Source organism: Cellvibrio sp. PSBB023 (assembly GCF_002007605.1).
Lineage (GTDB): Bacteria > Pseudomonadota > Gammaproteobacteria > Pseudomonadales > Cellvibrionaceae > Cellvibrio.
Genome location: NZ_CP019799.1, coordinates 1557130 through 1672472 on the forward strand (window position 1 = coordinate 1557130; position 115343 = coordinate 1672472).

Annotated in this window: 103 protein-coding genes, 1 tRNA gene and 1 riboswitch (2 of these 105 only partly in view); of the genes, 42 read left to right on the forward strand and 62 right to left on the reverse strand. The window is 50.2% G+C overall.

Annotation, left to right across the window (positions count from 1 at the left end):
• The 8 genes from B0D95_RS06960 to flgB all read right to left on the reverse strand — a co-directional run.
• Positions 1 to 250, reverse strand: the 5' portion of a protein-coding gene (locus tag B0D95_RS06960; RefSeq protein WP_078043220.1) for a flagellar basal body P-ring protein FlgI. 851 nt of this gene lie to the left of the window's left edge; only the first 250 of its 1101 coding nucleotides appear in the window; it begins with the start codon at positions 248 to 250; its stop codon lies beyond the left edge, outside the window.
• A gap of 15 nt (positions 251 to 265) precedes the next feature.
• On the reverse strand, positions 266 to 952 hold the full coding sequence (gene flgH / locus B0D95_RS06965; protein ID WP_078043221.1) for a flagellar basal body L-ring protein FlgH: 687 nt from the start codon (positions 950 to 952) through the stop codon (positions 266 to 268).
• An 8-nt stretch (positions 953 to 960) separates the two neighbouring features.
• Entirely contained in the window at positions 961 to 1746 is a 786-nt protein-coding gene (gene flgG, locus B0D95_RS06970; RefSeq protein WP_078043222.1) for a flagellar basal-body rod protein FlgG, read from the reverse strand.
• A gap of 124 nt (positions 1747 to 1870) precedes the next feature.
• Complete coding sequence (locus B0D95_RS06975; protein WP_078043223.1) at positions 1871 to 2599, reverse strand: flagellar basal body rod protein FlgF; 729 nt, start codon at positions 2597 to 2599, stop codon at positions 1871 to 1873.
• A 60-nt stretch (positions 2600 to 2659) separates the two neighbouring features.
• Positions 2660 to 3847 carry a flagellar hook protein FlgE gene (gene flgE / locus B0D95_RS06980; RefSeq protein WP_078043224.1) on the reverse strand — a complete coding sequence of 396 codons (1188 nt, stop codon included), beginning with the start codon at positions 3845 to 3847 and terminating at the stop codon, positions 2660 to 2662.
• 58 nt (positions 3848 to 3905) lie between these two features.
• Entirely contained in the window at positions 3906 to 4580 is a 675-nt protein-coding gene (gene flgD / locus B0D95_RS06985) for a flagellar hook assembly protein FlgD (RefSeq protein ID WP_078043225.1), read from the reverse strand.
• Entirely contained in the window at positions 4580 to 5008 is a 429-nt protein-coding gene (gene flgC, locus B0D95_RS06990) for a flagellar basal body rod protein FlgC (RefSeq protein WP_007640524.1), read from the reverse strand. Before flgC ends, flgD begins: the two co-directional genes overlap by 1 nt.
• A gap of 2 nt (positions 5009 to 5010) precedes the next feature.
• A complete protein-coding gene (gene flgB, locus B0D95_RS06995) occupies positions 5011 to 5388 on the reverse strand; it encodes a flagellar basal body rod protein FlgB (protein ID WP_078043226.1) in 378 nt (125 codons plus the stop codon).
• 49 nt (positions 5389 to 5437) lie between these two features.
• Between flgB and flgA the strand changes: the two genes are divergently transcribed.
• From flgA to B0D95_RS07020, 5 genes are all read left to right on the forward strand, one after another.
• Positions 5438 to 6274 carry a flagellar basal body P-ring formation chaperone FlgA gene (flgA, locus tag B0D95_RS07000; protein WP_078043227.1) on the forward strand — a complete coding sequence of 279 codons (837 nt, stop codon included), beginning with the start codon at positions 5438 to 5440 and terminating at the stop codon, positions 6272 to 6274.
• 452 nt (positions 6275 to 6726) lie between these two features.
• Positions 6727 to 7608: a lateral flagellin LafA gene (gene lafA, locus B0D95_RS07005; protein ID WP_078043228.1), complete on the forward strand. Its 882-nt coding sequence runs from the start codon at positions 6727 to 6729 to the stop codon at positions 7606 to 7608.
• Positions 7609 to 7776: 168 nt separating this feature from the next.
• Positions 7777 to 8613 (forward strand): lateral flagellin LafA, encoded by an 837-nt coding sequence (lafA, locus tag B0D95_RS07010; protein WP_078043229.1) that lies wholly within the window; start codon positions 7777 to 7779, stop codon positions 8611 to 8613.
• 45 nt (positions 8614 to 8658) lie between these two features.
• On the forward strand, positions 8659 to 9570 hold the full coding sequence (gene lafA / locus B0D95_RS07015) for a lateral flagellin LafA (RefSeq protein WP_078043233.1): 912 nt from the start codon (positions 8659 to 8661) through the stop codon (positions 9568 to 9570).
• Positions 9571 to 9846: 276 nt separating this feature from the next.
• Positions 9847 to 10746 carry a winged helix-turn-helix domain-containing protein gene (locus B0D95_RS07020; protein WP_210403691.1) on the forward strand — a complete coding sequence of 300 codons (900 nt, stop codon included), beginning with the start codon at positions 9847 to 9849 and terminating at the stop codon, positions 10744 to 10746.
• A gap of 47 nt (positions 10747 to 10793) precedes the next feature.
• On the opposite strand, the gene B0D95_RS07025 is transcribed toward B0D95_RS07020, so the two are convergent.
• The 19 genes from B0D95_RS07025 to B0D95_RS07120 form a co-directional block, all read right to left on the reverse strand.
• Positions 10794 to 11741: a flagellar motor protein MotB gene (locus B0D95_RS07025; protein WP_078043235.1), complete on the reverse strand. Its 948-nt coding sequence runs from the start codon at positions 11739 to 11741 to the stop codon at positions 10794 to 10796.
• Complete coding sequence (gene motA / locus B0D95_RS07030) at positions 11738 to 12610, reverse strand: flagellar motor stator protein MotA (RefSeq protein ID WP_078043236.1); 873 nt, start codon at positions 12608 to 12610, stop codon at positions 11738 to 11740. Before motA ends, B0D95_RS07025 begins: the two co-directional genes overlap by 4 nt.
• Positions 12611 to 12634: 24 nt before the next feature.
• The gene (locus B0D95_RS07035; RefSeq protein WP_078043237.1) at positions 12635 to 13369 is read right to left on the reverse strand and encodes a FliA/WhiG family RNA polymerase sigma factor; all 735 of its coding nucleotides are present in this window, start codon (positions 13367 to 13369) and stop codon (positions 12635 to 12637) included.
• A 9-nt stretch (positions 13370 to 13378) separates the two neighbouring features.
• Positions 13379 to 13864, reverse strand: coding sequence for a flagellar basal body-associated protein FliL (gene fliL, locus B0D95_RS07040; RefSeq protein ID WP_078043238.1), 486 nt, complete (start codon positions 13862 to 13864; stop codon positions 13379 to 13381).
• A 77-nt stretch (positions 13865 to 13941) separates the two neighbouring features.
• Positions 13942 to 15153, reverse strand: coding sequence for a flagellar hook-length control protein FliK (locus B0D95_RS07045; RefSeq protein ID WP_210403692.1), 1212 nt, complete (start codon positions 15151 to 15153; stop codon positions 13942 to 13944).
• Positions 15154 to 15480 (reverse strand): hypothetical protein, encoded by a 327-nt coding sequence (locus B0D95_RS07050; protein WP_078043239.1) that lies wholly within the window; start codon positions 15478 to 15480, stop codon positions 15154 to 15156.
• On the reverse strand, positions 15464 to 15865 hold the full coding sequence (gene fliS / locus B0D95_RS07055) for a flagellar export chaperone FliS (protein ID WP_078043240.1): 402 nt from the start codon (positions 15863 to 15865) through the stop codon (positions 15464 to 15466). Before fliS ends, B0D95_RS07050 begins: the two co-directional genes overlap by 17 nt.
• Positions 15865 to 17190 (reverse strand): flagellar filament capping protein FliD, encoded by a 1326-nt coding sequence (gene fliD, locus B0D95_RS07060; protein ID WP_078043241.1) that lies wholly within the window; start codon positions 17188 to 17190, stop codon positions 15865 to 15867. The genes fliS and fliD overlap by 1 nt, the downstream gene beginning before the upstream one ends.
• A gap of 543 nt (positions 17191 to 17733) precedes the next feature.
• Entirely contained in the window at positions 17734 to 18402 is a 669-nt protein-coding gene (locus tag B0D95_RS07065; RefSeq protein WP_078043242.1) for a hypothetical protein, read from the reverse strand.
• Positions 18393 to 22754, reverse strand: coding sequence for a T6SS effector amidase Tae4 family protein (locus B0D95_RS07070; protein ID WP_149867876.1), 4362 nt, complete (start codon positions 22752 to 22754; stop codon positions 18393 to 18395). The genes B0D95_RS07065 and B0D95_RS07070 overlap by 10 nt, the downstream gene beginning before the upstream one ends.
• A 484-nt stretch (positions 22755 to 23238) precedes the next feature.
• Positions 23239 to 23697, reverse strand: a complete 459-nt coding sequence (gene flgN, locus B0D95_RS07080; RefSeq protein ID WP_078043245.1) for a flagellar export chaperone FlgN — start codon at positions 23695 to 23697, stop codon at positions 23239 to 23241.
• Positions 23694 to 23978 (reverse strand): flagellar biosynthesis anti-sigma factor FlgM, encoded by a 285-nt coding sequence (gene flgM, locus B0D95_RS07085; protein WP_078043246.1) that lies wholly within the window; start codon positions 23976 to 23978, stop codon positions 23694 to 23696. The genes flgN and flgM overlap by 4 nt, the downstream gene beginning before the upstream one ends.
• Before the next feature lie 124 nt (positions 23979 to 24102).
• Positions 24103 to 24525, reverse strand: a complete 423-nt coding sequence (locus tag B0D95_RS07090; protein WP_078043247.1) for a flagellar FliJ family protein — start codon at positions 24523 to 24525, stop codon at positions 24103 to 24105.
• Between the two features lie 15 nt (positions 24526 to 24540).
• Complete coding sequence (gene fliI, locus B0D95_RS07095; RefSeq protein ID WP_078043248.1) at positions 24541 to 25860, reverse strand: flagellar protein export ATPase FliI; 1320 nt, start codon at positions 25858 to 25860, stop codon at positions 24541 to 24543.
• 3 nt (positions 25861 to 25863) lie between these two features.
• The gene (gene fliH, locus B0D95_RS07100) at positions 25864 to 26568 is read right to left on the reverse strand and encodes a flagellar assembly protein FliH (protein WP_078043249.1); all 705 of its coding nucleotides are present in this window, start codon (positions 26566 to 26568) and stop codon (positions 25864 to 25866) included.
• 9 nt (positions 26569 to 26577) lie between these two features.
• Positions 26578 to 27645, reverse strand: coding sequence for a FliG C-terminal domain-containing protein (locus B0D95_RS07105; protein ID WP_078043250.1), 1068 nt, complete (start codon positions 27643 to 27645; stop codon positions 26578 to 26580).
• Positions 27617 to 29311, reverse strand: a complete 1695-nt coding sequence (gene fliF / locus B0D95_RS07110) for a flagellar basal-body MS-ring/collar protein FliF (RefSeq protein ID WP_078043251.1) — start codon at positions 29309 to 29311, stop codon at positions 27617 to 27619. Before fliF ends, B0D95_RS07105 begins: the two co-directional genes overlap by 29 nt.
• A 35-nt stretch (positions 29312 to 29346) precedes the next feature.
• The gene (locus B0D95_RS07115; protein WP_078043252.1) at positions 29347 to 29700 is read right to left on the reverse strand and encodes a flagellar hook-basal body complex protein FliE; all 354 of its coding nucleotides are present in this window, start codon (positions 29698 to 29700) and stop codon (positions 29347 to 29349) included.
• Between the two features lie 38 nt (positions 29701 to 29738).
• Entirely contained in the window at positions 29739 to 31136 is a 1398-nt protein-coding gene (locus tag B0D95_RS07120; RefSeq protein ID WP_078043253.1) for a sigma-54-dependent Fis family transcriptional regulator, read from the reverse strand.
• 398 nt (positions 31137 to 31534) lie between these two features.
• Here B0D95_RS07120 and B0D95_RS07125 point away from each other — a divergent pair, with 398 nt between their 5' ends.
• Genes B0D95_RS07125 through B0D95_RS07155 form a run of 7 tightly spaced genes read left to right on the forward strand, consistent with a single transcriptional unit; the run spans position 31535 to position 37842 of the window.
• Positions 31535 to 32374, forward strand: coding sequence for a FliM/FliN family flagellar motor C-terminal domain-containing protein (locus B0D95_RS07125; RefSeq protein WP_078043254.1), 840 nt, complete (start codon positions 31535 to 31537; stop codon positions 32372 to 32374).
• Positions 32371 to 32739 carry a flagellar motor switch protein FliN gene (fliN, locus tag B0D95_RS07130; protein ID WP_078043255.1) on the forward strand — a complete coding sequence of 123 codons (369 nt, stop codon included), beginning with the start codon at positions 32371 to 32373 and terminating at the stop codon, positions 32737 to 32739. The genes B0D95_RS07125 and fliN overlap by 4 nt, the downstream gene beginning before the upstream one ends.
• Positions 32736 to 33500 (forward strand): flagellar type III secretion system pore protein FliP, encoded by a 765-nt coding sequence (gene fliP / locus B0D95_RS07135; protein ID WP_078043256.1) that lies wholly within the window; start codon positions 32736 to 32738, stop codon positions 33498 to 33500. The genes fliN and fliP overlap by 4 nt, the downstream gene beginning before the upstream one ends.
• Before the next feature lie 42 nt (positions 33501 to 33542).
• Positions 33543 to 33815, forward strand: coding sequence for a flagellar biosynthetic protein FliQ (locus tag B0D95_RS07140; RefSeq protein ID WP_078043257.1), 273 nt, complete (start codon positions 33543 to 33545; stop codon positions 33813 to 33815).
• 4 nt (positions 33816 to 33819) lie between these two features.
• Positions 33820 to 34620 (forward strand): flagellar biosynthetic protein FliR, encoded by an 801-nt coding sequence (gene fliR, locus B0D95_RS07145; protein ID WP_078043258.1) that lies wholly within the window; start codon positions 33820 to 33822, stop codon positions 34618 to 34620.
• Positions 34613 to 35746: a flagellar biosynthesis protein FlhB gene (gene flhB / locus B0D95_RS07150; RefSeq protein ID WP_078043259.1), complete on the forward strand. Its 1134-nt coding sequence runs from the start codon at positions 34613 to 34615 to the stop codon at positions 35744 to 35746. Before fliR ends, flhB begins: the two co-directional genes overlap by 8 nt.
• 2 nt (positions 35747 to 35748) lie before the next feature.
• Positions 35749 to 37842 (forward strand): flagellar biosynthesis protein FlhA, encoded by a 2094-nt coding sequence (locus B0D95_RS07155; protein ID WP_078043260.1) that lies wholly within the window; start codon positions 35749 to 35751, stop codon positions 37840 to 37842.
• Positions 37843 to 37912: 70 nt separating this feature from the next.
• On the opposite strand, the gene B0D95_RS07160 is transcribed toward B0D95_RS07155, so the two are convergent.
• The 3 genes from B0D95_RS07160 to B0D95_RS07170 form a co-directional block, all read right to left on the reverse strand.
• Positions 37913 to 38260 (reverse strand): PilZ domain-containing protein, encoded by a 348-nt coding sequence (locus B0D95_RS07160; RefSeq protein WP_078043261.1) that lies wholly within the window; start codon positions 38258 to 38260, stop codon positions 37913 to 37915.
• 86 nt (positions 38261 to 38346) lie between these two features.
• The gene (locus tag B0D95_RS07165) at positions 38347 to 39855 is read right to left on the reverse strand and encodes a hypothetical protein (protein WP_078043262.1); all 1509 of its coding nucleotides are present in this window, start codon (positions 39853 to 39855) and stop codon (positions 38347 to 38349) included.
• The gene (locus tag B0D95_RS07170; RefSeq protein ID WP_078043263.1) at positions 39842 to 41281 is read right to left on the reverse strand and encodes a rhomboid family intramembrane serine protease; all 1440 of its coding nucleotides are present in this window, start codon (positions 41279 to 41281) and stop codon (positions 39842 to 39844) included. Before B0D95_RS07170 ends, B0D95_RS07165 begins: the two co-directional genes overlap by 14 nt.
• A 185-nt stretch (positions 41282 to 41466) precedes the next feature.
• Between B0D95_RS07170 and B0D95_RS07175 the strand changes: the two genes are divergently transcribed.
• Together B0D95_RS07175 and B0D95_RS07180 are read left to right on the forward strand one after the other, a co-directional pair.
• A tRNA-Arg gene (locus B0D95_RS07175) sits at positions 41467 to 41542 on the forward strand.
• Positions 41543 to 41890: 348 nt separating this feature from the next.
• Entirely contained in the window at positions 41891 to 42181 is a 291-nt protein-coding gene (locus B0D95_RS07180; protein WP_078043264.1) for an addiction module antidote protein, read from the forward strand.
• A gap of 347 nt (positions 42182 to 42528) precedes the next feature.
• Here B0D95_RS07180 and B0D95_RS07185 read toward each other — a convergent pair whose 3' ends face one another.
• From B0D95_RS07185 to B0D95_RS07200, 4 genes are all read right to left on the reverse strand, one after another.
• The gene (locus B0D95_RS07185; protein ID WP_078043265.1) at positions 42529 to 43638 is read right to left on the reverse strand and encodes an HNH endonuclease signature motif containing protein; all 1110 of its coding nucleotides are present in this window, start codon (positions 43636 to 43638) and stop codon (positions 42529 to 42531) included.
• Positions 43635 to 44339 (reverse strand): OmpA family protein, encoded by a 705-nt coding sequence (locus tag B0D95_RS07190; protein WP_078043266.1) that lies wholly within the window; start codon positions 44337 to 44339, stop codon positions 43635 to 43637. The genes B0D95_RS07185 and B0D95_RS07190 overlap by 4 nt, the downstream gene beginning before the upstream one ends.
• An 8-nt stretch (positions 44340 to 44347) precedes the next feature.
• A complete protein-coding gene (locus tag B0D95_RS07195; protein WP_078043267.1) occupies positions 44348 to 46003 on the reverse strand; it encodes a hypothetical protein in 1656 nt (551 codons plus the stop codon).
• Positions 46004 to 46154: 151 nt separating this feature from the next.
• The gene (locus B0D95_RS07200; RefSeq protein WP_078043268.1) at positions 46155 to 46409 is read right to left on the reverse strand and encodes a hypothetical protein; all 255 of its coding nucleotides are present in this window, start codon (positions 46407 to 46409) and stop codon (positions 46155 to 46157) included.
• A gap of 542 nt (positions 46410 to 46951) precedes the next feature.
• Here B0D95_RS07200 and B0D95_RS07205 point away from each other — a divergent pair.
• From B0D95_RS07205 to B0D95_RS07215, 3 genes are all read left to right on the forward strand, one after another.
• Positions 46952 to 47362 carry a hypothetical protein gene (locus tag B0D95_RS07205; protein WP_149867877.1) on the forward strand — a complete coding sequence of 137 codons (411 nt, stop codon included), beginning with the start codon at positions 46952 to 46954 and terminating at the stop codon, positions 47360 to 47362.
• Between the two features lie 104 nt (positions 47363 to 47466).
• Positions 47467 to 48081 carry a DNA-3-methyladenine glycosylase I gene (locus B0D95_RS07210; RefSeq protein WP_078043270.1) on the forward strand — a complete coding sequence of 205 codons (615 nt, stop codon included), beginning with the start codon at positions 47467 to 47469 and terminating at the stop codon, positions 48079 to 48081.
• Between the two features lie 95 nt (positions 48082 to 48176).
• Positions 48177 to 48467 carry an addiction module antidote protein gene (locus B0D95_RS07215; protein ID WP_078043271.1) on the forward strand — a complete coding sequence of 97 codons (291 nt, stop codon included), beginning with the start codon at positions 48177 to 48179 and terminating at the stop codon, positions 48465 to 48467.
• An 89-nt stretch (positions 48468 to 48556) separates the two neighbouring features.
• Here the strand turns inward: B0D95_RS07215 and B0D95_RS07220 are convergent, their stop codons facing one another.
• Positions 48557 to 48973, reverse strand: a complete 417-nt coding sequence (locus B0D95_RS07220) for a hypothetical protein (protein WP_078043272.1) — start codon at positions 48971 to 48973, stop codon at positions 48557 to 48559.
• Positions 48974 to 49144: 171 nt separating this feature from the next.
• On the opposite strand from B0D95_RS07220, the gene B0D95_RS07225 reads away from it, so the two are divergent.
• The gene (locus B0D95_RS07225) at positions 49145 to 49855 is read left to right on the forward strand and encodes a 16S rRNA (uracil(1498)-N(3))-methyltransferase (protein WP_078045660.1); all 711 of its coding nucleotides are present in this window, start codon (positions 49145 to 49147) and stop codon (positions 49853 to 49855) included.
• On the opposite strand, the gene B0D95_RS07230 is transcribed toward B0D95_RS07225, so the two are convergent.
• The gene (locus B0D95_RS07230; protein ID WP_078043273.1) at positions 49838 to 52294 is read right to left on the reverse strand and encodes a bifunctional diguanylate cyclase/phosphodiesterase; all 2457 of its coding nucleotides are present in this window, start codon (positions 52292 to 52294) and stop codon (positions 49838 to 49840) included. The two genes, B0D95_RS07225 and B0D95_RS07230, sit on opposite strands and share 18 nt — an antisense overlap.
• A 197-nt stretch (positions 52295 to 52491) precedes the next feature.
• Positions 52492 to 53601, reverse strand: coding sequence for an alanine dehydrogenase (gene ald / locus B0D95_RS07235; protein WP_078043274.1), 1110 nt, complete (start codon positions 53599 to 53601; stop codon positions 52492 to 52494).
• A 112-nt stretch (positions 53602 to 53713) separates the two neighbouring features.
• Here ald and B0D95_RS07240 point away from each other — a divergent pair, with 112 nt between their 5' ends.
• Positions 53714 to 54262, forward strand: coding sequence for a hypothetical protein (locus B0D95_RS07240; RefSeq protein ID WP_141229368.1), 549 nt, complete (start codon positions 53714 to 53716; stop codon positions 54260 to 54262).
• Positions 54263 to 54285: 23 nt separating this feature from the next.
• Here B0D95_RS07240 and ttcA read toward each other — a convergent pair whose 3' ends face one another.
• Entirely contained in the window at positions 54286 to 55185 is a 900-nt protein-coding gene (ttcA, locus tag B0D95_RS07245; RefSeq protein ID WP_078045661.1) for a tRNA 2-thiocytidine(32) synthetase TtcA, read from the reverse strand.
• Positions 55186 to 55469: 284 nt separating this feature from the next.
• Here ttcA and B0D95_RS07250 point away from each other — a divergent pair, with 284 nt between their 5' ends.
• The 3 genes from B0D95_RS07250 (at position 55470) to bioA (ending at position 59456) form a co-directional block, all read left to right on the forward strand.
• A complete protein-coding gene (locus B0D95_RS07250; protein WP_078043276.1) occupies positions 55470 to 56306 on the forward strand; it encodes a flagellar brake protein in 837 nt (278 codons plus the stop codon).
• A 168-nt stretch (positions 56307 to 56474) separates the two neighbouring features.
• Complete coding sequence (locus B0D95_RS07255; RefSeq protein ID WP_078043277.1) at positions 56475 to 58046, forward strand: PAS domain-containing methyl-accepting chemotaxis protein; 1572 nt, start codon at positions 56475 to 56477, stop codon at positions 58044 to 58046.
• A gap of 105 nt (positions 58047 to 58151) precedes the next feature.
• Positions 58152 to 59456 (forward strand): adenosylmethionine--8-amino-7-oxononanoate transaminase, encoded by a 1305-nt coding sequence (gene bioA, locus B0D95_RS07260; RefSeq protein WP_078043278.1) that lies wholly within the window; start codon positions 58152 to 58154, stop codon positions 59454 to 59456.
• A gap of 86 nt (positions 59457 to 59542) precedes the next feature.
• On the opposite strand, the gene B0D95_RS07265 is transcribed toward bioA, so the two are convergent.
• The 5 genes from B0D95_RS07265 to adk all read right to left on the reverse strand — a co-directional run bounded on the left by B0D95_RS07265 (position 59543) and on the right by adk (position 64774).
• Positions 59543 to 60550, reverse strand: coding sequence for a tryptophan--tRNA ligase (locus B0D95_RS07265; protein ID WP_078043279.1), 1008 nt, complete (start codon positions 60548 to 60550; stop codon positions 59543 to 59545).
• A 144-nt stretch (positions 60551 to 60694) separates the two neighbouring features.
• Positions 60695 to 61723, reverse strand: a complete 1029-nt coding sequence (locus B0D95_RS07270; protein WP_078043280.1) for a cyclic nucleotide-binding domain-containing protein — start codon at positions 61721 to 61723, stop codon at positions 60695 to 60697.
• A gap of 163 nt (positions 61724 to 61886) precedes the next feature.
• Positions 61887 to 63227 carry a M18 family aminopeptidase gene (locus tag B0D95_RS07275; RefSeq protein ID WP_078043281.1) on the reverse strand — a complete coding sequence of 447 codons (1341 nt, stop codon included), beginning with the start codon at positions 63225 to 63227 and terminating at the stop codon, positions 61887 to 61889.
• A gap of 26 nt (positions 63228 to 63253) precedes the next feature.
• The gene (tsaB, locus tag B0D95_RS07280) at positions 63254 to 63982 is read right to left on the reverse strand and encodes a tRNA (adenosine(37)-N6)-threonylcarbamoyltransferase complex dimerization subunit type 1 TsaB (RefSeq protein ID WP_078043282.1); all 729 of its coding nucleotides are present in this window, start codon (positions 63980 to 63982) and stop codon (positions 63254 to 63256) included.
• A 138-nt stretch (positions 63983 to 64120) separates the two neighbouring features.
• On the reverse strand, positions 64121 to 64774 hold the full coding sequence (gene adk, locus B0D95_RS07285; protein WP_078043283.1) for an adenylate kinase: 654 nt from the start codon (positions 64772 to 64774) through the stop codon (positions 64121 to 64123).
• Positions 64775 to 65046: 272 nt separating this feature from the next.
• Between adk and B0D95_RS07290 the strand changes: the two genes are divergently transcribed.
• The gene (locus B0D95_RS07290) at positions 65047 to 65517 is read left to right on the forward strand and encodes an Lrp/AsnC family transcriptional regulator (RefSeq protein ID WP_078043284.1); all 471 of its coding nucleotides are present in this window, start codon (positions 65047 to 65049) and stop codon (positions 65515 to 65517) included.
• A 117-nt stretch (positions 65518 to 65634) separates the two neighbouring features.
• Here the strand turns inward: B0D95_RS07290 and B0D95_RS07295 are convergent, their stop codons facing one another.
• From B0D95_RS07295 to B0D95_RS07305, 3 genes are all read right to left on the reverse strand, one after another.
• The gene (locus B0D95_RS07295) at positions 65635 to 67269 is read right to left on the reverse strand and encodes a methyl-accepting chemotaxis protein (RefSeq protein ID WP_078043285.1); all 1635 of its coding nucleotides are present in this window, start codon (positions 67267 to 67269) and stop codon (positions 65635 to 65637) included.
• A 166-nt stretch (positions 67270 to 67435) separates the two neighbouring features.
• Positions 67436 to 68887 (reverse strand): NAD-dependent succinate-semialdehyde dehydrogenase, encoded by a 1452-nt coding sequence (locus tag B0D95_RS07300; protein ID WP_078043286.1) that lies wholly within the window; start codon positions 68885 to 68887, stop codon positions 67436 to 67438.
• The gene (locus B0D95_RS07305) at positions 68884 to 70593 is read right to left on the reverse strand and encodes a potassium/proton antiporter (protein ID WP_246841748.1); all 1710 of its coding nucleotides are present in this window, start codon (positions 70591 to 70593) and stop codon (positions 68884 to 68886) included. The genes B0D95_RS07300 and B0D95_RS07305 overlap by 4 nt, the downstream gene beginning before the upstream one ends.
• Positions 70594 to 70854: 261 nt before the next feature.
• Between B0D95_RS07305 and B0D95_RS07310 the strand changes: the two genes are divergently transcribed.
• On the forward strand, positions 70855 to 72849 hold the full coding sequence (locus B0D95_RS07310; RefSeq protein WP_078043288.1) for a VacB/RNase II family 3'-5' exoribonuclease: 1995 nt from the start codon (positions 70855 to 70857) through the stop codon (positions 72847 to 72849).
• A gap of 36 nt (positions 72850 to 72885) precedes the next feature.
• A complete protein-coding gene (locus B0D95_RS07315; protein WP_078043289.1) occupies positions 72886 to 73350 on the forward strand; it encodes an EVE domain-containing protein in 465 nt (154 codons plus the stop codon).
• Between the two features lie 40 nt (positions 73351 to 73390).
• Here B0D95_RS07315 and B0D95_RS07320 read toward each other — a convergent pair whose 3' ends face one another.
• The 3 genes from B0D95_RS07320 to guaB all read right to left on the reverse strand — a co-directional run bounded on the left by B0D95_RS07320 (position 73391) and on the right by guaB (position 78340).
• Complete coding sequence (locus B0D95_RS07320; protein ID WP_078043290.1) at positions 73391 to 75025, reverse strand: succinylglutamate desuccinylase/aspartoacylase family protein; 1635 nt, start codon at positions 75023 to 75025, stop codon at positions 73391 to 73393.
• Between the two features lie 155 nt (positions 75026 to 75180).
• Complete coding sequence (gene guaA, locus B0D95_RS07325; RefSeq protein WP_078043291.1) at positions 75181 to 76758, reverse strand: glutamine-hydrolyzing GMP synthase; 1578 nt, start codon at positions 76756 to 76758, stop codon at positions 75181 to 75183.
• A 106-nt stretch (positions 76759 to 76864) separates the two neighbouring features.
• Positions 76865 to 78340 (reverse strand): IMP dehydrogenase, encoded by a 1476-nt coding sequence (gene guaB / locus B0D95_RS07330; protein WP_078043292.1) that lies wholly within the window; start codon positions 78338 to 78340, stop codon positions 76865 to 76867.
• Between the two features lie 159 nt (positions 78341 to 78499).
• Between guaB and xseA the strand changes: the two genes are divergently transcribed.
• The 4 genes from xseA to B0D95_RS07350 all read left to right on the forward strand — a co-directional run bounded on the left by xseA (position 78500) and on the right by B0D95_RS07350 (position 82214).
• Positions 78500 to 79855: an exodeoxyribonuclease VII large subunit gene (gene xseA / locus B0D95_RS07335; protein WP_078043293.1), complete on the forward strand. Its 1356-nt coding sequence runs from the start codon at positions 78500 to 78502 to the stop codon at positions 79853 to 79855.
• A 45-nt stretch (positions 79856 to 79900) separates the two neighbouring features.
• Positions 79901 to 80027: riboswitch (TPP riboswitch) on the forward strand.
• A 38-nt stretch (positions 80028 to 80065) separates the two neighbouring features.
• Positions 80066 to 81190 carry an FAD-dependent oxidoreductase gene (locus tag B0D95_RS07340; RefSeq protein WP_078043294.1) on the forward strand — a complete coding sequence of 375 codons (1125 nt, stop codon included), beginning with the start codon at positions 80066 to 80068 and terminating at the stop codon, positions 81188 to 81190.
• A 12-nt stretch (positions 81191 to 81202) separates the two neighbouring features.
• A complete protein-coding gene (gene thiS / locus B0D95_RS07345; RefSeq protein WP_078043295.1) occupies positions 81203 to 81409 on the forward strand; it encodes a sulfur carrier protein ThiS in 207 nt (68 codons plus the stop codon).
• 1 nt (position 81410) lies between these two features.
• Positions 81411 to 82214: a thiazole synthase gene (locus B0D95_RS07350; protein WP_078043296.1), complete on the forward strand. Its 804-nt coding sequence runs from the start codon at positions 81411 to 81413 to the stop codon at positions 82212 to 82214.
• Positions 82215 to 82226: 12 nt separating this feature from the next.
• Here the strand turns inward: B0D95_RS07350 and B0D95_RS07355 are convergent, their stop codons facing one another.
• Both B0D95_RS07355 and B0D95_RS07360 read right to left on the reverse strand, forming a co-directional pair.
• On the reverse strand, positions 82227 to 83612 hold the full coding sequence (locus B0D95_RS07355; protein WP_168172416.1) for an HD-GYP domain-containing protein: 1386 nt from the start codon (positions 83610 to 83612) through the stop codon (positions 82227 to 82229).
• Between the two features lie 48 nt (positions 83613 to 83660).
• On the reverse strand, positions 83661 to 84557 hold the full coding sequence (locus tag B0D95_RS07360) for an AEC family transporter (RefSeq protein ID WP_078043298.1): 897 nt from the start codon (positions 84555 to 84557) through the stop codon (positions 83661 to 83663).
• A gap of 263 nt (positions 84558 to 84820) precedes the next feature.
• Here B0D95_RS07360 and B0D95_RS07365 point away from each other — a divergent pair, with 263 nt between their 5' ends.
• The 11 genes from B0D95_RS07365 (at position 84821) to B0D95_RS07415 (ending at position 101714) form a co-directional block, all read left to right on the forward strand.
• Positions 84821 to 87037 carry a TonB-dependent siderophore receptor gene (locus B0D95_RS07365; protein WP_078043299.1) on the forward strand — a complete coding sequence of 739 codons (2217 nt, stop codon included), beginning with the start codon at positions 84821 to 84823 and terminating at the stop codon, positions 87035 to 87037.
• A 199-nt stretch (positions 87038 to 87236) separates the two neighbouring features.
• The gene (locus B0D95_RS07370; protein ID WP_078043300.1) at positions 87237 to 88427 is read left to right on the forward strand and encodes an acyltransferase; all 1191 of its coding nucleotides are present in this window, start codon (positions 87237 to 87239) and stop codon (positions 88425 to 88427) included.
• Positions 88428 to 88501: 74 nt separating this feature from the next.
• A complete protein-coding gene (locus B0D95_RS07375) occupies positions 88502 to 89014 on the forward strand; it encodes a sigma-70 family RNA polymerase sigma factor (RefSeq protein WP_244904471.1) in 513 nt (170 codons plus the stop codon).
• Positions 89004 to 89981 (forward strand): FecR family protein, encoded by a 978-nt coding sequence (locus B0D95_RS07380; RefSeq protein WP_078043302.1) that lies wholly within the window; start codon positions 89004 to 89006, stop codon positions 89979 to 89981. The genes B0D95_RS07375 and B0D95_RS07380 overlap by 11 nt, the downstream gene beginning before the upstream one ends.
• A 112-nt stretch (positions 89982 to 90093) precedes the next feature.
• On the forward strand, positions 90094 to 92421 hold the full coding sequence (locus B0D95_RS07385; RefSeq protein WP_078043303.1) for a TonB-dependent receptor: 2328 nt from the start codon (positions 90094 to 90096) through the stop codon (positions 92419 to 92421).
• 178 nt (positions 92422 to 92599) lie between these two features.
• Complete coding sequence (locus B0D95_RS07390) at positions 92600 to 94720, forward strand: TonB-dependent siderophore receptor (RefSeq protein ID WP_078043304.1); 2121 nt, start codon at positions 92600 to 92602, stop codon at positions 94718 to 94720.
• Positions 94721 to 94816: 96 nt separating this feature from the next.
• The gene (locus B0D95_RS07395) at positions 94817 to 96952 is read left to right on the forward strand and encodes a TonB-dependent siderophore receptor (protein WP_078043305.1); all 2136 of its coding nucleotides are present in this window, start codon (positions 94817 to 94819) and stop codon (positions 96950 to 96952) included.
• Positions 96953 to 96999: 47 nt separating this feature from the next.
• Positions 97000 to 99258 (forward strand): TonB-dependent siderophore receptor, encoded by a 2259-nt coding sequence (locus B0D95_RS07400; protein WP_078043306.1) that lies wholly within the window; start codon positions 97000 to 97002, stop codon positions 99256 to 99258.
• A gap of 203 nt (positions 99259 to 99461) precedes the next feature.
• Positions 99462 to 99764, forward strand: a complete 303-nt coding sequence (locus B0D95_RS07405) for a DUF3649 domain-containing protein (RefSeq protein ID WP_078045662.1) — start codon at positions 99462 to 99464, stop codon at positions 99762 to 99764.
• Positions 99761 to 101392, forward strand: coding sequence for a PepSY domain-containing protein (locus B0D95_RS07410; RefSeq protein ID WP_078043307.1), 1632 nt, complete (start codon positions 99761 to 99763; stop codon positions 101390 to 101392). The genes B0D95_RS07405 and B0D95_RS07410 overlap by 4 nt, the downstream gene beginning before the upstream one ends.
• Before the next feature lies 1 nt (position 101393).
• Positions 101394 to 101714, forward strand: a complete 321-nt coding sequence (locus B0D95_RS07415; protein ID WP_078043308.1) for a DUF3325 domain-containing protein — start codon at positions 101394 to 101396, stop codon at positions 101712 to 101714.
• A gap of 47 nt (positions 101715 to 101761) precedes the next feature.
• Here the strand turns inward: B0D95_RS07415 and B0D95_RS07420 are convergent, their stop codons facing one another.
• Positions 101762 to 102910 carry an MBL fold metallo-hydrolase gene (locus B0D95_RS07420; protein WP_078043309.1) on the reverse strand — a complete coding sequence of 383 codons (1149 nt, stop codon included), beginning with the start codon at positions 102908 to 102910 and terminating at the stop codon, positions 101762 to 101764.
• A gap of 118 nt (positions 102911 to 103028) precedes the next feature.
• Between B0D95_RS07420 and B0D95_RS07425 the strand changes: the two genes are divergently transcribed.
• Positions 103029 to 103628: a TetR/AcrR family transcriptional regulator gene (locus B0D95_RS07425; RefSeq protein ID WP_078043310.1), complete on the forward strand. Its 600-nt coding sequence runs from the start codon at positions 103029 to 103031 to the stop codon at positions 103626 to 103628.
• On the opposite strand, the gene recJ is transcribed toward B0D95_RS07425, so the two are convergent.
• The 10 genes from recJ to B0D95_RS07475 form a co-directional block, all read right to left on the reverse strand.
• Positions 103621 to 105354 (reverse strand): single-stranded-DNA-specific exonuclease RecJ, encoded by a 1734-nt coding sequence (recJ, locus tag B0D95_RS07430; RefSeq protein WP_078045663.1) that lies wholly within the window; start codon positions 105352 to 105354, stop codon positions 103621 to 103623. The two genes, B0D95_RS07425 and recJ, sit on opposite strands and share 8 nt — an antisense overlap.
• Positions 105355 to 105454: 100 nt before the next feature.
• On the reverse strand, positions 105455 to 106852 hold the full coding sequence (gene thrC, locus B0D95_RS07435; RefSeq protein WP_078043311.1) for a threonine synthase: 1398 nt from the start codon (positions 106850 to 106852) through the stop codon (positions 105455 to 105457).
• Positions 106853 to 106868: 16 nt separating this feature from the next.
• On the reverse strand, positions 106869 to 108173 hold the full coding sequence (locus tag B0D95_RS07440; protein WP_078043312.1) for a homoserine dehydrogenase: 1305 nt from the start codon (positions 108171 to 108173) through the stop codon (positions 106869 to 106871).
• 145 nt (positions 108174 to 108318) lie between these two features.
• Entirely contained in the window at positions 108319 to 109116 is a 798-nt protein-coding gene (locus B0D95_RS07445) for a DsbC family protein (protein WP_078043313.1), read from the reverse strand.
• Positions 109117 to 109176: 60 nt separating this feature from the next.
• Positions 109177 to 110073 carry a site-specific tyrosine recombinase XerD gene (gene xerD / locus B0D95_RS07450; protein WP_078045664.1) on the reverse strand — a complete coding sequence of 299 codons (897 nt, stop codon included), beginning with the start codon at positions 110071 to 110073 and terminating at the stop codon, positions 109177 to 109179.
• Between the two features lie 186 nt (positions 110074 to 110259).
• A complete protein-coding gene (rplS, locus tag B0D95_RS07455; protein WP_078043314.1) occupies positions 110260 to 110610 on the reverse strand; it encodes a 50S ribosomal protein L19 in 351 nt (116 codons plus the stop codon).
• Positions 110611 to 110620: 10 nt separating this feature from the next.
• Positions 110621 to 111358: a tRNA (guanosine(37)-N1)-methyltransferase TrmD gene (gene trmD / locus B0D95_RS07460; RefSeq protein WP_078043315.1), complete on the reverse strand. Its 738-nt coding sequence runs from the start codon at positions 111356 to 111358 to the stop codon at positions 110621 to 110623.
• 116 nt (positions 111359 to 111474) lie between these two features.
• Positions 111475 to 112014, reverse strand: coding sequence for a ribosome maturation factor RimM (gene rimM / locus B0D95_RS07465; RefSeq protein ID WP_078043316.1), 540 nt, complete (start codon positions 112012 to 112014; stop codon positions 111475 to 111477).
• A gap of 48 nt (positions 112015 to 112062) precedes the next feature.
• A complete protein-coding gene (rpsP, locus tag B0D95_RS07470) occupies positions 112063 to 112311 on the reverse strand; it encodes a 30S ribosomal protein S16 (RefSeq protein WP_007642190.1) in 249 nt (82 codons plus the stop codon).
• Between the two features lie 192 nt (positions 112312 to 112503).
• The gene (locus B0D95_RS07475; RefSeq protein ID WP_078043317.1) at positions 112504 to 114411 is read right to left on the reverse strand and encodes a beta-ketoacyl synthase; all 1908 of its coding nucleotides are present in this window, start codon (positions 114409 to 114411) and stop codon (positions 112504 to 112506) included.
• A gap of 135 nt (positions 114412 to 114546) precedes the next feature.
• On the opposite strand from B0D95_RS07475, the gene B0D95_RS07480 reads away from it, so the two are divergent.
• Positions 114547 to 115343, forward strand: partial view of a GlxA family transcriptional regulator gene (locus tag B0D95_RS07480; protein WP_078043318.1) — the 5' portion only. The gene runs 208 nt beyond the window's last position; only the first 797 of its 1005 coding nucleotides appear in the window; the start codon lies at positions 114547 to 114549; its stop codon lies beyond the right edge, outside the window.

The following is a 115343-nucleotide window of genomic DNA, read 5'->3' on the forward strand; positions in this document are numbered from 1 at the left end:
TCTTGAGTTTTGGGTCGATATTTGGCGGCAGGTTGATGCCGAATTGCTTAACCATATTGACGACTGACTGGCTGGTGAACTTGACCTGGTTTTTATCGCCAGTGCCATCCAGCCCTACCACCAGGCCATAACCCACCAACTGGTTGGGACGGATGCCTTCAATATCGACCAGATCCATCAGCGGCACGGCCTTGACGGGCATGCACAGTAGCGCAGCAAGAATCAGGAACGACCAGGAAAAAAAACGCATGGGCAAGGTCTCCGCTTACAGGGGGAACAGGGGGTGAGTGAAAAAGCGCGTCAGCCAGCCCGCTGAATTGCTGTCGTTCAGTGCACCGCGACCGGCATAAGAAATGCGCGCGTTGGCCACGTTCTGCGATGAAATCTGATTGTTGCTGTTGATGTCCTCCAAGCGCACCAAGCCGCTCAGGCGAATATATTCATCGCCCTGATTTAACTTCAATGCTTTCTCGCCTTTGACCAATAAGGTGCCGTTGGGCAATACCTGATGCACCGTCACCGCAATGGCGCCGCGCAGGGTATTTTGCTGGGAGCTTTTGGCCGAGCCGCTGAAGTCCCGCGAGCTGGACAAGGAGGATTCCAGATCCGGCATTGTTGAGCCGAAGACCGTAGGCACACCTACGCTGACATCGGAGGATTTGCCATAACTGGTGCCCGCACTCTTGCTGGATTGGGTGGATTCATCGAGCACAATGGTGAGGATATCGCCCACCCGCAAAGCGCGTTTGTCCTGCAACAGGGAGCCGGTGTGACCGGTGCGAAACAGGCCGCCGCTGGTGGCCGCCGGTTGGCTGTAATCCAATGCGGGTGGTTGGTAATCCACCCCATCGTCATCACTCATCACCGCCTTGAAACGCTGGCAGCCAACCAATGAAAACAGCATAAAGGCCAGCACCAGCAGCCGTGTCACAGCGACAGAAAATCCACACATAGTCAGACTCACACTGTCTGGTTGAGGAACTGCTGCATGCTAGACGAGGCATCCAGCACCTTGGCGTTGGCTTCATAAGCGCGCTGGATGGCGATCATGGATACCATAGCTTCCACCACCTGCACATTGGAACCTTCCAAAACGCCCTGCTTGATCAAACCCAACCCCTCTTCACCCGGCACACCTTCCACCGGTTCACCGCTGGCGACGGTTTCTTTGTAGAGATTGCCACCCAGCGCCTCAAGACCCGCCGGGTTTACAAAATTGGCGAGAGTAATTTGCCCTAATTCGACCGGGTTGGTATCGCCCGGCAATACGGCGGTGACTATGCCGTCGCTACCCACGGTGAAACGGCTGGCGCCAGTAGGCACTTCAATAGCGGGAATCAACGGCAGGCCTTGGGCATTCACCACCACGCCTTCGGCATTCAATTGCAACTGGCCGCTCTCGGTGTAAAAGGTTTCACCCGAGGGCGACTCCACTTGAAAGAAGCCGCTGCCGATAATCGCCAAATCCATGGGCTGGCCCGTGGTTTGGATATTGCCTTCGGTAAAGACTTTTTGGGTGCCCGCCACACGCACACCGCTGCCTAACTGAATACCGGAGGGCACAGTATTGACCTGATCGGCCTGGGCGCCTGGCTGCAGCTCAATGGCGTAGAACAAATCCTCAAATACCACGCGGTCACTTTTAAAGCCCGTGGTATTCACGTTGGCCAGGTTGTTGGCTACGGTAGCCATGGCTTTGTCTTGCGCGGCCAGGCCGGTTTTACTTACCCACAATGCTGAACTCATAACTTTCTCCTCTTGGCCTTAGCGGATTAGCTGCCGTTAAGGTTTTTAATCTCCCCCAGCCCCTCTTTTTCAAAGAGGGGAGCCAATTCCTCCCTTTAACAAAGGGAGGTTAGGAGGGATTGAATTAGCTGCCGCGAATCATGCGGTTGCCTGCGTTGGAAAGGTCTTCTGCGGCTTTCATCATTTTTACCTGTGTTTCAAACAGGCGATTGAGGCTCATGGAGGCCACCAGTTGGTCGATAGCCGAGACGTTGCTCGACTCCAAATGACCAGATACCAGCACCACCGCCTCGCTGGCTTCTGCAGGCGCACCACTTTTGGTGACCAACATGCCGCTGGCGTCTTTCATCAAATCGGCGGCGGCGACGTCCACCCGTTTGATGCGATCCACTTCTGCCATCAGGGTTTCGCCCTTGGGCAGCACGGAAACCACACCGTCGGAGCCGATATGAACGCTGTCGTACTCCGGCAGCACAATAGGGCCGCCCTCGCCCATCACCGGGCGACCATTGATGGTCAGGCGCAGCTCGGCATCCACCTGCATATTGCCGTTGCGGGTGTAAACCTCATTGCCGCCGTTATCCAGGGCGATCAAACCCTGCCCTTTCACGGCGAAATCCAGATCGCGTCCAGTGGTGATGAGCGGGCCGGGGGTCAGATCCACACCGTTGTTTTGTGCCAGCGCCATATGGCGACTGTCGTAGCCATAGCCATCCACACTCACGGCCTTGGCCTGCTCCAAATCCGCACGAAAACCGGTGGTGCTGGCGTTGGCGAGGTTATTGGCGCGCACCTGCAGTGAAAGCTGGGTGCGGCTGGCGGCGGTCATTGCGGTGTATCCCAAACGATCCATAGTTCAACCCTTTTTAGCTCAACTCTTTTTTGGCTGTATTAGCCTTTTCTAACCGGTGGATTAAATAGAGCTGAACAGCACTTGCGTCAGTTCTTTATTGGTCGATAACACCTTGGTATTAGCCTGGTAATTGCGCTGGCTTTCCATCAATCCCACCAATTGCTGGGTCAGGTCCACGTTGGAGTTTTCCAGTGCACCCGTGCTCAGCTCACCAAACGCGCCCACACCGGGGATACCAATCAGCGGCGTACCTGACTCGGTAGTCTCACTCCAACGAGTTCCGCTTTCATTTTTCAGCCCACCTAGATTGGCGAAGGTTGCCAATGCCACTTGGCCTTGCAGCAAACGCTCACCATTGCTGTAGTTGGCGTAGATTTTTCCGTCTTTTTCCACGGCGATACCAATCTGCTCACCCGCGGTATAGCCCGACGGGCGATTGGTGGTAACCACGAAATTGGAGCCGGTTTGGCTGGAGCGGCTGTAGTCGATAGCGATATTCATCGGCTCAACACCGGCCGGGGTGAAGCTGGCCGTTACGGGTGCCGCCGGAGTGGTGAGCTGGCCGCTGGTATTGAACACCAGCGCTTGGGGAGCACCGAGTGAAACGCCATCCGCGTAGTAATGGGCCTGCCAGTTATTGGCACCGGTTTTCACAAAATACTGGGTCAGGGTGTGTTCTTTACCCTGGGAGTCAAACACCTTGGTGGTGTAAGTGGAGTTGAAAGTATCGGCATTGGCGGGATCAAAGGGGGCAATCGCGGGCACCGCTTCGTTGGAATCCAGGTTCATCACAAACGACAAGGTATCGGTGGCACGGGCGGGCAAGTTAGCGTTTTGCAATGCCAGGTCACTCACTGTTCCCACTTGCAAATTGCCATTGGCATCCACCGGGTAGCCCTGCAAGCGCTCGCCACGGGTATCTACAATCAGGTTGTTTTTGTCGGTGCCAAATACACCGGCGCGGGTATAGCCCAATTCACCGGTATTGCCTTTGGTCACAAAAAAACCGCCGCCGGCAATTGCCAAATCCAGCTCACGACCGGTAGATACCAGCGAACCGCCCTTGCTGATGCTTTGGGTCAGGCCCAGCACTTCCACACCCATCGCCTGACTGTCGGCGTAGATACTGCCAAATTCCGTGCGCGAGGATTTAAAACCGGTAGTGCCAACGTTGGCGATATTGTTGCTGATGGTATCCATTTGTTCGGTAACGGCGCTCAGGCCAGTCAGGGCGATATTAAAGCTCATAGCAGTAACCTTTTATCCAATAGGTGATTGGGAACGTGATGAGAAGCGTCAGAAATAACTACAGCAGCCCGGCAACAGGCGTCTGGCCAAATTCAGTGATCTTGTAAAACGGCACCGCACCGGCACCGGCCACATCCAGCACCGGGCCATCGGCACTGACGCGCACATGGGTCACCAAGCCCGACACCTCAACTCGCGGGTATTCGCCCGCATCGGTGGTGGCTTCTACCTTGTACTGGCCAGCGGCTAAGCCCAGCGCGGCAGGGTTGATCTCAAACGGCACTACACCGGCTGTGTGCGAACCCAGGCGGAGTTCTTTTTTCACGCCATTGGAATCGGTCAGGGTAATCAGGGTGTCGCCGGACGCATGTTCCAAATTGAGCTGGCCGCGAATAGATGACGACCCCAACTCCAGGCTATCCACCGATACCTTGACCTCCTGCCCCACCAAGCCGGACGCCGTCAGGGTTTGCAGGTTATCCAGCAGCACCAGATTGCTTTTGCTCAACTGGGTCATGTTTTCCATGCTCTTCACCTGACTCATGGCGGAGAACTGGTTGAGGAACTCGGTACTATCCACTGGTTTGGTCGGGTCCTGGTTCTGGATCTGCGCCACCATCAAACTGATGAAGTTGTTCTCCATCTGCGTGGCGTCGCTCACATTCACCGTATTCGCCGTGACCTGATCGATGCTGTAGGGGTTGGATACCGTGTTGTTATTCACCGTCGCCATTACGACTCTCCTAATTTGAGCAGGCCCTGTTGCATGCCTTTGATGCGATTGAGCACTTCCACGCTGGTCTCAAAACTGCGCGTGGCCGACATCATGTCGGTCATCTCTTCAATCTGGTTGATGTCGGCATAGAACACATAGCCATCGCGGTCGGCGAGCGGGTTGTCCGGCTCGTAACGGCGCTGGGGTTCGCGCCCAGCGCTGATCACATCCAGCACCTGCACATGGGCGCCGCCCAAGCCAACACCGCGAGTGAGCTGGTCGTTTTCATAAATCGCCGCAAATACCGGCTTGCGTGCCTGATACACATCCTCCGCGCGGGTAGCAGCGGAGTCGGCATTGGCCAGGTTACTGGCGATGGTATTCAAGCGAACGGTTTGGGCGCCCATGGCGGAACCGGCAATTTTGTAAATCGATTCAAATGCCATGATTAACGCCCCTCAATCGCTTGCTTAAGGCCACTGAATTTCATGGTCAGAAAAGTCAGGCTGGTTTGGAAATCCATGGAGTTTTTGGAGAAGGCCGTCTGCTCAAGACTCAGATCAACGGTGTTGCCATCCAACGACGCCTGCATGGGGATGCGGTATTGCAAGGCAGGGCTCGCCGGTTGGGACGCGCTGCTGTAAATATCGCCGATATCAAAAGGTGAATCGGCGCGCTGTAACTCGCGGGCAAAGTCTATATCCCGCGCCTGAAAACCGGGGGTATCCTCATTCGCCAAATTGGCGGCAAGAATTTCACTGCGCTGCACGCGTAAATCCAATGCGCGGGCATGTACGCCCAGCGCCTCATCAATCCGAATACTCATCGCCCAAAACCTCACAATAGGTGTAGATGGCACAGCTTTAGCAGGAACCATGCCCAGAGCGACAAATACCTATATCAGATTGATTTTATTGGACTTTATAAAAATGAATGGCGCAAAAACTACGCGATACCTTCCGCATTCCGACCCAAGGGGAAAAGCAGGCGGAAGCACCCTTTCCCCTCGTCACCCCAAACGCATCTCTGCTCACTGGTGTGCCGGTCTGTTACTGCTGCTATTGCCACTCACAAGCAGCGCCAACCAGCAGGTAGATCAGGCCATCCAACAACACCTGGAAGCCCTGATGCGCCCCATCGCCCAACGCGAGGCCTGGAACGGCCTGCGCATTACCCACAACACCGCATTGGGCAGCACTCCGCCCGCCAATTGCCAGCAACCACTCAGCGTGCGCGGCGGTGTTGCCAACAGCAGCCGCCAACGACTCACCCTCACCTGCCCCGACCAACCCGGCTGGCGCCTGCAAGTCGCTACCGACATGCAGCTCTGGCTACCGGTACTGGTAACAACACGGGTGATTGATCGCGGCGAAGCCATAACCGCCGCTGATGTAAAACGGCAAGAAATCGACATCAACAAAGCCCCACGCGGCTTCTATCACCACCTCACACAAATCACCGGCATGGGCGCCAAACGCCGCATCCGCGCCAACCAATTACTAAGCCCGACACTAATCGCCCAACCACTGGCAATAAAACGCGGTGACAAAATAAAAATTGTGGCAACCCAGGACGGCATCAGCGCCTCCATGAGTGGCGAGGCACTAGAGAATGGCAGCAAGGGGGAAGTGATCAGAGTGAAAAATATTTCCAGCAACAAAACCATCGAGGCCAAGGTGCTGGGTTCAGGGGAAGTGGCGAGTATTTTTTGAGGATTAGCTGGATAACTCAGATACTTGCTTCATAGGGAAGCCCTAATCTAATTAAGGCTTTTAAGATGATTGTTTTTCATATACCAGCGCTAAAAACTCTAATTCCGAATAAAATTCCTAAGCCAGATGATACTGACGAAAATAAAGCTGGGCACAATTCACTAGCATTTAAATAGAAAAAGAGTAAATCGCTTAGTCCGCCCGCTATTAAAACGAAGCCTGCGAGATGAAAAAAATTCTCTGGAGAATCAAAGCTTAGGGGATTTTTGAATTACAGGCTATTACGGCGCTGCAGGAACCTGTGATTCGGCCAGGCTGCTCCCTTCCTAAAAAATATCCCCTCAACTTAAGTCCCGCTCTGAGGTGGTCGCCCTAAGCTTTCAGCAGGCAAACATGGCCAGCTTTGAAACCCGTTTTTACATTCACGTTTTACTTAGCACAGGAATATTTCCATGGCTCTGTCTATTCATACTAACTACTCGTCATTGATCACTCAGACCAATCTGAGCAAGACCAATAACGCCCTCGGTACTAACCAGCAACGTCTGGGTACTGGTTTGCGCATTAACTCTGCGGCCGACGACGCTGCAGGCCTGCAAATTGCGACCCGCTTGAACGCGCAATCGCGCGGTATGGAAGTGGCCATGCGCAACACTGGCGATGCTATCTCCCTGTTGCAAACAGCGGAAGGCGCGTTTAACGAAATGACCGATATTGTTCAGCGCATGAAAGATCTTGCCACTCAGGCATCGAATGATACCAACAGTACAGACGACCGTACCGCCCTCTCAGCTGAATACAACGAATTGGGCAAAGAGTTGGCGAACATCATGACCAACACCAAATACGCTGGTGAAACTCTATTCGGCGTCACTGCCACTGCAGGCAAATTTGGTGCAGCTGGAGGCATGACATTTCAGATTGGCTCAAGCTCTACTGAAACCCTTACATTAAATGTCACCGCCAAAATGGGCACCCTGGTTGGTGCTCTTACTGCACTCAACACACAATTCGCAGCTGTACCAGCTGCAGATGCGAAACTGACCACACAAGCGGGCGCTAGCGGTGCAATTACTTTGGCCGAGACGGCACTGAATCAGATTGGTTCACTGCGTGCGGACTTTGGTGCAAACATCAACCGTTTAAACCACACTGCTAATAACCTGGCAAACATGAAAGACAATACCGATATGTCTAAAGGCCGTATTGTAGATGCTGACTTTGCTAAAGAAAGCGCCAACATGAGCAAAAACTCTATGTTGATGCAATCCGGTATTTCCATGCTGAAACAAGCTGGCCAAATGCCAGGTATGGTGATGTCGCTGTTGGGTTAATCCACACCAGAGACACTCAAAAGCGCCCCGTCTTTGTACGGGGCGTTTTTGTTTTAGCGACCTTAAGTTCGCAAGTAGTTTGGTCGCTTTACATCATTAGCAGGCAAACATGGCCAGCTTCGAAACCCGTTTTTACATTCACGTTTTACTTAGCACAGGAATATTCCCATGGCTCTGTCGATTCATACTAACTACTCGTCATTGATCACTCAGACCAATCTGAGCAAGACCAATAACGCCCTTGGTACTAACCAGCAACGTCTGGGTACTGGTTTGCGCATTAACTCTGCTGCCGATGACGCTGCAGGCCTGCAAATTGCGACCCGCTTGAACGCGCAATCGCGCGGTATGGAAGTGGCCATGCGCAACACTGGCGATGCTATTTCCCTGTTGCAAACAGCGGAAGGGGCATTTAATGAAACCACCGATATTCTGCAGCGCATGAAAGATTTGGCCACCCAGTCAGCGAACGATACCAACTCCGCTGATGACCGCACCGCACTGCAAGCCGAGTTTGATGAACTTGCTAAAGAAGTAACCAATATTTTCACCAATACCAAATACGCTGGCGAAGCATTGTTCACCACTAAATTTGCTGCAGCCGTTAGCTTTCAAATTGGTGCCAGTGCATCAGAAACCCTGTCTTTTGATATCAGCACTGAGATAGGCGACTTAGACACAACACTGAACACCGATGTTACAGCCTTGACACTCGACACTGCCGCCAACTCTCGTGCTGCAATCACTGCACTGGAAGACGCCCTGGGTGAGGTTGGTTCGGTGCGCGCCCAGTTCGGCGCAAACATCAATCGCCTCAACCACACCTCCAATAACCTGGCCAACATGAAAGACAACACCGACATGTCCAAGGGCCGCATTGTGGATGCCGACTTCGCTAAAGAAAGCGCCAACATGAGCAAAAACTCCATGCTGATGCAATCCGGTATTTCCATGTTGAAACAAGCGGGCCAAATGCCCGGCATGGTGATGTCACTGCTCGGTTAATTACAGATTTTTAACTTCACGCTTTCTTAGCACAGGAATATTTATATGGCTCTGTCAATTCATACTAACTACTCATCGTTGATCACCCAGACCAACCTGAGCAAAACCAACAATGCATTAGGCACCAACCAACAACGTTTGGGCACTGGCCTGCGCATTAACTCAGCGGCAGATGACGCTGCTGGTTTGCAAATCGCCACCCGTTTGAACGCGCAATCTCGTGGTATGGATGTAGCCATCCGCAACACCGGTGACTCCATTTCTTTGTTGCAAACCGCTGAAGGTGCATTCAACGAAATGACCGATATTTTGCAACGTATGAAAGACCTCAGCACTCAGGCATCGAACGCCACTAACAGCGGTGCGGACCTGATTGCATTGCAAGGCGAATACGATGAGTTGGGTAAGGAAATGGCTAACATCATCAAAAACACCAAGTTCGCTGGCGCCAACCTGTTCAGTGACGGCACTCTGGTAACGGGTGCGGGCGGTAAATTCTCGGCAGCGATGAACTTCCAGATCGGCGCCAGCGCCAGTGAGACGCTCAGCCTGAACGTCAGTGCCAAATTGACTGCACTGGGTACCGCGTTGGCTGCTGTATCTGACACCTACACCACACCGGGCACGCCAGGTGTTGAATTGGCGACCACCCAGGTAGCCACAACGGCTACTAACGCCAACGCCAACGCGAATATCACCCTGCTTGAAACTGCCCTGAACTCTGTGGGTTCACTGCGCGCAGACTTCGGTGCAAATATTAACCGCCTGAACCACACGGCTAACAACCTGGCCAACATGAAAGACAACACCGACATGTCCAAAGGCCGTATTGTGGATGCCGATTTCGCCAAAGAAAGCGCCAACATGAGCAAGAACTCCATGTTGATGCAATCCGGTATTTCCATGCTGAAACAAGCCGGTCAAATGCCAGGCATGGTGATGTCACTGCTGGGTTAAGACTTGAAACCCTCTTTACCCAAGAGGGAAATCTACACCCTTCTACGAAACGCCCCGCTACCCCGGGGCGTTTTTGTTTTTGTCGCCAAAATCATCCAAAGACTATTTCTTGTTCTATGAAAACTTCTTTTTATGCCTGGATTAGCAAAAATTAACGGCTTTTACTGAGTAGAAACTACTAATTTCAGAAATATGTGATAAAAACACAGCTATTATTGCGACATCAAATATTTGACGCCAAATTTCCGTCCCACTCGCCATTAAAAAAATTTTGATATGGAAATGACTCTTAGCGAAACCAGTATTAATGCTCAGACGGAAGAGCGAATTACCAAATCCCTGGAGAGCCAAACCTGCCTGATTATTAAAACGGGTAATGTTGATTGCGTTGTGTATTTTTATCCTTCGCTGTATCAACTCACCTTAGTGAAATCCGGTATTGAAGAAAAAATTGATTTAGGATTTTCCGGCAGCCGTTTGCTTGAGCGTTTATTGCAAACACCGGGCGATGTTGTCTCACGCGAGGATTTAATGCGTCACGCCTGGTCAGATCGCGTGGTGGGTCAAGGCAGCCTCAATCAACAAATTTATACCCTGCGCCAAATTTTAGGCGATGAAAAAGAGCGGGAAATTATTCAAACATTGCCGCGTCGCGGTTATATGTTGAACCCCAAATACATTGAAGTATCAACCAGTGCTGTACAAGAAAGCGACACAGACATCACTGCTGATAGTGACAACAATTCGCACAAAAACCATTCAGCCACACCTCACCTGCCCGCTATTGCGCAATCACCAACAACACCGGCGACGCCCAACTGGAATGCGCTGGCACAATTGCGTTTACCCCTGACAGCCGGGCTCTGTGCACTCACGGTGCTGGGGTTTCTGTGGACACAACATCACGATCACGGCACGATAAAAAACCATACAGGTGTAACACTCACCTATGCACCGGAGAACCCGGCACAATTAATTCAATTAGTGCCGCTGGGTGAAGCTATTAGTGAGCAACTGGAAAACCAGACCAGCGAACCTTTGCAATTGGTATTGGGATCGCACAACGAGATAGTCACTTTAGTATGCATGCGCACCGATGGCAGCGCGCGTAGTTTGCACATGCATAAAAATAAAGTGTCCAGTTTGAGCGGAGCCGATTTAGCGCCCTGTTTGTAAATGCCGTTCGCTAATCACGATGAAGCAAGGTCACAATGCCGTAAGCCCTAGTGAGTAGATGTGGTGTTATTGGTGGATGCATCACTATTCGCCGGTACAATCAGTTCCGCCTGTTGACTGGAATAATCGACACGGGTTTGTTGGTCACCAAATAATTCGCGATATAAGCCTTCGGCTTTTGCAGTCAGCAATAAAATTTCAATGCGCCGATTAACACCGTCCTCGGGCGTCTCCGGGCGCAGCGGCATCACATCTGCTTGCGCCGCCACTTGTAACACTGCGGCGGTCGCCAAACCGGATTCCACCATCACCTGACGCGCACTCAACGCGCGATCACCCGAGAGATTCCAATTATTGTATCCATTGGCCAACTTGTAGGGTGTGGAATCCGTGTGGCCGCTGATAATTAATTTATTTCCCACCTGCGCCAACACACCGGCCAAGCGTTGCAGCAATACCACAAAATGCGGATTTAATTTCACGCTGCCGCGATCAAACATAAATCGCTGTTGATCGTCTTTAATTAAAATGCGCAAACCCTGCGGCACCACTTGCACTTCAATATTGGCTTCTGCATCCAACTGTAAGGCTAAGACTTGCATCGCATTCGCCAACTCTTGCAACTCGGCAGGGCTGGTGTATTTAACAGTTTCGCGGGTGCTGGTTGCGCGCGCGGCTTCACCTACGGCGTCGGGCGTTTCAGGTTTATCTTTGTTGCGTTGCACCGGTACACCATCCAAATCCAGTGGTGTACGGCTTGTGCCATCAAACACACCGGCACCGCCATCCACCAGCGGATTAGTCATTGCCTCTGCCGCTGTTGTCTGTTTGATATTTTGCGGCGTGATCACCCAGAGCACCATAAACAAGGCCATCATCGCCATGGTGAAATCGGCAAAAGCTACTTTCCAGGCACCGCTGTGACCATCTTCGTGGCTGCTTTTTTTGCGGCGCTTGACGATTACTTCCGAGTCTTTGTCGCTGCGCTTTCTCATGCCGCGTCCCTTTCATCCTCATAGCGATTCACCCAGGTTTCCAGCAGGCGGAACGCTGGTTTTACATCCTGCTCGATCAACTTGCGGCCAGCATCCACCGCTAACAATGTTGGCTTACCAGCCAAATGGGCAACCAATGTAGTACGCACACATTCCAACGCAGAGAGTTCAGTTTTTACACGCTGGCTCATGGAATTACTCAGGGGCTCCATTACGCAGTAACACATGAAAATCCCCAAAAAGGTTCCTACCAATGCTGCAGCGACATGCGCACCAATTTCTGCAACTGAACCACCGATATTGCCCATGGTAATGATGATACCCATGATCGCCGCGAGAATACCGAAACCGGGCATAGCTTCACCGATTTTATGCAGTGAACGCGATGGCTGCAGCAGTGCATGTTCCATTGCATCCAATTCCTGCTCCAAAAATCCTTCCAATTCATGGGCGCTGATTTTACCCATAGCCATCAAGCGAAAATTGTCGGCGATAAATGCCATCAGGTTGCGCTCTTTTAAAATCAGCGGATACTTGCCAAATAATTCACTCGCTTCCGGCTCTTCAATATGGGCATCCAGTGCTTTAAGGCCACCCACATCAACCATTTCCAATAATTCATACAGGCACATTAATAACTGCCGTTGAAATTCTTCACCGCGACGTTCAAACACAAAAACGCCTTTGATTTGTGCACACATTTCCACCAGAACTTCTTTGGGGTTGCCCACCACCAGGCTGCCGATACCCGCACCTAAAATAATCACCACTTCCGCTGGTTGCCAGAGCATGGCCAATTCGCCGTGCGCCATGGAGTAGCCTCCCAACACACAGCCCACGATAATGAATGCACCAATAACTTTTTGCACAATAGACTCTCTCTGTTTCCCGGTTTAGCTGCGTTCCCGCAAAAAGCGGCTGGCTTTGGTGATAGCTTGTTTACTCAATTGGCAGACGCGCGCATCGGTTAAATCCAATACCAAGGCGATCTCTTTCAAACTCAATTCCTGTTGATAGTAAAGAATCAGAATCAGGCGCTCGCGCTCATTCAATTCATTCAGTGCTTGCGCCAATAAACGCTCGGTGATTTCACGCTCTTCCAATCCCGAACTATTGTCGGCAAATATTTCCGGGCCATTGAGCAATAGCTCATCCAAACTTTCGATGGCCTCACAGGCATCGGCCTGTAAAAACGCCTGGTATTCTTTTTCACTCAAGCCGGTAAATTGCATTACCTCGGCATCCTGCGGAGCACGGCCTAATTGCCGCGCCAGATGGCGAATGGCATCGCGAATTTTATGAGCCTGTTGACGCACTTGGCGTGGCCGCCAATCCTGCCTGCGCAATTCATCCAAAATGGCACCGCGAATGCGCAGCTTGGCAAAACTGCCAAAATTATCATCGGGCGTACCGTAGCGACGCAGGCTTTCCAGCAACCCCATCAAACCGATTTGCTCCATGTCATCGCGGTCGAGCACTTGACTTGCCTGTAGCGACAATTGCCGCACAATGCGCTTCACTAACGGCAAGTATTGGATCAACAACTGCTGTTCCAACTCAGGCGCAAATACTGCCGCCGGGCGTTGGCCAGCGGTGTAATCAAAATCAATGGCGCAGTTTGCATTCATGGCAGCGACCTATTGCGCAACCAATTTACTAACCAACACATGCGCAAAAGGTTGCACCACATGGCGACTGGAAAAATCCGCACTCACAGCCTCTTCCAATCGGGTTTGCAAATCGGTAATGGAGAGTGCGCGCAACTCGTTCACTGTCATGGAGGACAAATGTGCGACAACCGAGTTGCGCACCATTGGGTCAATTTGCTGGAGCTTTTTCTCATCGGTATCGGTATTGGCCTGCAACACCAAATCCAATACAAAATAATGTTCGCGACCTTCACCGGGCAAACTGATAATAATTTTTTCGATGGCAAAAAATTTATATTCTTCTGCTTTAACCGATTTTTTTGCAGGCGCCGGTGTTGATGTTGGATCCTCCGTTGTTGAGGGCGCCGCAAGAGTCTGTTGCTGATTGAGCAGAGAGAAATTGATATAGGCTGTCGCCGCTACCACCAGAGTATTTACTACCAGTACTGCCAAAATAATCCGCTGCATCAACATAACGGCGCTTGCCCCTTTCCATTAACTAAAAAGCATTTGCTAAAAAAATGTCGCACTGGCGATGCCAGCACAAATGGTTAAACCGTAATTAATACATCGCTGGCCTGACTGCCTTGCGCACGCGTGTCATCCACTCGCGGCTGGCCGTTAACCTGAATCATTTCCTCGGCCATCAAACCTTGGGCGCTATGACGGGAATGTTGTTGGCCGGACTGTCCTTCGCTGTTGGTTTGCACATTCACCTGGGTGAATTGCCCACCGGCCAATTCCTGACGCAAGCGATCACTGGTGTGTTGCAGCAGACGGGCGACATCTGCCTGACTGGCATTGATGTGCACTGTGAGACGGCCCGCTTCATGGCTGAGAAAAATTTCCAGACTGCCCAGTTCCGGCGGGTCCAAACGGATGGTGGCATTTTGGATACGCTGCTGGATTTGGACTTGTACCTGATCGCGCAGGGTGTGCAGCAATTGCTCGCCCCATTTCGCTTCAGGCGTAAGCCCTTTCGCCGCAGCTTGGAGACTGCTGTCTTGTAATGTTTTATCGCCCAGGTTGATGATGCTGTTACTCAAGGTGCTGGATGCACGATCAGCAACCGGGCTGAGGGAATCTGTTGTGCTACTGGCCAGCGCGGTGGAATCCACCAATGACGTGTCAGTGCCCTGTTGTAATGGCTGTTGTGTTGATTGCTGTATTGATTGCAGTGCAGCCTCACTCACGCCATGTGTCGCCGCAAAACCCTGGGGCTGATTCGCTGGCAGCGGCTCAGTCGCCGCGCGATTTGCCCACAAGGCCAGTGTCGGGTTGGCTGGCATGGATGGCTCACGGGATTTATCGCCGGTGATCGATGCCACCTGTGTATTCATCCCACGCGCGCCCTGTTGGGCAACGCCGGTAGCACTAAATGGCAGCGATGCCGCATTGCGAGAATTATTGGCGACAGCCGCTTGTGCATCACCCGACGGAGTTGGCGCGTCACGCACTTGCAATTGCACCTGCTGTTGGTCAAGCGCCTGTTGCAACCATTGCTCTGCATCGAGCTCCGGCGCGGCTTGTGTGTCGGTAGTGACGATATCAGGAGTAACATCCAGCAATAATTCCGCGCGCCCTTCTGTTCCATTACCGGCACTCTCCTCTACGCGCTCGCCAGCAAACAACTCGGCAAATACCGGGTTGTTATTTGTGCCTTGGCCAGTGTCAGCAGCGGCAATGGTATTTGTATCCAAGGCTGCGAGCGGTGCTTCGGTAGCGGGTGCGGCAGCGGAAGAAGAACCCAGTGATGACAGCATTTATCCCTCACCTTGCAACAAATCGGTACGCAGGTAAGCCGAGCGCCCTTCGGCATAATCCACATGGCTAACCAGTAACTGACGCAGCTTTTCACAAGCGTCGGAATACGCGGGCAACACCCGCTCATAGAGTTCACGCAACTGCTTTTTCACGCGCACTAATTCCGGGCTGGGCGATTCCAAAGTGGCCAGCTCCGCCAGACAGTTGCGGATATGCAGATCCACCTGCCCTACACGTTCCCAGTCTTTGGCACGCAGGGCTTCCGTGAGTTGTTCACCCAGGGTGATCAGTTTGAGCTGTTGGTAGCGATCAGCGGCGTTGGGCATTGACACCGTCCCACCCTTCACGAATCACCCCAAGCAGGTGCACTACTTCTTCCAAGCCTTCCAGCGACAGGCTCACACTCACGTCGGATAGGCGATAAATGCAGTAGTCGTACAAACGCGACAACCCCTGCACCACTTCGCCACCGTTGTCGTAATCCAGTGCGCTGTTCAGGCCATTGATGATGTTCATGCACTTCTCCAGCGAGCGCCCTTTTTCCTGGTAGCGCTTGGCTTCGATGTGACCGCGTGTGCGCGCCAGTTCATCCAGCAAGCCATCAAATAACACCAGCACCAATTCATAGGGCGATGCCGTGGCCGCTTTCGCTTCCAAATCCACGGAGCGATAGCTGTCGTAACTTTCATTGGCGAGATAAGGATTGTTCATCAAAACATACCGAAGGTTTGTTCCATGGCCGCCATGGTTTGCATCATGCTGGTGTACTGCTTCAGATAGCGGGCATAGTAGTTGTCGTATTGTTTTTGGATGTCGTCGAATTGGTCATCCACACGGCTGAGCATGGTGTTCAAACTCTCCTTGCGCGCCTTCATCAAGTTGTTGGTGCCACTGGTATAAACCGCCAGGTTTTTATCAATGCTGTCGAGCAAGGCATCCTTGGCGTTAAACAATTTGTCCAACCCTTCGGGATTGGCGGCAATGGCTTTTTCAAAACGCGCGCTGTCGATCGTCAAATTGCCGTTGCGATCCGCAGCGATACCAAAATCGATCAAGGTAACGCCGCCAAATTCGGTGCGTAACAGCTTGTTCAATGTAGATTCCACCGCGCGGATACTCGCATCACCCGCCAATACGCCACGAGACGCCGATTCACCGCCGCTCGCGGTTAGCGAGTCAAACGTGCCCAACAAGGTATTAATGGCATTAATAAAACTCTGCACTTTGTCCTTGGTGGCTTTTTCATCGCGCCCCACCGTCACCGACAGCGGCTGCTCGCCCGTGCTATGGGCTTTGGTAAACGTCAGGCTCACCCCATCGATAATGTTGTCGAAGTTATTGGTGGCATTCGTCAGCAACATGCCGCTCTCACCACCGAGTAATACCTCGGCATCTTTTGCGGCACTCAGCTCGCGTCGATTGGTCAACGCGGTATCAAATGCGCCACCACTAGTGCCGGATGTAGACACCCCAATCGCATTCTCCAAACCGGTTTTTTCACTGGCGAGTACCAAAGACACAGTGCCATTACTGCGCACCAGCGTCGCTTTCACACCGCTGTTATCACTCGCCGCATTAATCGCCGCTGCCACTTCTGCCAGTGAATTACTGCCATTGCCATCGCTATCAATAGCGCTCAAATCCACGGTAAAACTTTTGCTGCCCTGGGTGATGGTCAGGTTACCGCTGGTATCCACATCGGTATCGCTCAAGCCTTCAATCGACACCTGATGAGCGCTGGCAAGCTGCTTCACAAAAAATTGGTAATTACCGGCAATCGCCGTCGTTCCCACTTTTGCGGTGGCATAACCTTCGCTGTTAAATGTCGCTGTATTGGTCAGCACACTTTTATCCGTGCCCTTCAAACTTTTAATACTGGAACTGAACGTTTTCAGCGCGGTTTCCAGCGAGGTAATCGCCGTCAACTTCGCTTTGTAATTCGTTTCATTGCGATTCGCCTTAGTCAACGCCGACTGCACTTCATAATTCGCCAGCTGGGTTGCCATACTTTTAACGTACTCGGAATCTATCGCCATTGCAGTTCTCCTCGCGTGGGTTTCAGCAATATCAATGCCAACACATAACCTATTGTTTTATATAGGTTTAATGAAAAAACATGCAGAAAAATTACTTCCGCTTAGGCCACAGGGAAGCGCAGGAGGAAAACCCGTTTCCGCATTCACTCACACAGAGCCCAATGCTTTACACAGGCGACATAAAAGCCGTATGGCTTAAATAAACAGACAGCAATAAACAGGCAGGCAGAAACAGACAGGAAAAACCAAAACACAGATAAAAAAATGCCCGCTACACCAGTGCGTAGCGGGCAAACATGAGTGCAATAAAAAATGGGTGACTCAGTAAATCATCGGAGAAAAACACACGTTTTACATGGAGCTATTGCAAGAACACACATTACCTTAGTTAATTCGAAAAAATCGGCTTGTGTTTAAACTTAACCTACTGGCTGAGATTTTTACGCACCCCATGGGTAAGTGTCGAGCTTTGCTTGCAGGTAACCAAATAAGGCCAAGCAAGAATACCCAGCCTTATTTAGAAAAAGTTACTTCAAGTAAATTTTACTTTTCTTGATGAGAAAGATTGATGCTAAACCAACTTGCTGCAGAGTCAATGCCAGCACCATCCCGATTTACAATTTCACTCCATGGTTTTCCAATAAATTCAGGTAAAAATACAATTGGATTAAGGCTGATCACATTTTTTTCACAGTGATAGGCAATTTGATCTACAGCCTCACAAATTCTCTTAGTTAATATTGACTTCTTAAGTGCAAGCTGTACCAAATTATCTAAGCATAAATTTTTACTCTCAACATATTTAAGATCACATTTCGATTTTTTCAATACAGAAATTACCAATTCTTTAAAATGATCGACCAAATCTAACTGAACATGAAGTTTATTTAAATTCACATTGTTTTGTTTCATAACTTCAATTGCAGCAGTAATCAATTCTTCGAAAACTTCTGACGATATGACCACCTCATTTAAATGGTTTTGACCATTGTATATTTTCATATCATATCTAGATCCTAATTGAACAATCCACTGCCCATCAAGTGAACGCTTTTTGACTGGAATGTCATTGAATCTAAATCCAGAATCTAACGTCACGTCGAGCAAGAATGAATTATTTTTAATTCTCTCTAAATTGCTAACAGGAGCTGCTGCTGTTTGCAGTGCGAGAAACATCAGTACAAGAAGGATAGGTTTAAATATTAATTGCATGAACATGCTCCTATAGGAAGAACCCAAGCATCACCTAAAAATCCACTTACGTATGGATCAGTGTAGTTACTAGTAACAACTGCGGCATGACCGCCAGAGGATACAACTGCTACTTGTCCTGTAGCCAACGAACTTTGCAATACATTTAATTGGTTTGAGTTTGTTAATGTTTGAGATGGATCCCCCCAAGCCTGCCGTAGGTATGCATTCATTTGACGAGCGGAAATGATATATCTATTGGTTCCATCACCCCAATTTCGATTAGCACCAGGAGCACCAGATGGTATTTTAGCTCCACCCATATTAAGAGCATAACTGACACGTGCAGCGCAAGAATTTTGAAGACCACCAGGTGAGTTCTCACCATATAGCTCATTCATTTTAAAACCGATTAAATTCCAGACATCAGCCCCAGTGTACTCGTTGTAATTTGGATAATTATTCCAGAAGTTTGAGGATGTTGGCATTCCACACTCACACAACCCCGTGAGGTCAAATCTATTATTAGGATTGTTACCAACATACGTGTAAGTATTCAAACCAGCAGCCAAACCAATAGGATCGCTCTGTGTATACCGTCCCGTCGACGCATCATAATAGCGGTTCCAGTTGTACCAGAGGCCGCTCTCATTATCGTAATACTGGCCAGGGTAACCAATATTCAAATCGCCAATTTGATTTGTAGAAACCGTTCGATCATAGGGCTTATTGTATGCTCTCCAAACAATGGTATTACTAGTATTAGTAACAAGGTGTGGGCGACCAATATGATCGGTGTGGACATAATGTAATGCACCGTTGTGAATTAACCCGATCAATTGTCCATCCAGCCAAATATATTGTCGGCTTATCGTCAGTGAATTATTAGCGGTTTCTCCTAACAATAGACCGTTAGGTGCATAAACATAATTGATATTTACCGGGCCGGATTTTCTCACTCGCTGATTCAAGGCGTTGTACAAATACACTGTTGTAGATCCACCTACTGTGACCGTTTCTTTGCGATTGAAACGATCATATGTGTAAGAAGTTGTCACAGCAGAAGCCGATTTTGAAGTGATGTTGCCGATAGGATCATATTGGAAACTTCTAGCGTTAGATCCCGTAATTGTTATAAGGCGATCCGTTCCATATTGGTATCCATAATTCCTGGTTGATGACATAACCGTTTCCGTCAAACGATTACCATTCAAGTCATAGGTATAGCTGTCATTTACCATATATGTACTGACATTTTTCAAGCGGGAATCCGCATCGTATTGATACGTAAAAGACTCATAAGGGCCATTGTTAACGCTAGTAAGATTATTATTGCTGTCATAACCAAAACTAATTGATTGAACGCCACCGCTGGTGATGCTGGTCAAGCGATAATCCAAATCGCGTGGCATAGAGCGTGTGGTTCCATTCCCAAATGTCCAACCGGAAACTGGTCCATATGCATAATAATTAATATTACTTGCCAGGGTTTGCGTTGTAGTACCAATGGTGACTTTAACTGCATTGACTCGCCCCAAGTTATCGTACTCATAAATAACCTTATTGCCACCAGGGTATGTGATGCTTGAAACTCTGCCATTAGCATCATATGCCCAACTGGTTGAGTAGCTGACAAGATTATTAATCGTGGAGGATTGGCTGCTCAATGAGCCATCTTTGTTGTAACTAAAACCAACTCCAACACCCATGTTGCTCGCCGCACATAGTTTGCCTTTTCCATTGTTGCAATTGTCGTACGACCATGTTTGAACTCGTGTGCCGGTACCAGTACCAGAACTCGCTTGCGTCATTCTGTTAAGCGCATCGTAGCTATAGGCGATCGAAATACCATTAGCGCGTGTAATCTGCGTCATCCTGCCACGATTATCATAAACATAATTGCTTACACCTGTTTCCGGACTCGTAACTTTCACATTGTTACCCAAACCATCAAATACATAATTGGTTGATTTGGTCCGACCATCAATTAATTGCGTCAGATTGCCTGTTGAATCGTAGAAACTTTGGATATAAGCATTAATTGCAGTGGTTGTAGTAATGCGCTGATTGTGGATGTCGTAAGTATGATGGCTGTATTGATTGAGCGAGTCCCTTTCCGAAACCAAATTATTGTTATTGTCCCACTGGTAACCCTTACTCTGACCTGAGTTGCCATTTTCCGTGAGTACACGACCGAGTTCATCACGCACATAGCTCCGATAATGATGAAGGGTATTACCTGTGTATTTGCTAATAGAACTGATATCACCATCAGTGGTGCGAGTGTAAGACTCAGTTATTAAACGCGAACTAGATGTTCCTTTGGCAATTTCACTAACAGAACCATTACTTGAGTAATCTATGTATTCCGTTACGCCGTTTTTCGTACTTTTGGTCATTCCAAATGGGCCATACTCAAAAGAGTTTGTGCGAGGTGAATCGCTCCCCGTAATTACCTCCTGAGTAACGCGCCCCCTTGCATCATATGTCAACGTTTTCACCAAACCATTAGGGTCGGTGATTGTGCCTGGCAAACCAGATGATGCGTGGTTGCTATAAATAGTTGTATGTCCTGCTGCATTGGTAGCGCTGGTGAGATAACCTTGCGAATTCCATGAACGCGTACCACCAGCAGCTCCACTCACAACCATTTGAGACATTACTTTATTGCTGTGGAAGCTGTAACTAAAATTGGTTGTCTGGCATTGATTAAGAATACCGATTGAGCGGCGATTACAAGTGGTTGCACTTTGCAATAAGTCTTTTGAAGCGTGGCTAGCTGGGTAATAAACAAAGTTGGTTTCATCTATCGGATCAGAAAGACTTGCACCAAATCTTTTTTCATTAGTTAGCTTGCTACCATTTTGGTATATGTATGAGAATTGAGTAATACGCGTTAATGAAGAATCATTTGGATTGCTGACACGTTTCTCAGAGACAAGACCCGCCTGATTGTAAGTGTAGCTTGTGAGCCCACCGTTCCAGTCAGTTTGTGTAAGTATCGCACCATTGGAATTATAAGTTGTTAATGCAGCAGCATCAGGACAAGACTGCACACCACTTCGTTCAACACGCTTTAAGTTGCGCATTCCCGATTCAACTTCATAAATATATTTACTGCGCGCACCTTTAGAGTTTGTGACTATAGTGTAAGTAGGATCGTACTCGAATGTGGTGGAAAAAGAGCCATCTGCTCTGGCACTTTCGATTACTCGTCCACTATTGTAAAAATAATTGCTATAGCGGATACCATTGTAAGAGATGCCTGTTAATAAATTACCAATCGCACCATTTTCTCCGTAGTGATATGTACGCGATCCCGTACCTGAAGGATAAGTAACTGTATTGTTTCCGTAAGCATAATATTTACCACCGGAATCTGTCACACCCACAATGTTGTTCCCGCTCCAGGTAAATTGGATATAGCGGCCGGATGAGTGAGTTACTCTGTAAAGGCCAGAGTTATTGTAAGTAAATGTCCAGCCTACACCTGCAGCATTGTGTTTGGTTAATATGGTGCCACTGTGGTCATATACTTCAACACCACCATCATCCAGTATGAAAGTCCATTTTCTTGTGTGGAAATTATAAGTTTGCCACGGTGTAATCGACCCTATTGCTTTGCTCCCATCCGGTGCTCTACGTTCAATCTCCACGGGAAATATATCATCTGAGTCTTCACGCCAATCATAACATTCACCATAGGTAGGGCCGCACTGAGTAAGGTATTCCCCAACGATATTAGCGTGATCATATGTGATATTTAGATAGTAGCTATAGCTATGTCTCCAGCTTGGGCCAACGCTACCCATTCCAGGTGATCCATTTTGCCCTGCACGGTAATAGCGAATAAAGTCCAAAGGCATTTCTGCGTCGCTACCGTCAGTGAAATCAACCTCAGTCTGTATTTTTTGGCCTGAAGAAACAATTACAGGGTTTCCTGCCGTATTGCATGCGTCATCTGGATTCGGTTCTGGTTCTGGAGGAGGCGGTGGTTCTGCTGGCTGTGATCCGCTATTGCCATAACCAATTCCACCGCCAGGGTACCATCCAGAGTCACCTCCCAACCTATCTTTACAGCCAGGGAACCAATTATATCCCTCGCACTCACCGTCAGGCGTGGCCTCTACCACCACTGGTAGCCCTAGGCAATACTTTAAATCGTGCTCTAAACAAGCCGATTCACTCGTGTGAGATCCGAACTCAGAGTCACCCCAAGTAAACGCGCACGTGTATTGAACTGCTTGCTGGCATTCGTGAAGAGTATCGAACGCGAATGCACTTTTTGAAATAAATAAAGAAAAGATTACCGTTCTTACCAAGGGAATATAGAAAAAGTAAGGTTTTTTATTAAATCCAGAAAAAAATGACACATTAAACTCCTTATCTAGCTTAGATCAACAAACGCAATCAATATAAACTATCGAATGCAACAAAATCTCAACTAAGGAGATTAATGCAAATGTGATTGTTATCACCACCCAAAAGGAAATTTAAGCGCCATTTTTTAATTAAAATGAAAACTATGTGAGTCGGGAAGTTTTGAGCTCTAATTTTTTTGCAAAACTGGCTGGGTGTTAGCCCCGCTTGCTTTTTAAATGGCTCGTTAAAAGTGGATTGGAAATTGAATCTAACCGCAGAAGCTGCATCGAATATTGAAAGGATAATTAGATGCTTACAACACGCATAAAAAATACCCGCTACACCAATGCGTAGCGGGCAAACATGAGTGCAATAAAAAATGGGTGACTCAGTAAATCATCGGAGAAAAACACACGTTTTACATGGAGCTATTACAAGAACACACAGCAATCCTTTGCAAATACCTTTCCTTATAAAATCTGAACGCTACAGAATTTAATAATACTGCGGCGAATAAACCTGCTCTGCCTGTTGCCCGCCTAAAATGTGATTGATAATTTCGTTGTGCATGGCGAGTAATTTACCGTTGCGTTCGTTGAGGCGTTTGGTTTCGCTTACCAAGCTTTCCAGTTGCGACCAGCGTGCGAGTGGGCTCATGGATTCGGGGAGCATGCACAGTAATTTGACTATGCCTTGGTTGCTCGCGGCGGCGGGGATGCCGAAGGCGGCGAGTATTTTTCGGCGGCGTTCGGCGCGGGCGCGAATAAATTCGATCAGCACGAGTATCTGTTGATTGAGCTGTTCAATTTGTTCGCAATTACGCAGCAGCAGTTGCTCGTAAAGGCATTGCATGAGCCCCTGCAAACCCTGGTAGTCGGCGCAGTCCTGTTCTATGTCGCGCCCGGCCAATTGAACCAATTGCTGGGCGCGATTCAATTGTCCGGTGTCAGTCATAAATCGCTACTGCGGTGATAGGCGAGAATACTGTGGGCGAGCACTTTTACATCGCTGCTTAATTCGCCGCGCGCCAGCGCTTGTTTGATGGCGGTGACTTGGTCCATGTCGATTTCCGGCAGTGCGCGCATGGCTTCTTGCAATTCTTCCAGGCGCGGTTCTGCGTTGGCATTTTGTGTAGCTGCAGCGGTTTTGGAGGGCGCAGCAACGCCGGTTTTGCCTGCGGCCGGTGCCTCAGTGGCGGCACTGTAGCCAGATGTAATGTGCCTGCTGATTTCCATGATGAGATCCTGAAATAAGGGGGTTACTGTGTATGAACCCTGTTATCAACACTAAGCGACCCATTCTGGCGATTACTTAAATGGTTCTGCAAAAAATTTTAATCCGCCAGTTTACCGGCGCCTTTTAGCCTTGCGCGCGCCACCAGGATTGCGCTGCCAGCCCGTCCTGTATTTTTTGCTCTTGCTGGTTGAGCTGTTGTTGCCATTGGGCCATTTTGGCGTCTATCACATGGGCGACGATTTTTTCGCTGCGCATGGCCGCCATTAATTCCACTTGAATGCGCGCCAGGTTTTCCTCTGCCAACGCCAGCTCGCGCTGTTGCAGCTCCACCATTTTGTGCAGTGTCGCTTTGTATTGTTGCTGGTTGTTACGCTGCAAGGGCGTGGTCATGGGCACAGTAAAACTGCACAGCCGGTTGAGGCCAATAATGTTGTTGCGGTAGCGCTGGCAGAGATTCTGCTGATAGGTCACTCGCCCCAGCATTTGCTGCACCTTGGTGCTGCGCAAACTGGCCAAGCGGGATAAGGCGGCTAACTGTTCTTTCATGATTGGTCACTGCCCCTATCGAATAATGCTTCTGAGCCCGGCAAGGCTCTGTTCCAGATCGGCACCGGCGCCCACATCCTGCCGTAAAAACCGTTCAATGGCGGGTGCCAATTGCACCGACTGATCGGTTTTTACATCCATGCCCGGGGTGTAACCACCGAGCGGGATCAGTTCTTTGATTTTTTCGTAGGTGCTGTAAAACTCTTTTAATTGCCGCGCCGCACTTTGGTGTGCCGGTTCCGTAACCTGGGTCATGCAGCGACTGACCGAGGCGGCAATATCGATGGCCGGGTAATGGCCGACATCCGCCAGCCGCCGTGACAGCACTATGTGGCCGTCCAGAATGGCGCGCGCGCAATCCACAATCGGGTCTTGCTGGTCATCGCCCTCTGCCAATACGGTGTAGAGCGCGCTCAAGCTGCCGCGCTCGCTTTCGCCGTTACCGGCGCTTTCCACCAGTTCAGGCAGCATGCCAAATACCGAGGGCGGGTAACCTTTGGTCGCCGGCGGTTCGCCGAGTGCCAACGCAATTTCACGCTGGGCCATGGCATAGCGCGTGAGTGAATCCACTAACAGCAGTACGTCTTTGCCTTGATCGCGAAAATAGGCGGCGATGGTGTGGCACAGCTCGGTAGCTTTCATGCGCATCAGTGGCGATTCATTGGCTGGCGCGACCACAACGACGGCTTTGCGTAAGCCCTCTTCCCCCAGCGAATGGAGGATAAACTCCTGCACTTCGCGCCCGCGTTCGCCAATCAAGCCAACTACCACCACATCGGCGGCGGTTTGACGGGTGATCATGCCCAGCAGCACACTTTTACCCACACCACTGCCCGCAAACAGGCCGACACGCTGGCCTTTGCCGAGGGTGAGCAAGGCATTAATCGCCCGCACACCGACATCCAAGGGCGCCGATACCGGCCTGCGCTTGAGCGGATTTACCCGCGGTAATTCGGTGGGCAAGGTGTCGCGACCGCTGAGTTTGCCCAAGTCGTCCAGCGGTTCGCCCAAGCCATTGAGCACCCGTCCCAACCAGGATTCATCGATCTGCAACAGGGCTTCATCTTTGGCGGGAAATACGCGGGAACCAGCGGTGAGGCCGATGGGTTTTTTGAAAGGCATGAGGTAGCTGATGTCGCGGTTAAAACCCACGACTTGTGCGTCCAGCATGCTGCCATCGCCCTGCTCCACATAGCAGCGCTGGCCGGTCATGCGCTGGCAGCCATGGCTTTCCAGCAACATGCCGGATACCCGCACCAAACGGCCACTGACCTTGGCCAGTTGCACGCGCTCCAGTGAACGCAGTGCATCGTCAAGCTTGAAGCTTTCCAGCATGGCTTAGCCCTCAGTGAGTTGCATGTGCTCGGCCAGCGTATCGATGCAGGAATCCAGCCGCTGTTGGCAGCCAATATCCACCTCGGTTTGCGCAGTGACTATGCGGCATTCGCCCAGTGCCAACTTGTCGTCCGGCACCAAGCGCCAGGCGGCAGCACGACCGGGCGCCAAATCCTTGATGCGCGAATACTCTTCCGGGTTGAGCAGTATGTGTACTTCGTTCTGTTCTGTGGGCATGGAGGCCAAGGCTTCCTCCGCCAGATTCAGCAATTGGGTGGGGTGCAGGGTCAGCTCACAGCGAATCACTTGCTGGGCGACTTTTTTCACCAGCTCCAACAATTCCTGCCGACGCTTGCGCTCAAATTCCTGCAAGAACACGCGCAGTTGTTCGCTGATCTGTTCCAGCGGTTCACTCGCGGTTTCAAACAGTTGCTTGCCTTCCTGGCGCCCTTCCTCACGGCCGCGTTGCAAACCTTCGTTGCGCCCTTGTGCAAACCCGTCGCGTTCGCCCGCTTCCTGCCCCTGGATCAAGCCTTGTTGATAGCCCTTTTCCGAGCCCTCCTGAAAACCCTCGGCAATGGCGCGCTGGATGGCTTCCGGGTCGCTGCCCCACTGGCCCGCTTGCAGGTTGGAATTGACATTGGCGCGCGGCGGGAAACGATAAGGCCGCCACCCTTTACCTGCCCCTTTAAGCACTTTAACCGTCATATCGGCCCCTTATTCCACTGTCTGTTCGCGGAACAATTGCAACTGCACTTCACCGTTGGCGGCCATGTCGCGCACCACCGCCATAATGTCCTTGCGTACCTGCTCAATGCGGCTCAAGGGCACCGGCCCCTGACGGCGATTGATGGATTCCATTTGCTGCGCCTGCCGCTTGGGCATGGCTGCCATAATCGCTTTGACCAGCGCTGGTTCAGCGCCTTTGAGCGCCACTACCCACTCGTCCAGCGGGATTGCTTCCAACAAGGCTTGCAATACTTCCTGGCTTTGGCGCGAGAGGATAAAGAAGTCGTACATTTCGTCTTCAATCTTGTCCACCAAGTCCTTGTTGTGGGCACGCAGCAACTCAAACATCTGGTTACGGTCGCCTTTGAAGCGATTCATGATGTCCGCTGCCTGCTTCACACCGCGCACCCGCGAGCCTTGGGTTGATAACACCGACAAGCTGCGGTCGATCAATTCTTCCAGTTCGGCGATCACATCGCTGTTCACTTCGCTCAGGTTGGCGATGCGGTACAACAGCTCGTCCTGACTGGCGGCAGGCATGCATTCCAATACTTCACTGGCCATGGCGGGCGGCAGGAAAGCGAGGAAAACCGCCTGCATCTGCGCGTGCTCCTTGGCGATCAGGGCGGCAAACTGGCGCGGATCAATCCACTCCATTTTGGCCATCTTGGCGCGAATTTCTTCACCGTAGATGCTGTCGAGCAGGCCCCGGGTAATATCGCTGCCAAGCGCTTTGCCGAGCATGCCGGACAAATAGGAGCGCGATGCCCCCTTGATGCTGCTCTGCTCTTTGTAGTCCTCAAAAAAGCGGCTGATCACTTCCGATACCATCGGCTGCTTCACATTGCTCAAGCGCGCCATGGCTTGGCTGATACTGACAATTTCCTCCCGCGAGAAGTGGCGCAAGACACCCGCCGAGGTGGAATCGCCCATGCTCAAGAGCAGGATGGCAGCCTGCTCAACCGGGCTGAGCGAGCGCATAGGCACGCGCGCCGGAACGTCTTTGGTCGCTGAGGCACTGCGCTCATCAGCCTGCTGGATTGAGGGTTCTTTCATTTCGACCTATCCATTGTTTAATGACTTCGGACACACGTTCAGGATCATTTTTGGCCAGCATTTGCAAATGCTCGATTTGCATTTCCAACCCCGAGCCGGGCGCGGGCAGGCGAATTTCGGCCAGCGGGTTAAATTCACCCAAGATATTGGGCGCACCATCGCCACCAAAACCGCGCAGCGGGTGTTGCTCGGTGCGCAGCGCCAAGGGCGGCTCCACCATGGGCGGCATCAGTTGCTGGTTGGAGCGGATTAAATTGCGCACGGCCGGGCGCACCACCATGAATAACAGCAGCAGGCTGACCAAGCCAAACAGGCCCATTTTGGCCAGCTCATACACCCGGGTGCTTTCCCACCAGGGCGTGTTTTCTACAATCTCGACCGGCTTGGTAAAGGGGAAGACGCTCAGAGTCAGCAAATCGCCGCGCCGTTCATCAAAGCCCACCGCACTTTTCACCATGGATTCCAATTCCGCGCGGGCTTCCGCTGTCCAGCCACCTTCGGGGGCACTGCTGGCATTCAACACCACCGCCACTGTCTGGCGGCGCAGAGCAAAAGGAGCGTGTTTGATGTGGGTTACGGATTGGTCGTACTCCAACTGGCGGTTGGATTCTTTGCGCAAGGACGTGGCCGCTTTATTGTCCACACTGGATTCAGCCGTCGCTTCGCCTTCGGCAGGCTCAGCGGCGTCGGCATTGGCGGGGGGAATATCTTGCGGTGGCGGCACCGGGCGATTGCTCAGGGAACCGGGCACACCCAACGCGAGTTGGTCCAGCACGCTTTCGTCACGCAGGATTTCCGAGCGCAAGCGTGGGTTGTCGCCATAGGATTGCAGTGTCTCTTCGCGCTGGCTGAAATCGATATCCGCCGCCACGCTGATGCGGTAATTGCCTGCACCCAAAATCGGGGCCAGCACCTCCTCCACATTGCTCACAGCCTTGGCTTGATAGCCATCCACCAGCTCCCAGCTTTGCGAGGGGCCCGCGTTTTCATTCAGGCCGCGCGATAAAAGCACGCCCTGCTGATCGACCACACTCACATCGCCACTGGCTAACTGCGGCACACTGCTCGCCACCAGATTAACAATCGCACTCACCTGCTCCGGCTTGAGTTTGTAACCCGGCGCCAACTGCAACATCACCGAGGCTTTGGCCGGGTCGCGCTTGCTCACCACAAACGAAGTGCTCTCCTGCAAGGCCAGGTGTACCCGCGCCATATCCACGCCTTTCATGGTGATAATTGAGCGCGCCAGCTCACCTTCCAGACTGCGCTTCAGGCGTACATCCTGCACAAACTGACTGGAACCCAATGGCTCCTCTTTATCAAATAATTCATAGCCGGAGGGCATGGCTACCTGGATGCCCTTGGCCGTGAGCAGCATACGCGCGCGCGCCAACTGATCCTCGCGCACCAGGATTTGCCCGCTCTGCGGGTGCAGGTTGTAGCCTATGGCCTCTGCATCCAACACGCGCATCACTTCCGCTGCCGGATAGGCTTCACCCGCCCCGTAGAGCGGGCGAAAGGAGCCTTGGTCGCGCCACAAATACACCACCACACTCACCGCCACTATGGCGGCTACCGCGGCCATGAGCATCAGCCCCAGGCGCGGATCCAGTGTGAAACCACCACTGCCCCGGCTGGCTAACCTGTCTTTAATGAACTGCACCATGTGAACATCTCACTCGGGTTTGGGGAATGGGGGGATTAGAGCGGTGTACGCATAATCTCTTCAAAGGCGCTGGTCACCTTGTTGCGCACCTGCATCAGCGCCGAAAACGACACGCTGGCTTTCTGGCTTTCAATCATGGCACCTACCAGATCATCGCTGGCACCCGAATCGACTGCTGCTGTCAAGGCGCCCGCTTTGTGGTGCTGGTTGTCGATGGCGGTGAAAATCTCACCAAAGGCAGTGCGGAACCCGTCTTTTGGGGCTGAACCGCCCTCCAATCCGCTGGCGTCAAACAGCGTCGATGCCTCCAGTACCGGGCCTTCGGCGCCCTGTTTCATCTGCTCCATGCGCCCCAACAAATCCTGCTGTACTTGCGTTATTGAATTCATATCCACGGTCTCTGATACATTCAGGGTTAAAGAATGGGTTAAAAAGTAATTTGTACGCCCTGCTCACGCATGGCGGTCAAGCGATAGCGCAAGGCGCGGGGCGTCATGCCCAGGCTTTCTGCCGCCTTGGCTTTGTGGCCGCCAAAGCGGCGGATGGTATCTATTACATGCTGGTACTCCGCCCACTTACCGCTGGCGCGCAGGGCAGCTTTGCCGCACATCTCGCTGTTTAGATCCGCACCAGATTCAGTGACATAGGGTTTTCCGGGGATTGCGCCGCGCGTAGCGGGCAATGCCAGGCCCAAATCCTGGGGCTGGATAAACAGACCATTGCGCAACACCAAGGCGCGTTGCAGCATGTTTTCCAGCTCGCGCACATTGCCCGGCCAATCGTGGGCCAGCAGTGCATCGCAAGCTGCCGGCGTGAGCAGGTCATCGCGCTGTTCATGGGGAGCGTGTTTACGAATCAGGCGCCGCGCCAGAGGCAGGACATCCTCTTTGCGCTCGCGCAGTGGGCAGATGTGCAGGGGCAATACATCCAAACGGAACATCAAATCGGCGCGGAAACGGCCCTCGGCCACCTCCTGCTGCAAATCGCGGTTAGTGGCGGCGATAATGCGTACATTGAGCGGGATTTCCTTGTGACCGCCCAAACGCTCTACCCGCTGCTCTTGCAGTACACGCAGCAACTTGGCTTGCAATCCCAAGGGCAGCTCGCCGATTTCATCGAGCAATAAAGTGCCGCCATTGGCCAATTCAAACTTGCCCGGCTGGGCAGCGGTTGCACCGGTAAAGGCGCCGCGCTCATGGCCGAACAACAGGGATTCCAGCATCTGCTCAGGAATGGCCGCGCAGTTCACGGCAATAAAGGGAGCATCATCGGCAGCAGAAAAACGGTGGATATAACGCGCCATCATCTCCTTGCCGGTGCCAGTTTCGCCGGTGATGAGGATCGGTGCCCGCGCCAGCGCAACCCGCTGGGCCATGGCTAATAAGCGGCGACCCGCTTGCGAGCAGGAGACAAAACTCTCCTCCGCGGCCAAACCGGATTCCTGCCGTTGCAGGAGTGCATTTAATTGCGGGGCGCTAAACGGCGCTAATAAATAGTCAACACAACCCAACTCCAGCAGCGCAGCGGCTTTTTGCTGGTCGGCATACTCAACCACGGGAATCACGCTGATGTCGGGCGCATCGCCAATCATGGCGCCAATACGCGCAAACAGGCCGCTGCCGGGGAAGCTACTCACAAACACAAAGATCAGGTTGGCCTGGGCGATAAGGCTGGTGCTCAGTTCAGAAAACTGTGCGCAGTGAATCACCTGGCAGTCGCGCTGCATCAGTCCGCTGGTCAGCAGGCTGTAACCATCGTCGCGCGAGTGCCCCAGAATAATGACCTTGCTCGCAGCAGCAACATGTATTGATTGGCTTGTAGACATCACCGTCAATCACCTTCTATGGGTTGCATCCGGATTGTGGGTTAACCCGAAAGCCGGGTATCGCATTTAAGTGTTGTGCGCGCCGGGTCGCCCTTGAAGAGCATTAGCCACTGTGTGATACAGCGCCACCAGCGCCGTGAACCAGGTCACGCCACCAAACCATAACAAGCACCCCGCAAAGCACTAAATCATTTGGCATCAAATAAAATCAAAACGTCTAAAAACCCCTTAAAAACAGCTTTTGATATCTATTGATTTAATTTCACCGCCCGCCCACTCCTATACTCGCTCGCAATGAGGGCTGATGCTGTTATCGCCCTCCCACGGACATTGATCACTGCAATATCCATCACAGCCACATTTATCTCAGCGACACTTATCCAGTACAGGAAATGCGCATGACAGGTAATGCGAAAGTTCAGCACAAGGTAGCCAGCGACCAGCTGATACGGTTAAAACCCCAGAAGCTGGGGCGCCACTATCACAAGATTCCCCTGTACATCCGTGAACTTTCCAACAAGTACCCACGGGTGATCAGCGATTATTTTTTGCGCAACTACCGGATCAATCTGGAACTGATGAATGTGGTAGTGCACGAACAGCGCGCCACCGACCCGGAATGTATTTACCGCTCTGGTTTGGGCAAGGTGGGCTTTTCCATGGATCGCCCCCTGCTCACCGAAGTGCTGGAGTGCTATTACGGCGGTATTTGCCTGCCCAACCAGGATGCACCGCCGGTCAGTATTTCCGAACAGCGTATGCGCAGCCGCCTGGGTATTGATGTGGCGCAGATTTTTGCGCAAGCCCTGCTGGCGGGTGAAACCTTTGGCGATCTCAAGGCCTTTGATAATGCCTACGAGGAGATCCAATGGGAGTACATCGCCGAGTTCCAGTACCACAGCCACATCACCAACAAACAGGCATCCATCTTCATCTATCTGGATACCCAACTGGTCGATGAACTGACCAGCCGCATGACCAACCCGCTGCCTGCACCCACTGGCGTTAGCCCGATTCATCAAATCAAGAACCTGCCGGTCAGGCTCAACTGCGTTATCGCCTCGCTGCAAATGCCGCTCGCCCAAGTGCTCGCCCTCAAGACCGGCGACATAGTGATGATGCGCATGCGCGACCGCTGCGATGTGGAAATCAACCAGGAAAAACTCTTTCGCGGCGCCCTCTTTGAAGACGATGGCGCCCTCTTTTTAACCTCACTGGAGAGCGTGAAAACATCATGAACAATTCTTTTAGCGACAGTGACTTTGACAATTTGATGGGTTCCAACGACCTGGGCCTGCCGCCGCTCACCAGCGAAACCAGCGCGCCCGAAGCACCGGCCATGCCGCAACAGGATTTAAGTTTCTTCGGCAAGATCCCGGTCAATGTCACCCTGGAAGTGGCCTCTACGGAAATCCCGCTCAAGGATTTAATGGAAGTGGATATCAGCAGCGTGATCATGCTCGACAAACTCGCTGGCGAACCGCTGGACGTGAAGGTCAACGGCACCCTGTTCGCCAAGGCAGAAGTAGTGGTGATGAACGGCAACTACGGCTTGCGTATTGTGGAGCTGAGCGGCACCAAACTGGACGGCCTGACAGCATGAGTGCCGCGCGCCGACTGCTCACCGGCATAACGCTCCTATGCGGCTTGCTGCTCAGCCCCTTGAGTGCCTGGGCGGCAGGTGGCGATATTCCGCTGCTGCAATTCAACGACACCGCTGGCGGCGGCCAGGAGATGAGCGTCAAGCTACAGATTCTGGTGCTCATGACACTGCTCGGCTTTTTGCCCGCCATGCTCATGATGATGACCTGCTTTACCCGCTTTATTATTGTGCTGGCGATTTTGCGCCAGGCCATTGGTTTGCAACAAAGCCCACCCAACCCGGTCTTAATCGGCGTCGCCCTCTGCCTCACCCTGTTGGTGATGCGCCCAGTCGGGCAAGAAATTTACACCAAGGCTTACGTGCCCTTTGAGGCCGATCAAATCACCCTGCAACAGGGTTTAACCGAAGCCAAACACACATTGAGTCGCTTTATGCTGGCGCAAACCAGCAGCAGCTCGCTGGACACCATGCTCGCCCTTGCGGAAGAAGAGCGCCCCACCGATTTGGCCGAACTGGACTTTTTTGTACTGCTGCCCGCTTTTGTCTTGAGCGAATTAAAAACCGCCTTCCAAATCGGCTTTATGATTTTTGTGCCCTTCCTGGTGATCGACCTGATTGTGGCCAGCGTGCTCATGGCCATGGGCATGATGATGCTCTCGCCCATGATGATCTCCCTGCCGTTCAAGCTCATGGTGTTTGTACTGGTGGATGGCTGGACGCTCCTGGTCGGCACCCTCACCACCAGCATCCAACCCTTTTAGCGCCCGCCAGCCCAACGCCGCCTCTCAACGGAATCGCCTTTTATGATGACACCCGAAGCTGCCACTACACTGATCGCCAACGCGGTTTACATCACCGGCCTGGTAGTCTGCGTGCTGATTGTTCCCAGTTTGATTGGCGGTTTGCTGGTGAGTATTTTTCAGGCCGCGACGCAAATTAACGAGCAGATGCTGAGCTTTTTGCCGCGCCTGCTCATCACTCTCGCCATGTTGATATTTGCGGGCACCTGGATTCTGCAAACCCTGAGCGATTTGTTTGTGGAAATATTCCAGCTCGCAGGCAGTTTGGTCGGCTAGCGCCATGGTCACGGCCACGCCCCTGCTTGACGCCAGCCAGCTCATGCATGACATGCAGGCTTACTGGTGGCCGTTTTGCCGCCTGCTCGCCCTGTTCAGCATGGCGCCGCTGTTTAATCACAAAGCAGTATCCATTCGCATCCGCGTGTTGCTGGCGCTGGCCATTACCGCTGCCCTCACCCATGTACTGCCCGTACCACCCGACATCAACCCGCTCTCACTCAAGGGGATTTTCACCAGCATTGAGCAAATTTTATTTGGCGTATTACTCGGGCTAATGCTGCAACTGGTATTTATTATTTTCATGTTGGTGGGCGAAGTTATCTCTACCCAAATGGGCATGAGCATGGCGCGTTATAACGACCCAACCAACGGCGTTTCATCATCGTCTATTGTTTACCAGTTGTATTTTATTTTGCTGGTGTTTTTATTTTTTTCGATTGACGGCCACCTGCTTACCGTGAGTGTGATTTACCAAAGCTTTCTCTACTGGCCCGTCGGCGGTGGTTTGCATTATTTGGGAATTGAAGGATTTTTACGCGGTATCGCCTGGATGTTTGCAGCCTCGGTACTCATTAGCCTGCCTATAGTGTTTTGTATGGCACTGGTGCAATTTTGTTTTGGTTTGCTCAACCGAATCTCACCGGCCATGAACCTCTTCTCGCTTGGTTTTCCCATCACCATTCTGGTTGGCCTGTTGTGCATTTATTTAACCCTGCCCAACATGCCGCAAAGCTACCTGCATTTAACCCGCGAATTGCTCGACACCATTGGGCGCATCTTGCAGGAGGGCAATCGTGTCTGAACAACACAGCTCCCAGGAAAAAACCGAAGAGGCCAGCGCGCAGAAACTCAAAAAGAGCCGCGACGAAGGCCAGGTCGCCCGTTCCAAAGACTTAGCTACCACCATCTCGCTGTTGGTAACCCTGTTTGTACTCAAATACAGTTTTGGTTTTTATGCCGATACCCTGCATGAAAGTTTTCGTATGTCCTACATAAACTTTCATCAAGCAGAAATGGATTTAAACGATCTGCCACTGCTACTCACCCAGAATTTATTATTGTTCGGCATGCTGTTATTGCCACTGCTGATTACACCACTGCTGGTGATATGCCTCTCGCTAGTGCCCGGCGGCTGGGTATTTGCCAGCAAAAATTTTATGCCGCAATTTAGTCGGCTCAACCCACTCAAAGGTTTGGCAAAAATTGTCTCAGCACAGAATTGGAGCGAGCTGCTTAAATCCATCGTAAAAATTACCGTACTATTGCTCGCCGCCTGGTGGCTGGTATTGGATGCCAGCGCGCGTATGCTGGAATTCCAGCGCATGGATCTAACCAGCGCCATCACTCAGGCCTTTGGTTTATTGTTTAACACCACCTTGATTTTGCTCACGGTATTTGTGTTGTTTTCGTTTATCGACATTCCCTTGCAGCGCTTCTTTTTCCTCAAAAAAATGCGTATGACCAAACAGGAAGTCAAAGAGGAACACAAAAACCAGGAAGGCCGCCCTGAAGTGAAGGCGCGCATCAAACAACTGCAACGCCAAATGCTTCAGCGCCAAATTAATCGCGTGATAAAAAATGCCGATGTAGTGATTGTGAACCCGCAGCACTATGCCGTCGCACTCAAATACGACCTCAAAAAAGCCAAGGCACCCTATGTGCTCGCCAAAGGCGTGGATGAATTGGCACTCTACATCAAAAAGCTCGCTGCCAAACACCAATTGGAAGTGGTGGAAGTGCCACCGCTGGCGCGTGCCATTTATTTCACCACCCAAATTAACCAACAAATTCCGGCACCGCTCTACACCGCTGTGGCTCATGTGCTGAGTTACATTTTGCAACTGCGGGCTTACCGGCAGGGGCGCAGAAACAAACCGCAATTGGCGAATAACCTCAATATCCCGGCCAGCATGGCCAACAGGACTTAACCATGAATTTACTCCAGCAACTTATGCCGAACCTCCGCAGTGGCCGCATTGGTATTCCGCTGCTGATTTTATCGATACTGGCAATGATTATTTTGCCGCTGCCACCGCTGCTGCTGGATATTTTATTTACCTTCAATATCGCCGTATCCATTCTGGTATTGCTCACCAGCGTGTCCACCAAAAGCCCGCTGGATTTCTCGCTTTTTCCCACAGTGATATTAATCACTACCTTGATGCGCTTGTGTTTAAACGTAGCCTCTACCCGCGTGGTATTACTGGAAGGCCACACCGGCACCGAAGCCGCCGGTAAAGTGATTGAAGCCTTTGGCGAAGTAGTAATTGGCGGAAACTTTATTGTCGGTATGGTGGTGTTCCTGATTTTGATGATCGTGAACTTTATTGTGATCACCAAAGGCGGCGAAAGAATTTCAGAAGTCACCGCACGCTTTACGCTGGATGCCCTGCCCGGCAAACAAATGGCGATTGATGCCGACCTCAACGCCGGTTTAATCAGCCAGGAAGATGCCAAACAACGTCGTCAACAAGTCTCCAAAGAAGCCGATTTTTACGGCGCAATGGACGGTGCATCCAAATTTGTACGCGGCGATGCTATTGCCGGTATTTTAATTCTGCTCATCAATTTGTTCGGCGGTTTTGCCATAGGTGTGTTCATGCACAACCTGAGCGCAGGCGAAGCCTTCCAGCAATATGCACTGCTCGCCATTGGCGATGGTTTGGCCGCTCAAATTCCCGCCCTGCTGCTCTCTACCGCCGCCGCCATTATTGTTACGCGCATTAATGAATCCTCCGAGATCACCCAACAAGTCCAGCGCCAAATGCTGGCGACTCCCTCACTGCTCTACACAGTCGCCGGGATTTTATTGTTATTGGCACTGATTCCCGGCATGCCCAAACTGGCGTTTATGAGTTTTGCCGCACTGATTGCCTTTATCGGTTGGCGCGTGTCACTCAACCCCAATCCCGCTGATGCCAGCCTCGATGAAGCCGAAGCTATCACCGCCGCCATGGGTCAAGAGCAAGCGCAACAGTTAGCCTGGGACGATATTCCGGCGGTGGAATCTGTATCTATTTCCCTCGGTTACAAACTGGTGGGATTAGTAAACCAAGCAGCAGGCGCACCACTGGCACAACGTGTGCGCGGCGTGCGTCAAACCCTGTCAGAAAATTTGGGATTTTTATTGCCGGAAGTACAAATCCGCGACAGCCTGCGCCTTAAGGCGGCGCAATACAATATTTACATTAATGGTGAAAAAATTGACGGCGCCGAGCTGCATGCCGATCGCCTGATGGCCATTCCCTCCCCCGAACTTTATGGCGAAGCTGACGGTATTTTAGGTATCGACCCCGCCTACCGCATGCCAGTGGTGTGGATTTTACCGAGCGAAAAACCCCGCGCGCTAAATTTGGGTTATCAAGTCATTGATTGCGCCAGTGTCATCGCCACCCATTTAAATAAAGTGATTCGTGCGCACTTGCCGGATATTTTTAAACACGACGATGTAGAACATTTAATGCAGCGTTTGGCACAGCTCGCCCCTAAATTAGCGGAAGCGTTAAAAACCCAACTCAGCTTTACCCAACAGCACAAGGTGTATCGCCAATTGCTGCAAGAGGAAGTATCACTCAAAGATATTGTCAGCGTTGCTACCGCGTTGGTCGAAGGCAGCGAAAGCACCAAAGACCCGGTACTGCTCGCCTCCGATGTGCGGTTTGCATTGCGCCGCAATATTGTGTCCAGCATTGCGGGCGACCGCAGTGAATTATCGGTATTTGTCTTGGATAACACCTTGGAAAATACCCTGCTCAGCGCCTTAAGCATTGCCAAACAAGCAGGGCCAGTGAGTTTGGATAATATTCCTGTAGAACCCAACCTGCTCAACCAATTGCAAACCTCTATGCCGGTGGTTAAAGAGAAACTCCGCAGCGAAGGCCACCCGCCCATTCTGGCTGTCATGCCACAATTGCGCCCACTACTGGCACGTTATGCGCGGGTATTCAGTCCCGGCCTGCACGTGCTATCGCAAAATGAAATTCCCGAGAAAGTGGGCGTAACTATTTTGGGAAGCTTGGGGTAAGTTTGGAGAGCTTGGGGTAAATTTGGGATTTTTTGGGAAGGAGCGGGATAAGAAATTGAACGCTACCTTCCTATTCATCATCCAATTCACCGCGCATAATGCGTAGTTTTTCTACCATGCTGGTGAACTCAGCGGAGGGCTGTTCCAAAATAAAACCCGCTTCAAAATAGCCGGTTTTATCATTCACACCGGACCATTTGCAGCTGGCATCCACTTCAAGTTGCAGCAATTCATTTTCCGCCAAACGCATCCGCAGTCGTAAATTCATACGAGTACCAGGTTCTATGGCCGTATCGCTCAACAGCTTGAACCCGAATTCAGACACATCGCCCACATAACCAATCAGCGCCCCATTTTTGGGGTTACTCACCTTAACGCGAAAAATGGAGCGAAAAATAAGTCGACTTTGATTGCGCATAATAAATAACCACGAAACCGAAACAGAAGCGCACACCAACTGTGCTAAAGCGGTAAGGCGACAGGGTTGGTTAGTTTATTAAATCGCTATTCTGCTTTTTCATTCGTCGCCACCGGCTCCATAGGCACCAACTCCAACTGCAACCCGCTTTTGGTGACAGTGGGCGGTGGCCTGCGCCCCGGTGCTTTTACCGCCGCAGGTGCGGCGCGTTCGGCTTGTGCCATGGCCGCTTCCAGCTTTTTGCGCTCGGCGACTTTTTCCAACTGCTGCGCCATGTGCCGACATTTATCGGCTTGCGCCTGCATGGCGGGCATCTGCCCCAGAATATCGGACAGCAAGTAATACGCCTGGGGTAACTCAGCGTAATCCGGGTATTGCTTGTGCATAGCGTTCAGCAGTTTGACTGCCAGTGCGCTATCGCCCTGCTGCTTTAACAGGCTTGCCAATTGCAGGCGCAATACCGGTGAGTCAGGCAAAAAGTCCGGTGCAATCACCCGTATTTGTTTAAAGCCGGGCGTGAGTTTATCCAGGCGTTTTTTGCGATTAAGAAAATGCAAATAGATTGTGCCAAAATCAGCCATGAGCGCCGTTTTTTTACACACATAAAGCAACTCAAAGAATTGATCAAAAAAGCGCGCGTCGTTCGGGTATTGCTTAAAGGCTTGATAATAAAGCGTCACCACCCGCTCGTAATCGCCTTCTTTTAACAGCACTTGAATCTGCGCGGCCAAGCGATCCGCCGCTTCGCGTTTGGGCTGTTCTTCATCCTCATCAATACGGGCGCTGTAACCCAGCTGATCCTGATACTGGAATAGCATGTAGCCCATTAAATGAAATGCGACCAGGGTGTAATAACTGGACACCATGGATTGCAAAACATAAGACACCGCCGGAAATAATTGCCCAATCCATTCATGCAACAAACCCACAGAGGTCATCATGATCAGGATAAACGCCATCAATAAACCGTAAGGCAAACCAATTGCGCCAATTAATGACAGCGTCGCAAAGGGGTTCATGGCCTCCAACATATTTTCGGTTTGCGCAAAGCGAATCAAAATAGCCGGAAAGGAAATGACCGCAATAAATCCCAACAATCCACCTATGGCAGGCCCCAGGAAATGCGCGGCAACCCCCACAGCCAATCCCAGTATTATTGTGATGACCACCAACTGTAACAGCAGGCTAATACCGCCTTGATAAGCGTCCATTACGTCCGGCGCTTTCATCTCGCCCATGGCGGTGCGCTCAAGGCAAGTGAAGCTGTATTTGAGCAAAGCACCTGCGGCAAATAAATACAGCGCGAGCGCGAGAATCCATAAAAATGGCATGAGCATAGCCATCACTGAAGCGATGGAGGTGATCACAATTAAACTCATTGACGAGGCATTGAGCGGGTACTTAAACGCCTCCGGCAAGCGCCGCCAAAAAGGTTCAGCCTGATTGCCGGAACCCAGGCTAACCAGATGGTGCCCGCACACAAAACAGCGCGCCGGTAATTGCGCGTCGTCCACACAGTGATCGCATTGATGCACATTGCACTGCTCGCAGAAATAAGTCGCGCCATCCAAGGGGTGATATTTACAGTAATGCACGCTCTGCTCCCTGTGCGAATTGTGTAGCCAGTTGTTCGTAATGGGTACGCTTGCCAGTATCGCGCAGGCGTAAAAATGCTGTCGCCAATTTGGTCGCCAGCACACTCATAGCGGGGTTGGTACAGCCCTTTTGCGCAAGCCCGTTAAATAATTGCTCTGCCGCGCGCGGGTTTTCCAAGGCGGAAAATTGCATGGCCAATTTTAACGCGGCGCCTTCACTCAAGGATTCATGCACCTCAGGGTTATCCAGCCACACCCGTTCCAGTTTTTTGATCTGATCCGGCGTTAACAGCGGCAAAGTCAAGAGCGTTATCACCGCCGGTTGCAATGCCGCACCGCGCTGTATTTTCAGCAGGTTGTAGCGAATCATCACCCATTCAAATTGATTCCCTTTTTCAGCGATAAGCGCATCCACCAATTGCAGGGCACGCTCAAAACGGAATTTTTCAATCGCCTCATAAATCTCGGCCATAGGCTTTTGCGCGGGATCTACGCTCTGGTCGTTATTGATGTAGTCATCATTAAACAGCGAACGGTTCATCAACCAGGCGACACCAATCAGCAGCGCGCCCGTCACAAAGCCACCGGCGTGCGCCATAAAGGCGATATTGGAATGGGTATCGGTTTGGTATTGGTAAATTTCCTTGCCGATATAAAAGGGCAAAATCAACAGCGCGGGCGCACGGAAATAGCCCACCACAAAGAAAAACCAATAAAAGAATTCAATTTTCTTAAAGCGAAACACCGCAAGGTACATAGCCATCACCCCGGAGATAGCACCGGAAGCACCGATCAACGGCTGACTACTCGCCCAATCCGTCGCCACCTGCGCAAAGCCTGCGCCCACACCCGACAGCAAATAAAACAGCAAAAACCGCCAATGCCCAATCGCCGCCTCTACCGCAAAACCGCACACAATCAGGAAAAACATATTGCCCAGCAAATGCATAATGTCGCCGTGCAAAAACTGGTGGGTTAGAAAACTGGGAATGGATAATTTATTGGCCTGCAAACCATTGGCCACATAACTGAGCGACTGAATCAACCCATGCAACTGCGCCCGCTCCTCCACCCACTGATCAAAGCGATCCGGCGTGAGGTAACTGCGCACATGGGTTTGCAAATAGCGGTAAAAATCCTCGCGCATCAGCAGATCGGCAATGATGTAGTCATACTCCCCCTTGGCATATTCACGGCGATACTCCGTCAACTGTACATCGCCCTGCTCCTCCAGGTAAGCCTCAAATATCGGCCATTCATCCTGAATAAAGCCCTGCGCATGGTAGCGGCTAATGGCTTCAATAATTTTGGGGGTATCGCCGCTTTGGTAGAGGAAAAACACCATGACATTAATAAATACCAGGGTGCACAACACAAGGGGCGCATGGCGCCAATCCAGGGACTTTTCAGTAGGGACTATGATCATTTGTTATCGTACATTCCATTTGCTTTTGTGAGTCAGCGCAAATATTAACCCTGACCCAGCGCAAAGTCATGCAGATTCAGACGGCTACCCAGCACCCAACAACTGGGCAATTTTTGAACGAATGCAATCTAAATAATGATAACTATAGGTTTTTGCCAAGGTTGTTTATATAATCCCGCCCGCACGTCCCTGTAGTTTAATCGGATAGAACGTATGCCTCCTAAGCGTATGATGTGGGTTCGATTCCCGCCGGGGACGCCATTAACACCTCACTATTTTATGGCGAATTATTAAAAAATAATTTGTTCACATCTTCATGTTTTACAGCACGCTGTAAATACTCTCAAATACAAAATTGATCAGCACAAAATCAATTTTTTGTTAAAAAGCAATCCAACAAGCTGTATTTCAATTAACAGAACGCTCAGTCGTTTCAATGTCGTTTATTCAAAATGCGCAGCCTGCCTGTTAGATTTTTCCAGCGCGAAAAATAGGATGAATGGTATTGCTTACATCGGCAGGGCTTGAATAACTGTAATCGTTCGAATACATTTATAACTAACAGCCGACACCGCCATTGCACTGGCAAAAACGATTGAGGATTAAACAATGGTTAAAGTTGCTGATTTACCCACTTTTGACTTGGCGGAAATACTCGACAGCGAGGCTGCCATCGGTGAATACCTGAATCTGGTTCTTGAAGAGGACGACTCGGCAGAGCTGGCTCACGCACTGGGCGTAATTGCCCGCGCCCGTGGCATGACCCAGATTTCGCAAGAAGCAGGTATTAGCCGCGAAGCACTTTACAAAGCACTTCGCTCCAATGCCTCACCCCGCTTCGACACCATTAGTAAGGTGCTTCATGCGCTAGGGTTAAAACTGACCATCGTGCGCGCCTGATCAATACCATCACTCCACACTCTTTTCCTGCGTGCTTTTATTCAAACATAAAAGCACCTTCAGCTTTTTTATTAGCGCCTTCTCCCGCACACCAAACAAAACAGCTTAAAAATTAATTTCCTACCTGTAGCCTGTATGGCAGCCTAGCGGAATACAGGTTTTTTTGTTGAATAAAAAATACCCAGGGTTAATTGGATATTTGTGGGATGCACGTTGCGAAGTAAACAGCCTCAGAACTAATCAGCGCAAGAATGGGTATTAATTAACGCCACCCAATTTAATTCACTTTGGTTCCCGCTCCAAAATTAGCTGCACAATATTCCTATGCTCAAATCTTATAGTAAACACTACAGCTTACTGAAATGAGTTAGAGCTTCATCATGATTAAAAATCTTCCACTGCGGTATTTCAACCTTATCACCAAGATATATGCCCATCCTATAGTCAGGCCATGCAATATCTAACTCGATTAATTTTCCGTTGATTGGCTCTTTAACTGCGTGAGAAATTCGCGGTGCGGAGCTAAGTTTCTTCTGGGCTAAATGGATAAGTCCATGAAGTGCCGGATCTACATGTTGTTTTACGTTGGTCCAAGAGTTTTCCATCAGAATCCCTTGTTCCTTTCGCAGCCTATTAATAAGCTGCACATCGGTATGCTTTATATACATGTGCCCATGAAATGGCTCCTTCCTATGGCAATCGGCACATAAGCAAATTAAGTTGTTGGCAGAATTGTCGTGTTTGACTCCATTGATGTGGTGCGTGTGAAGCAATCGTTTGTTGCTTTCCAAATTTACCTGGCAGCCTTGGCAGGTAAATTTGGCATTCGCTTTTTCTCTTGCAGTAATAGCATCCCAATCTTCTGAATAGCCAAATTCTGTTGTTTGGGGCTTGGGTTTCGGATGGTGTTTAAATAGTGAGCTATAGTTAGAAAAAAATTCGCTGAAGTTAAAGTTATTTACGATGTTGTTCCGTTCATATGTCGAAGACTGACTCGCATTTTTGTAATTTAATTGATTTATACAGTTTTTACACACTTGCAATCTGGCTTCACCCTCTCGGTATTGTCCGAATTTAGTAGTTCCAAAAATAGGAAAGTCGCCACTAATGCTATTAGTGACATTGTAGCGCTCAAAGCGATTGCGAGCTTTCATGTCCTGAATGGTTTTGCAGTCGAATACATGAAATTTTCTACCACTAGAGGGGTTCACCAGTGCTTCTTCGACCAAATGCCCATGATCTGGAATAAACAAAATTACCTGGCGACCTTTAATACTCAGCAAGCCTTGTGCGGATTCAAGCTGATCGAGGCTGATCTCTAAGCTGCCAGTGCTTAACTGGGTATCAAACTCCAAATCTGAATCAGTCCAGTTAGTTTCCAATTGTGCATCAACTATTTTTGCGCCCATGCGGGAAACGTTACTCCATAGAGCGCTGAAATCGACGTTAATTTTCATTCCACCGTCTCTAAAATTCGTTTTATCTGAATATCAGCGTTGGTTATTACACGAAAGCTTACGCGGCGTGATTTGGTTGGGTCTTCTGTACCTGCTTCATCGCGTATTAACTTAGATGAGGAAAGCCCGACGGCGGCAAAATTAAGCTTAATCCAATCTCTGTAAGTGCTGCTGGTTTCTAAGTCAAAAATATAGCTGAGCACTGCTTGGGTTCTACCCTGTGACAGTTGCATATTATTAAAATAGGCGTCTCTTTCTGAGGTGTTGCTATTCCACTTGCTGCTAGTATGTCCTTCGATTCGAATTTCATTAATTGAATCGCGATAAGATTTTAGAACTTCCATATAGCGGGGGAAAAAGTCTTGCAGCAGAACCTTGTATTGTTCATTTAGGGTAGTCTCACCTTCTTTAAACAAGACGTCAGGTGATTTGAAGGTAAACGTTAGCGTGTCTTCGTCAATGTCGGCATTCCATTTGCTCAAGTCGGGTTCAAATTCGCGCTTAAGCTGCTCATAGATAGCAACCTGGTTTTCCTGATAGGCAACCGCAACTTGTTTGATTTTATCCCGTTCCACAAAAGCATGGCGCATCAGTGCAATTGCGATAAACAAAAATACAATCATCAAGCCTGACATAAGGTCACTGACGGAAAGCCAGTGAGATTCATCTTCTTCGTGGGTATCTCGCTTAAATAAGTCCATTTAATTACCTATTGAATCTGCTTTCTGACAACATCATTCATGCGGCTAACCAGCTGGGAGTAATCGCTGGTAAATTGCCCACTTATCGACGCAAGAGCAGAGCCCATGGACTGCATGACTTTGCTAATTTCTTCACCCAGTGCTTTATCAATCATATCCACTTGTTTAGTGACCGATTCCCCGGTGTTCGACAGGGTTTGTTCAATGGTCTTTTCCAAACTGGCAAATATTTTTTCAGCATTACGTGAGTGTTCTTGGGCAGCCGTCTCAATAGAGCGGCTGAGATTTTCCTTCATTGTGTTAATGTCTTTTGCAAAAGATTCTGTCACAGAGCTAGATTGAGTAATAAGCTCCGTGGATGCTTTTTTGAAACTTTCATTCAACTCTTTTCCGCCTTGTTGTAGCTCGCTCAAGAGGTTGCGCATATGGCTGTCAATATCACTAATGGCTGCATTCATATGCTCGCGAATTTCTTCGGTAGAATTGGCGGTTGCCTGTGCTGACTCTGTGAGTGCTGCGCGGGTTTGGTCTACTGTGTCACGATACTGTTCAGCGCTGTCGTTAATACCTTTAGCAAGCTGTTCGCTGGCCTGAGCAACTCCTGTAACGGCAAGTTGGATCTGAGCTTTAATTTCTGGAACTGCTTCAACAGCTCGGTCACGCACATCTGCAAACGCGACCAAATGGCGATCAAGCTCAGAAATCTGATGTTGATTGACCTCCATCACTTCGCGCAGGTTGCTCATGGATTGCGGAATTGATTTGGCATCCTCACTTATAGCCGCGACAGAAGCTTGGGTATGTGTAATAGCAGTCACACCTTCTTTATATTGAAGACTCATATCCGTTAACTGGTTTTTGTAGTTATCCTGCCAGGTAACAAGTTCGAGGCATGCCTGATTCAGTGCTTTGAAGTTTTCGCCAAATTGTTCTATTAAATTATTGTTGAAATCAACAATAACCTGTTTGAGCGCCTCAATTACTTGTTCGGTGGCCGACTTGGAAAGCATGTCGGCAAAGTCCTGAAATTTAATCCAAAGCTTGTTTTCGAAGGAGGCAAAACTTTCGGCGCTAGTTTTAGTGGTGGATGAAATCTCTGTTAGCACCTCGCTAACAAGTAGTAGATGTTTCTGATTTTGTTTATTGCTATCGCTTAAGTCAGATCGCAGTAACTTCAATTGTCCTATTAGACTTGAGTCATCATCACCGCCAATGGTTTTTCTAAGAGAGCTAATCGCATCTGCTTGTTGCTGCATTACGGAAAAAATATCCCTAGCGGATACATCCTCAGGCACATTATTTTCCAATGGTGACGGTTCGATAAAACCCGAGGAAACCAATGCCTTGAATACGATTGATAACGCCATACCCACTAAACTGGTAATAAAAGCGGTTTTTAAACCGTTGAGCAATAGCGCGATACTTCCATCAATGTTGTCGGGATCAAAACTCAATAGGCCAATAATAATTCCAGCGAAGGTGCCTAAAATACCTAGCGAGGTTAGCAAAGTCGGTGTGTATTGGACGAAAGTGCTGTGCTTTCCTTTTTTCTTCCAGATTAAAGTAACCACAAAAATGGCCAACATACACCATATAAAAATCTCAGTAATGGCATTGGCAGTGGCGCTATGCAGTCCTGATTCCAGCAAGGGGGAAAGAATCATAAGTTTCGTCCGTCGGGTAAATTAAAGTACTTTATCGTTTGCTATGCCAGCGCATAATCCGCGCGAGCTTGACATTCCTGGCTCTCTGAGCGAGGGATATAACTGGTTTATAAACGCAGAGACCATTTAAAGTGTTTACAAAAAACATCAGCTAGAGATTGGGCTTTCCATAGACATATACGTGATCTTGAATAAGATGTACGTCGGCATCAAAACCACCTTGGATCCGCTTGATACCTTCAACTCCAAAACCGAGTTCAGTCCCTTCGTAAAAAGCACGAATGTCAAAAAGGTAGGAAGTACCCTTCTCTTTCAGATTAATTATTTTAAATACGCAATCAATGAATCCCTCTTCACTGAACTGGTCGATGATAGGCAACCCACTTTCACTTAAAACTATTTCCATGCTTATTCCTTTGAAAGATTTCCGCCTATTCAGTTGATAGGCACCCAACGTAATAGGGAAGAAGAACGCGATCGCGCGCATGGGGAAATTAAAACAGCGGAGAGAGTAACTACATCATCCGATGAAATAGTTCCCGTGGGTGAGCTTGGCAGGCAAGTCGTCCCATTGGTTTTTTTGGAGCATAAGTGATGAAGTCAAAAATGTGAATAACGCCACATTACAAAAAAGATATAGATCTACTACTTTGATAGGCATTCAGACATAAGCGTTTAATAATTGTTTTTATAATCAATGAGTTAATGGTTTTAACCAATACCCAGCTAAATCAGCTTTTACTACAGCCAAACCACCCTCACTCCGTAACGCCGCCTTTATTGACAGCACCCGCCCCGTCCACTAACCTGCCCGCGCTGCGGTAAATCCCGCAGTCGGGATTACTACCCCCGCATCCAGACCGGCGCTAGAACGTAAGTTTTAGTGTCCTCGTACAGCTACGCCTGTTGTTATGGCGGCTGGACGGGGCCACCTTCGGGTGGGCCGGTGTGGTTTGGACCGGTGGTAGTAACCCCGTTCAGTTCGCCTCCATGACTTACTACCTCATGGTGGTGGAATTAAATCCAAACTATGAGACTTTTATTATGGATAATGTGACCTCTCTACCCCCTGCTACAAATCCCTGCGTTATCAAGCTTGATCAATTTCAGTACGCCTTTTACCAACAAAGCCAAGTAGAAATTCAATCCCCCGATGGTATGTGCCTGACTCGTATTGGCGAGGAAATAAACAACCGCCGCGACGAAGAGCAGCATTTTCAGTTGTGGGAGCAAGTAGTGTTGTTAGAGGTGCTGCTTGAGCAAATCGACAGTGACCTGAAACTCCCCGCCCGCGCAGTCACCTGCCTTGCCGATTTAATGACTCGTGTAAATGCGCATTTTTTGAAACACGCGGAGTAAACACACAAGGGCGGCAGGCATTGCCGCCCGGCTGCATTTTAAAATAAGCTAGGCAGCGCCTGTATCTGGCTTTATTTCCACTGCATAAACACAAGGAGAGCTTAATGAGTGAAGCCATATTATTTGATGATGGAAAATTGCGGTGCCGTTGGTGTAGCGCCGCCCCTGAGTTCCTCGCTTACCATGACACCGAATGGGGCTTTCCCGTTGCCGATGATTTCAGGCTGTTTGAGAAAATCAGCCTGGAAGGTTTTCAGTCCGGCTTGAGCTGGCGAACGATTCTTGCGAAGCGGGAGAATTTTCGTAAAGCGTTTGTGAATTTTGATTTCAATAAAATAGCCCGCTTCACCGATGCAGATGTAGAACGTCTGTTACAAGATGAAGGCATAGTGCGGCATCGGGGGAAGATTGAAGCGGTGATTAACAACGCCCGTTGCGCGCAGGAGTTAGTTGCTACAGAGGGATCGCTCGCGAATTTTGTATGGCGTTATGCCTTGCCAAAAAATCCAGCAAAACCACAGTCGCAATCTACATCTGTGGAATCAGTAGACTTATCCAAAACCTTAAAAAAACGTGGCTGGAAGTTCGTCGGCCCCACGACGGTTTACGCCTTTATGCAGGCCATGGGACTGATCAACGACCATGCCGATGGCTGTGTTATCCGCAAAAAAGTGGATAAAGAACGAAAGGCGTTTTTGGCGGAGAGGAAGAAGAAGTAAAGCCAAGAATAGACAACACGACAAATCATGACACTTGCGACACTGTAACTCATGAGATACAGTCTTGATGATCAACAGGATTGGAGTAATAAGCCATGAGTGAAAAATTTACCCGCTGGGATGCTGCCGATTATCTGGATACCGAAGAGGATATGCTTTCCTACTTTGAAGCATGCCTCACAGAAGATCCAGGTGATGGCAGTGTTATTCGTGCAGCATTAGGCGATATTGCTCGCGCTAAAGGCATGAGCCAACTGGCACGCGATACGGGTCTGGCAAGGGAAAGCCTCTACCGCGCACTATCACCCGAAGGCAATCCAGAGTTTTCTACAATTATGAAAGTAATGAAAGCCTTGGGCATCAAACTGCACGCTCAGCACGTGTGAATAAATGGCAACAGAAGAAATATCTGAATAAAAAACACATAAGGCGGCAATTGCCGCCTTATGTATATTTTACCAACGCATCCCGTGGTTTATTTAGTTCGACTAAATACAACCAATGATTTTTCTTTATCGCTGCGGTAGTAATAAAGACGATCTTGAGATACCGAAAAATAAGCGTTTTGATTGAGGTGACTGATAACAGCCTCGGCAGACTTGTATCCGCAGGATAATTTTGAATTGCTGTCAATCAGCTTTTCATCGATACGAATTTTATCCCCTACTTTTGTAAACTCTGCTTGCGAACTATATTCAAGCTCACCGGTTGTGCGGATAATTTTCTGATCGCGCGTAAACTCAATGGTCATGCTGCGACATTCCGGTGAAAACCGTTGCTGCCATTCCGGCGCAATAGTCCACTTCCCCACTGCTAATTCTTGCTGACTCATATCGGCATAAGCAAAGCTACTGCCGCCAAGTAACACCACTAGCGCAATTTTGTTTATCATTATTTTCTCCATCATCCATATTAACGAGCAGACGATTATGCAATCTAACATGGTACTGGGCAACCATTAGCCCAACCCATGGATGATTACTACAAAGCGTCACGTACATTTCACCTGCATCCAGCGCCCTGCTACAATCGCCACCTATTTCCAGCCCGATTGTTAAACACCATGAATTTGATTTTGCTTTCCCCCGACGATTTAACCTCCAGCCATAGCGCCATAATTAGGGATGCGCGGCGTGTGGCGCATATTAAAAATGTCCATGGGGCTGCACAGGGCGACTCGCTCAAGGTGGGGTTATTGGGGGGAAATATGGGTACAGGCAGGGTTACTACAATAGATGATAACGGTATTTCGCTCGCGCTGGATTTACAACAAGCCCCGCCTGCTGCGCTGGATTTAATATTGGTATTAGCGCTGCCGCGCCCAAAAATGTTGCGGCGCATTTTGCAAACCATTGCTACCCTGGGTGTAAAAAAATTACACCTGATTAATTCCTACCGCGTGGAAAAAAGCTATTGGCAAACACCGTTTTTGGAAGCGGCCAGCATTCATGAACAATTACTCTTGGGACTGGAACAGGGTTGCGATACGCGCTTGCCCGAGGTGCATTTGCACAAGCGGTTTAAACCTTTTGTGGAAGATGAGCTGCCCGCGTTGATTGCCAATAGCCGCGCACTGGTGGCGCACCCTTATACCACTACCGCCTGCCCGAGCCAGATTGATTATGCGCTGTCGCTGGCGGTTGGCCCGGAGGGTGGGTTTATTGAGTATGAAATTGCGCTATTGGAAAAGTGTGGTTTTGAAGTGGTGCATTTGGGCGAGCGCATTATGCGGGTAGAAACAGCCGTGCCTTATTTGTTAGGCCGACTGTTCTGATTGTTCACGCGCGAGGATTTCTTCAAATTCAGCGAAAGGCACTGCTTGGCTGGACAAATAACCCTGGTAGTAATCACAGCCGAAGGATTTAAGAATTTCCAACTGTTCCTGCTCCTCCACCCCTTCGGCAACCAATTCCATATCCAACAAACGCCCCATGGTAATAATGGTTTCTACCAATACGCGGTCATTGCGGTCGTCGATAATGTCGCGCACAAAACCCTGATCAATTTTTAAGGTGCTTACCGGCAAACGTTTGAGATAACTGATAGACGAGTAGCCAGTACCAAAATCATCCAGCGAGAAACTAATACCACGATCGCTCAGGGTGGTCATGGTGACAATCGCATCATCCACCCGCTGGATAACAATGCCTTCGGTAATTTCCATATCCAGTGATTTTTCGGGTATGGGGTATTTGTCGAGCGCGGCAATAACGTCGTCCACAAAGGCATCGCGGCGGAACTGACGCGGACTGATGTTAATACTGAGCTTCATTCCCGCTTGCCACAAACCGGATTCTTTCCAGGTGACCAGGGTTTTACAAGCTTCTTCCAGTACCCACTGACCAACATCGATAATCATGCCGGAAGTTTCCAGTACGGGAATAAAATCCACCGGCGAGACCATGCCTTTAACGGGGTGATTCCAGCGTAACAAGGCCTCTGCTCCCACGACACGGCCAGTTCTAATATCAATTTTAGGCTGGTAATACAGCTTGAATTGCGATTCATCCATTGCGCGATGCAGGTCGCCTTCCATGGTGAGCTGTCGGCTCACTTTATCGGCCATTTCTTCATTAAAGAATTCAATAGAATCGCGGCCTTTTTCTTTTACTTGATACATGGCGGTATCGGCATAACGCAGCAGTTCATGCACCGAATTATTTTTATCCGGATACACCACCACCCCCACGCTACAAGTCACGCGCAGTTCCATGTTGTCGTAGAGATAGGGCTGGGAAATGATAGAGCGAATTTTTTCACTGATTTCACCGGCGCGCAGCGCGGCCGTTTCTATGTTTTGATCCAGCACTGTGAGCACAACAACAAATTCATCGCCACTTAGCCGCGCTACCAGATCTTCCTCGCGCACCGATTCTTGTAGGCGCTCTGCCACTACTTCCAGTACACGATCTCCCACTGGGTGCCCCAAGGAATCGTTGATGGTTTTGAATTGGTCCAAGTCGATAAACAATACCGCACCAAAATATCCGTGGCGCTCGGCGCGGCGTAATTCGTGTTCCAATCGTTCAACCAATTGCAAACGATTAGGCAACCCGGTGAGCGCATCGTGGTGCGCCATAAATTCCATTTTGGCCTGTGCATTTTTGCGCTCGGTAATATCGACCGACACAATCAGCGCGACTTTTTCGTCATAAAACGCTAGCGGCATAATGTGGGTTTGCAAAAATAATTGTTTGCCGGTGGCGGTGACAAAACGCTCTTCAATGACATCCAGTTCTTCGTTGCCGCGAATAACGCGGTAATCGTTTTGCAGCATGGTGTCTATATCAAATACCGAATTTTTCAGCAGTTGGCGCACATGCAGGTTGCGCATTTGATCCGGCGTATAGCCTAGCTCGTTGGCGAGCGCTTTATTAGCAAATAAATAGTAACCGGCAATATTGCGCGCACCAATCATGACCGGGAGGTGATCGATAATCTGCCGCAAATGTTCTTCACTTTTGCGCAGTGCTAATTCCACAGCGCGGCGTTTGGCCAGGGAGAGTTCAACAACATCGAGCAATTGATTGGAACTGGCGATGAGTTGAGCCAGTTCATCTTTGCGATGGGGCGGTAATTGGGTGAGGCGATTCACACCGGGGTGATCAGGATTGATGTTGTTAATTTCGCGCGACAAGCGCACCAGCGGTTTGGTCAGTGTGAAGTAAAACACTACGAACAACAGCAATACCAAAAACATATTGCGCAGCAGGCCAGTCATGAGCGCTGTTTTGGAACGGTTGTAAAAACCCTCTAGTGCCAAGTCCATATCCACGGAGAAACGGATACTACCCGAGGTGCCATCGGTATAGCCCGGCAGTAACAGGTTGGCGGTGTATTCTCGGGTGTTGTCGGTAATTTTGCTGGTTAGCCAGCGGGTGGGCACTTCCGGGCGGGTACTGCTGCCCTGCGCGAGTACATTGCCGGTATCGTCATAGATCACGACTTCGTAAATAAACCCGTAGCGCAACAGGCCGTTCACTACTTCGTAGGAAAGTTCATCGTCAAGGGTGGATACAGAGCGTACGGCGGGCGGGGTGGCAACCTGGATAACGCGATCGATAAGGGATTTGAGTTCCTTTTCCTGGTTGAGGAAATCCAGATACAACTGCACGGAGCTCAATATAAAACTCAACACAAACGCCAAAATAATACCGATTTTGGCAAGCTGGAAAGAGATGCCGTTAAAAAATGAAGGCGCTTTGTCTCTCATTGACCTTGGGCTTCCGGGAACATAATAGTTTTATTGGTAGGGCGTTTGATTTACACCCGGGAGAGCACCACCGCCGACATCACCCCGGATGTATCCTTGTCTTCGCGAGAGTATAGAACAAACTCATCACTGGCGCCTGAATCAATAAGTTTATTTTTCATAAGCCAACAGGTCGCATTTATGGCAGAAAAGCAGGCTTACAGGATCGATTGTGGGTCGCGATAAGGCATGGAAAAACTCGCCGCTACAGCCGGTTGAGTCAGCTCACCCCCATGGCAATTCAGCGCCGCCGTAAACCCTGGATCGCCCTTCAGCGCAGCAATGCCACCATCTGCCAAACGCAGGATATAACTGAGCGTGGCATTGGTTAAGCCCAGGGTTGCGGTGCGCCCGACGGCGCTGGGAATATTGGCGACACAGTAGTGAATCACCCCCGCCTCAACATAGGTTGGCTGCTGATGTGTGGTGGGCCGCGATGTTTCAAAGCAGCCGCCCTGATCGATAGCGACATCCACCAACACACTGCCGGGCTCCATGCGGGCAATCTGCGCGCGAGTCAGCAAGCGCGGCGCACTGGCACCGGCATTCAATACGCTGCCAATCACCAGATCGGCAGACAGCGCACATTCATCGATTCGCGTTTGGGTGGCATATTCACAGACCACACGGCCACGCCATAGGTCATCCAACTGGCGCAGGCGGGCGATGGATTTATCCATAATACGTACTTCTGCCCCCAAGCCTACGGCCATAGCGGCGGCATTGGCACCCACTACCCCGCCCCCCAAAATCAATACCTTCGCAGGCGCCACACCGGGAATCCCACCCAGCAATAGCCCCTTGCCGCCCTGTGCCATTTCCAGGTGATGAGCGCCCGCTTGCACCGCCACTCGCCCGGCGATTTCGGACATAGGCGCCAGCAACGGCAAACGCCCTTGGGCGTCACTCAGGGTTTCATAGGCGAGGCAACTGGCACCCGAGGCGAGTAATGCGTCGGTCAGAGGACGGCTGGCGGCGAGGTGCAAGTAGGTAAACAGGATATGGGTAGACCGCAAGAGTGGGTATTCTTCCGGTTGCGGCTCTTTGACTTTGACGATAAGCGTAGCACCGGCATAGACCTCCTCCAGGGTGCCCACAATCTGTGCGCCTGCCGTTTGATACTGCGCATCGCTAAACCCGGCAGCGGCTCCCGCGCCGCTCATCACCCGCAGCTGATGCCCACGCGCCACCAGCTCAGATACCCCTGCTGGCGTGAGCGCAACACGATTTTCACCGGGTTTTATTTCTTTAGGGATACCAATTTGCATAACTGCCTCCATGTATAGATAGTAGGAGTATAGTCACCTGTCGCCTGAATTATTTTGTGTAATGTCGTGCAAAATGCAGGCAAATTGGCTCAAGTTGTGCTGCAATTGGGATATGGCAACTTTTGACGCCAGCAGTGAGGTAGTTATGGGTATTTGTGCCAGTGATTTACGCGAGTGGATAATCAAACCCTGTCTGAATGCACTGGGCGATTACTCCCCCCTCGCCGAGCAGCTACTGGTCGCCACCGCAGCGCAGGAATCCCTGTTGGGGCAGCAGTGTTATTGTGAAGAACACAGTGGTTTGGGGCTTTATCGCATAACCAGGGAAAAACATCGGGAGCTGTGGGATAGCTACTTACTCAACTTCCCCGACCTCGCCTCCCGCGTGCGCGGCCTTGCCAGTCAGCAGCAGTTCTTACTCGATCCCGAACGCGAACTGATCACCAACCTGAGTTACAGCACCGGCATTGCCTGGATGATTTACCGCCGCGCCGCGCCCCATGCCTTTACCGGCAATCACAATCCGCCTGATTTAAACACCCTCGCCCAACTCTGGACTGTGCATTTTGATAATGGCACCCATACCCAAAGACATACCGATGAGTTCATCCAGCGCTATCGCACGCTGGTGAAGCCCTATTTGCACAAAAAGGTAGCCTGATACAGGATTACTCGAACGCAGGCTTAGCGGATATCCAGCACATCCACATATTGCACCGCCTCTTCCATACGGCCCATAGGTGCTGTTATAGCGCAGCTGTCATCGTCTTCGTCAGCGCTTTCCTTGTTCGTTTCAAGCTTGATGAAATCAAACAATTTCAAGTCGGCAAGCTGTGACGGCTGCACATTGCGAATGGCCGAGAAGATGGTTTCCGTACGACCGGGGAACTGACGCTCCCACTGCACCAGCATGTCTTTAACCACCTGACGCTGCAGGTTTTCCTGCGAACCACAGAGGTTGCACGGAATAATCGGGAAGCCTTTGAGTTCAGCAAAATGGGCGATGTCCTCTTCTGAACAATAGGCAAGCGGGCGAATGACGATGTTGCGTTTATCGTCCGAGAGCAATTTGGGCGGCATGGCTTTTAATTTGCCACCGAAGAACATATTCAAAAATAAGGTTTCGATAATATCGTCGCGATGATGCCCCAAAGCAATCTTGGTCGCGCCGATTTCATCGGCAAAGCCGTAAAGCGTACCGCGACGCAAGCGCGAACAGAGACCGCAGGTTGTTTTCCCTTCTGGCACCACTTCTTTCACGATGCTGTAGGTATCGCGCTCAATGATATGGTAAGGCACCCCCAGGGCTGCCAAATACTGCGGCAGGATATGCTCGGGGAAACCGGGCTGTTTTTGATCCATATTCACCGCGACCACCTCAAAGGAGATAGGCGCTGTTTTTTGCAGGCTCAATAAAATATCGAGCATGGTGTAAGAGTCCTTACCGCCCGACAGGCACACCATCACCTTATCGCCATCCTCAATCATGTTGTAGTCAACAATTGCTGAACCCGTCAATCGGCGCAGGCGCTTTTGCAGCTTGTTAAATTCCAGACGGTCTTTGCGTTCGTGTAACTCTTTCATGGACTCGGCACTCATGGGGCACTTTAGGACAGGGGCGTAAAACAAGGGCAGCGGATAAGTCACCAGCATGCGGCGCGCATTGTACGGATTTTACCCGCAAGTTGAAATCAATGACCGCCAGGAGGCAAAGCCTTGCCGGTCAGGGCTGTACGGCTTATAACCAACAGCCGACACAGGCCACGTCATTGCTGATATCACCGCGAGTGGCACAGGGCTTGCTCTAGGGAGATAAACACCCCCGATTGTCGGACCCGGGGGCGACTTGTTGCCGCGAGGAGTATTGAATGTCGTTTCTCGATAAATTATTTAAAAAAGGCGTGCCCAAAATCGCTGAACCAGCGCCCGACAGCGCAAACGCTACTGCCCCACAAGCAGGCCAGCCACTCACCATACCTGATGAATATCAATCGCTGGTGGAGTTACAGCATCAACGCCAACTACTGGAAGTAAAAATCACCGGCAGCAGCCGCAGCTACCAAAGCATGATTATGGCGATAGACCTGGAGCGTGGCCTGTTGTGGCTGGATGATCTGTTCCCGCAGCAGCTGATTCTGGATGCCGGTGACGAGCTGTGTATTCGCCATCATCGCCATACTGAAGAACTGGTAATCCGTGCACCGGTTATTGCGCTGGGCTCCACCTATGGCACCTCGGGTATTGCCGTGGAGCTGCCAAATTTTGCCTATTACCAACCGCGCCGCCGCTTCCCCCGCTACACCATTGGCCACCAATCGCCGCTATCAGTAAAAATTCGCCCCATTGGCCAGGAGCCCAGCTTTGGCACCTTGCAGGATATTTCCGTTGGCGGCATGCGCCTGATGGTTGCAGGCAACCTTTTGCCTTACCTGCGTCACGGCGCGGTCATGCCGCTGTGCGAGGTCAACCTGAGCGATGATTTACAACTTCGCTGCAAGGCGCGCATTTGTGCATTCCGCATGGGTCGTAGCCCTTATCGCCACACCCAAATCAGTATTGAGTTTATTGACATGGAGGAAGATAAGCGCACAGCGCTGGGGCGATTTCTGCGCGCACAACAATTCAATACCAGCGTGGAGCTCAGCACGTTACAACAATATCACCCGAACCGTCATAAATCCGGCCGACGCGCTTACGCAGCCTGATGACTAACCGAACCGCTAACACCTGCTGATGCCTAACAATTAGGCTAAAACCGAATTACAGCGCAATTGGCACTAGAGATTCGTTATTTTTAGACTAGGCTTGGATGACCGAATCTATTCGTTGCATGATTATTCGGGACTTTCATATGCGTAACTCAGGATTTCCACATGCGTAACAACGGTCACATAACCGGCAGAGAAGTACACCTTTCCAATAAAGATGAAATTGTTTCTTCATCCAACCTGCGCGGCGATATTGAATTCTGCAATGATACTTTCTGCCGCATTTCCGGCTACAGCCACGACGAATTAATCAATCAACCTCACAATATTCTGCGTCACCCGCAAATGCCTCCCGCCGCCTTTGGCATGTTGTGGGAAACATTGAAAGCGGGAAAACCCTGGATGGGCATAGTGAAAAACCGCTGTAAAAATGGCGATCACTATTGGGTGGACGCCTACATTACACCGCTGCGCCAGAACGGACAGATTTATGGTTACGAATCCGTACGCGCAAAAGCCGAGCCACATTTAATTCAGCGGGCAGAAGCTGTTTACGAGCGCATCAACCAAGGCAAAGCGCCCTACTCAGCTGCGGAAAAATACTGGAGCCTTTATGGTAATAGTGTGGCCATCGCCGCCGTCAGTTGGGTTCTGTTATTAATCGCCAGCGGTTTGCTGGGCACCTTTTCTGTTACAGGTGCCATCATTAGCCTGGTGTTGGCTATTGTTATCGGTGGAACAGCGCAAGCTATGCAACAAGGGCGTATTGCCCAAGCATTGGAAGAAGCGCGCTCTACTATTAACGATCCTTTTGCCGCTTATATTTATACTGGCCGCTGCGATGCCATGGGTGAAATTGAATTGGCGCAACACGCCATTAAATCACGCCTGCGCACCGCCCTCGGGCGCTTTGGTGAATCCGCCAAAGAACTGCAACACAAAGCCGGTGCGGCGCACCATCACGCCAGCAAAACCTTTGAAGGCATGACCGCACAACAGCGCGAAACCGCTGGCGTTGCAACCGCCATGCAGCAAATGGCACAAGCCGTACAAGAAGTGGCCAGTGGCGCAAACCAAACTTCCATTGCTACCGGCACAGCGATTGGCGAAGTGGAAAAAGGCAATCAGGTGATTGAAGGCGCACGCCAGGCGATTGATGATTTGTCCAAAACGGTTGCCAACCTCGGCAATGTGCTCAATAAACTCAGTGAAGACAGCGGCAAAATCGCCAGCGTGGTGGATGTGATTCGCGGCATTGCCGAGCAAACCAACCTGCTCGCTCTGAACGCGGCGATTGAAGCGGCGCGCGCCGGAGAACAGGGTCGCGGCTTTGCCGTCGTGGCCGATGAAGTGCGCTCACTGGCGCAACGCACCCAGGAATCTACCGGTGATATCCAACAAATCATCGGTAATTTGGGTAAAGCTACCGACGACGCCAGTGCCAATATGAAAAATTGCCTGAGCCTTGCTGATCGCAGCGTGCATGAAATGAACAATGTGCGCGCCGCACTGGATTCCATTTCACAGTCCGTGAATACCATCGATCAAATGTCACACCAAATTGCGACAGCAGCAGAGGAGCAATCCTCTATGGCACTGGAGATAGAACGCAACACCCAAACCATCGCCCAGATCTCCGACCAGACCCAACAGGAAGTGAGCATCGCCGATGGATTGAACAGTGAAATGGATAAACTGTCGCACAAGCAACTGGATTTGATCATCCGATTTAATTAATGCCACACTCCACTTTGGCGAAATAGATTCAGATTTTTACCCGAATTTTCGTTAAAGTGGAGTGACATTTTTTAGCTCTATCGGCGCGACCGCTTTGGATTATTCATGATACCCAATCACGAACTCAGCCCCTCTGATTTACTGCAACTGGACCGCGACCACGTCTGGCACCCCTACACAGATTTCACCAACCCCGGCTTGATTACACCAGTTAGCCACGCCCAGGGCGTGGAGCTGCACCTTGCCGATGGCCGCGTCTTAATCGATGGCATGTCTTCCTGGTGGGCAGCGGTGCACGGTTACAATCACCCTGTACTCAATCAAGCGGTTATCGATCAGCTGGGAAAAATGGCGCATGTGATGTTTGCAGGCATCACCCATGAACCCGCCGTAAAACTGGCCGCAACCCTCGCGCAAATCAGCCCGCCCGGCTTAAACAAAGTATTCTTTTCCGATTCGGGTTCAGTCGCGGTTGAGATCGCCTTGAAAATGGCCATTCAATATTGGCACTCCCAAGGCCAGGCGCAGCGCACCATGTTTTTAACACTCAAGCGCGGTTATCACGGCGATACCTTTGGCGCCATGGCCGTGTGCGACCCACACTCGGGAATGCACCACCTGTTTCATCACGCCCTCTCCCACCATTTGTTTGCAGAGGCGCCCAGCTGTGGTTTTGATGAACCCTTTCAGGAAACCCATATCGCCAAATTTGCACAATTAATTCAGCAACATCGCCAAAAAATTGCCGCCGTGATTTTGGAGCCGATTGTGCAAGGTGCAGGCGGCATGCGTTTTTATTCGCCCGATTATTTGCGCCGTGTGCGCGAACTGTGTGACAAAAATGGCATTTTGCTGATTGTGGATGAGATTGCCACCGGCTTTGGTCGCACCGGTAAATTATTTGCCTGTGAACACGCCGGTATTAGCCCGGACATTATGTGTATGGGCAAAGCCCTCACGGCTGGTTACATTACACTCGCCGCCACACTCTGCAATGACAAGGTCAGCAACGGCATTGCCAGCGGCGACAATCCCGCCTTTATGCACGGCCCCACCTACATGGGTAATGCGCTCGCCTGTGCCGTAGCCAATGCCAGCATTGAGTTGCTACTCAACTCCGACTGGCAAACACGCGTTGCAACCATTGGCAAACAAATGCGCGATGAGCTGGCGCCCTGCAAAGAGTTTTCCTACGTGAAAGAAGTGCGCACTTTAGGCGCGATTGGCGTAGTGGAATTAAACAGGCCGATAGTGAGCAGCCAATTGGTGCCATTGTTTGTTGAGCTAGGCGTGTGGGTGCGACCATTTGGCAATATTATTTATTTGATGCCGCCTTTTATTATTACGCCGGATCAACTCAGCAAGCTGACCTCGGCTGTATTAAAAGTAGTCGCCACACTGGCGGAATAACAAGGCTGCAATAACCCAGATATCACAACAAATACGCCCGCATTCGCGGGCGTATTTGTATTCAGTAGAATCAGATTACCGAAATATTATTTTATTTTGCGAATACCCACCGCGTCGCGCACTTTTTCCAACAATGGCTTACTGTAAGCCCGCGCTTTTTCTGCGCCTTGCTGCAACACTTCTTCGACATGCGCTGGGTTTGCCAAAAGAGCTTCGTATTTATCGCGCGCCTCGGCCAATTGTCCATTAATCAATTCAAACAACTGACGCTTGGCTTCACCCCAGCCTATACCATCAGCAAATTGCTGGCGCATGTCCGCTGTTTGTTGGGGGGTTGCAAACGCCTGCCAAATTTGAAAAACCGGTGAGGTATCCGGGTCTTTTGCCTGACCGGGTTCCAGTAAGTTCGTCAGAATTTTATTGATGGATTTTTTCAATTGTTTTTCCGGCAAAAAGAGCGGGATGGTATTGCCATAGCTCTTGCTCATCTTGCGGCCATCCAACCCTTGCAGCACCGCTACATTGTCATCCACCTGCGCTTCTGGCAGCACAAAATGTTCGCCATAGTGGTGATTAAAACGCCCGGCGATATCGCGCGCCATTTCAATATGCTGAATCTGGTCGCGCCCTACCGGCACCTTGTTGGCATTGAACATTAATATGTCGGCAGCCATCAGGATCGGGTAGGAATACAGGCCCATGGTAATGGCAAAGTCAGGGTCGTCACCGTTAGCCACATTGGCATCCACCGACGCTTTGTAGGCGTGTGCGCGGTTCATTAATCCCTTCGCCGCCATACAAGTCAGGACCCAGCAGAGTTCCGGAATTTCAGGCACATCGGATTGGCGATAAAAAATCGCGTTGTTTGTATCCAGCCCTAGCGCCAGCCAGGTAGCGGCAATTTCACGTGTGGATTGATGAACCAGATCAGGCTCCTGGCATTTGATCAGCGCATGAAAATCGGCCAGGAAATAAAAGGACTGCACATCGGCACGTTGACTTGCCTGAATCGCCGGGCGAATCGCGCCAACGTAGTTGCCTAAGTGAGGAGTACCTGTGGTGGTAATGCCGGTTAAAACACGTTGCTTGCTCATGATGCCCTATCTGTCATTTATAAAAATAAGTGATTAGCGAGATAAATTCAGGGCGCCATCATACAGGCAAGCGAAACAGGCAGCCAGCGCGCCTGATCCTGCTGCGCCAATGCCGCCACTAACAACACTAGTGAATGGAAGCCGCTAAATACCGGCGTAGCAGGATTCTGCATCGCGCAGGATGTAACAATCAAAACCAGCCTGACTGAGCAGGTGGGTGGCAACATCGCAGCGGCGGCCCGAGTCATCGGTCACCACATACACCGTATTAAAATCGAGGTTTTTTACATTATTGCGCAATTGATTGAGCGGAATATTGCGGCTGCCCGGCACCGCTTGCAAGCGACGCTCCAGCGGCAAACGCACATCCACAATTTGATAAGGTGGCGCATCGGCGGGCCGGTTGCGCAGTTCCTCGGCCGTTAAATAACGCAGTACCGGTTCCTGCAATAACTCGCGAAAATCCTCTTTATTCAGGCGCATCACCTTGCCCGGTGTCAGCATTTTTACTGTCGCATTGCGCGTGGTTTCACCCACCAACGCCTCTTCACCAAAATAGTTACCGGGGCGTAAGGCGGCGAGGATTTTTCCCGCGGGATCAATCACCGTGGCACTACCGGATTCCAACACATAAAAATAATCCCCCCGCTCGCCCTGTTTGATTACCACTTCATCAGCCTGCACTTTTTGCCCACTGAAGCGGATAAACAGCTGGCGGATATTGGCGGGCGGCAAACGGCTGAACAGGGGCGATTGCAACAGCGACGACATCCAATCGTTGTCGTCATGCAGGCTAACGCCGGAGATATCGACCTCTTCGTCACTGGATTCACTCCAGGCGAGCACCAGGTCGAGGAAGTCGCTGTCCACCGCCAGCAGGGTAACATCTGACTTGGCAACGGCCGATACCTGGGTTGGCTGGGTGATATTAAGCGGAGAGCGGCGCGATTCGCTGGCGGGGTTGATGGTATTGACCTGAAAAGCCGAATCAATCAGATCCACTGTGCCGCTCACCAAATACACCTTCTCGGGGAACGGGCGACCGCGCTTGAAAATGATGGTGCCTTTGGGAACATCACGCAGCGCCGCTTTTTCTGCCACCTGAATCAAATACTCATGGTTGAGCGTATTAAACGGCGCAAAGGAGGCTAGTACATCAAGGCTGATCGCCATTGGGAAACTCCGCTAAACACTGGCAATGAATATGGAAAGCCCGATGTGGTTAGCAATATTCATCGGGACAAGCGGCGCGATTATAAGCATAGGCCTTTGGCTTGGCGCAGACTTGTCCCTAGTCTTTGTACTGGGTCACAGCAAAGGTGCGAGCAGTTGCGCGTTAAAGCGCGCTAATCAATGCCATAGGCGCTTTGGCATAGCGAAAAAAACCAACGCTGACGCGATATAAATTCCAGCCATCCTGTACACCGGCCAGTTCGCGAATAGAGTGCATGGCAAACGTGGGACAGCCGACATCAATGGTTTTAACCCCCACTTCCGAGGCCACCACCGGGCCAATGGTACTACCGCAGCCCATGTCTGTGCGCGCCACAAAGGTTTGCACTGGCACCTCCGCCGCGTCACACAACATACGGAAAAACGCACTTGTTTCACTGGTGGTCGCATAACGCTGGTTGGCGTTGACCTTGATCACCGGGCCGTGATTTAACAGCGGCCCGTGGTTCTCATCGTGCTTTTCCATAAAGTTGGGGTGAATGCCGTGGGCATTGTCTGCCGAGATCATCATGGAACGCTCAATAACGCGGATACGCGCTTCCGTCTCAGGCAGCAAGCGCATTAAAAACTGTTCAAGCATGGGCCCTTTGGCGCCGCAACAAGATGCACTACCGACCTCTTCATGATCGGTGCAAATCAGCAAGCTGGAGACTTGATCATCAGCTTCCAACAGCGCCTGCAAGCCAACATAACAACTGAGCAGATTATCCAGACGGGCACTGGCGATAAAGTCTTGCTCCAACCCCACTATTGCAGGAGGCTGGGTATCGTAAAGGCTGATCTCGTAATCCAGCACCTGGCTCACCGCCAACTGAGGCTGGCTGGCTTGCAATTCGGCGTGCAACAGGCTGCGAAAATCCGGCAAACTGCCCTCTTCCGCAGGCAACTGTAGCAATAGCGGCACTATGTCTTTCTGGGCATTGATTGAGCGATTACTGTTGGCCTCACGATCCAGGTGGATCGCCAAACTGGGTACTACCGCCACTGGACGCTTGAAATCCACCAAAGTGCTGGCGATTTGCTGTTGCTCATCGCGATAGGTCACGCGTCCGGCGAGGGACAAATCGCGGTCATACCACGGCGCCAACAAGGCACCGCCGTAAACCTCAACCCCCAACTGAAAATAACCGCGACGATTCAACTCAGCGCGCGGTTTCACCTTTAAACAAGGGCTGTCGGTGTGGGCGCCCAGCATACGAATTCCGGTATCCACCAAGCGGGAGCGACCATAGACAAAGGCAATCAGGGATGAGTCATTGCGAGTGACCAGATAGCTCTTACCCGGCTCTAGCAACCAGCTATCGCCTTCGTGTAGCAGCTCAAATCCCGCCGCCAGTAACCGCTCGGCAAGCGCGCGGGTAGCGTGAAACGGCGTTGGCGATGCGCGCAGGAAATCGAGCAGGCCAGCATTAAATTCAGATTGGGTATGGACAGCAGCACTCATAGGGTCACCAATAATCTTCCGTAGGGCTATTTCACTAGCAGCTCGTCAGCAGCGCGAATACGCTGACGCTTTTGCCAGGATACTGAATCGCGCAAATAAACCGGCTCCGCATCCAGCACATCAATTGCCTTGCCTTCCGCCCATAACCGGGCGGCGATCAAGGCCATCTCTTCGGCGCGTGGGTGCACATCCAACTCAACGGATTGCGGCGCCAGCGACTGCATGGCCGGATAATGCCAGCCGGGGCCAACACCAATAAATGCCTGGGGAGAAACGGGCAAATGGCTATCAGCCGCGAGCAACTCCGGTTTGATCACCACCTCGTCAGCCAAGGCCTGAACACCATCGCCAGCGTGCTTATAGGCGCAGCAGTAGACTTCATTCATTCGTGCATCCAAGGCCACCATGACTGGCTGGGCAGCGGGACTAGCAGAGTTGGTGCGATAAAAACCTAGCGCCATGGCCTCCAGGGTAGAGACGGGAATAACCGGCAGATCCGCACCGAATGCAAGCCCCTGCACTATGCCCATGCAAATACGCAGGCCAGTAAAGGAGCCAGGGCCACGACCAAAAGCGATGGCATCCAGGTCGCGCAAACTGATTCCCCTAGCGCTCAAGAGCTCATCCACCATCGGCAGCAGGCGCTGGGTGTGGCTTTTGGCTGCCAACTCAAACGTGGCGTGTAACTCGCCATGGGCATAGAGCGCCACGGAGCAGGCATCGGTAGAAGAATCCAGGGCAAGAATTAAAGCCATACAAGGTAACTCTGACAAAAAAACAAATCGAAAAAACAAATAGAGAGAAAACCATCAACGCAAAATAATCAGCAGGACATAAAAAGGCGGGACAAAAAAATAGGCTCCGCAGAGCCTATTATGATCGCTAAACGGCCATTAACCCAAGACGGTTAACAACTGCTGGCGAATGGAATCCACACTGCCAATACCGCTGATGCGTGTATATTTTGGCACTTTGGTATTACCTGAAGCAGCAAGCGCCTGATAAAAACCAACCAATGGTTCGGTTTGATCGTGGTAAACACCCAAGCGTTTGCGCACCGTTTCTTCGGTGTCGTCAGGGCGTTGGATCAATGGCTCGCCAGTCAAGTCATCGTGACCTTCCACTTTGGGCGCATTGTGAATAATGTGGTAAACACGACCCGATGCTTCGTGTACACGGCGGCCGCTTAAACGGGCCACAATCTCTTCATCCGGCACATGAATTTCAATCACGTGATCAATATCTACACCGGCATCCAGCATCGCTTCTGCCTGGGGAATGGTGCGCGGGAAACCGTCAAACAAGAAACCATTGGCACAATCGCTGGAGGTAATTCTCTCTTTCACCAGAGCAATGATCAGGTCGTCCGGCACCAAACCGCCAGATGCCATAATGTCTTTCGCTTGCAAGCCAAGAGGCGTGCCCGCTTTTACTGCAGCGCGCAGCATATCGCCTGTGGAGATCTGGGGAATACCAAACTTCTCCATAATCAGTTGCGCTTGAGTACCTTTACCCGCACCAGGCGCGCCCAACAATATCACTCTCATCTTGGATTGCTCCTCAGCATTATTTTTATCGGGACACATCAACAGCTGTCCACGAATGGCGGCACAAAGTGCCCAACAAAAGAGGCGTTACGATACACGCCCATGACGCCAATCACAATATGCGCTCCCGATACGTCATGCCGATGCCAAAAAGCGCAGGACTAATGGCGATAGGATACGCCGAGACAATTAAACACATCCTCATTTTGTTGTCATTTATGAATTTTCATCCTAGAATGCTGGCTTATTACTGCCGCCTTCAGGATAGCCATATGCCGCCATTAGTAGACCTTGATGAATACGATCGCAAAATTTTGCGTGCACTTCAGGAAAATGCCGATTACTCCATGGCTGATCTGGGGGCAATGATTGGACTCTCCCACACGCCTTGCTGGCGCCGCCTGAAACGGCTTGAAACCGAGGGAGTCATTCGCGGCAAAGTCACCCTGCTCGACCCCAAGCTCCTGAATTTAGGGGTGACAGTTCATGCCTATATCACCATCAAAAATCACGATGGCAATTCACTCGAAGCATTTGAACAAGCGGTGCAGGTGATTCCGGAAGTTGTTGAGTGTTACTCAACCAGTGGCGATAAAGATTATGTGTTGCGCGTAGTGGTAGAAAGTGTTGAACACTATGAGCGCTTGATGAAGGAAACCCTGATCCACCTCCCCAACATCGGCTCTATTAATTCTGCTTTTGCACTCAAACAAGTAAAATTCACAACACAGTTGCCTATTTAAATTCCACCCCCTATTCATAACGGCTGGAAAAAACAAACAAAGCTGCATTGCGCAGCTTTGTTTGTGCCTGTTTTGTGCCTGTATCACACTGAAACAAGCACTCCACTTTGGGCAAGGTTACACCTTGAATTGCGCCAAAAGTTGTCGCAATTGAATAGACAACTCGTTCAAACGCTGACTTTCCGTTGCCGTTTTGGAGGCACCGTCAGCATTGTTCATCGCCAGCGAATTAATTTGCACCAGGTTTTTATCTATTTCCGACGTGACCGAACTTTGCTCTTCGGCAGCGGTAGCGATTTGAATGGTCATGTCGGCAATTTCTTTGACCGCCGTGCTGATTCCCATTAATGATTGTCCTGCCTCATTGGCTGAACTTGCCGCCTCCGATGTCATTGCAGAACTGCTGCCCATGGCCTCCACTGCGCGCTGAACACCCTGTTGCAGTTGGCTCAGCATGCCTTGAATATCAGCTGTCGATTGCTGTGTGCGACTCGCCAAGGTACGCACTTCATCGGCAACAACCGCAAACCCACGCCCTTGCTCACCGGCACGCGCCGCTTCAATGGCTGCGTTTAATGCCAGCAGATTGGTCTGCTCTGCAACACCACGAATCACATCAATCACAGATGTCACATTTTTCGCTTCGCTCTCCAACTGCAACATAAAGTCTGCAGTTTCTTTAATACGAACAGCCAACTGCTGTACACGATCCACAGCAAGGCGAATACGCTCTTGACCGTTATCGGTAATCGCTGTTGCCTCGCGTGTATTTTGTGCAGTATTGCCGGTGTTGCGCGCTACTTCCTGAATCGCCATGGTCAATTCATTGACCGCCGTAACCACCATGGTAATGGCATGGCATTGATCGTCTGCGGCACGCTGGCTATTGCTGGATACCTCCAGCAAGGATTCCGCTGTTTTAGACACCTCGCTCGCATTCGTTAAAACGCTGGCAATAATGCGCTGCAATTTCTCCATAAAACGATTCACATGAGAGGCCAACTGCCCCAGCTCATCCTGGGTATCGACAGGAATGCGAATGGTTAAATCGCCATCGCCTTCGGCGATATTCTGGATACGATCACTAATTTGACTGATTTGATTGGCCACAATGACTGGTAGGAAAAACGCAGCCCCCAAGCTGACCAAAGAGCCAATCACCGCTGATATCAATAAATAGCGGGTTGCACTGTCCTGGCTTTCATCGATTTGCGTAGTAAATTGATCAACATGGGCCAAACGCTTTTCTTGCAGTTCATCAATATAGGTGCGCACATGTTCAAAAGCGTCTGCGGCAGCACCATAGGATTTCTCTTGCGCTGCTTCACGGCGCTCAGGGTTTACCGCATCGCGCATGACTTCATCGGCAAGCTGTCGCCACTGTTTATAACGACGCGTAAATTCGTCGCGCTCAACACTGGTGGCGGTATTGGAAAGTTCGAGGGATTTGTAAATGCGATCATAAGCCTGCTGCGCATTGTCGCTTTGCTCTGTCACCAACTTACTCGTTGATGCATTATCGAGCTGCAAAAGTGCTCGCTCTGCAACCAATGCCTGATAAAGATCGCGATCCGCCTGAATCAGCAATTCAATTTCAGGCAAATTAACTTTGGCGATAGTAATGGCATTTGCCCCCAGCATTTGACTGGTGGCCATGGAGTAATACCCCATGTAAACAACCACAATCACCAGCAGCAATAGGGGAAGTCTGATTTTCCAACGTAAATTGAGTTTTTGATACCAACCGAACATGACAAAACCTCTTGTTATTTCATTTTTATAGGTTGCGCTCTTACACGAACCTATTTCCTTACTGTGCGCACGAATTTATTTCCATACTGTGTAAGCTTAGTAACACTTATGAGGTTTGTCGTTTGTCGCTACAGGCTTTCCGCTTTTTATTGACGAATAATTTATGTTAAAAAAATTCGTTGATATATTTAATGTTCACATAGTCATCAATACCGTAACTGGATCCCTCCCTTCCCCAACCCGATTGTTTAATCCCACCAAAGGGCGCCATTTCATTGGAAATTAAACCGGTATTCATTCCCAACATTCCCACTTGCAATTCATCGCCCACACGTTTGATGCGCTGGCGGTCGCGGGTGTAGCAATAGGCGGCCAAGCCGTATACAGAATTATTTGCCAACGCAATTGCGTCTCTTTCGTCAGCAAAGGGAATTAACGCAGCAACTGGCCCAAAAATTTCCTGTTCAGCCAAGGCCGCATCTGTAGGAACATGGGTTAATAAGGTGGGAGGATAAAAATGCCCAGCAGTAACAGTCAGTGGCGATTGATAAGCTCGCTGCGCTCCTTTGGCTATCGCATCATCAACCAAGCTTTGCGCTTTTTGTATCGCCTTGTGAGAAATTAATGGTCCTACAGAGACACCTGAATCCATCCCATTACCGACACGAAGTTCGCGCATAGCAGCGATTAACTTGGTCGTGAAAGCCTGGTAGATATCGCGCTGGATATAAAACCGATTGGCGCACACACAGGTCTGACCCGCATTGCGGAATTTGGATGCCATTGCACCGGCAACGGCCGCATCAAGATCTGCATCCTCAAACACAATAAAAGGCGCATTGCCACCCAGCTCAAGGGTGATGCGTTTAACATCGGCAGCACACTGCTGGATCAATAATTTCCCAACGGCTGTTGAGCCGGTAAAGGAAATTTTGCGCACCGTCGGATTCGACGTAAATTCAGCGCCAATCGCTGGGGCATCGCTGCTGGTGACTATATTAATGACACCTGCGGGAATTCCCGCCTCTTGCGCCAGATACGCAAGTGCCAGCGCGGACAAGGGTGTCTCTGCTGCTGGCTTTGCCACAACACTGCAACCGGCAGCGAGCGCCGGTGCCAGTTTGCGTGCCAGCATCGCATTGGGAAAATTCCAGGGTGTAATTGCTGCCACAACCCCGACAGGTTGTTTGAACACTGTGATACGCTGATTACTACTGGAGGGAGGAATGATGTCGCCATTAATGCGCTTGGCTTCTTCAGCAAACCACTCGATATAACTCGCGCCATAGGCAACTTCTGCCTTGGCTTCTGCTAAGGGTTTACCCTGCTCGGCGGTGAGAATATGTGCCAGATCAGTCTGATGTTTCATCACCAGATCAAACCATCGGCGCAACAGGTAGCTGCGCTCTTTGGCCGTTATTTGTGCCCAAGGTCCTTGGGCTGCTGCCCCGGCCTGAATGGCGCGGCGAGCATCACTTGCCTCAAGACAGGCAACCTGAGCGATGTGTTCGCCGGTTGCCGGATTTTCTACCGCGAAGGTGCGGTGTGATGCCGCTGAGCACCAATCACCATTAATAAACGCCTGAGTACGCAGCAGTGATTGGTTTACAAGTTTCATGACAGACCGTCGGTCGCCTCCTGGGATTTTGTGCGCTTTTTGGCAGATGGTTTTACCCCGATCTTACGCACTTGATTGCCTTCTACTTCGGCAATCGTCCAGAGCATGCCATTCCAATCGGTGTTGTCACCCACAACTGGCTTACCGCCAACCATATCGGTAATTAGATCGCCCAGGGTTTTGTATTGCTCATAGCCTTTGATATCCAGCGCGTAAAACATTGCCAAATCGCGCAGTTCTGCATCCCCCTGGATAATAAAGTCACCAAAGAAACTTAAATCCAGATTGCGCTTGGGCGCTTCGCTAAACAATTTACCGAGTGCGGGTAAATCGTGGTCATGCCCGATAACACAGAGCACGTCGCCGGCCATCAAGCGAGTACTGCCCGAGGGGTGAAGCAATTCGTGATCGCGGAACAGTGCGGCAATACGGGTATTTTCCGGCATATGCAATTCGCGCAAGGCCGCGCCGATACACCATTTCTCCGCACCCAGCTTGTAGACAAACAGCTCCCACTGGCTGGTGACATGAATTTCCAAACCAGCGCGCGACATAGGTGATGGTACCGATGGCACAACCACTTTCGCTTTGCGTGCCGCCAACCCCAGAGTGGTCCCTTGTACCAAGAGGGAGACAAGTACAATAAAGAAGGCGACATTGAAGAAAAGTTGGGCATTAGGCAAACCCGCCATCAGCGGGAATACCGCCAGAATCACCGGTACCGCACCACGCAGCCCCACCCAGGAGATAAAGGTTCGCTCGCGCAGACTGAAACCACGGAACGGCAACAACCCGATAAACACTGACAATGGACGCGCAAAAACAATCATCCACAAGGAAAGTAGCAAGGCAGGTATCGCAATCGGCAATAGCTGACTTGGAGTGAGTAACAAGCCCAATACCAGGAACATACCAATCTGGCTGAGCCAGGCCAAGCCATCAAACATATGCAAAATGCCATGGCGATTACGGATGGGACGATTCCCCAACAGCAAGCCACATACATATACTGTGAGGATGCCGCTGCCACCGATGGCGCTGGATACAGCATAGAGAATAATACCGCCACTGACGGCCAGCAGCGGGTAAAGGCCATCAGCAATATCCAAGCGATTAATCATTTGCAGCAATAACCAACCACCCAAACCACCGAGCGCGATCCCCAAACCAAATTGCTGAATCAAACTGGTTACCACACCAAAGCTAAAACTGGTTTCACCGGCCGCTAGCATGGCAATCAGGGTAACTGTCAGGAACATGGCCATAGGGTCGTTACTGCCTGACTCTATCTCCAACGTCGGCCCTACCCGCTCATTCAAGCCTTTGCCATTCAACAGGTTAAACACCACAGCAGCATCTGTAGACCCCACAATGGCGCCAATCAACAGACCTTCCAATAATTCAAGGTTAAAGAGCCATGCGGCCGCCATGCCTGTCAACCCGGAGGTAATCATTACCCCCACTGTTGCCAGCGAAACAGCAGGCCACAATGCCACCCGGAAAGTAGCTGCACGGGTACGCATTCCCCCATCGAGTAAAATAATGGCAAGTGCCAGGTTACTGACAAGATAGGCCGTGGAATAATCATTGAAAACAATACCGCCAATGCCATCAACACCGGCCAGCATTCCCACTACCAAAAAAATCACCAGGATGGGAACACCAACACGGGTTGATATGGAACTCAGTAGAATGCTTGCAGCCACTAAAATGGCTCCAACAAGAAGTAGGTTATTGACGGTTACTGCGTCCAAATGAGTAGCCCTTTTGAAGATTTTCAATAAAAATGAATGTCAGATCGCGTCGATTGTAACCCGATGGATCGGGATACTGTCAAAGAAAAGCGTGTTTTTTCAGTATTTTAGGATGTTTTCTTACACATCCACAGCACCACATATTTGCGCAACCCCGACAGAAAAATCGGGCTATAATTCGCGCCATTACTTTCACTGATTAAGTTGTCCTTCATGCTCAATAAAGATGCTCTACAACAACTCTCACAATTAAAGTCCAGCATTGTCGCCGCTAAAGATATTGCCCAGGGAACGGTGCGCACCACCACCAAGCGTTTTGGCTTTTTGATTCTGGACGATGGGCGCGAGGCATTTATTGACCCCGAGCAGATGATGCGCGTCCTGCCCGATGACCGGGTCGAAGCAGAGATCAATACCAACAGCAAAGGGCAATTTGAGGCCAAACTCACCCAACTCATCAAACCGGGCCTGAGTGAATTTGTCGGTAAATACGTCAATAAAGGCTCTACCGATTTTGTCGAGCCCGACGTGCCCAACTTCAATCGCTGGTTGTTTATCCCGCCGCAGGAACGTAAAGGTTATAAAGTTGGCGATTTAATTCACTGCAGTATTGCGCGCCATCCATTTAATAGTGAGGGGAAAACCCAGGTTCATATTTTGAATCGCATTGGTACCCCGGACGAACCTGGCGTAGAAAGCCGCTACACCATCGCCAAATTCCAAATGCCCTTTGAGTGGCAGTCGCAAGCACAAAGCCAGGCTGGCGGCATTAATTGGTCGCCCCTGACGTTTGATAATGGCGAACTGGATTTAACCCACCTGCCTTTCGTGACTATCGATTCGGAAAACACCCGCGATATGGACGATGCGATTTATATCGCTACCACGGAAGCCGGCTGGGAGCTGATTACGGCAATTGCCGATCCAAGCAAACATATCGAGTTTGGCAGCCCACTCGAACTGGCGGCACGCGCACGCGCCAGCACGCATTACCTGCTAGGCCAAACCGTGACTATGCTACCGGTGGACCTATCGCACGACACTTACTCACTGGTACCGGAACAAAAGCGCCCGGCATTAATCTGTCGCATGCACATTGGCCGCGATGGCACCATCAATCAGTTTGAGTTTGCCGAAGCGCTAATCCGCTCGCAATCCAAACTGAGTTACCAGGGTGTATACGATGCGCTCACAGCAGAAGTCTCCAGTTTGGGAGCGCCTGCCCATATCCACGATATGCTGGTAGAACTCAAAGCCTTTGCACAGGCACGCGCGCAGTATCGCCAACAGCATGCCCTGGTAATGGAAGATCGTCCTGACTATGCCTTTGTGTTAAACGATGTGAAAAAAATTGATCACATTGAAAAACGCGAGCGCAACATTGCGCACCGCATGATTGAAGAGGCCATGCTGGTTACCAATATCTGCGCGGGGGAATTATTTCTGCAACATCCGGGCTGCGGCATTTTTTCCAGCCATGTTGGCTTTCGCCCCGAGCGCCTGAACGATGCATTGTCATTAATTCAGGAAGATCGCCCCGATCTGACACCCGGCGACCTGACCAAACTGGAACACTTCACCACCCTGTTTCGCGAACTGCGTTTGAATGCAGACAACAACCCGGTGAATAGCCGATTGCATTCTCTTTTACAGCGTATGCTGCAAGCAGGTTCACTAACCTTTGACCCAGTTGCACACTTTGGCTTGGGTTTTAACGCCTATGCGATGGTTACCTCACCCATTCGTCGCTATAACGACTTGTTTAATCACCTGGCGATTAAACGTATTTTACGCGGACAACCGCCACTGGAATTAAACGACAAAAAACAATTTGCCGAGCAATTACAGCAACAGTTAAACAATGGCCGCCAAGCTTGTCGCTATGTTGAAAGTTGGCTCGGTTGCCAATATGCCAACCAACATGTGGGCAGTGTACACAGTGGCAGTATTGCGCTGGTGAACTCCTTCGGCATAGGCATCAAACTGGATGACTGGGGATTGGACGGCTACGCCCTGCTAGCCCCCAAAGATGGCGAGGTAAAAGCCCAGTTCGATTCGCGCCGCTTAAGCTTGACGATTGAGGGCAATACCTATCGCCTGGATGATAAAGTCCATGTGTTGGTGAATAATGTGGATATCGAAAAACGCAAAATCAATCTGGAATTGATTAGCGAAGAAACCGCCTCGCGCTTAAGTGTCTGGCTGTAACAATCGCTGGGAAAACCGGACAAGGGTGGTCTGCTCATGGCAAAACACTATTGGTTATTTAAAGCGGAGCCGCACATTTACGGCATTGAACATCTCGCGGCTGCGCCCGATAAAATCGGCCGCTGGGATGGCATTCGCAACTACCAGGCGCGCAACTTTTTGCGCGACCAAGTCGCACTGAATGATGAAGTCTTTATTTATCACAGTAGCTGTAAGCATGTAGGCATTGTTGGCACTGCCAAAGTTGTTAACACCGCCTACCCTGACCCCACACAATTTAATCCGGAAAGCGATTATTACGACCCTAAATCCACAGTGGAAAATCCGCGTTGGGTCTCGGTGGATATTCAACTCACCAAGGTATTTCCACGCATCATTTCACTGGCAGAAATCAAAGCACAACCGCTATTGGAAAATATGGTGCTGGTAAAACAGAGCCGCTTATCAACACAACCCGTTACCGCCGATGAGTGGAAATTTATTCACTCATTGTTGAAATGACCGGACTAAAAAAACACAGCGTTTTTCAGCCCGGTTTATTTTATTCGTCAGCCATCCTGTCCTGAGCTTTGCTCATGCCGGTTTCCGGTTCATCTTTTTCATCAACCGGATCCAAACCGGCGTCATCGCCATCCTCTTCGTCTTCCTCAACCATACCGTCGGTCATTTGGCTTTCTTCTATCAAAATCGCTTCTGGCGTTTGAATGCCAATGTGGTAAGCAGCAAATCCGGGCAACACAACCTGATCCAGCGCCATACCGATAATGCGGCCGTTATAAGGCGATTTGATTGTAGTGCGCGCGTTGGTGATAGGATCGGTCACTGTGCCCAGCACATCGTCTTCACGCACGCGCTGCCCCAGCGTTGCCTTACTGAACAAAATACCGCTTTGATTAGCGCGCACCCAAGCCGAACGATAATAAACCGGTGCAATGCGCGTCCAACGTTTTTGTTTGCCATACATACCCATTTTGGCAAGCAAGGTATTAATGGCGGCAACGCCTTCATCTACCACCTTACTTTGGATGGCCATAGGCTCACCCGCTTCCAGAGTCACAGCGGGGATACCGGCACGCACCGCAGCGGCACGTAGGGAATTGGGATTACCGCGACCATTCAACACCGCGATGGCACCAAAACTTTGCGCCAGCTTTGCCACATTTTCATCACTTAAATCAGCACGCAATTGCGCCAGATTGGTACGGTGAAATGAACCGGTATGGATATCAACCAAAGCATCACAATGGAGGATGATGTTGCTAAAAAATGAATGCGCGAGCCGCGAGGCGGAGCTGCCATGGGTATTGCCGGGGAAATAACGATTCCAATCGCGGCGATCGGGCAAATAGCGTGAATTACGGCGGAAGCCCATGATATTCGCCACCGGCACACCAATAATAGTGCCCGTTAAATTCGCGGGCTCTATGCCGTAAACGACACGGCGCACCATTTCAATGCCATTCAACTCATCGCCATGTACCGCGCCAGTTAAACAGAGTGTTTTACCGGGCATTGCACCATTCACCACCAGAATCGGCGTCTCCTCACTGAAACCACCCACTGCCGTTTCTGAACTCCAGGTGAGGCGCACAGAACTATTGGGTTTTACTTCTCGCCCCAAAATAAATTTGGACAAAGAGATAGGTTCTGCCGGTGCCTCACTGATAACCGTGCCGGGCTCACTTCCTTCGGATTCAGTATTAACAGCAAGGGGTAAAGATGCACTGCTAGATAGGGTCACGGATGATGTAGTTGATGCGGCAGCCAATGCGGCGCTGCTTGTTGCAGATGAAGATTGAGCCGAAGCAGATGCAGATGTCGATACGCTTGAGTACGAGGCAGAGTTATTGGATAGAGTATCGCTATCATCGCCAGCAACAACCGGGGATACCGGTTGTTTTTTTACATTGGCCTGAGCAACCTGGGTTATTGCATCGGCAGCGGCGACAGGCTGATCTGCTGAAGGGGCGACAGAGGGTTCAACTGCTGCCAATTGGGCGGCCGGCTCAGCAACCTGAAGCGGCGTTTGCACATCAATTGGTGTTTCGACAGGTGCAGTATTCGCTTCAGCCGTTTGCGTTTGCGCGTAAAGACTCAAAGACGCCGCTGAAAGCAGCAGTATTGCAAGGTGCATTAATGAAAAACGTCGGGGCTTTACTGTCAGAGTCTGTGGCATAACCTGGCGTCTCATCGCTTTTGCATCACTGTATCGATATTTACAGAAAAACAATAGTTGCATAGAAGCAACAGCTACATAAAACAATTTTTTACACACGAATTATTGGCAACAAAACGGACACATCCCTGTGTGATCCACTACCAGCTAATCCATTATTCCCATTCGATAGTCGCAGGTGGTTTGCTTGACACGTCATAGCAAACACGCGATACGCCGGAGATTTCATTAATAATGCGGCCCGACACTTTTTCCAGAAGCTCGTACGGCAGGTGCGCCCAACGTGCGGTCATAAAATCCACTGTCTCTACTGCACGCAATGAAATAACCCACTCGTAGCGACGGCCATCACCCACAACCCCAACGGATTTCACCGGCAGGAAGACAGCAAAGGCTTGCGAGGTTTTGTGATACCAACCCGACGCGTGCAACTCTTCCAAAAAGATGGCATCTGCTTCGCGCAGAATATCGGCATATTCTTTTTTCACTTCACCGAGAATACGCACACCCAAGCCTGGGCCGGGGAATGGATGACGGTAAACCATGTCATAGGGCAAGCCCAGCTCCAAACCAATTGCTCGCACTTCGTCTTTAAATAATTCACGCAGTGGCTCAACCAATTTAAAAGCCATATCCTCGGGTAAACCGCCCACGTTGTGGTGGGATTTAATCACATGCGCCTTACCGGTTTTTGCAGCAGCAGACTCAATCACATCCGGGTAAATAGTGCCTTGTGCCAGCCATTTAACCTCTTTCAGTTTTGTCGCTTCCGCATCAAACACATCAATGAAAGTGCCGCCGATAATTTTGCGTTTTTTCTCAGGATCGTTTTCGCCTTTCAGATTACTCAAGAACTGATCCTGCGCATCAGCGCGAATCACATGCACACCCATGTTTTTGGCGAACATGTCCATCACTTGGTCGCCTTCGTTTTTGCGCAACAACCCATTGTCAACAAACACACAAGTCAACTGCGAACCTATGGCTTTGTGCAACAGCGCCGCCACCACGGAGGAATCCACACCGCCAGACAGGCCGAGCAGTACTTTGTCGGTTCCCACTTGTTCACGCACTTTTTTAATCGCATCTTCAACGATATTGGCGGGAGTCCATAGCGGCTCACAACCGCAGGTTTGCAACACAAAGTGTTCAAATATGCGCTTACCTTGCAGCGTGTGCGTCACTTCCGGATGGAACTGCACACCGTAGAATTTTTTCGCTTCGTTATACATACCCGCAATCGGGCAGGATGGCGTGGATGCCATCAAACTGAAGCCTTCCGGCATTTTGGTCACTTTATCGCCATGACTCATCCATACATCGAGCAGCGCGCTGCCATCGGTATCGACATGGTCTTTAATGCCATTTAACAGTGATGATTCACCATTCACGGTAATTTGGGCATAGCCAAATTCACGGATATTGGAACCTTCTACCAAGCCACCCATTTGCATGGCCATGGTTTGCATGCCGTAGCAAATACCAAATACCGGCACCCCTAAATTGAATACAACTTCCGGGGCGCGCGGTGAACCTGCTTCCGTGGTGGATTCAGGACTACCGGCGAGAATAATGCCCTTGGGGTTGTAAGCGCGAATTTCTTCGTCGGTCATATCCCAGGCGCGAATTTCCGAGAAAACACCAATTTCACGCACACGACGGGCGATCAACTGGGTGTACTGCGAACCAAAATCGAGGATAAGAATTCGCTGTGCGTGGATATCGTGAGACATATTGATTCCTGCTCAATAAGTAAAAAGAAAAACAAAAAAGAATTCGGCTTAAATGAAAAACTCGGGCAGAACCCGAGTTTTTGCGACAACAATCATTGCGTTCGAATCAACGGCCACTGATCGGATAGTTGGGCGCTTCTTTGGTGATTTGAACATCGTGCACATGGCTCTCGCCCATACCGGCAGCAGTCACACGGACAAACTCAGGCTTAGTGCGCATTGCACTCAAATCAGCACAACCGGTGTAGCCCATCGCAGAGCGCAAACCACCCATTAATTGATGAACGATGGCAGCCAAAGGTCCCTTGTAGGCAACACGACCCTCAATACCTTCGGGAACCAACTTCTCAGCACCGGCACTGGCATCCTGAAAGTAGCGATCACTGGAACCCTGCGTTTGCGCCATAGCGCCCAAGGAACCCATGCCACGATAAGCTTTGTAAGTACGCCCTTGGAACAGCTCAACTTCACCCGGTGCCTCTTCAGTACCGGCGAACATAGAGCCCATCATGACCGCATGAGCACCAGCGACCACGGCTTTGGCGATATCACCTGAATAGCGAATACCGCCATCAGCAATGGCAGGTACGCCAGTCCCTTCAAGGGCGGCAACGACATTAGCGATAGCCGAAATTTGCGGTACACCAACGCCACTGACGATGCGGGTAGTACAAATAGAACCTGGGCCGATCCCGACTTTTACCGCATCTGCACCGGCTTCAACCAAGGCCAAGGCAGCAGCGCCAGTGGCGATATTACCGCCAATCACTTGCACTTCCGGGTACTTGGTTTTGATCGCGCGCACGCGATCCAATACGTTTTTGGAGTGACCGTGGGCAGTATCAACCACCAATACATCCACGCCCGCCTCTACCAGCGCCGCGACACGCTCGTCGGTATCGCGGCTGGTACCAATACTGGCGCCAACACGTAAGCGCCCTTCGGGGTCTTTACAGGCAGTGGGGTATTTTTCGGCTTTGTTCATATCCTTAACGGTAATCAAGCCGGTCAGCTCGAAGTTGTCGTTAACGACCAATACTTTCTCGATACGGTGTTTGTGCAGCAAATTGCGCACTTCTTCCGCAGTGAAGCCTTCTTTGACGGTGACCAACTGTTCTTTGGGAGTCATGATGCTGGACACGCTGGCATCCAGATTGGTTTCAAAGCGCACATCGCGACCGGTCACTATGCCAACCAGATCGCCGTTATGCAGCACGGGAACACCGGAAATATTGTTCTTGCGGGTCAGGGCAATCAGGTCGCGAATGGTAGCGGCGGAGTCGATGGTGATGGGATCTTTCACCACACCGGCTTCGAACTTCTTCACCGCGCGCACTTCCGCCGCCTGAGCCTCGATAGACATATTCTTGTGAATGATGCCGATACCGCCTTCCTGCGCCATGGCAATCGCCAAGCGGGATTCGGTTACGGTATCCATGGCCGCCGAGATGAGGGGAATGTTTAATTGAATCTTGCGAGTCAACTGAGTCTTCAGGGAGACATCTTTCGGGGTGACATCCGAATAACCTGGCACCAATAATACGTCATCAAAGGTGAGGGCTTCTTCAGCAATTCGCAACATAGCATCCAACCTCAAAGCAGATAAAAAAATAAGCGCGGAAGTATATCGACTTGAGCGACGCCGGTAAACCAGAAACCACAATATCTAGTGTTGGCTACAGGCGCCAATACGCCGATCAAGGCTACCCTCAATCACAGGCATCACCTAGAATGGCGCCCTATGACAACTACCTTACCCCCAAAAACAACTGACCGCGAGATATTCAGCGTCAGCCAGCTCAATCGTCAGGCGCGCCAGCTGCTCGAAACCCACCTGCCGCTGCTGTGGGTGGAAGGCGAACTTTCTAACGTTTCCACCCCCTCCTCCGGTCACTGGTATTTCACCCTGAAGGACGATCAGGCACAGGTGCGCTGTTGCATGTTCCGCAATCGCAACATGTTGGTACGCTTTAAGCCGCAGCAGGGGCAGCATGTGCTGTTGCGCGCACGCGTCAGCCTTTATGAAGGCCGCGGCGACTACCAAATTATCGCCGAACACATGGAAGAAGCTGGTAGCGGCGCCTTGCAGCGCGCCTTTGATGAGCTCAAACACAAGCTGGCACAAGAAGGACTGTTCAATGAAGCCCATAAAAAAGCCCTGCCACCGCTCCCCAAACACATAGGTGTTATCACCTCCCCCACCGGCGCGGCCATTCGCGATGTACTGAGCGTACTGGAGCGCCGCTTCCCCAGCATTCCAGTGACCGTGATCCCGGTGGCAGTTCAGGGCAAAGAGTCAGCACCGCAAATTGTGAAGGCAATTGAACTGGCCAACCGCTGCGGTTTATTTGATGTGTTGCTGCTGACCCGTGGTGGTGGCTCCATGGAAGACTTGTGGTCGTTTAACGAGGAAATCGTCGCACGCGCCATATTTAACAGTGCCTTGCCCATTGTGAGCGGCGTTGGCCATGAGGTGGATTTCACCATCGCCGACTTTGTTGCCGACCTGCGCGCACCCACACCATCGGCTGCCGCTGAACTGCTCGTACCCGATGGCGATGACTGGCTGGATAAATTTATCGGTTTTGAGGTGCTGCTTGAAGAAGCCATGTTGCGCCGTTTGCAGCAGTGGCAAAAGCATTTGCATAACCTGCGCCAGCGTTTGCGCCACCCGCGTGAACGATTGGAACAGCAGGCGCAGCGTCTGGATAATCTCGAACTGCGCCTGAAAAATCATCTCAAGCACTTACTGGTGGATTACAAAAACCGCCTTCAACAGTTGCAGATCCGCCAACAGGCGCATCACCCACAAGTGCGCTTGCAACAACTGAATGAACGGATTTCCGCCTACGCCCAGCGCCTGCAAAAGGCGCAATACCGGATTATCGAGCGCAAGAAACAAGCCCATGGTGAGGCGGTGCGCTTGTTAAACACATTGAATCCGTTGAGCACACTGGAGCGCGGCTACGCATTGGTAACCGACCCCCAGACGCAAAAGGTGATCACCCACAGCAATCAGGTTATGCCTGGCACTACCCTCAATGCACGGGTAGCGCAGGGAGAATTTGTTTGCAGGGTGGAATCCATCAGTAAATAAACCGCGTATAGATTGCCAAGTAAAAGGGTGGCCAGTATATTGGCCACCTTCTTGTCGGAGCGCCTTGGTGCCTCACTGAACAGTGAGTCATACGGAGGCTGAGATGGGTTCGGCCCAATCCGTAGAACCTGAACAGGCTAATACCTGCGGAGGGAACAAGGTGCATCAGCCATGGCTATTGCCCACTCTCCGCCTCGACTCAGAGGCACTATGAAAGACTCAACACATAACACATCCCTTCCCCACAAGATTGCTATCGCCGGTGCCGGTTTGCTTGGCCGATTGCTCGCATGGCAATTAAATAAAGCCGGGCTTGAGGTCAGTTTGTTTGAAGCGGGCAGTTTTACCCCCACCGAACCCCAAAGCAAACGCGCGGCGGCATTTACCGCAGCGGGCATGGTCGCTCCCCTGAGCGAAGCGGTGGTGTCCGATGAAGGGGTTTACCGCATGGGGCAATTTGCACTCGCACATTGGCCACACTGGGCGGCGCAACTCAATGCCGACAGTAATACCAGTGACCCACTGTTTTTTAGCAACGGCAGTTTGGTAGTGGCGCACCCGCAAGATGCGAGCGAACTGGAACAATTTGTACGCGAATTACATTTTGTGATTCCCGAATGCCGTCGTTATGAAGCAGTAAACCAATTGCAGATTCAAACCCTGGAGCCGGATTTAAGCCCGAACTTTCAGCAAGGTTTATTTTTGGAAGAAGAAGGCCATCTGCACAACCGCGAATTTTTACGCTTGCTTGGCGATGAGATTATCCAGAGCACCATTCACCTACGCGAACATACCGCCGTCGACGTAGCGGCGGGAAAAATTATCGCCAATGGCACCGCCGAAACGTTTGATTTGGTCATCGATTGCCGTGGGCTGGGCGCTAAAACCCCAGCGCGACAATTGCGCGGCGTGCGCGGTGAAACACTGCATGTAGAAACCAGTGAAATCCGTTTGCAGCGCCCGGTGCGGTTAATGCACCCGCGCTATCAACTTTATGTGGTGCCGAAACCGGGCAATCGTTTTATTATCGGCGCCACGCAGATCGAGAGCGAGGATCGCTCGCCGGTTACACTGCAATCCAGCCTTGAATTAAGCAGCGCGCTTTACACCTTGTCGCCCGCCTTTGCCGAAGCGCGCATTATCGAAATGGATACCAATTTGCGTCCGGCATTTATGGATAACTTACCCAGGGTAGATGTTGAGGTCGGCCTGATTAGCGCTAACGGATTATTTCGCCACGGTTATTTGCTTGCACCAGCCGTGGTTGAAAATGTGCTTGCCCATGTATTTAACAAGCCAGAACCGATTTTTTCCGCACTGTTAAATCGCCACTAGAAAACACAGCTTATGACAATTGAACTGAGTGTAAACAACGAAACGCAAACGCTTGCGGCAAAGACGCTGCTCGGCGATGCCTTACAACAATGGGGCTATGGCGACAGTAAAATCGCCGTGGCCATAAACGGCGAATTTGTGCCTCGCTCGACCTATTCCGAGCGCGAATTATTGGATGGCGATCAAGTCGATATCGTCAAACCGGTTGGTGGAGGTTGATATGAGTTACAACAAACCTGAAAAAGATTTCACCCTCTACGGCGAAACATTTTCCAGCCGCTTTTTATTGGGCACAGCACTTTACGCATCGCCGCAGTTAATGCGCGATTCTATCATTCAATCGCGCAGTGACATTGTTACCCTCGGTTTGCGCCGCCAAAATCCAGCCAATCGCGATGGCGATGCTATTTGGCAATATATTCAGGAGAGCGGCTGTCGCCTGCTGCCCAATACGGCGGGTTGCAAATCGGTTAAGGAAGCAGTGACGCTCGCGGAAATGTCGCGCGAAATTTTTAATACCGACTGGATCAAACTGGAAGTGGTGGGCGACGATTACAATCTGCAACCCGACCCTTTTGGCCTGCTGGAAGCAGCAGACATTCTGATTAAAAAAGGTTTTAAAGTGCTGCCCTACTGCACCGATGATTTGATTTTGTGCAAACGCTTATTGGATGTGGGCTGCGAAGTATTAATGCCTTGGGGTTCGCCCATCGGTACCGGCCAGGGCTTATTGAACCGCTACAATTTGCGCACCCTGCGCGAGCGCATTAAAGATGTACCCATGATTATCGATGCAGGCCTGGGTGCACCCTCGCAAGCAGCGGAAGCGATGGAAATGGGCTTTGATGGCATCTTGCTGAATACTGCCGTCGCCAAAGCGCACAACCCGCCGCTCATGGCTGAAGCATTTGCCGATGCGATTGATGCAGGCCGCAAAGCCTATAAGGCGGGTCTGATGCAAAAACGCCAAACGGCCAGTCCAAGCACCCCCACCATTGGCCAACCCTTTTGGCACCAGCAGTAAAACCCACTGCACTCAAGAGTCAGGCGGCGTATTGCGCTGTGCAATATAGCCGCCGATAGCAGTAAAACCTTCTTGCAGCCGCGCGAGAATTTTAGGATCTTTTGCGTCATTACTTGAAATATACATTTGCAACATGCGACTCAAACGCTGCAAATGAAATGTCATTTCCTGCTGTGCCAATGAGGCATCGGCAACCACTTTGCTGATGCTATTTCCCTCTTGCCCCGCCATGGACTCCAGCGATTCACGCAAATCTTCTTTAAAAAGCATGCTGCCTTTAAAAGTAGTCGCAACATGGAAAATAACGTTTTGCAGCGCATGTAATTTACGGTCGCCATGGGTATAACCCACAGCCGTTAAGCAATCGCGCAGCTGCGTAAACCAGCGTTGCAATTGCAAATTTTGTTGCAGCATGCGCTCGGCGAATTCAGGCACACCACTGCCACTGACTACATCCGGCAGCGGCAACTCACTGCGCAAAATCATGGTAGTGACAATGTCGCAACTGCGATACAAATAAGCCGCGCGGTTCATCTCCAATACCGGAATAACCTCTCGCCACCGGCGCCCTTGCGCTTTAAAGCGATTAAAGTAAATACCAACAATTGAATCTGCCACCGCGAGAATTTGCCCAAAAAGCGACAACTCGCTCTCCACCTTCGCCTGTGGATACCCTGTACCATCACAGCGCTCGTGGTGCTCACTGACAGCCGTCACAAGGGGTTCGGATATGCCCGGTATATCCATCAAAATACGGCGCGATATTTCCACATGGCGCTGCACCTGCCGCCAATCCGCCGCCGTTAATCCCTCGGTTTTGTTAAGCACCTGCGGATCGATGAACAACATGCCAATATCGTGGGTGATTGCTGCCCAGAAAACCTCACCCGAATCCTGCGCAGGCAAACGCATTTCCTGCGCGATGTACAACGCCCAGAGACTGACGCACAGCGTGCGCTCGTATAAATCACTCATCTGCGCCGCCATAACCGTTAAAAATTGCTGCACTAACGGCAGGCTGGACAACTTGGCACAAGCTGGCTCCAGAGAGCTGATTGGATGTTTACGCTCAGCCAATGACTGGAAATATTCTGTGGAGCGAATGGTATCGAGCAGATGCTGCAACAAATCATCGGTGGAGATGGATTTGCTTAGCTGAATGGAATTGGCGAGAGGACGAGCAAGCGTTTTGTGTTTCCAGCGAGCGATAGCGGCCTGGTCAAGCACTGTGGCGCGCGGCAGCAATAGCTGTCCATCAGCCGCCATAATATCGTCAGTAACAATCACCGGGTTTGTTGCGGACAAGCGCGCAAGGTAATCCGCATAAACGCCGAGCTGTAAAGGTTCCCATAACGTCGAACCGTCATCCGTCACGAATGACTGTTGATCATGCGACATACATAAAACCATCCGTGCAAAAATTTACCGAAGAATTTTTATCCGTTATTAGATTAACAAGCGCCACACCCACACACTGAATAAGCCCAACAACAAGCTATAGCCCACCATGGAGGCCGCCAAACGCGGCGCCAGGTTATGTGTAGTCGCCAGTACACCGGCAGAAATCATGGCAGGCATTGCCGCTTCCAATAAAATAACCCGCGCCGCCAAGCCATCGATATCGAACAGCCACAGCCCAAACCAGGCAAACGCCGGGGTGACCACCAGCATATAAAACAGCCCCAGCAAGAGCGGCGAAAAATACTCACGCTTCAATGACAAGCGCCACTGCAAGCCAACAGCAACCATGACCACTGGAACCAGTGTAGATGAGATTCGCCCGAGTGCGGCGGCTAACCACTCCGGATACACCCACAATGCCCCCACTGCAAACGCCAGCATCAAGGCGATAAATGGCGGAAAAACCAGAATATTGCGCGCAATGCCTGCGACCGAACTCTGGCTGGACGAGTAGTAACACGCCAACCCGATACCCAGGGTATTCAGCCCGATAAAGGTGCCCAACTGGTCATACAGAATGGCATAGGGCAAGGCCTCCCTCCCCAAATGCGCCTCAATCAAGGGAATACCCACAAAACCGGTATTGCCCAGTGTAACCAATAACAATATCGCCCCCGTCACCTCGCGCGACCAGGACAAGGCCCGCGCCGTTACCCAAGTAATCACCGCCGCAAAAAGCATAATCACCCAGGCAGCGATAACCGTAATTACCGCCTCATGGTTAAAGGTGAGCTTGGGAATCTCAACCAGAACCAGTGCCGGTAAGGCGACGTAAATGACATACAAATTAAGGGATGTCGCACAATTTTCCGGAATACGTTTAACGCGCTGCAATGACAGACCAATCAGCAACGCAATCACCACAACTACAATATTTTCCATGAAACATTTACCGCAAAACGCTGCCCATTGCGCAGCAATCAAAAATAACCCCAAAAACCATGGCGGTATTTTGGCAGTTTAGGCGACTTACGGGGAATATCTATGTCGCCAGATTCAAATTCCCTACCCCCCTCATCCGCACGAGGATCGACGCGCCAAACCAAGGACAAAAAATTATATCAAACGCCAATAATTATCATTTACGCGCCATAATTTTGTGGATATAGTGCGCCGCCTTACCAAAACCACTACTTGGGGAACCTATGACCACTACCATCTCGCAGGCAGTTACAACTGTATCCGCTACGTCTCGCACCGCACATCGCCCCGGACTTAAGCCATTGGTATTGGCGTTGCTGGCGATTTCTGCCAGCCAATCAAGCCTTGCCCAGCAAACCGAACAAACCAAAAAAGCGGTTATGCCAACCGTCGTTATTGAGGCGATGAGCGAGCAGGACCCCAGTAAAAGCTACACCAATTACAAGCAGGCCAAGGTCAACCGCAATGGGCAGGATGTCAAAGACACGCCGCAAACCATCGACACCATTGATGTGCAGAAATACAAACTCTATGGCGTGAACGATTTGAGTGTGATGCTCGCCGGTACACCGGGCGTAAATACCCAGTACGACATGCGTGGCGATGGCATCATGATTCGCGGCTTCAGCGCCGACAGCAATGACATCTACCGCGATGGCGTGCGTGAAAGCGGTCAGGTAAGACGCAGCACTGCCAATGTCGAGCGCATTGAAATCCTCAAAGGCCCGGCCTCCCTGCTTTATGGCCGCAGCGCAGGCGGTGGTGTTATCAACATGGTGAGCAAGTACGCCAACTTTGAATCACCCAGCAGTGTCGGTGTGTATGCAGGTAGTTGGGATTCAAGAGGCTTGACCTTGGATGTCAATCAGGTAACCAGCGAAAACCTTGCCGTGCGCGTGACTGGTGAAGTGGGCGATAGCGACAGCTTCCGCAAAGGCATTGAAAACGACATCCGCATGATCTCCCCCAGCTTTACCTACAATAATCGCGAGGGTTTGGAGTGGACGGTGCAATACACCTATGACGAACTTACCCGCACACCGGATCGCGGCCCAACCTACGAAAGCTTGCCCGCAGGTACTCCCATACGTACCAGTTTTGCCCAAGAAGGTGACTATGTGGAGGACATACTGAACGTGTTGCGCTCGGATGTGCGCTACCAGTTAACGGAAAACTGGAAGCTGCACTGGAGCCTTAGCCAGCGTGAAGCCGAGCAGAATTTTGACCACTTCTTTGGCGGCACCTGGTGCGGTCAAAACGGGCTGACACCCACAGGCACCAACTGTGATTGGCAGGGACTTGTCCGTCAAAACAGCTATGCATGGCAAGAGACCATGAACAAAACAACGGCCAATTCCGTTGAACTACAAGGCGAGTTCAACACCGGTAGCCTGCAACACAACATCATGGTCGGCATCGACTCAGCATGGGAGGATCGCGAGCCGCAGCTTTACGTCAACCGTGCGCCACTTCTCTACGGTTACGTCAACCCCTTTACTGGAGAGAAGCGCAGTGACCGCGGCACCATAGCTCGCCCCGCAGCCAGCACCGACAACAAACACACCGCTGAATCCCAAGCGATGTTCGTACAGGATGTCATCACTCTGGTACCCAGCGTCAAGCTGGTAGTAGGCGCACGCTACGACTGGTATGAATTTGAATCCACAAATCAATTGCTGGCACCTGGAGCAGCCAACCGCAGCCGCAATTACAGCGACAACAATATCAGCCCCAGCGTGGGTGTCGTGTGGCAACCGGTGGAAGCACACAGCATTTATGCCTCCTACAACAAAAGTTTTGCCCCTTACGGCGGGCGCAGCATGCTAAGCGTAGATACCAGCAGCAGCGCCGTGTATGACGCAGAGCCGCAGTTTCAGGAGCAGTATGAAGTGGGCATTAAAAGCGATTGGCTTGAGCACCGCCTAAACACCCAGTTCTCGGTGTTCAATATCGAGAAGAACAATATTCGCTACCGTCCCGATCCCGACAATGACCCCTACACCTGGGCGGTACAAGGCAAGCAGCGTTCACGCGGTGCCGAATTCAGTTGGATCGGTCGCGTTATTGATAGCGTCTATGTTCGCGGTGGATACGGTTGGCAAGAGGCCACAGTGATTGAGGATGTAGTAACGCCAGCGCTGGTGGATAACTACCTCGCCAATACCGGCAAAGAAAGCGGTAATGTGTTTGTGCGCTATGTACCTTCCGATAACTGGTACATGGAAGCCGGCGTTACTCACATGGGCAGCCAGTGGACAAACCTTGCCAACACTGCGCGCCTTGAGGGTTATCAACGCTTTGATGCAGCCATAGGCTACAGCCTGCGCAACATCAATATCACCCTGGCGGTATCCAATCTCAATGACGAGGAATACTGGCGCTCATCGTCCATGCCCGGTTCACCACGCAATGTTTTACTGCGCGCGAACTACCAGTTCTAAGGAAAATTTACACAGCAATCGTCATCTAGCGCAGAGGGAACTGCGCAGCTCTCCCTATCCAGCTCCGCACATATCCCCATCACACAACAATCAAAACTTCTTTTGCAAACGCTTTGGCGCCACAGTATATTCGCGTGCCTTTTGATACACATAAAACCCGCCCAACCCATACACTTCCCTGCAAGGAATCAGCAACGACATGGATCTCTCCACGAACGATAAAAACCGCCTCTATGGTCTGGATACACTGCGCGCTATCGCCATTATTATTGTGTTGATCTACCACTACAAAGTGGTGGTCAGCCGGGAAAATATCTTCGGGTTTATGAGCCAACTGGGTTGGACAGGCGTGGATTTATTTTTTGTCCTGAGCGGTTATTTGATTGGCAACCAGATTCTTTCAGCCATTGCCAAAGGCCAAGAGTTTTCGCTCAAGCTGTTTTACATTCGACGCTTACTGCGCACCCTGCCCAATTATTATTTTGTACTTGCACTGTATTTCCTGTTTCCCCTGGCGCTAAGCGGCACAGCAACCGCCCCGCTCTGGTCTTTTTTAACCTTCACCCAAAATCTGGATATGCGCGCCGGCGAAACCTTTACCCATTCCTGGTCGCTGTGTATTGAAGAGCAGTTTTATATTTTCTTTCCCATTATTGCCCTGCTATTTGCCTTCATCAAACAATCTGTTACCTGGGCCTGGATAGCACTGGTGGGCGCTATATTACTTGCTATGTCGCTGCGCGGATTCAATTGGTATACCCATGGCGAAACTGCCATCTCCAGTCAGGCATTTATGGAGCACATCTATTACTCCAGCTTTACCCGCTTTGACGAACTCTTACCCGGCGTGGCAATTGCAATGCTGAAAAACTTTCACCCCACAACCTATGCAGCAATATTACGCAGAGGCAATCTTCTGTTGGCGATGGGTGTTATTTGCGTGGGAGTCATGTTCTATCTGTTCCATAACTACGCCTATATCAAGGATTACGGAACCAGCTTTTCAGTGACCACATTTGGCTATTCATTCCTGGCAATCAGTTTTGCCATTCTGGTACTCGCCGCCCTCAGCCCAACTTCGGTATTACACCGCATACCTATTCCCGGCGCCGCTAGCATCGCACTCTGGTCCTATGCCATTTACCTCATCCATAAACCCTTGTTTCAGGTAATGAAAGCACCACTCACAGACTATGGCATTGATATCAATGGCGGAATGGGCGTGGCAATTATTATGGGAGTCAGTGTCTTTTGTGGCTGGGCACTCTACTTCTGTGTTGAATCGCCTTTTATGGCACTACGTGCGCGGTACTTCCCCTCTAACGTCCAAGCGCCTTTCACTCACCAGCCAGCAGCAATGGCGAGCGACACAAAACACGCAGCACGTTAATTTGGCATTGAAACCCGCCTTTCATTCAAAGATAATGATAACAAATATCATTTGCATCCTTGATGGGGCGATTTGTGAGTGGAGTTGGTTCAAACGAGACGCAAGACCTTGGCACCCTGTTTCGGGAGCATCAACCCTGGCTGCGCGGTTGGTTGAGCAAAAAGACTGGCTGCCCGCAAAGTGCGGCCGATCTTGCGCAGGATACTTACCTCAGACTGCTGGTATCCGGTCATTTGCCCTCACCAGCTCAGTCACGCTGTCATCTCACCCAAATTGCCAAAGGCTTGATGATTGACCTCTTTCGCCGTAAGCGACTGGAACAGGCTTATCTGAACAGCCTCAGTGATCTGCCGGAGCCAGAGGTGCCTTCGGCAGAAATGCAGGTGCTGCTGATCGAACGATTGATTGAAATCGACGCACTGCTACACAAGCTCCCCCATAAGGCACGTACCGCCTTTTTGCTGAATAGGCTTGAAGGCCTGAGTTACCCTGAGATCGCTAAGCGGTTGAGTGTTAGCGTGTCATCTATCGAAAAGTACATTGCCCTGGCGCTGATTAGTTGTTACCGGGCAACCTATGAAAACTGAGCCAACAACAGCATCGCAGATAGACCCTGGAATAGTGGAGGAAGCCAGCCACTTACTTGCCAGGTATTGGGCAGCACCTGAAGATCCGGAACTCCTTGCCAAGTGCAACGTCTGGCGCGCGGCACACCCACAGCACGAGTTGGTCTGGCAACGCTTACAAACCTTTGGGCAAAAGCTGGATGATATTCCCACCACTATTGCGCGCCATGCCTTGCTGGAATCTCCCAGCACCTCGCGCCGTGCCACCTTGAAACTATTCACTACGGCGGCGGTTATAACAGGCGCAGGCTACGTCCTTCACCGCCCCCATTTCTGGCAACAACAGTTTGCAACATATCGCACGGCGCTTGGTGAAACACGCCAGATACGCCTGGAGGATGGCACCCGAGTGTGGATGAATACCGCCACCAGCCTGGACGTTGAATTCACCAACCTCCGCAGAGTGATTCTGTACAGCGGTGAAATATTTGTCGAAACCGGTAAAGATCCTCAAGCACGCCCATTCATTCTGGTTACAGCTCAGGGGGATGTTCGCCCCATAGGGACACAATTTAACTTGCGCGCCCTGCCCGACAAGATCGCCGTCGGTGTTTATGACGGCAGCGTTGAATTGCTGACCGCCACAACCAAACAACGCTTGCGACTTGATGCTGGCCAACAAGCCCAGTTTTCCAGCAGCCATATCTCAACCCCGGATAACGCCGGGGCAACGCCCGCCTGGACCACAGGATTTCTTGCCGCCGAGCGCATGACACTCAGCGAGTTTGCCCAAGAATTGTCGCGCTACAGACGCGGAAAAATACAATGCACCAGCGAGGTGGCGGCTATGCAATTAACCGGCGTCTTTAGCATCAAGGACACCGACCGCGCCCTGATGAACCTCACTAAAGCGCTACCGATTGAACTGGAGTATAGAACGCGCTACTGGGTTCTTATCAAGGCGCGCCAAGGGAAGCGAGAGAAATGATGAAAAGGTAAGCAAGAGTAATGGTAAAAAATATTTATTTTTTATTGAGGGTTTTTGCTTCTGATACGGAAAGGAGTTAACACACAACATCCTATCGAGATCAGGAAACACTATGCGCAAACCCCATCGCCCACTACCAACCTTATTATCCGCTGTTATTGCAGCCTCCCTCTTGGGAACAACAACATTGTTTACTCAAGCGCTGGCGCAAACACCACCCACAGCAAGCAACAGCTTGATTGCGTTTGATATTCCCGCTGGCAACCTTGATCAAGCACTCAACCAGATCGCACTCATCGCCAAGGTGGAAATTATTGCCGATGCAAGCCTCACCCAAGGGAAGCGCACCAATGGATTCAAAGGCGCTTACACACTCGACGCCGCACTCAACTTACTGCTACAAGAAAATGGCTTGGCGCATAGCCACAACAATTCGGTCATCACCCTGGAGCGCGCCAAACCGCTGGGTAAGCTGGCTACTGTCAAAGTCATTGCCAGCGGTGAAAAACTGAATCGCAGCGAAAATGAAACGCTCTCCAGCGTGGACATTACCACCGCGGAAGAAATCGTCGCCCACGGCGATACCAACCTGCAAAATATCATGGAGCGCACTCCCGGCGTTTATTCGCAATCCGCCAATGAAAACTGGGGAATTCGCGGCGTCCCGGCTTCCGGGTTTGATGACCAAGGCCCTGCCGCCATGAATGGTGCGGTATCGGTTTATGTGGATGATGCCGTGCAAGCGCATCGCATGATTACCTTTAACCCGCTGCACCTGTGGGATATGGAACAAGTTGAAATTTACAGCGGCGCACAATCCACCACCCAAGGGCGTAACACCCTGGCAGGCGCGGTGGTATTGCGAACCAAAAACCCCACCTTTACCCCTGAATTTGCCCTGCGCACTAATGCCGGCACTTACGGTGAGCGAGGCGTATCCGCCATGGCAAGCGGCGCACTCATTGATGGAGTCCTCGCGGCGCGTATTGCCATTGACTCACAACATTACGATGGCTACATCACCAATAAAACGCTCAATATCGATGCCAATCCCTTGGAAGCGCAGAATATTCGCGGAAAATTATTATTTACTCCCACAGAAAAAATAAATGTTTTGTTTACCGCTGCGCGCACCAAACACAGTACCGGCACCAATGCCGTTGCGGCAACCGCCGGTAAGCCGGATTATTTTCACCTTTATGAAAATACCGAAAGCGACACCAACATTACCCAGGATGCCCTAACCCTGAAAGTGGATTACACACTGGACGACCACTGGACCTTCACCAGTATCACCTCCAGCACCCAGGTAGCTTTCACCTCGCTACTGGATTTTGACCAACTGCCCAGCGCCACCCAAACCATTGTACGTAACCACGAACAGGAACTTGCCAATCAGGAATTTCGTTTGGGTTACAACACAGAAAAAATTACCGGTTTTATCGGTGCCTATTACGGCAGAGTGGATGGAAAAGTGGATGACCAATTAATGGCAGGTTCAGTGGTTGCACTGGATTTAAAAGCCGACACTACGATTAATAATGCAGCGCTGTTTGGCGAAATAAATTGGGAGTTTATTGACAACTGGCAGTTGATCGGCGGGCTGCGCTATGACCGCGAAAAAAATGAAACCGACATTCGCTACCCCTTAAATCCGGCGCGTTCAGCACAAAGCGAAAAAGATACCGATGTATTCCTGCCCAAGATCGGCATTAGCCACAATCTGTCAGAAAACCAATTGATTGGCCTGACTTGGCGACGCGGCTATCGCAGCGGTGGTGTTAACCTGCGCACCAATACTAGCCATGTTCCCTATGATCCTGAATTCACCAAAACAACAGAGCTGTCCTGGCGCGGCAACTGGTTTAATGAGCAACTGCAAGCTCGCGCCAATCTCTATCACACTGACTGGATCGACCAACAAATTACCTTCCTCGATGACAATAATAACCGTCAGGTAGCCAATGCAGCCGAAAGCAAAATGCAGGGCATTGAATTTTCGGCCAGCTATGCCCTAAGTCCCAATCTCAGCTTGAGCGCTGGCGGTGCCTATAACCATACCGAGTATCTGGAGTTTATTACCAACGGCGCAAACTATAGTGGTCAGGCGTTTTTATTCGCCCCGAAAACCATGGCCACCCTTGGCGCGAATTATCGCTTTGATAATAGCTGGATGATAGGTGTGGATCTGGTTCATCAGGGTGACCGCACTTCAGCCTATTTAACCGACTCCAGTGGCGAAGTCATAGGCGAACGCCGTAGCGACAACACCACCTTGGTCAATCTCAATGCTGAAATCACCTTGTTCGATTCACTCATCGTTAATGGGTATGTTCGCAACCTGTTCGATACCCGTTATATCACCAACAACCAAGGCGATACCCTGCTGGATGTGGGCGCACCACTGACCCTTGGCGTTGCACTGAGCTACTACTTCTAACACACCCGACAGGCAAGCCATGGACGGCACCGCAATCCCCCGTGACATATCCCCCACTAAAAAGAATCCACTCACAGATAACAATAATTCTCAATAGAGCTTTTTCGTGCCATCGATTACTGGTAAAGTGCGCACAAATATCATTTAGCAATAATTATCATTTACTTGGGATTTACCTATGGGTGTATATAAAACACTTCCGTTCGCCATCGCCTTGGTGATGGGCAGCATACCGCTGGCATTGGCTGACACAGAAAAGGCCAACAGGCTTAAAACCGTGAAAGTCACCGCGACTGCTGAAACAACCGCCTATACACCTGAATCAGTCACCCTCGGGAAAACCGGCCAATCGCTAAAGGAGATTCCGCAATCGGTCAGCGTTGTAACCCGTCAAAAGCTGGACGATCAAAACATCAGTAACCTTGCCGACGCCATGAAATTTGCCACCGGTGTCAGCGTACAAAAATTTGATGGGGCCGGATTTTTTAATAGCTTCAATGCACGCGGTTATGCACCGGATACTTTTCAACTGGACGGGATTAACCTGCAATACAACGCCAATATGGCCGATACGGATCTGGTGGTATTTGAGCGAGTAGAAATCCAGCGCGGTGCAGCGGGTTTATTCCAAGGCTCGGGTGAACCGGGCGTGACAGTGAATATGGTGCGCAAACGTGCACTGGCAACGACCAAAATACAAGGCATGGCCAGTGCAGGCTCATGGGATAGTTATCGATTGGAAGCTGATGCAACCGGCGCACTATCGGAATCCAGCAATCTACGCGGGCGCCTGGTCGCGGCAGTGGATGACCGCGATTCTTATCTGAACGGCATAAATGGCAACAAACAAGTGGTGTATGGAACACTGGAGTACGACTTTGATAAAGCAACTACTCTGTCCATCGGCGGCACTTATCAAAAAATAGATTCGGTCATCGATCAAGGCTTACCCGCCTATGCTGACGGCAGCCTGATCAATGTACCCCGCTCCACCACCATCATTGCGGACTGGAATAGTCTGGATATGGAAACCGCCGATGTGTTTGGCGAAGTCGAGCATTTTTTTACCAACGGCGGTCAATTTAAATTCACCGTTCGGCATTCAGCGCGCGAGCGCATTTATGACGGCGCACGTGCAAATAGCGCTGTCGCTACCGATGGGAAAATTAACATCGCCAATGTGTATTTTCCCACTGATTTGGAAGACACCAGCGCCGATGTATTTGTAAATTTACCCATTGAGTTCGGCGGCCACACACACGAACTGACGTTTGGAGCAGATTATCGCACCAGCGATAATGAAACGCCTTACAGCCGTTACACCTACAGCCCTGCCAGTGGCACCTCCAATGTATTTGATCACAACAATGACACACCAAAACCTACTCTGGTAACCATTCCCAATAGCTACGGCAACAATACGGAAACCAATCAGGAAGGCGTTTATGCACGCGGTAAATTCCAGGTGGCAGAGCGTTGGCATGTCTTACTTGGTGGTCGCCTAAGCTGGTGGGATTCAGAGCAAACCCGCACCGATACCGGCGCCGTTATCTCACCGAAATACAAAGAGGATGAACAGTTCACGCCTTACGCCGCACTGATGTTTGATGTAACAGACGCAATCGCCCTGTACGCCAGTTACAGCGATATTTTCAAACCGCAAAGCAACCTCACCAAAGACCAGCAACAACTTGATCCACGCACCGGCGCGCAATACGAGCTGGGAGTAAAAGGTGAATTCCTGAATGGCCGCATCAACACCCATGCTGCTATTTATCGTCTGCAAGATGAAAACCGTGCACTTCCCGATCCGGAAGACAATCAATTTTCTATCGCCGCGGGCAAAGTCCGTAGTGAAGGTTTTGAAACAGAAATCAGCGGTGAATTAACGGCTAACTGGCAGATCACTGCGGGCTATGCCTATACCACCACGGAATATCTACGCGCAATCGCTACGCAAACAGGACAAAGCTATGCGCCTTTCACCCCAAAACACAATGCCAACCTCTGGAGCAAATACAGCTTTCATGATGGATTGCTACGCGGCTTTTATATTGGCGGCGGCTTACGCGCCGTAAGCGATTTTTACAATGGCAGCAACACGCTGAAATTCTCAGCGCCGGGCTATACCACGGTATCGCTCCTGACTGGCTATGCGTTTGATGACCACTGGAAGCTGGCCCTCAATATCGAAAACGCCCTGGATAAAAAATACTACGAAAAAGTCAGCGGGGCGTCACGCCAGAATTTTTATGGTGCGCCACTGAATGCAAGCCTGAGCTTACGCGGCAGCTTCTAAGCCCGGAGTCCAGAACCAAGCGCTCATTGTCCGAATAGCAATCAGGTTCGCTTTTTATTGTTTACGTGGTACAACACATTTCAAAAGAGAAAATTGATGAAGCAACATTTATTTACCCTGAGTGTATTAGCAATTGCCGTATCCATGGCCGCACCAACATTTGCACAAGGTGATCAAAAAAGCAGTAAAAAATCAAAACGAAAGGCAAAGGAATATGCGGTAGAAAATGTATTAGTGGAAGGCAAGCGCATCGGCAACCATGAAAATGGTGCACTGGGCAACAAAGCGATTATTGATACCCCCTTTTCCATCACTCTGGTAGATGCTGAAGACATGGCAAAACGTGGAGCAAAATCCGTTCGCCAGATTTTCATCAACGACCCGTCTTTTTATACACCGGCATCCTCGAACACGACAGATTGGTGGGGTATGTCCATTCGCGGTTTACCCGTCAGAAACACATTTGCCGATGACCTTCCCATCCTCCTCTATTGGGGTGGCGACTTCCCAACGGAAGTTGTTGACAGTGTCAGCGCACTGAAAGGTGCAACCGGCTTTATGTATGGTTTTGGTTCGCCGGGCGGCGCCGTCAGCTATCAATTAAAAAAACCACAGGACACCGCCAAAACCAATCTGGATCTCGGCGTGAGAAGAAACAGTATCGTTTCAGTGCAACTGGATACCAATCAGGTAATGGGCGACGATTTCAGTTACCGACTGAATCTCGCGCAGGAAACGGGAACCGCTTATAACGCAGCTGAGGTTAACAGGAGTGTTGCCAGTTTCGCCGCTGAAAAAGCAATCGGCGAAAAGTTCGAATGGTTTGGCAATGTGATTTATGAAGACAGCAACCTCAAACACGAACCTTTTCAATTTTATCTTGATGGTTATGATTTTGTTGGCAGCGGTGGAAAATTACCACGAGTCAGTTACGACTACGATGACTTTAATGTCGACAATTCGTTTTATGCAACGGAGACATTAATTAGCACAACCGGCTTCAAGTACCACATCAATGAGAACTGGCAAGCTAAATACCAATACGGCTATATTCGCAAAGAGCACGACTCCAATAAATCCTTTGCCGATCTTCATAACCAGCAAGGCGACTACAGTGGCAACATTTATAATTTTGCCGGAATACTGGCCAACTATTTTAACCAGCTCATGCTCACCGGCGAACTCAGTACTGGCGCAATTAGCCATGAAATAGTCGCGGGCATTGGCTATCAAAAAGCAACAAGCCAATACGGCCCTTTTTACTATGCCTCCACAGCTGACTTTGCTGGCAACCTGTATCAGGAACAAACATTTTTGATGGGAGATCGCCCTGACCTCACCTTAAACCCCGTGGGTAACGAAGTCAGGCAAACTTACGGCTTCTTAAGCGATACCATAAAGCTCAATACACAGTGGCAATTAATTCTTGGGGCAAGACACACTTACTACGACAAAGAAGATGTTGACCGCAACCCTGCCGTTAATTCCGGCTACAACACCAAAGCTATAACACCCACCGTTGCTTTGCTCTACAAACCAGTTGCCGATGCAACACTTTATGCGAGCTATGTAGAAGGGCTTGAGCCCGGCTCCACCGTAGGCACACGCTATGCTAATGCGGGCGAAAATCTCGACGCACAAGTGTCCACACAATATGAATTGGGTGGCAAATACCAGACAGGCAAACTGCATCTTGAAATTTCAGTATTTGATATTCAACGAACAGAAACCATGGACCTGTTACAAAACGGTTTGCTCTATTTAACACAAGATGGATTAACTACGTTCAAGGGAATTGAGTTAAGCAGTGCCTATCAATTTACCGAAAGCCTCAGACTCGGCATGGGCTTCGTCAACCTGGATGCAAGCATTGACGATGTTTCCGAAGCCAATAAAACACTAAAAGGCAACATGCCAGCCAACGCCGCCAAATGGCAAGGATTGGTCAATGCGGAATACACAGTAGCAGCGATTGACGGCCTGAGCCTTCACGGCGTTATCCGATACTACGGTGACACCTATGTCACCAACGCCAACCAATTAAAAGTTCCCGATTACACCATTGCCAATGCTGGTTTCAGCTACGATTTTCCCTTGTGGAATCGCAATGTCACGCTCAATGGCAACATCAACAATATCTTTAATAAAAAGTACTGGGCCGGTGGTGGCTATGGCGCAGGCAATATTGGAGAAGCCATCAATGCCTCGTTAGGGTTACAAGCCAGTTGGTAATCCTACGCTTCATTACATACAGCTATTTATTAGATTAAGGGCTACACATGCATAACAGAGAAACAGTTTTTCGTAAAAATTCACTCTCCATCGCGCTGCACACTGCAGCTTTACTCGCAGTTGTTGGCGCAAGCACAACCCAAGCTGCCAATGAAGTAACAGAAAAAGCGGTGCTGCCTACCGTGAAAGTAGAGGCCTCAGGGGAAGAAGTAATCACTGAAGGTTCCGGCTCTTATGCGGCCAAAAAATCGCGCAGTGCGGCTAAATTAAATTTAGATCTGAAAGAAACCCCACAATCCATCAGTGTGATTACTCGCGAACAAATGGATCAACGCGGCCTGACAACCATCGATGAGATTCTGACGGCAACCCCCGGTGTTTATGTAACCAAATCAGACAGCGAGCGCTCCAGTTATTACGCGCGCGGTTTTTCGATTACCAATCGCCAAATTGATGGCTTGCCGGTAGGCGATAACAGCCCGCGTTTTGACAATTTCTTTTTTGATCGCGTTGAGACCATTAAAGGTGCAACGGGTTTGATGGGCGCAACGGGCAATCCATCGGCCACTATTAATATGGTGCGCAAGCGCCCGACTGCTGAGCTTAAAGGCAATATTGCTCTGTCTGCAGGCCGCTGGGATCACCAACGTGTTGAGGCCGATGTATCAACCAAGCTGAATGAGAGTGGCAGCATTCGCGGCCGCGCCATGGCCGCACAAACCGATGAAGATTCCTACATGGATTTTTATCATTTGGATTCAACCCTCGCCATGGCGATAGTGGAAGCAGATATCACACCAAATACCTTGGCCACGCTTGGCTACCAATATCAAAAAAATAGCCCTACCGGCTCCACCTGGGGCACAGTGCCCTATTGGAATAAAGATGGCAGCCTCGCCAATTTGCCACGCAACTTTAGTTTAACGACAGACTGGAGCAGCATTAAAAATAGTGATGAAACTGTTTTTGCAGAAGTGCAGCATAGTTTTGCGAATGACTGGTTAGTGAAAGCCGTTGCCACTTACACCACGTCTGAATCTGATTGGATGGTTGCTTACGGCGGCAGCGGTTTTCCCGACCCCGCAACGGGCACCGGCCTGTCGATTTGGACAAGTGTTTCACCTTACAGCGAAAATAAAAAATTCAACCTCGATTTATATGCATCCGGCCCATTTGAATGGTTCGGTCGTAAACATGATTTTATTCTTGGCTATAGCGGTTTTACCTCAGAAAACACCAACAATAATGTCACAGCGAATATTCAGTATTCCGCACAAATTGCTGATTATCGCACCTGGAAAGGCGACATTCCCAAACCAACCTTTGTCGACAATGGTAGCGGCAGTGAAAACACCACAGATATCTACGGTGTTTACTCCACCCTTCGCTTCAATATTGCTGAGCCATTAAATGTTATTGTCGGTGCACGCTTAAGCGCCTATGACTACGAAAGCAAAAGTTGGACAGCAACCACACCCAAAACGGATTCCGCGGCACCACGCAGTTTGGATGAAGTCACGCCATACATTGGTGTGCTGTATGACATCAATCAACGCTTTACTGTTTATGCCAGTTACACGGATATGTTCCAACCCTCAGCGCGTAAGGATCGCAATGATAATTATCTGGACCCCGAAACCGGTATTAATTACGAGCTGGGTATTAAAGCCGATTGGATTGATGGAAAACTCTTAACATCTGCCGCTGCATTCTGGTCAGAAAAAGATGACCTCGCCGTTCTGGATGTGGAATACAACACCTACGTAACCAATGCGATAGCCAATGGCGCAAACGCACAAGATTTTAAAGTGCTCACGGCCTACAGCGCCACGGGGCAAGGGTTAAAAGTAGAAGGGTTTGAAATAGAAGCCATTGGCCAACTCGCCGACACCTGGAATATTTCTGCTGGTTATACCTACGTCAACAGTATTAGCTCTGCTATTTCCGCAGAACTCACCAATGTGCCCCAGCATCAATTCAAATTAACCACCAGCTACATACTGCCGGGCAGTTGGTGGCAAGGCGCGGAGGATATAAGCCTGGGCGGCGGCGTCAATTGGCAAAGTGATATCTCCAATAAATGGGGCGGTGCGCCAGCAAATGCTGTTGGCGATGGCGTGATTGAACAAGATGCTTACGCCCTGGCCCATGCGTTTGTTAACTATCAAATTAATGATTACATCAGCGCGAATCTGAAAGTCGACAACCTGTTTGATCAAGACTACTTCACCAATGTGGGATTTTATAACGGCGTTTACTGGGGCTCGCCCCGCAACCTGAAGCTAACGCTGCGCGCACGTTTCTAATCCGGCATTTATTTGCTCGTATTGCGCGGCAACGTCCAAACCGGGCTGAACAACCATCACTGACAAGCGCACTCTCGCCTGTTGGTGATGGCGCCCTCGGCACAAATGACACAAAAACCCAAATGACATTAAGTGCCATTTGGCATAAAATTTCATATAATGCTGCACAATATTCGCGACCATCATTTCAATTGCCAACCATTATGAAACCACTCTCTTCAGATGCCCTGTACCGCTGGCATATCGCACTCCGCGCCATTACCGCCATTCTCGGGGGCTATGTGATCGCCAATCTCGTCGGCTGTTTAATGCCCTTTTTGTTCCCCATGAGCAAAAGCGATGCGGTAATGACCGGCATATTGCTGAGCTTTTTAATCTATAGCTTGGTGATCCTGTGGGTCTTTAGTGTGCGTTCCGTACACAAAGCATGGCGTGGTGTTGGACTGGTATCGCTGCTGTTGGCCGGCATATTGGCCGCCGTTAAATTCAGTGGAGTTGTCGTATGAAAAGTGGTTTTCGTCAATCCATGGCATGGGTTCACACTTGGGGCGGTCTGTCGGTAGGCTGGATTTTATTTTTCGTCTTTCTCACCGGCACCCTCGGTTATTTTGATACCGAAATCGATCGCTGGATGAAACCGGAAATGCGATTGGACAATACGCCCATGGCCCAATCGCTGGATGCAGCCCAGCAACGCCTGCAAGAAAAAGCGCCCGGCGCAGCGCGCTGGTTTATCAACCCGCCCACTAACCGGGACACACCTAACCTGCGCATTTTTTGGGAACTGCCGGGAACTGATGGTAATCGCGGAATTACTGGCAGCGAAATTTTGGACCCCGACACCAGCCAACCTATCAGTGCACGCAGCACTGGCGGCGGACAAGTGCTCTACCGCATGCACTATGCACTGCATTATTTACCCATCACCACCGCCTATTGGATTGTTGGCATTTGCTCCATGTTTATGCTGATAGCGATTATTACCGGCGTCATCATTCACAAAAAAATATTTAAAGATTTTTTTACATTTCGCTCACATAAAGGTTCTCGCTCCTGGCTGGACATGCATAACGTGCTCAGCGTGATAGCACTCCCCTTTCATGTCATGATTACCTACAGCGGCCTGATTTTTTTAGCTTTCACCTATATGCCACTGATTGTGGCCAGCAGCTATGGCACCGAGCGGGATGCACAGCGGCAATTTTTTAATGAATTATTTGCTGAGGCACACCGAACAGAACCTGCAAATATAGCGGCACCACTCGCTTCGTTGCATAACATAGTGCAGCAAGCTGAAGATCAATGGGGCAGCGGACAAATACGTTACATCAGTATCTATAACCCTGGTGATGCCAATGCCCGTGTAAACATTGGGCGCATAGTCACCTCACCACTGCGTTCAACTCCCGAGATGGTTTTTGATGGTGTCAGTGGAGAATTGCTCAGCGCACCCAGCTCACAAGGCTCTGCACCGGTTGCCGTTCGCGAGACATTTATTGGCCTGCACGAAGGGTTATTTGCCAATACGACTTTGCGTTGGCTGTATTTTTTCTCGGGGTTATTAGGCACGGCTATGATCGCCACCGGCATGGTGTTATGGATTGTTAAACGCCAACCTGCACAATTAAAAAAACCCAATGGCCCGGATGTGGGTTATCGCTTGGTGGAAAGCCTGAACCTTGGCACTATTGTGGGCTTACCCATTGCCATCGCTGCCTATTTTTGGGCTAACCGTTTGCTACCGGTGGATTACACCGCACGCGCTGATTGGGAAGTGCACATACTCTTTTTAACCTGGCTCGCATTATTGCTTTATCCCTTTATCAGCTCATTTATTTTCAAATACTCACTCAAACGCAACTGGCTGACACTCTTAGGCATGGCAACATTTGCCTACGGCGCACTGCCCGTAATCAATGCGCTGACCACTGAGCGCCATTTGGCGAATAGCATCGCGAACCGTGATTGGGTGTATATAGGAATGGAGACGAGCTTTATCGCTACTGCATTGCTGTTCGGTGTAACCGCGTATTTACTGAATAAAAAATGGAAAGCGCAAATAGCAACACCGGTGATTGAAAAAAAACGGGCAGCGCAATTTAATCTCCATCCACAGCAACAGGAAGCTAACTGATATGTTTTTCGCGTTTACCCTAAGCTACCTGAGCTGCCTTGGTTTATGCATGGCAATGCAGCGTCACTTTCAACAACTTTGGCCGCAAAAAAAATTATCGCCGCCATTGGCGCGACTATTTTCTACCAGCGGTTGGTTACTGCTCCTCGGCGCTATCATTCTAGCCTCACAATTTGAGGGAATTGCTGTCGGCCTGGTATTCAGTGCCGGGCTATTCTCCGCTGCGGCTTTTATACTTATCCTGCTATTAAATTTTGCTGCACGCGCTGTATTAATCACTGCCGCACTGCTCATCCTGCTGTGTGTAGTGCTCTTGGTGTGAAGATAGTGCAGGTGATTAACAGACAGCGCGTGATTACCCTGCAGGCATTATTGCGCAGGCACCACAGCATAAGGTTCCGGCATCAGCGAGTGCCACCATTCGGTATTAACAGCCACATGCTGTTTTAATGTAGCCAGGGAAATCGGCTGACCAAAGATGGGGGTTAATAGCACTGCATTGGCTTGGCGCGCTGCCGCACTGACACGCAGCAAAGGGTCATACCAACTGTGGAATGCCAAATCAAAAGTCCCATTGTGCACCGGAACCATCACCTGCCCTTTCACATCCACATGTGCCTGTACACTTTGCTCGGGCGTCATATGAATATCAGCCCAATCATTGTCATAGGCACCCGTTTCGATAAATGCAACATCAAAAGGCCCATAAGCGGCACCAATCTGTTTAAAGCCATCAAAATAACCTGAGTCACCACTAAAATAGATCGAACCCGCCGCTGTTTTAATCACCCAGGACCCCCACAACGTCGTATTACCATCGCCAATTCCACGCCCGGAAAAATGCTGGGTTGGCGCGAAAGCAATCAGTGCATTATCGGTTTGCAACTCTTGCCACCAATCAAAACGTACAATGGCATCAGCCGATACACCCCATTTTTGCAAATCCACTTCCACACCCAAAGGCACCAAAAATTGTTTGGTTTTTGCCACCAATTTTTTGATGCTGGCTTTATCCAAATGATCATAGTGATTGTGGGAGATCAGCACTTTATCGATCACTGGCAATTCATCAATCCCGATAGGTGCTTGATGAAAACGCTTGGGACCCAAGAATGAAAACGGCGATGCACGCTCGGAAAATACCGGGTCAAGCAACCAGTATTCGCCATAGACTTTTAACAACAGCGACGAGTGCCCCAGCTTTATAAAATGCACACCTTGATTAGACAATGCACCCAATTGATCCCGGCTGACCTTTTCCACCGGCATTGCCTTCAGTGGCACCTTATCCTGAGCAGGCTCAGTGAAATAACGCTTGGCAATTTGCAAGGTTTTTAGCAACCCGGGTTGTTCAAACACCTTGGTATTTAGAAACTTACCATCGCGATACTGGCTCGCATGAACCAATGTTTCCCCATCAACACTTGCCACTATTTGCGCATTCACCATTGCAACTCCTGCGACTATTAATGTGAGGCCACCCAGCAACCAGGCCGTGACCTTTACGAATGTATTCATAAGCTCAACCAAAAATAAACTACACGGTGCAGTTTACATAAAAACACCAATAAGTAAACTAGCTGGTGCAGTTTTTTCTGCTGCAAGCTAGAATAGGCGGATTGATCTGAGGTAAAACATGAAACTGACCGACCAAAAAAGAAGGCAAATACTGGATGCTGCCGAAGAGCTCTTCCACAGCATGGGGGTAGAACACACCAGCATGGATCAGTTAGCACTGCAGGCCAAGGTGTCAAAACGCACGGTTTACAACCACTTTGCCACCAAGGATCAGTTGTTCCAGGCCATCCTGCAACGCATGTTTGACAAGCTGTCCCAAGCCAGTGAAATCCGCTTCGATGCCTCACTTCCGATCGACCAGCAACTGTATAAGATTGCAGAAGATGAAGTTTCCATGCTCGGTTCAGATGCTTTTTTGCGCGTGGCTAAAATTGCCATAATGCAAGTAATGCAACGCCCTGAACTGGCGCAACTGATGAATGACAGTGCACTGGGCTGCAAGCGCTACATGGAAAGTTTCCTGCAGGATGCTTGCACCGCCGGTGCCCTACAAATTGCCGACATACCTTTTGCCAGCAAACAGTTTGTCTACCAGCTCAAATCCTTTGTGTTTTACCCCACCTTGTTTGGTTTGGAAAAACAAACTGCCGCCACACAAAGACACATCATCAACGAAGCCGTGGCCATGTTTCTCGCGCGCTATCGGCCTGCTAAATAACAGGCTCAAGATAATCCACCAACAGTTGTACGCTGGTATTGCCACGAAACTCATTAATATCCAATTTAAAGGCGGCGCGTATTTTTTGTAATTGCGTATTAGGCCAGAGTGATGGATCTATATTAAATGCGATTGCATCGATTAGCTGTTGGCCTTGTGCATCAATAGACAATGTCATTTTTAAATGATTGGTGCCAACCAGTTTTTGTTGCAATAAATAAAACTCACCATCAAACGTAGGCTCTGGAAAATGCTGACCCCATGGGCCTGCATCGCGCAACTGGCTAGCCAGTTGCAGGGAAAAGTCTTGCGCTGCCAACTCGCCATCACTGACAACAACCGCTTGCAAGTCGTCGTCATTCAATTGCCGGCGAACCTCTTCATCAAACGCTTGCGAGAAACTATCAAAGTTTTCACGCAGCAAACTCATACCAGCGGCCATTGCATGTCCACCAAATTTTTGCAGCAACTGCGGATGGCGGGCAGCAACTGCATCCAACGCATCGCGAATATGGAAACCGGGTACCGAGCGTGCGGAACCTTTAATCTGCCCATCACCCACATCGGCAAACACAATAGTGGGACGATGATATTTATCTTTAATCCGCGAGGCCAAAATACCAATAACACCCTGGTGCCAGGTTTCATCAAACAAACATAAACCCCAAGGCAAACTCGCTGCATCTGCATGTAAGGTTTTTTGCAGCATCGCCATAGCTTCCTGCTGCATGCCAGTTTCGATTGCTTTGCGGTCGCGATTTAATTCATCTAACTGCGCCGCCATTTCACGCGCAAGTTGCTCGCTCTCACACATCAAACATTGAATACCCAGCGACATATCATCCAAGCGCCCTGCTGCATTCAACCTTGGCCCCAATGCAAAACCAAAATCATTGGCAACCAACTTATGCGCTTGTTTACCGGCGACTTCCAGCATTGCTTTTATGCCTGGGCGACAGACGCCCGCTCGAATACGCTGTAAACCTTGGGCAACCAGAATACGATTGTTATAGTCCAAAGGCACCACATCAGCGACTGTGCCCAACGCAACCAAGTCCAAAAAACTGGCCATATTCGGTTCAGTAATTCCGCTTTCGTCAAACCAACCCATTTGCCGCAACTCTGCGCGCAAGGCGTTCATGACATAAAAAATAACACCAACACCCGCAAGGTTTTTGCTGGGAAACTCGCAACCAGGCTGATTGGGATTCACGATTGCATCGGCATCGGGTAATTCAGCGCCCGGTAAATGGTGGTCGGTAACAATAACGGCAATACCCAACTCACGCGCAGCATTCACGCCCTCAATGCTGGAAATGCCATTATCAACCGTGATAATAATATCTGGCTGCTGGGCTGCAGCTACCGCAACAATTTCTGGCGTTAAACCATAGCCATATTCAAAACGATTAGGCACAAGGAAATCCACATCCGTTACACCCATCGCTTTTAGTGCCAATACAGCTAATGCACTGCTCGTGGCGCCATCAGCATCAAAGTCGCCCACAATCATTATTTTGGCTTGTGCCACAACAGCATCCGCCAAAATGCTCACCGCCTCTGGCAATCCTTTAAAATTCGGCTTATGTAAATTGAGCAATGGATACTGCAGTTCTCGTTCACTCTGCACCCCGCGCGCCGCATAAATACGCTGCAATAAAGGGTGTATCGGCGAAGTAATTTCAAAGGCAGTCGATAACACTCGACGACGAATAGCTTTTTGCATAAATACGTTTAAACCCGGGTAGAAAACCAATTCATTCACCGCAATAAAAAACGCCGCAGAGACTGCTCCCTGCGGCGTTTTTTAATACGCTGAATAAAATTTATTTGCGCACATTGGCCGCAACAAATTGCTGCACCTTGGTAATGTCCTGCGGTAATACGGTGTAACGCTCTTCGCGCTCAAACAAGTCCTGCATGTGATGCGGCAATGCAGGGTCAGTGTCCTGTCCTGCTTTGCGCACCGCTTCAGGGAACTTGGCCGGGTGCGCAGTCGCAAGCACTACCATTGGAATATCCTGACGGCGGCGTGTTTTGCGCGCTGCGTCCACACCGATGGCGGTGTGCGGATCCAGTAAATATTCCGTGCGATCAAACACTGAACGAATCACATCGATAGTAACTTCGTCGCTCACGCCATGGCTGGTAAACAATTCGCGTGCGCGCACCAGTGCAGACTCTTTCAGTGTCATGCTGCCGGATTTAAAATCCTCCATCAGCTGACGAATAGCATTGCCATCGCGATCATACAGATCAAACAACATGCGCTCAAAATTACTCGACACCATAATATCCATACTCGGAGACAAGGTGTGTTGCAGTTGGTGCTTGCTGTGATCATTACTGCTAATGCAGCGATGCAAAATATCGTTGCTGTTAGTAGCAATCACTAATTGATCCACTGGCAAGCCCATTTGTTTCGCCAAATAGCCTGCAAAAATATCGCCGAAGTTACCTGTAGGAACCGAGAAAGCGATTGGGCGATGGGGTGCACCCAATGCCAGACCGGCGTAAAAGTAATACACGATTTGCGCCATAATACGCGCCCAGTTAATCGAGTTTACCGCTACCAGTTGGCGACCTTCCGGCAAAAAGGATTGATCACCGAAACTGGCTTTCACCATGTTCTGGCAATCATCAAAGTTACCTTCAAGTGCAATGTTAAATACATTCGGTGCAAGCACGGTAGTCATCTGGCGACGCTGAACATTCGACACGCGATTGTTCGGGTGCATAATGAAAATATCGATGTTATCGCAACGGCGACAACCTTCAATCGCAGCCGAACCTGTATCACCGGAAGTTGCACCCATCACTACCACTTTTTGGTTGCGTTTCTTCAATAAGTGATCGAGCAAATGACCTAAGAACTGCAATGCAAAATCTTTAAATGCGAGCGTTGGACCCTGGAATAATTCCAGAATCCATTCGTTATGCCCTGTCTGCACCAGAGGCGCAATGGCATCGTGACGGAAGGTTGCATAAGCATCAGCGATAATTTTTTTGAAATCTTCATCGCTCACAGCGCCAGCCACAAAAGGCTTCATCACATTAAATGCCAGCTCCTGATAGGAAAGCCCAGCCCAGGATGCAATTTCCTCTTTAGTAAATTTTGGCAAGGTTTCCGGTACGTACAAACCACCATCTGGTGCCAGACCAGTAAGTACAACTTCTTCAAAGCTAAGTGCAGGCGCTTGGCCGCGGGTACTGATGTATTTCACGATTGCAAACCCTTAATTATTTCAATGCTTCAACACGGATACGCTGTACCGCACCGGTAACTGAGTCCAACGCCTCAATACTGCGAATCGCGGCGGTGAGCTTTTTGTCCTGCACTTTATTGGTCAACAAGATGAGCGGTACCGTAGACTCGCCCTCTTTTGCTTCACGTTGAATCATTGCTTCAATACTAATGCCCGAATCACTCAAAATAGTCGCAATTTTTGACAAGACACCGGGCTTATCCTGTGCAGACATGCGCAGGTAGTTAGCGGTTTCCACCTCTTCAATAGGCAGAATGGGCTGCGCTGATACAAAATCAGAACCGAAGCCAAGATAAGAAACACGATGCTCGGGCAATGCGGTCAGCGTACGCGCCACATCGACAATATCGCCCACAATTGACGAACCCGTTGGTTCAGCACCTGCTCCAGCACCATAGTACATGGTTGCGCCAACTGCATCGCCTTTTACCAGTACGGCATTCATGACGCCATCAACATTGGCAATCAAGCGCTTCTCCGGAATCAGCGTAGGATGAACACGCAATTCGATTCCCTTGTCAGTACGGCGCGCAATGCCAAGGTTCTTAATGCGATAACCAAGCTCTTCTGCATAGGTCACATCTTCCGTGGCAATCTTGGTAATTCCTTCAGTGAACACCTTATCAATTGCCAAAGGAATCCCAAATGCAAGCGACGCCAGAATGACCAACTTATGCGCCGCATCAATACCCTCAACATCAAAGGTCGGATCAGCTTCAGCGTAACCCAATGCCTGAGCTTCAGCGAGAACATCGTCAAATGAACGGCCCTTATCGCGCATTTCCGTAAGAATAAAGTTGCCGGTACCATTAATAATACCCGCCAACCATTCAATTTTATTAGCAGCCAAACCTTCACGAATCGCCTTAATAATGGGAATGCCACCCGCCACTGCCGCTTCAAACGCAACGGTGACACCCTTGGCTTTTGCAGCAGCAAAAATTTCATTGCCATGATGGGCAATGAGCGCTTTGTTTGCAGTAATGATGTGTTTGCCGTTTTCAATAGCCTTAAAGATCAGATCTTTTGCGACGGTAGTGCCGCCCATGACCTCAACCAACACATCCACATCAGGGTTATTGGCAACATCAAATACATCGCGCGTTACATTGTATGCCGATGTATCGCAATTAGGATTATCGCGGCGTGCACCAATTTGTACGATGGTAATGTCGCAACCGGCACGGGCATCAATCAGCGCTTTATTGCGCGTGAGAATATTTACTGTACCACTGCCCACGGTGCCCAGACCGCAGATGCCAATTCTTACCGGTTTCAAGGTGAATTCCTCGTCAAATGCTAGTGAAAATTACGCCAATATTAAAAAAGACGGCCACCATACTCATGGTGGCCGTCAGTGTCAATTGCGCGGTATAAGCGGGATGCAAGAAGTCAGGCTAGACCTTCAAAATCCCCGCAACCACTTAAATACCGAGGGTTTTTGCCAGCTCTTCCGGCGGCAAATAGCCAGGCATTAACTTGCCATCTGGCAGGAACAATGCGGGCGTTCCATTAACCCCCAACTGCCCACCCAATTGGAATTGTTTGGCTACCGGATTATCACAGGTCGCATTAGCTACCGTCTGACCCGCTTTCAGTTTGGTCATAGCCTCCTGCTTGTCTTTGGCACACCAGGTAGAAATCAGCTTATCTGCCGATGGACTGGGAATACCGGCACGAGGATATGCCAAGTAGCGTATTTCTATACCCAAATCGTTATAGCCCGGCTTTTCCTGACCTCCTTCATTGTATGTATGCATTTGGCTGTGCAATTTACGGCAATAGCCGCAATCAATATCAGTGAAAACATAAACAACAGCCTTGGCTTTACCCTTGGGCTTGAAGTTAATGCTGTCTTTTGAATTCAGGCTGGCCAGTGCTTTTTTACGCTCCTCAATCACATAAGGATCTTCAATTTTTGAAAATCCTGTTGCATCAATCCCAAATACTTCGCCCGCAATGAATTTATCGCCCTCCGGCGTTACAAACAGCAAGGGGCCGCCGGGAACCTGAACCTGATAGAGACCCTTAATCACAGCGGGGCGCGGGGTGCCGAAATTAATATCCGGACGCGCTTGGCGCAACTTTTCTAAAATGGTTTCTTCTGCTGTTTTGCGCTTTAACAGATCACCTTGAGCTGCAGCAAAGGGAGTTACCATAAAGGCACTTGCCGAAAAGCTAGCCAAGGCAATAAAGCCGAGTTTCTTTACTATTTTTATCATCTACTTATCTCTTGAAAAGTGAAAAAGAATACTTGGGTTAAAAATCACACCAATTGCCAATTAGCCGCGCGGGTGATGCTCCGCATGCTGCTGTTTCATACGCACCTTAGCAATGTGGGTATAGATTTGGGTTGTCGATAAATCACTATGCCCGAGCAGTAACTGTACCACACGCAAATCCGCCCCATGGTTCAATAAATGCGTCGCAAAGGCATGACGCAAGGTATGAGGCGACAAATTTTTGCTAATACCAGCCATCATCGCCCAATGCTTAATGCGGTACCAAAAAGCCTGCCGAGTCATAGGCTGCGCTCGCGTGCTGGGAAATACTACCTCATCAGGGACATTATTCAGCAACACAGGTCGCGCTTCTCGTAAATAACGCGCTAACCACGCCGAGGCTTCCTCCCCCATGGGAATCAATCGCTCCTTACTTCCCTTTCCCAGAACCCTGACAACATTTTGGCGCAGATTGATCTGCGACATGGTTAAATCCACCAATTCACTCACCCGCAGGCCACAAGCGTAGAGCACCTCCAGCATAGTGCGATCACGCAACCCAACAGGATCGTCAAGATCGGGGGCAGCCAGTAGCGCTTCGACATCAGCCTCGCTTAAAGATTTCGGCAAGGAACGAGATAATTTGGGGTTATCAATCAAAGCCAAGGGGTTTTCTGTAACTGTATTTTCGCGCAATAAATACCGATAAAAACCGCGCACACAGGACAAGAAACGGGCAGCTGTCCGACTGGACAACCGCCCTTGCAATCGCTCATCCAGATACTGCTGAACCCAAATGGCATTAGCGCCAACCAAACTAACCCCATTTTGTGCTAACCATGATGCAAACTGCTGCAAATCACGCCGATAAGACTCTTGCGTATTCTGACTCAAGCCTTTTTCCATCCAAATGGCATCCAGATACTCTGCAATTAATTGGGAATCCGCAGCAGATATTTCCACCTTAATTGCATCACTCATACCAGCACCACTTGACAGAGAATCGTGCAAAGACTTTAGCGGCTTAACCAGGGCATAGCAACGCATCATTGAGCACAAAAAAGCAAAAAGCCGGAACAGTTTCCTGCCCGGCTTTTTGTGATCGACACGTATGAACTGCAACTAGTCGTATCGAAATAAATCTTATACCAGCTTTTCTTTAATACGAGCAGCCTTACCAGTAAGGTCACGCAGGTAGTAAAGTTTAGCTTGACGCACATCACCACGACGCTTGAGTGTAACACTCTCAATCAATGGGCTGTGAGTTTGGAAAGTACGCTCAACACCTACACCGTGAGAAATTTTACGTACGGTGAAAGCAGAGTTCAAACCACGGCTGCGAATAGCGATTACAACACCTTCATAAGCCTGTACACGCTCACGATCACCTTCTTTTACTTTCACGTTTACAACAACAGTGTCGCCTGGTGAAAATTCGGTAACGCTTGCTTTCAGTTGTTCGTTTTCCAACGCCTGAATAATTGGGTTAGTCATTGATATTCTCCTAAGAGTCTATAGCTTCACAGCTAGAGTTTGTCGTATCAAGGTCACGACGATATTCCGTCAACAGCTTTTGCTGCTCCTCGGTTAAATTTATTGCATGCAATAAATCTGGCCTTTTCAGCCAAGTTCGCCCCAGCGCTTGTTTCAAGCGCCAGCGCCGAATCAATTCGTGATTGCCGGATAGCAAAACATCAGGCACACGCATGCCCTCAAAATCCTCAGGACGGGTGTAATGAGGGCAATCTAACAAACCATCCGTAAACGAATCCTGCTCTGCCGAAAGCGCATGCCCGAGGGCACCAGGAATCAGTCGGATAACAGCGTCGATCAATACCATTGCTGGTAATTCGCCGCCACTTAATACGTAATCGCCAATCGACCACTCTTCATCGATGACAGTTTGCAACAACCGCTCATCAATGCCTTCATAGCGACCAGCCAACAAAATCATATTGTTGTAACCAGCCAGCGCTACAACACCTGCTTGATCCAGTGTTCGCCCTTGTGGTGACAAGTATATGACTTTTGCATCATTTCCTGCCCACAACTTGGCTTCAGCAATGGCGTCGCGCAGAGGCTGCACCATCATCACCATACCAGGACCACCACCATAAGGGCGATCATCTACAGTTGAATGGCGATCATGCGCAAAATCGCGGGGCGTTATGGTTTTTAACTCCACCAAACCCTGCTTGATTGCCCTGCCAGTGACACCGAATCCGGAAATAGCACTGAACATATCAGGGAAAATAGAGATAACCGCAATTCTAAGCAATTGACGATAACTCCTCTCGCCCACAACACTCAGGTCATAGCTTAAAAGCAACAACTGAAACTACCAGCCAACTGAAAACCTTAAAACTCAGGATCCCAATCAACCAACATTTCGCCTGTATCCAGATCAACAGACAGAACAAACTGCTCGGGCACGTAGGGTATCAGGCGCTCACGCTTATCAATACTTTCAGCATCAGCAGCTACCACCAGAACATCATTGGCACCTGTCTCCATTATCTTGGAAATAGCACCAAGACGCTGACGCTTGCCATCAAATTGAGTAAATACCACTAAACCTTCTAACTGGCTCCAGTAATATTCACCATCATCCAGCTCTGGCAACAAATTGCGCTCTATGGCGATATCAGCAGCAGTATATTGCAGTGCCAAATCGCGATCATCCACGCCGACAATATGAGCAACAAAGGCATCACCATGTGGTCGAGCGTCATCAATCTCGATTTTTTTAACCCCATGCTTGGTTTTTAAAAACCATGGATGGTATTCAAACAAATTTTCTTGTGGTTCGGTGTAAGAGTGGACTTTCACCCAGCCCTTAACACCATAAACAGCGGTAATTCGCCCGACATTCACTAAATTGGATGATTCCACAGACATCAGGCGCCTTTACTGTTCAAAATGCACATTTTAAAAAGTGCGCGGCAATTAAGCCGCTTTTTTGCTTTCTTTAACCAGTTGTTCAGCGCGCTCAGAGAACTGTGCACCTTGACCAACCCAGTATTGCAGACGGTCTGCATCGATGCGCAGGCGCTCTTCTTGACCACGGGCAACCGGGTTGAAGAAACCAATACGCTCAATGAAGCGGCCATTACGGGCGCTACGGCTGTTGGTTACGGTCAGATGATAAAAAGGGCGCTTTTTAGAGCCACCACGTGACAGACGAATAGTTACCATTGAGGTCTTCTTCCTGTGTTTACTGGTAAGGGAAAGGCAAGCTTTCCGGTTAAAAATCGTTAGTCGCACAATAAGCTATGCGAAAGGCGCGGCATTTTAAGGGAAAGCGATTGGTTTGTATAGGGTAATAAAGCAATCACGGGAATTGACCACCCCATTAGCTATGGGGTGACAACAAATTAACCACTAGATCTAGCCAAACATGTCCGCAAAGCGGTTCCCAAAATCCAAATCAATTGCTTGGGCAAACCCGGGCAAGTTCACATGATTTTGATCTACAGTGATGAGCGACTCATCAATCAGCCCTTCTCCAAAATGGTAGATGGTCGCAAAATCACCTTTCAGGGCAGCCGCATCATAGGCGGTCGCACTATTGCGCACCTTGGCACGCTTGGCCTGATACAAGGCAAACGCCTCCTGCCCATAACGACAGGCCAGCATTGAATCAACCACATGCGGGGCGAACACACTGGCAGTAGCATTATTACCACCAAAGCCCTTGGAATTAAGGAAAGCCACATCAATCGGCTCCTTACGCACCACATCAACAGTCGAAATAGCGAGACGATCAGCAAACACATCATCCGCTACTTTATCGATAGTCTTGATACCAGGAACAATACCGTATTTAAAAACCCCCAAACTGGCGATTAACTGCTCACCACTGGCGGCAGACAAAGAGTGCCCAACATAGGCTTTTACCGCCGCAACCGGCCACTCGGTGATACCAAACACTTGCGCAATTTGATCAAAAATCTGCGATTCAGTAACACGGTTTTGCGGCGTACTTGACCCGTGCGCCTGCACCAGTGAGCGCTTTTGCACAGCCTCATCGCCCAGAATAGCGCGCGCCGATGCAACTGCTTTTGCCATAGTGATGTAATTACCTGGGCCGGGAGCCGAAATAGACTTTTTAAAACCATCGGCATTGATAAACACATCACCTACGGCACCATGCACATCCGCGCCCAACTCTATCACTAAAGCATCATCCATCAGGACGATGTATTGGCTCGCCTCCGCCATAGTAAAACCAGCATTTTCACCAAATGGGCGACTGGTACGACGAGGGTCTGCCTCATCGACGCCATCAAGCTTTTTCAGCTTATCTTCACTCGCTAACGCCCCCATGGTGGCATAGCCATCAATAATCTCCGCCACAATCGGCGCTTCGGCACAACCAACCAGCGCAACGCGACATTTACCAGATGCAATGTCATCCGCTGCAGCCTGCAAATTATAAAGAAAAGAGGCGCAAGCACCGGTTATAGCCCCCGTCTGCCCCACACTTCCAAGAATGTAGGCATTCACGAAATCAGCCGGCATAGTGTTCAACCCCAGCGGACACTGCTTGGCACTAACACGGCTTCCCTTCAAGCGCGACTGCAGCAAACCGCCAAAGCCGTTTTCATCCATCTGACTCATGACATTACTGGCATAAACACCAACCTGATCAGGCTTAACCGAGTCGATAATCACCTGCCACTCCAAACCGGTTGACTGCAATGCATCCGATGCACCGATAACCGCCAACTGCAGCGCGCGAGGGTGATAATGGGAGTTGTACAACGCACCAGGATTAAACCCGCGCGGCAACTGGCCTGCCGATTTCACTGGCAAATCGCGGTAGCTATCAAATTTGACGCTTAAACCTGAGGGGGACACAACGCGCACACGATCAGTATCAATCTCTTCAACCTGCCAGTCCGCCGGCACAGGCTCAGGCAAATCACGCCGGCGCATCTCGACCACCAGTGGCGTATCACCTGCACCCAAGGTCGCCGACTTCTGCCAATGCGCCGCATCAACATCAAAAAATGTCTTGTCGATACGACGAATCAAGGTTCCATCCAGAATCTCTGCGCCAAAACGCATTTCTATATCAGCCAGACTTAGAGCCTCCCCGCTGTGATCGCAATAGTTGCCATCAACAACGCCGATCAACCCCATCATCACCGCCAAGCCTGCCAGGGTCTCCTGGCGCTCCTGAGCACCAAGACTCTCTATCACCAGACGACGATAGGCGTGATGCCCCGAACTGCGACCCGCAGCATTAAATCCACCAAACCCCACGATAATCGGTAGGCGCGCAAGAGACATACAAGCTCCAATATCAACAACCAATAAATTGACAAGAAGTGTATGACCATCCTCTCCCAACAACACCTTTTGATTTAGTCATTTTTACTGTTAAATTAGCCATTACTATTCGAGCTGGCCAGTGTGACACTCTCTATGAGCAAACTCCCCCCTATAAAAATTCATTTTTTATTGTGTGAGCACATGCTTGCTACCAGCAGCACCCTCCCCATGGAGATGCTACTGGCCGCAGAAAGCGCAGTACAAACCATGCAGCCCCCCGAACAACAGCGGGACATCGAAATCCGCACCCTTGCCATCACCAGTGAACCGGTACTGGCGCGCACGGGAATGCGCTGGCAACCTGACCAAATTATCGATCAGGTTGCGCAAAGTGATCTGATTTACATCCCCGGCCTATGGCGCAACCCACGCCCGATTATCAAAAAAAGTGCATCGCTCATAACATGGCTACAACAACAACATCAAAATGGCGCAATCATCAGTGCCGTAGGAACAGGCTGCTGTTTTCTCGCCGAAGCCGGACTACTCGACGGCAAAGCAGCCACCACCCACTGGCACTATTTTGATCAATTCCAAAAAGATTACCCGCTAGTTCACCTTAAACGACAATACTTTATTACCCAGGCTGGCAGCCTTTACTGCGCAGCAAGCGTTAACTCCCTTGCGGATTTGACGGTTCATTTTATTCAGCGTTTTTTTGGTAAAGAAATTGCGAGCCACGTCGAGCGGCACTTCTCACACGAAATCAGAAAGTCTTATGAGAGCAGTGGCTTTTTTGAATCAACCAAAAATCCGCATCCGGACGAACAAATCACCCAGATCCAAATTTGGCTAGAGGACAACTACTACCGCGAGATATTATTTCCACAGGTGTGTGAGCGTTTTGGCATGAGCGTACGCACACTCAATCGTCGCTTTAAAAATGCACT

What these genes read in the sequence shown, in the direction of transcription:
- ald (WP_078043274.1), bottom strand. Translation starts at nt 53,601, where the DNA reads ATGCAAATTGGTATCCCTAAAGAAATAAAACCCGGTGAAAATCGTGTT.
- B0D95_RS07360 (WP_078043298.1), bottom strand. Translation starts at nt 84,557, where the DNA reads ATGGAAAATATTGTAGTTGTGGTGATTGCGTTGCTGATTGGTCTGTCA.
- fliN (WP_078043255.1), top strand. Translation starts at nt 32,371, where the DNA reads ATGAACAATTCTTTTAGCGACAGTGACTTTGACAATTTGATGGGTTCC.
- B0D95_RS07200 (WP_078043268.1), bottom strand. Translation starts at nt 46,409, where the DNA reads ATGGAAATAGTTTTAAGTGAAAGTGGGTTGCCTATCATCGACCAGTTC.
- trmD (WP_078043315.1), bottom strand. Translation starts at nt 111,358, where the DNA reads ATGTTCAGTGCTATTTCCGGATTCGGTGTCACTGGCAGGGCAATCAAG.
- B0D95_RS07155 (WP_078043260.1), top strand. Translation starts at nt 35,749, where the DNA reads ATGAATTTACTCCAGCAACTTATGCCGAACCTCCGCAGTGGCCGCATT.
- flgM (WP_078043246.1), bottom strand. Translation starts at nt 23,978, where the DNA reads ATGGAAATCAGCAGGCACATTACATCTGGCTACAGTGCCGCCACTGAG.
- B0D95_RS07120 (WP_078043253.1), bottom strand. Translation starts at nt 31,136, where the DNA reads ATGTCTACAAGCCAATCAATACATGTTGCTGCTGCGAGCAAGGTCATT.
- lafA (WP_078043228.1), top strand. Translation starts at nt 6,727, where the DNA reads ATGGCTCTGTCTATTCATACTAACTACTCGTCATTGATCACTCAGACC.
- flgH (WP_078043221.1), bottom strand. Translation starts at nt 952, where the DNA reads ATGTGTGGATTTTCTGTCGCTGTGACACGGCTGCTGGTGCTGGCCTTT.
- tsaB (WP_078043282.1), bottom strand. Translation starts at nt 63,982, where the DNA reads ATGGCTTTAATTCTTGCCCTGGATTCTTCTACCGATGCCTGCTCCGTG.
- B0D95_RS07420 (WP_078043309.1), bottom strand. Translation starts at nt 102,910, where the DNA reads ATGAATACATTCGTAAAGGTCACGGCCTGGTTGCTGGGTGGCCTCACA.
- B0D95_RS07340 (WP_078043294.1), top strand. Translation starts at nt 80,066, where the DNA reads ATGAAAGACTCAACACATAACACATCCCTTCCCCACAAGATTGCTATC.
- rplS (WP_078043314.1), bottom strand. Translation starts at nt 110,610, where the DNA reads ATGACTAACCCAATTATTCAGGCGTTGGAAAACGAACAACTGAAAGCA.
- B0D95_RS07115 (WP_078043252.1), bottom strand. Translation starts at nt 29,700, where the DNA reads ATGAATTCAATAACGCAAGTACAGCAGGATTTGTTGGGGCGCATGGAG.
- B0D95_RS07065 (WP_078043242.1), bottom strand. Translation starts at nt 18,402, where the DNA reads ATGCAATTAATATTTAAACCTATCCTTCTTGTACTGATGTTTCTCGCA.
- guaA (WP_078043291.1), bottom strand. Translation starts at nt 76,758, where the DNA reads ATGTCTCACGATATCCACGCACAGCGAATTCTTATCCTCGATTTTGGT.
- flgE (WP_078043224.1), bottom strand. Translation starts at nt 3,847, where the DNA reads ATGAGCTTTAATATCGCCCTGACTGGCCTGAGCGCCGTTACCGAACAA.
- B0D95_RS07320 (WP_078043290.1), bottom strand. Translation starts at nt 75,025, where the DNA reads ATGCCACAGACTCTGACAGTAAAGCCCCGACGTTTTTCATTAATGCAC.
- B0D95_RS07395 (WP_078043305.1), top strand. Translation starts at nt 94,817, where the DNA reads ATGAAGCAACATTTATTTACCCTGAGTGTATTAGCAATTGCCGTATCC.
- B0D95_RS07090 (WP_078043247.1), bottom strand. Translation starts at nt 24,525, where the DNA reads ATGAAAGAACAGTTAGCCGCCTTATCCCGCTTGGCCAGTTTGCGCAGC.
- B0D95_RS07365 (WP_078043299.1), top strand. Translation starts at nt 84,821, where the DNA reads ATGACCACTACCATCTCGCAGGCAGTTACAACTGTATCCGCTACGTCT.
- B0D95_RS07400 (WP_078043306.1), top strand. Translation starts at nt 97,000, where the DNA reads ATGCATAACAGAGAAACAGTTTTTCGTAAAAATTCACTCTCCATCGCG.
- B0D95_RS07390 (WP_078043304.1), top strand. Translation starts at nt 92,600, where the DNA reads ATGGGTGTATATAAAACACTTCCGTTCGCCATCGCCTTGGTGATGGGC.
- B0D95_RS07170 (WP_078043263.1), bottom strand. Translation starts at nt 41,281, where the DNA reads ATGATCATAGTCCCTACTGAAAAGTCCCTGGATTGGCGCCATGCGCCC.
- flgD (WP_078043225.1), bottom strand. Translation starts at nt 4,580, where the DNA reads ATGGCGACGGTGAATAACAACACGGTATCCAACCCCTACAGCATCGAT.
- B0D95_RS07310 (WP_078043288.1), top strand. Translation starts at nt 70,855, where the DNA reads ATGCTCAATAAAGATGCTCTACAACAACTCTCACAATTAAAGTCCAGC.
- B0D95_RS07415 (WP_078043308.1), top strand. Translation starts at nt 101,394, where the DNA reads ATGTTTTTCGCGTTTACCCTAAGCTACCTGAGCTGCCTTGGTTTATGC.
- rimM (WP_078043316.1), bottom strand. Translation starts at nt 112,014, where the DNA reads ATGTCTGTGGAATCATCCAATTTAGTGAATGTCGGGCGAATTACCGCT.
- B0D95_RS07105 (WP_078043250.1), bottom strand. Translation starts at nt 27,645, where the DNA reads ATGAAAGAACCCTCAATCCAGCAGGCTGATGAGCGCAGTGCCTCAGCG.
- flgB (WP_078043226.1), bottom strand. Translation starts at nt 5,388, where the DNA reads ATGAGTATTCGGATTGATGAGGCGCTGGGCGTACATGCCCGCGCATTG.
- B0D95_RS07300 (WP_078043286.1), bottom strand. Translation starts at nt 68,887, where the DNA reads ATGAAACTTGTAAACCAATCACTGCTGCGTACTCAGGCGTTTATTAAT.
- B0D95_RS07405 (WP_078045662.1), top strand. Translation starts at nt 99,462, where the DNA reads ATGAAACCACTCTCTTCAGATGCCCTGTACCGCTGGCATATCGCACTC.
- guaB (WP_078043292.1), bottom strand. Translation starts at nt 78,340, where the DNA reads ATGTTGCGAATTGCTGAAGAAGCCCTCACCTTTGATGACGTATTATTG.
- fliH (WP_078043249.1), bottom strand. Translation starts at nt 26,568, where the DNA reads ATGACGGTTAAAGTGCTTAAAGGGGCAGGTAAAGGGTGGCGGCCTTAT.
- B0D95_RS07220 (WP_078043272.1), bottom strand. Translation starts at nt 48,973, where the DNA reads ATGATAAACAAAATTGCGCTAGTGGTGTTACTTGGCGGCAGTAGCTTT.
- recJ (WP_078045663.1), bottom strand. Translation starts at nt 105,354, where the DNA reads ATGCAAAAAGCTATTCGTCGTCGAGTGTTATCGACTGCCTTTGAAATT.
- thiS (WP_078043295.1), top strand. Translation starts at nt 81,203, where the DNA reads ATGACAATTGAACTGAGTGTAAACAACGAAACGCAAACGCTTGCGGCA.
- lafA (WP_078043229.1), top strand. Translation starts at nt 7,777, where the DNA reads ATGGCTCTGTCGATTCATACTAACTACTCGTCATTGATCACTCAGACC.
- fliP (WP_078043256.1), top strand. Translation starts at nt 32,736, where the DNA reads ATGAGTGCCGCGCGCCGACTGCTCACCGGCATAACGCTCCTATGCGGC.
- B0D95_RS07425 (WP_078043310.1), top strand. Translation starts at nt 103,029, where the DNA reads ATGAAACTGACCGACCAAAAAAGAAGGCAAATACTGGATGCTGCCGAA.
- B0D95_RS07195 (WP_078043267.1), bottom strand. Translation starts at nt 46,003, where the DNA reads ATGATTCTTTCCCCCTTGCTGGAATCAGGACTGCATAGCGCCACTGCC.
- B0D95_RS07295 (WP_078043285.1), bottom strand. Translation starts at nt 67,269, where the DNA reads ATGTTCGGTTGGTATCAAAAACTCAATTTACGTTGGAAAATCAGACTT.
- B0D95_RS07045 (WP_210403692.1), bottom strand. Translation starts at nt 15,153, where the DNA reads ATGCTGTCATCACTGGGTTCTTCTTCCGCTGCCGCACCCGCTACCGAA.
- B0D95_RS07050 (WP_078043239.1), bottom strand. Translation starts at nt 15,480, where the DNA reads ATGCCCAACGCCGCTGATCGCTACCAACAGCTCAAACTGATCACCCTG.
- B0D95_RS07355 (WP_168172416.1), bottom strand. Translation starts at nt 83,612, where the DNA reads ATGTCGCATGATCAACAGTCATTCGTGACGGATGACGGTTCGACGTTA.
- B0D95_RS07210 (WP_078043270.1), top strand. Translation starts at nt 47,467, where the DNA reads ATGAGTGAAGCCATATTATTTGATGATGGAAAATTGCGGTGCCGTTGG.
- fliD (WP_078043241.1), bottom strand. Translation starts at nt 17,190, where the DNA reads ATGGCGATAGATTCCGAGTACGTTAAAAGTATGGCAACCCAGCTGGCG.
- bioA (WP_078043278.1), top strand. Translation starts at nt 58,152, where the DNA reads ATGATACCCAATCACGAACTCAGCCCCTCTGATTTACTGCAACTGGAC.
- B0D95_RS07445 (WP_078043313.1), bottom strand. Translation starts at nt 109,116, where the DNA reads ATGATAAAAATAGTAAAGAAACTCGGCTTTATTGCCTTGGCTAGCTTT.
- flgG (WP_078043222.1), bottom strand. Translation starts at nt 1,746, where the DNA reads ATGAGTTCAGCATTGTGGGTAAGTAAAACCGGCCTGGCCGCGCAAGAC.
- adk (WP_078043283.1), bottom strand. Translation starts at nt 64,774, where the DNA reads ATGAGAGTGATATTGTTGGGCGCGCCTGGTGCGGGTAAAGGTACTCAA.
- B0D95_RS07240 (WP_141229368.1), top strand. Translation starts at nt 53,714, where the DNA reads ATGGCAACTTTTGACGCCAGCAGTGAGGTAGTTATGGGTATTTGTGCC.
- fliF (WP_078043251.1), bottom strand. Translation starts at nt 29,311, where the DNA reads ATGGTGCAGTTCATTAAAGACAGGTTAGCCAGCCGGGGCAGTGGTGGT.
- B0D95_RS06975 (WP_078043223.1), bottom strand. Translation starts at nt 2,599, where the DNA reads ATGGATCGTTTGGGATACACCGCAATGACCGCCGCCAGCCGCACCCAG.
- B0D95_RS07035 (WP_078043237.1), bottom strand. Translation starts at nt 13,369, where the DNA reads ATGAATGCAAACTGCGCCATTGATTTTGATTACACCGCTGGCCAACGC.
- flgN (WP_078043245.1), bottom strand. Translation starts at nt 23,697, where the DNA reads ATGACTGACACCGGACAATTGAATCGCGCCCAGCAATTGGTTCAATTG.
- B0D95_RS07410 (WP_078043307.1), top strand. Translation starts at nt 99,761, where the DNA reads ATGAAAAGTGGTTTTCGTCAATCCATGGCATGGGTTCACACTTGGGGC.
- fliL (WP_078043238.1), bottom strand. Translation starts at nt 13,864, where the DNA reads ATGTTGATGCAGCGGATTATTTTGGCAGTACTGGTAGTAAATACTCTG.
- B0D95_RS07475 (WP_078043317.1), bottom strand. Translation starts at nt 114,411, where the DNA reads ATGTCTCTTGCGCGCCTACCGATTATCGTGGGGTTTGGTGGATTTAAT.
- B0D95_RS07160 (WP_078043261.1), bottom strand. Translation starts at nt 38,260, where the DNA reads ATGCGCAATCAAAGTCGACTTATTTTTCGCTCCATTTTTCGCGTTAAG.
- B0D95_RS07025 (WP_078043235.1), bottom strand. Translation starts at nt 11,741, where the DNA reads ATGAGAAAGCGCAGCGACAAAGACTCGGAAGTAATCGTCAAGCGCCGC.
- B0D95_RS07230 (WP_078043273.1), bottom strand. Translation starts at nt 52,294, where the DNA reads ATGAGAGACAAAGCGCCTTCATTTTTTAACGGCATCTCTTTCCAGCTT.
- fliI (WP_078043248.1), bottom strand. Translation starts at nt 25,860, where the DNA reads ATGCTGGAAAGCTTCAAGCTTGACGATGCACTGCGTTCACTGGAGCGC.
- fliS (WP_078043240.1), bottom strand. Translation starts at nt 15,865, where the DNA reads ATGAACAATCCTTATCTCGCCAATGAAAGTTACGACAGCTATCGCTCC.
- B0D95_RS07350 (WP_078043296.1), top strand. Translation starts at nt 81,411, where the DNA reads ATGAGTTACAACAAACCTGAAAAAGATTTCACCCTCTACGGCGAAACA.
- B0D95_RS07020 (WP_210403691.1), top strand. Translation starts at nt 9,847, where the DNA reads ATGGAAATGACTCTTAGCGAAACCAGTATTAATGCTCAGACGGAAGAG.
- B0D95_RS07385 (WP_078043303.1), top strand. Translation starts at nt 90,094, where the DNA reads ATGCGCAAACCCCATCGCCCACTACCAACCTTATTATCCGCTGTTATT.
- xseA (WP_078043293.1), top strand. Translation starts at nt 78,500, where the DNA reads ATGACAACTACCTTACCCCCAAAAACAACTGACCGCGAGATATTCAGC.
- ttcA (WP_078045661.1), bottom strand. Translation starts at nt 55,185, where the DNA reads ATGAAAGAGTTACACGAACGCAAAGACCGTCTGGAATTTAACAAGCTG.
- B0D95_RS07370 (WP_078043300.1), top strand. Translation starts at nt 87,237, where the DNA reads ATGGATCTCTCCACGAACGATAAAAACCGCCTCTATGGTCTGGATACA.
- B0D95_RS07225 (WP_078045660.1), top strand. Translation starts at nt 49,145, where the DNA reads ATGAATTTGATTTTGCTTTCCCCCGACGATTTAACCTCCAGCCATAGC.
- flgA (WP_078043227.1), top strand. Translation starts at nt 5,438, where the DNA reads ATGCCCAGAGCGACAAATACCTATATCAGATTGATTTTATTGGACTTT.
- rpsP (WP_007642190.1), bottom strand. Translation starts at nt 112,311, where the DNA reads ATGGTAACTATTCGTCTGTCACGTGGTGGCTCTAAAAAGCGCCCTTTT.
- lafA (WP_078043233.1), top strand. Translation starts at nt 8,659, where the DNA reads ATGGCTCTGTCAATTCATACTAACTACTCATCGTTGATCACCCAGACC.
- B0D95_RS07255 (WP_078043277.1), top strand. Translation starts at nt 56,475, where the DNA reads ATGCGTAACAACGGTCACATAACCGGCAGAGAAGTACACCTTTCCAAT.
- B0D95_RS07290 (WP_078043284.1), top strand. Translation starts at nt 65,047, where the DNA reads ATGCCGCCATTAGTAGACCTTGATGAATACGATCGCAAAATTTTGCGT.
- B0D95_RS07140 (WP_078043257.1), top strand. Translation starts at nt 33,543, where the DNA reads ATGATGACACCCGAAGCTGCCACTACACTGATCGCCAACGCGGTTTAC.
- B0D95_RS07315 (WP_078043289.1), top strand. Translation starts at nt 72,886, where the DNA reads ATGGCAAAACACTATTGGTTATTTAAAGCGGAGCCGCACATTTACGGC.
- B0D95_RS07125 (WP_078043254.1), top strand. Translation starts at nt 31,535, where the DNA reads ATGACAGGTAATGCGAAAGTTCAGCACAAGGTAGCCAGCGACCAGCTG.
- fliR (WP_078043258.1), top strand. Translation starts at nt 33,820, where the DNA reads ATGGTCACGGCCACGCCCCTGCTTGACGCCAGCCAGCTCATGCATGAC.
- B0D95_RS07180 (WP_078043264.1), top strand. Translation starts at nt 41,891, where the DNA reads ATGGTTAAAGTTGCTGATTTACCCACTTTTGACTTGGCGGAAATACTC.
- flgC (WP_007640524.1), bottom strand. Translation starts at nt 5,008, where the DNA reads ATGGCATTTGAATCGATTTACAAAATTGCCGGTTCCGCCATGGGCGCC.
- B0D95_RS07265 (WP_078043279.1), bottom strand. Translation starts at nt 60,550, where the DNA reads ATGAGCAAGCAACGTGTTTTAACCGGCATTACCACCACAGGTACTCCT.
- B0D95_RS07190 (WP_078043266.1), bottom strand. Translation starts at nt 44,339, where the DNA reads ATGGACTTATTTAAGCGAGATACCCACGAAGAAGATGAATCTCACTGG.
- B0D95_RS07215 (WP_078043271.1), top strand. Translation starts at nt 48,177, where the DNA reads ATGAGTGAAAAATTTACCCGCTGGGATGCTGCCGATTATCTGGATACC.
- B0D95_RS07380 (WP_078043302.1), top strand. Translation starts at nt 89,004, where the DNA reads ATGAAAACTGAGCCAACAACAGCATCGCAGATAGACCCTGGAATAGTG.
- B0D95_RS07250 (WP_078043276.1), top strand. Translation starts at nt 55,470, where the DNA reads ATGTCGTTTCTCGATAAATTATTTAAAAAAGGCGTGCCCAAAATCGCT.
- B0D95_RS07270 (WP_078043280.1), bottom strand. Translation starts at nt 61,723, where the DNA reads ATGGCGATCAGCCTTGATGTACTAGCCTCCTTTGCGCCGTTTAATACG.
- B0D95_RS07185 (WP_078043265.1), bottom strand. Translation starts at nt 43,638, where the DNA reads ATGAAAATTAACGTCGATTTCAGCGCTCTATGGAGTAACGTTTCCCGC.
- B0D95_RS07275 (WP_078043281.1), bottom strand. Translation starts at nt 63,227, where the DNA reads ATGAGTGCTGCTGTCCATACCCAATCTGAATTTAATGCTGGCCTGCTC.